Below are 114212 nucleotides of genomic sequence, written 5' to 3'. Positions count from 1 at the left end.
CAGCGGCGCTTTCGCATTCTCGTGCGATGCGCCGGGTCCGCCCTGACGAATGCTGTTCGGTGTCTTGGTGGATGTCGACATCGGCGTCCCCCTCCTCAGCGATCCTGCTGATAGCCCTGATTGGTCGTGTTCTGCTTGATGTTGCCTTGGTGTCCCTGCTGATCAGGGTTTTGCGCGCGCTGCTGGCCGTGCGCCCCCTGATCCGGAGCCGCTTGCTTGCGGTCGCCGGTTCCTTTCATGCTTTGATTGGCGGGTGGAACGGGTGGCATCTTGCCGGTCATGGTTTGCCTCCGAGAATCCTTGCGGTGCGGGTGGCACGGAACTCGTGCCGGACTTTCGTCGCCGCGAGGTCTCAGACCAACGGTCGCCCCCACGCCCCGTTCCTGACGGATCGCATCGCGCGAAGATTTCGTAAGAAGAAGAAGCGTCAGCTCGCTCGAGCGAGGGAACGATCAGCTGTCGCGGACGCCGCACCCGTCATGTGTGTTCCGCTGGACTCGACAACGACCGGGAGTTTCGCAATCATGCGAATGCCGGGCCGGTTGCGCCAATGAATGTGTGATGGATCGACGGCAAGACCAAGCCGCGGCCAGCGCGTGAACAGAGCCTCGAGCGCGCAAGCCGCCTCGATCCGCGCGAGCTGATGTCCGAGGCAGAAGTGGATACCCGTGCCGAAGGACATATGGCGGTTCGGCTTGCGTTCGAGATCGAGCCGCTCCGGCTGCTCGTGCACGGCCGGATCCATGTTCGCCGCGGCAAGCATCGCCATGACGCGATCGCCCTTCTTCAGGGGCACGCCTTCGAGCTCGACATCCCGCCGCACATAACGCGGCTTTGAAAACTGCACCGGCGAGACGAAGCGCAAAAATTCCTCGACGGCGAGTGCTGCGCGGCTCCAGTCCTGTTCCATCCAGTCACGGAGGCGCGGATTCCTGAGCAGTTCGTAGACCGAGCCGCTGATCAGATGCGTGGTCGTCTCCGAGCCGGCTGCGAGCAGCAGGAACACCATCGAGACCATCTCGTCGGGGGTGATCTGGCCGCCCTCGCGTTCGACCTGGACCAGTTCGGCAATCAGCCCTTCGCCGCCCCGCTCGCGCGCAAGCTGCAGCTGTTCCTGGAGGTAAGTCCGCATCTTGCGGAACGCGAACAGCAGACGAAAGAAGCTGGCGACGTTCGTCAGTGAGGACATCGCGTTGGCCCAGGCGATGAAGCGCGGACGATCGGCCATGGGCAGGCCGAGCAGCTCCGAGATCACCGACAGCGGCAGGATGCGCGCATAGTTCTGAACCAGATCGGCCGGGCTGCCCTTTGCAAACAGCTCATCGGCCAAACCGTCCGCAATCGCGCGAATGCGCGGCTCCATCGCGACGATGGCGCGGCGGCGAAATGCTTCGTCCACAATGCTCCGCAGCCTGGTGTGGTCAGGCTCGTCCATCGTCAGCATGTTGTTGGCGATGGTCCTGACAAGCGCCGGCATCCACCAGCGCAGGCCGGCCAGGTCACCGTCTCCCTTGCGCAACGTGAAGATCGTGCTGTCCTTCAGCACCTGCGCAGTCGCATCGTGGGTGGTGGTGATCCAGACGTCGCCGACAAGGGGAAAACGCGTCGCGACCACGGGGCCTTGCGCCCGCAGGGCCGCGATAGCCCTAGGCGGATCGCGAAAGAAGGCCTCGCTGGTGAAATCGAGGCGCGGTGCCATGGGATCACCGGGTGGTTGGTGTCGCCTCAACCAGATGGTGCGGGACACCGGAGGCGCAAGGGCGGAACCGCCCTTTGTCGCCCAGTGGGATTAGCCCCGCCCCGGCGAACGCGGGCCTGCCTTGCGCTGCTGCTGATTGGTATAGGCGTCCCAATGGCTCCAGCTGCCGTTGCTGAGGCTTTGCAGGTCGGTTCCGAGCGGGCGCCGCGTGCGCTTGTCGTGCTCGGCGATGATCCGCTCGGACTGTGCGATCTTGCGCTTGAGGTCCCCGATCGCCTTCTGGGTCTGCCCGTTGCGCTTGGAGGACGCGATCTCGCCCATGGTGAAGCGCGCGGTCTCGAGCGCCTTCAACTCGGCGCGATTCTTCTTCAACTGAACCCGGTGCCAGGCGATGTTGCTGTCGCTGTCCGCAACCATGTGGGAACTCCGCTGATTCGCTCCCACAGTGTATCAAGCGGCGAATCGGCGCCGCAACGTCCGCCCGCGGGCGAAAATACGGCCTTCTCGCGCTCGGCTTGTGGAGCTAGCGCTCGGCAAAAGCCTTTTCGACCACGAACTGGGCCGGCTCGCCGTGATTGCCCTCGACAAAGCCGCGCTCGCCGAGCAGCACGCGGGTGTCTGCCACCAGCGCCGGGCTGCCGCAGATCATGACGCGGTCCTGCGCGGCTTCCAGCACCGGCAGGCCGATATCGGAGAACAGCTTGCCGGAGGTAATGAGGTCGGTGATGCGGCCGCGGTTGCGGAAGGGATCGCGGGTCACGGTCGGGTAGTAGATCAGCTGGTTACTGATGTACTCGCCGAGCAGCTCGTCCTTCGGCAAATGCTCGGTGATCATCTCGCCATAGGCGAGCTCCTTCACATGACGGCAGCCGTGCAGCAGCACCACCTTCTCGAACCGCTCGTAGGTCTCGGGATCCTTGATCACGCTCAGGAACGGGGCGAGGCCGGTGCCGGTGCCGATCAGATAGAGGTTGCGGCCCGCTTCCAGGTTGTCGATGACGAGCGTGCCGGTGGCCTTGCGGCTGACGATGATCTCGTCGCCCTCCTTGAGGTGCTGAAGCCGCGAGGTCAGCGGGCCATCCGGCACCTTGATCGAGAAGAATTCGAGGGTGTCCTCGTAATTGGCGCTGGCGACGCTGTAGGCCCGCAGCAGCGGCTTCTCGCCGACCTTGAGGCCGATCATGGTGAACTCGCCGTTGCGGAAACGGAAGGTCGGGCTGCGGGTGGTCTTGAAGGAGAACAGCGTGTCGGTCCAGTGGTGGACGCTCAAAACGCTTTCCTGATTGAAATTGCTCATCTCACCTTCCCTGTCGCGTCAATTGCGGTGTTCGAGGCGGTCCAGCTATGCGTCGTTTGTATACGATCATTCGTATACTAATGAATAATCCCGCTTGCTCCTGCGGTCAAGGCTGCCCAAGATCGCGAGCGTTGCAGTCACGAACAAGGAGCCCCTTCATGGCGCATGACGCCCCCCAGGCCACCGGACCCTCGAAGCTGGTGATCCGGAATATCGGCCTGATCCTGTCCGGCGCCCTGGAAAAGCCGATCCTGGACGGCGACACCATCGTCGCCGAGAACGGCAAGATCACCGCAATCGGCCGGTTCAAGGACTGCAACACCGAGGGCGCCACCACCATCGTCGACGCCAACGGCACGACGGTGACCCCGGGCCTGATCGATAGCCACGTCCATCCCGTCGCCGGCGACTGGACGCCGCGCCAGAACCAGATCAACTGGATCGACAGCTCCCTCCACGGCGGCATCACCACCATGATTTCGGCGGGTGAAGTGCACATGCCCGGCCGTCCCCGTGACGTCGTCGGCCTCAAGGCCATGGCGATCTTCGCCCAGCGCGCGTTCTGGACGCTTCGTCCGGGCGGCGTGAAGGTTCACGCCGGCGCGCCCGTCATCGAATGCGAGATGGTCGAGGAAGATTTCAAGGAGATGGCCGCCGCCGGCGTCAAGCTGCTTGGCGAGGTCGGCCTCGGCGGCGTCAAGGACGGCCCGACCGCGCGCAAGATGGTGGGCTGGGCGCGCAAATACGGCATCCAGAGCACGATTCACACCGGGGGCCCCTCGATTCCCGGCTCGGGCCTGATCGACAAGGACGTCGTGCTGGAGGCCGACACCGACGTGGTCGGCCACATCAACGGCGGCCACACTGCGCTCCCGGACGACCAGATCCGCTGCATCTGCGAGGGCTGCAAGCGCGGCCTCGAGATCGTCCATAACGGCAACGAACGCTCGGCGCTCTACACGCTGCGCATCGCGCGCGAGATGAACGAGCTGCACCGGGTCATCCTCGGCACCGACGGCCCGGCCGGCTCCGGCGTGCAACCGCTCGGCATTCTGCGCATGGTCTCGATGCTGTCGTCGATCGGCGAGCTGCCGGCCGAGCTCGCCTTCTGTCTCGCCACAGGCAATACCGCGCGGATGCGTGCGCTCGATTGCGGCCTCATCGAAGTCGGCCGCGCCGCCGATTTCGTCATCATGGACAAGGCCCAGCACTCCCCCGGCAAGACCATTCTGGAGAGCGTGCAACTCGGCGACCTCCCAGGCATCGGCATGACCATCATCGACGGCATCGTGCGCACCCAGCGCAGCCGGAATACGCCGCCGGCAGGGAGAGTGCCGGAGGTGGTGGCGAAGTGACGCAGCCGCGAGGACGTTGAACAAATCTACCGCCTGCTGCGTCTAACGCAGGCAGCCCTCGACGGCCGCAGTTCATTGCCGGACCATCGAGGACAAGATGAAAAAATCATCGCGAATTGCGGTCGGCGTTGCCGGCGCGGCAGCAGGCTATGTCGCGGTCTTCGTGCTGTTCTCCATCCTCGACGTCGGCAATCGAGCAGACCCGATCATGTCAGGTCTGTTGGGCGTGTTCTTTTATTCCCCGATGGGCGCGACCGCCGGCGCGCTGCTTGCCAACTGGCTGGTGGCGCGCATGGGCAAAGACGCCGGCCACGGCAGCATCGCCGGCAACAGCCTGAAGTCGGTGGGCATCCTCGCCCTCCTCTGCCTCGCCGGGGTTGCCGCCTACATTGCCTACGCCTATGCGACCGCGACGCCCTGGCTCAACCCGAATGGCGGCAATCCCCTGCTCGTGTTTGAGGTTCGCCTTCCCGCGGGCGTCACGGTGCCGACATCAGCGCAAGCCATCGGCATCGAATTGCAGACCGACCTCAACACCATGCCGGGCGAAGTGACCCCGGCCGCTTTCCATCGCGACGGCGACCAGCCCGTCATCGCGGGCGAAGTCGAGCTGGCGTTCCGCACCTTGCACCGGCAACTCGCCGTCACCATCCAGGGCCAGCCGAGCCGGGTTTATCCGATCGATCTGACGGCCCGGGCGCCGCATACACCGGAGCTCGGACCGTGGCGGCGGCTCTCCGACGGCAGCGAGATTCTCTACCGCGCCAAATGGCCGGGACGAACATAAGAGATCAGCGCTTCCTCGCGATCTCACAGCGCACATAGGTCTGGCGCTTGGCTTGACCGACCGGGCCGTTGTCCATCACCAGCCTGCCGTCCGCAGCGATCGACACCCGCGGATTGGAGCGAAACGTCTCGCCCTCGCCTTCGCAGGCCAAGTGCATCTTCCAGCCGAACTTACCGTCGGCGGTCATCTCGCTGGCACGGCACCGCGTCTCGTACCAAGACAGGCGACCGCCCTCAATGCTCATCCGGTTGGCGCTGTCCTGATCGCGGCAGTCCTTTTTGGTCGAAGCCCAGAAGCCCTCATAGGGTTGCGCGGCAACGGCAGGACCGCCCACCAATGCGGCACCGAAGCTCGAAATTATCGCAAACCGCTTCACCGCTCTCATCGCGCAAAACCTCAATGGCGTCCTGATCGAGGGTTAGTCGCGACTGACCGCAGCTTGTTCAACAACAGCCCTCGTCGGATCGGAAAGCGGCTTGCTCTTCATTCCGGCGGGGACGGCGTTCGACCGCACCGGCATGATCGTGCAAGCGTTTCTCAACGAGCGCACCAAGATGAGAACTGGACAACCCGCCTCCCGATTCGCATCGAAGATTCGACCCCACGTCGCTACCGCAGGGTGGCGACGACTGTCTGCTCTCGACGAGACGCCCTGCGGGAACAGGCGTTGCGGCGAGAGATTGGTTTCGCACCGTTCGCGCCGGATGGGCTCACCCCTTCGATCGAAACTCGCTATACGAATAACCGCGATGGCCTCAGCAGCCCCGGCAGATCTGTGTCGAGCGCTTCAGTTGCAGGTTCTCTACGTCGTCCTCGGCTGATTTCTCAAGCGTCCATGACGGTGATCTTTCATCGACCGAGGGACGTAAGGGCACGGCGCCAGTCGTCGCGGTCTTGCCGTCGTTGTTGCGCTTTGGGGAAGCCTGACGCTTTGGCTGCGGCTCCGGATCCGGGCCCCGACCATCCCATGCACCGTGTGGCCGCAACTGCTGTGCAGCCGCGTAATTTATGAAGGCAAGCGCCAGCGCAGCGACCATGACTTTCAGCATCACCCTTTCCTAACAGAATTTGCCTGGCAAAGTTCGAAGGCTCGATCTTGCCGGACCGCCAAGGCGGCGTCCACTCCCAACTCCTGGGTCAGGGGGCGCGATTTGCTCCCGTCTGGCCTCGGCTCCGACTTCGCTGCCTTGCCAGCTTCGATGATGAGCACCATGGTGGGCGCCGCTCTGCGGCACCGCGCTTACCGCAGCTTGTTCAACAGCGCCATCAGCAGCTCGCGCTCTTTCGCGTCGAGCGGGGCCAGCGTCTCGCGGGTGATGGCGAGCGCGTTCGGAGCGACCTTTTCCGCCAGCTGCTGGCCGGCGCGCGTCAGGCTCACCAGGAGCCGCCGTCCGTCCTCGGGATCCTGGCTGGTCTCGGTCAGGCCGCGTGCCGTGAGGCGGTCGATCACGCCCTTGATGGTCGCGACGTCCATCGCGGTCAGACGGCCCAGTTGGTTCTGCGAGCACGGCCCGGTCTCGGCGAGCTTTGACAGCGCCGCCCACTGCGTCGGTGTGAGGTTGGTGCCGATGTCGCGGGCGAAGATCGAGCTGTGGCGCTGCCAGACCTGGCGCAGGATGAAGCCGACCTGCTCATCGAGCACGTAGGGCGGTTTGCCCGGCTTGACGCTCTTCTTCGCCGTGACGCTTCTCGCCATCCGCTCCCCACTCCTCACAACGACAAATGCGCGTCGCGGATATCCGGACGCGCGTCGAGCTCGGCCATGGTGCCACCGAAACAGATGCGGCCGCGCTCGATGATATAGGCGCGATCGGAGATCAACCGCGCAAAGTGCAGATTCTGCTCGGAGACGACGATGCTGACGCCCTCCTTCTTCATGGTCAGGATGGCATCGACCATCTGCTCCACGATCTTTGGCGAGAGGCCTTCCGAGGGCTCATCGAGCAGCACCAGTGACGGATTGCCCATGAGCGTCCGCGCGATGGTCAGCATCTGCTGCTCGCCGCCGCTCATGCGGCCGCCCGGGCGGTTCTTCATCTCGCCGAGGTTCGGAAACAGCGCGAACAGCTTTTCGCGCGTCCAGTGCGGCGCGTTCGGCCGCTTCGGCTGGCGGCCGACCTCGAGATTCTCCTCCACCGTCAGATCGGTGAAGATGCGCCGCTCCTCCGGCACATAGCCGAGCCCATCGCGCACGATCTCGTGCGTCGGCTTCGCCGAGACGTCCTTGCCCTCGAACATGATCCGTCCCGAGCGCTGCGCGACGAGGCCGACGATCGAGCGGAAGGTGGTCGACTTGCCGGCGCCGTTGCGGCCCAGAAGCGCGACGACCTCGCCCTCACCCACGTCGAAGCCGATGTCGAACAGGATATGGGCCGGGCCGTAATGACTGTTGAGCCCCTCGACCGTGAGCTTCATGCCGATGCCCCCTCGCGATGCTCGGCCTCGTAAAGCAGACCCTCGCCGAGATAGACGGCCTGCACTTGCGGATTGCTGCGCACCTCGGCCGGCGAGCCCTCCGCGATCAGCGTGCCGCGGTTGAGCACGATGATGCGGTCGGCATGCTCGAACACCACGTCCATGTCGTGCTCGGTGAAGAGCACGCCGATCGATTTTTCGCGCGCGATCTGAGCGGTCAGCCGCATCAGCTCGACGCGCTCGCGCGGCGCCATGCCCGCGGTCGGCTCGTCCATCAGAAGAAGCTTCGGCTGGTTGGCGAGCGCCACCGCAAGCTCGAGCCGCTTGAGGTCGCCATAGGCGAGCTCGCCGCAGGGACGCTCGGCATAGCCGCCCATGCCGACCAGTTCGAGCAGCCGGCCGGCCTCGCCGCGATCGAAATTCGGCGCCGAGCCGAACAGATTGAACAGCTTCCTGCCGTGCGAGATCAGTGCAACCTGCACGTTCTCGCGCACTGTCATCGTTGCGAACGTCGCGGTGATCTGGAACGTGCGACCCACGCCCATACGCCAGATATCGCGCGGCTTCTTAGCCGTCGTCTCTTCGCCGAGCAGGCGGACATGGCCTGTATCAGGCTTGTTCTGGCCGTTCAGCATGTCGAAGCAGGTGCTCTTGCCTGCGCCGTTCGGCCCGATCAGCGCAAGGATCTCGCCTGATCGCAGCGAGAACGAGACGCCGCGCACGGCGTGGATGCCGCCGTAGGATTTGGTCAGACCTTCGACCGCGAGAAGTGGGGGTGCAACGCTCATTCGGCGGACTCGATCGGCTTGGCGAGCAAAGAGGATCCCGGTGGCGAGGATTTCCGACGCCGTTGCGCCAAAATCTCCAGCATGCCGACGATGCCTTTGGGGAAGACGACGACGATCAGCACGATGAAGCCGCCGAGCACGAGCTTTGACAGATCGGTCTGGCTGACAAGCCAGATGTTCAGGGCCTTGTAGACGATGGCGCCGATCACCGCGCCCGACACGGTCTCGACGCCGCCGAGCAGCACCATGACCAGCGCATCGACCGAGAGCGAGATGCCGAGATTGTCCGGGAAGACGCTGCCCTTCAGATACGCGAACAGCGCGCCGCCGATGCCGGCCGTGGTGCCCGCGATGACGAACGCAGTCCATTGGATGCGCTTGGCGTTGATGCCGACCGCCTCGCTGCGCAGCACGGAGTCGCGCGTGGCGCGCAGCGCATAGCCGAATGGCGAGAACACCGCGATCCTGAGCGCGATCGTCACGAGCGCGGCAACGCCGAGTGCCAGCCAGTAGAAATGCGACGGGCTCGCCGCCCATTTTTCCGGCCAGATGCCGAGGATGCCGTTGTCGCCGCCTGTTACGCCCACCCACTGGAACGCGATCGACCAGACGATCTGCGCAAAGGCCAGCGTCAGCATGGCAAAGTAGACACCGGAGAGCTGCACGGCGAAGAAGCCGAACACCGCCGCGCCCATGCAGCCGAGCAGCGGCCCAAGCAGCAGGCACACGATCATCGGCAGCCCCGCCATCTTGGCGAGGAAGGCGACGCCGTAGGCGCCGAGACCGAAATAGGCGGCATGGCCGAACGAGGCGAGGCCGCCGACCGACATCAGGAAATGCAAGGAGACGGCGAAGATCACGAAGATCGCGATCTCGGAGCCCACGGTCAGCGCGTAATTACCGGCGAACAGCGGCAGCATCGCCGCGACCACGAGCGCGGCCAGCGCGGCCAGCCGCTCGTTCGATGTCAGCGGCCGCCAAGGATTGACGGTGAGACCAGGTGTCTTGCGGGCGGCCGCCTCCGGCTTGCCGAACAGGCCCCAGGGCCGCACGATCAGCACCACCGCCATCACTAGGAAGACCAGGATGATGGAGATCTTCGGGAAGATGAGAATGCCGAAGGCATTGAGCTCGGAGACCAGCACGGCCGCGACGAAGGCGCCGACGATGCTGCCGAGGCCGCCGATCACGACGACAACGAAGACCTCGACGATGATGCGCAGATCCATGGCGTGATGCACGGCATCGCGCGGGATCTGAAGCGCGCCACCGAGCGCGGCAAGGAAGACGCCGACCGCGAACACCGAGGTGAACAGCCATTTCTGGTTCACGCCGAGCGCTGCGACCATGTCGCGGTCTTGCGTCGCGGCGCGCACCAGGACGCCCCAGCGCGTGCGCTGGAACAGCAGCCAGAGGATACCGAGGACGACGGGGCCCAGAACGATCAGGAACAGATCGTAGCTCGGGATGTTCTGCCCGAAGAAATCGACCGCGCCCTTGAAGCCCGGCGCGCGGCGGCCGACGAGATCGTCGGGGCCCCAGATCAGCACCACGAGGTCTTCGACCATCAGCGTGAGACCGAAAGTGCCGAGCAGCTGGAACAATTCGGGGGCGTGATAGATGCGTCGGAGCAGCACCATTTCGACGAGCACGCCGATCAGCGCCACCGCGAGCGCGGCGACGACGACGCCGCCCCAGAAGCCGAACGCGCCGGAGAAGCGCTCGGTCAGCGTGAAGGCGATATAGGCGCCGATCATGTAAAAGGCGCCATGCGCGAAATTCACGATCCGCGTCACGCCGAAGATGATCGACAGGCCCGAGGCCACCAGGAACAGCGACGCTGCGCTGGCAAGACCTGTCAGAAACTGTACGACGTAAAAGGCCATCGGCGGTCCGGGTTGGGTGTTTAGGTCACCTCTCCCCGCCTGCGGGGAGAGGTCGAATGCGAAGCATTCGGGTGAGGGGGAGTCTCCGCGAGTCCATCTGTCACCTCCTCCGCGGAGGCTCCCCCTCACCCCGACCCTCTCCCCGCAAGCGGGGCGAGGGACAAGGACAACATCAATCCTTCGGACGCAGCTTCTCGACTTCGGCGTCGCTCGGCAGATAGTCCGCGCCCTTCTTGTAAGAAGAGTCCACCATCACGCCCTTGCCGTCCTTCTGCGCGGTCTTGCCGACGAAGGCGCCGAGGGTCGACTGGTGGTCGATCTTGCGGAAGGTGATCTCGCCGAACGGCGACGGCATCGAGAGGCCTTCGGCCGCGGCGATCATCTTGTCGGTGTCGGTCGAGCCGGCCTTGGTCAGGATCGCCGCCGCGGCCTTGATGGTCTGGTAGCCGACGATCGAGCCGAGGCGCGGATAATCGTTGTACTTGGCCTGATAGGCCTTCAGGAACGCATCATGCTCGGGCGTCTTGATCGAGTACCAGGGATAGCCGGTGACGATCCAGCCGTCGGGCGTCTCGTCCTTGAGCGGATCGAGATATTCCGGCTCGCCGGTCAGGAACGACACGACCTCGCGTCCCTTGAACAGGCCGCGGGTGTTGCCTTCGCGCACCAGCTTGACGAGATCGGGACCGAAGGTGACGTTGAGGATCGCTTCCGGATTGGCGGCGGCAACCGCCTGCACCACCGGACCTGCGTCGATCTTGCCTTGCGGCGGCCACTGCTCGTCGACCCACTGGATGTCGGGGCGCTTCTCCGACATCAACTTCTTGAACACCGCGACCGCCGACTGGCCGTATTCGTAGTTCGGCGCAATCGTCGCCCAGCGTTTTGCCGGCAGCTTGGAGGCGGCTTCCACCAGCATCGCGGCCTGCATGTAGTTGGAGGGACGCAGGCGGAACGTATACTTGTTGCCCTTCGCCCAGGTCACGGCGTCCGTCAGCGGCTCGGCCGCGAGGAAAAACACCTTCTTCTGGTTGGCGAAGTCGCTGACGGCGAGGCCGATGTTGGACAGGAACGTGCCCGTCAGCATCGCGACGCCCTCGCTCGACACGAGCTCGTTGGCCGCGGTCTGCGCATCCGCCGGCTTGCCACCGTCGTCCTTGGAGACGACGACCAGCTTCTTGCCGTTGATGCCGCCGGCCGCATTGATCTCCTCGACCGCGAGCTGCCAGCCCTTGCGGTACGGCTCGGTGAACGACGGCAGCAGAGAATAGCTGTTGATCTCGCCGATCTTGATGTCCTGCGCCACGGCTGACTGAGCCATGCTAACAGCCAGAAGCGCGAAGGCCGCGCCCACAAAACAATTTCTCGCTCGCATCCCAACCTCCAGTTTTGAACTTTATCTCTCGACCGCGATCCTGCCGGAGAAACTCTGCCCTTCGCTCCGGACTGTCCTTTATTTCAAGCCGTCTTCGCCCTTGATCTCGGCAACCGTCAGCCCGCCGACGCGCGGCAGCGGACGGCCGCTGTCGGTGACGGCGACCGCGACCATGATCTCGTTGGCGCGCGGCGCATCGTTGATCTGCACCTCCATGCCGTCGAAATGACTGCGCACGAAGGCGGCGTCCTTGTGCCCGAGCGGAATATCCAGCGTCGTCCCCGGCCCGCTCCGCTTCTTCGACGACGGAATCAGCGCCGCGCCCTTGCCCAGCACCTTGCGCACCGGCGCGCCCATCTTGGGATGCAGGATCGCGGCGGCATGCTCCAGCTCGCCATTCTCGCCGACGGCCGCGGCCTTGCCGTAGCTGTGCGCCTTCGCGCCATCGATACCGAGCGCAGCCACGGCGCGCTTGGCCAGGAGATCACCGAGCTCCTCTCCGATCGCGATCAGCGGCGAGAGGTCCTCGACATATCGTCCGGCAAAGGGATTTTCGATCACCGCGATCGCCGCGGCACGCCGGGTCGGCGGCGAAACCTGCCGGCCCATTTCCATCTGCGTCTCTTCGACGACGGTAACGATCTTGCGGATGATCGCGCTCATGCTTCGCTTCCCTGTTCAGGCAACCGCGCTCTCCGGCACAGGCGGGCGCGATCGTTGCTCTTCAATATCCTTAGGTCCGATGACAAGCATATCACCACAAAGCCTGAGCACAGCACCCTCGATCAATCCGCGATGGAACAATTGCCGTGCACATTCCGCGCCAGATTCCAGCGCGGCCGCGATCTCGTCTTGCGACAATTCACCGACGTCGCGGGTGACGAGACGCGCACCGAGATCGCTGTCGGGCTGAAGCTCGTTTGCCGGCAGCCGGATGATCGCGGGATGCCCGGGCAGATCGACGGCGTTGGCGATCACGGTCGCGGCCGCATCGGCCTGCGATGCCGTCACCGCCAGCACTGTCACGGCATCGGCAATGCCGAGCGAAAAGCTACGGCCGTGGCGGCCGCTGGTCGCGACGCCGCGCGTGCGATCATCCGAGCCGATCCGCATCGTTCGCATCACGCCGTCACGGTCGGGCCGATCCATCAGGCCTACCGAAAAGTGCTCGCCTCGCCCGAGATGCAGGGCGATGTCGCCACCATTGTTGACATAGGCCTGATCGACTGTCGCGACGTCCAGCATGGCGCCGAGAATTTCCTCGGCCACGCTGCCCGCCACCGCGGCCATCGGCGTGATGAAGCGGTCCCAGGCATAGGGCGTGACGGCAGCATACATGCGCCGGGCGACCGTCCCCTCCAGCGAACACGCCGCCGGCAGCGCTGCCCGCCGCAGTTCCGGCAGCTCCGCGCACAGCTCGTCGAGCAAGCCCGTGAAGCGGCGTGCCGCGGCGTCGTAAGCTACGCGCACATCATCGGCACGCCCCCTCGCCGCGACGATCAGGTCGATCGGTCCATCCTGCAAATGCAGCCGCCGGCCATCAGACAGCAATGCAATTTGCGGAAGCCGCGTCATGTCCGCGGTCCCGGGATCGGATTCTGCCAGGGCACCTGGCGGACGTCGTCGCCGTTCTGCACGTCCGAGAGCGGTTTCACATAATTCATGTGGCCGCCGAGCGCGGCATAATCCGACAGCTTCATCGTGAACTCGATCGGCGCGACCAGCGCCGGGGTCGGAACATAACCGAAAGCACCCGCCGGCATCTGCGTCACATCGACCATGTAGGTGATGCCGCCGCCCGGCCAGACATAAACCGGCGCGCCGCCGCTGGTGACCCGCGTCAGCGCGTCCTTCACCGAGCGCGTCAGCCGCACCGGATTGTCGGTGACACCGGCGCGGAGCGAGCCGCCCGCGCCCGCCATGAACAACACGGTGCACAGCGCCGGCTCGCAATTCTCCTGGATGCGCTCGACCGAGAATTTCAGATCGGCAGGCATCTCGGTCTCGACCGGATTGAGGGCCTCGTCGAGCACGTAATAAGACGAATGCTCGCCGGTTGTGGACACCATCAGCATCGAGAGGCCGGGCTTCGCCTCCTTCTTGTCGAACGGACCGAGAATCGAAAGCGGATCGGAGATGTTGGTGCCGCCCCATCCCGTACCGGGATCGGCGACCTGGAAATAGCGGCCGGGCGTGGAACGCCGGCCTTTCATCTTGATGCCGGTGTCGGGGATGTCGAGCAGCTTGCCGGCCTGGTGCTCACTGAGTACGCCGGTGATGTGATCGTCGACCACGACGACCTCATCGACCTTGCCATGCCACTGCTTGGCGAACATGCCGATCGTCGCCGAGCCGCAGCCGACGCGCATGCGCTCTTCCTTGACGCCGTTGACGATCGGCGGCTGGCCGGCCTGCACCACCACGCTGGCGCCGCCGTCGATGGTCAGCTCTACCGCCTTGCAATTGGCGAGGTCCATCAGCGTGTCGCAGGTGACGCGGCCCTCCTTCTTGGAGCCGCCGGTGAGATGATGCACGCCGCCGAGCGACAGCATCTGCGAGCCGTACTCGCTGGTGGTGACGTGCCCGACCGCCTCGCCTTGCGCGCGGACGGTCGCGGTCTCCGGGCCGAGATAGCGGTCGGTGTCGATCTTCACCTTGACGCCGCAATAAGAGAAGATGCCCTCGGTGACGACAGTCACCATGTCGACGCCGTCGATCTCGGACGACACGATGAAGGGAGCCGGCTTGTAGTCGGGATAGGTCGTGCCCGCGCCGATCGCGGTGACGAAGGTCGAGGGTTCGTGGACGATCTTGCCGTCCCAGTCCTCGGTGCGGCTGAACGGCACCAGCTTGCCGCCGTGCTCGACGGTGCGCTCCAGGATCACATGCGGATCGACGCGCACCAGCTTGCCGTCGTGATTGGCATAGCGGTCGCAGGCCCCCGCCGCGCCCGGCTTGATGTAGCACATCACCGGACAGGCATCGCAGCGGATCTTGTCGGTGGCAGCGCTCGTCGTTTCAGTCAGCATGTGCGGGCCAGCGGATCGAGGCGGTTATCATTCGTATACGAACGATGTTGCGCGCGGTCCCCAGAGGTGTCAAGCGGCGGTGCAGCGCAAAAGACGCGGCTGCCGCATAAAACCTCATTTGCCTATCGGCTTTGTCCACAAAGCAGGCAGCCGCGCTGCAGTGCGGCATGCGCCGCTTGCACGTTTGTGTACAAACGGTATCGTCGCGACGCAGATTTGAAGGCATTCACAGCGCGCTGGGACCAGGGATGACGCAGACACCGATCCGCCTCACCGTGAACGGCAGGATCCACGAGATCACGGCGGCGCATCAAACGCCGCTGCTCTACGTGCTGCGCAACGACCTCGCGCTCAACGGCCCGAAATATGGTTGCGGTCTCGGCGAATGCGGCACCTGCACTGTCCTGGTCGACGGCGCGGCGGCGCGCTCCTGCGTCGTTCCGGTCGGCGGCTGTGCCGGGCGCGACATCGTGACGCTCGAAGGCCTCGGCACACGCGACAGGCCCGATGTGGTGCAGCAGGCCTTCATCGACGAGCAGGCCGCGCAATGCGGCTACTGCCTCAACGGCATGATCATGACCACCAAGGCGTTGCTCGCGATCAACCCGCAGCCGTCGGAGCAGGAGGCGCTCGCGGCGCTCCGCTACAATCTCTGCCGCTGCGGCACCCATGTCGAAATCCTGCGTGCCGTGATGCGCGCATCGGGCCAGCTCGCCGAGGCCCGTGATTGATGGCCTCCCCTGTCTCGAACGGAGCCGAGCGCGGCTCGCTCGTCGTCGTCCGTACCGTGGACGAGGTCACGTCCGAAACCTTCGTGCGGATCACCGCGGATGGATCGGTGAGCGCCTATAACGGCCATGTCGATCTCGGCACCGGCATCCGCACCGCGCTCGGCCAGATCGTCGCCGAAGAGCTGGACGTCTCGTTCGCTCGCGTCGTCGTCGTACTCGGCGACACCTCTGTAGTGCCGAACCAGGGCGCGACCATCGCGAGCGAGACCATCCAGATCACCGCCGTTCCGTTGCGCAAGGCGGCGGCGCAAGCGCGCCACTTCCTGATCGCCCGCGCGGCCGAGCGGCTGGAACTGCCCGCCTCCGAGCTGAAGATCGAGGACGGACTCGTGCGCGGCCACAATCGCAGCGTCAGCTATGGCGAGCTGATCGGCTGCGAGACCATTCGCCTCGAGCTGGCCGATGACGTCGAGGTAAAGGCGGTCGGCGATTACGCCATCGTCGGTCAGTCGATGCCGCGCGTCGACCTGCCTGCGAAGGCCACGGGCGAGCTGACCTTCGTGCATGATATCCGCCTGCCCGGCATGCTGCATGGCCGCGTGGTGCGTCCGCCCTACGCCGGCGTCGATGCCGGCCCGTTCGTCGGCACCAGCCTGATCGCGGTCGACGAATCCTCGGTGCGCGATATTCCCGGCCTTATCGCCGTCGTCCGCATCGGCGACTTCGTCGGCGTGGTCGCCGAGCGCGAGGAAAATGCAATTCGCGCGGCGGAGCAGCTCAGGCTGAGCTGGAAGCCGACGCCTGAGCTGACCGATCTCGCCGATGTCGAGACCGCGCTACGCGCCAATCCCTCGACGCCGCGCACGCTGATCGACAAGGGCGACGTCGACGCCGCGATATCAGGCGCGGCCAAGCCGATGCAGCGTACCTACGTCTGGCCGTATCAGATGCACGCCTCGATCGGGCCGTCCTGTTCGGTCGCAGACTTCCAGGACGGCAATATCCGCGTCTGGTCCGGCACGCAGAATCCGCACGTCCTGCGCAGCGATCTCGCGCTGCTGATCGAACGTCCCGAAAGCGAGATCGAAATCATCAGGCTGGAGGCGGCCGGCTGCTACGGCCGCAACTGCGCCGATGACGTCAGCGCCGATGCGCTTCTGCTCTCGCGCGCGGTCGGCCGGCCCGTGCGCGTGCAGCTGACGCGCGAGCAGGAGCACGCCTGGGAGCCCAAGGGCACCGCGCAGCTCATCGACGTCAACGGCGGCCTCGATGCCGGAGGCGGCATCGCGGCTTACGATCTCGCCACGCGCTATCCCTCGAACGCGGCACCGACGCTCGCGCTCCTGCTCACGGGACGCATCTCGCCCGAGCCCGCCGTGCTCCAGATGGGCGACCGCACTGCGATCCCGCCTTACGACTACGACCACATGCGCGTCGTCGCCCACGACATGGCGCCGATCGTGCGCGCGTCCTGGTTCCGCGGCGTCTCGGCGCTGCCGAACACCTTTGCGCATGAATCCTATATCGACGAAGCAGCAACCGAGGCCGGCGTCGATCCCATCGAATACCGCCTGCGCTATCTGAAAGACCAGCGCGCCGTCGATCTCGTCAACGCGGTCGCCGAACGCGCCGGCTGGACGCCCCGCCCGGTGCGCGAGGAGAAAGAGGGCGAGATCGTGCACGGGCGCGGCTTCGCCTATGCACTTTATGTGCACAGCAAGTTTCCCGGCTATGGCGCGGCGTGGTCGGCCTGGGTCACTGATGTCGCCGTGAACAAGACCACCGGCGACGTCAGCGTGACGCGTGTCGTCGCTGGGCAGGACTCCGGTCTGATGATCAACCCGGACGGCGTACGCCACCAAATCCACGGCAATGTCATCCAGTCCACCAGCCGCGCGCTGATGGAGGAGGTCTCGTTCGAGCGCGGCGCGGTGGCGGCGCGCGAATGGGGCGCCTATCCCATCATCCCCTTCCCCGACGTGCCCAAGATCGACGTCCTGATGCTGCCGCGGCAGGACCAGCCGCCGCTCGGCGTCGGCGAATCCGCGTCAGTTCCGAGCGCAGCGGCGATCGCGAACGCGATCTTCGATGCCACCGGCGTGCGCTTTCGCGAACCACCGTTCACGCCCGAGCGCATCCTGAAAGGCCTGTACGGTGAAGCATCGCCCATGCCGCAGGCCTTGCCCGCGCCGGCCACACCACCGCCATCTCGCATTTGGCAAAATCCGTTCGCCAAGCGCGCCGGCATCTTTGCAACGATCGCGGCCGTCTGCAGCGCTGCGATTGGTGTTGGCGCAGCTCTGATGCCCGGCCGCGCCATCGCGCCGATCGCGCGGCCCGATGCATCGGTCTATTCCGCGGCGACGATCGCGCGCGGAGAGCTGCTCGCGGCGCTCGGCAATTGCGCGGAGTGCCACACCACGGTCAACGGCGTGCTCAACGCCGGCGGCCGCGGAATTGCGACGCCGTTCGGCACGATCTACTCGACCAATATCACGCCTGATGTCGACACGGGCATCGGCGCCTGGTCCTATCCCGCCTTCGAACGGGCGATGCGCGACGGCTTGCATCGCGACGGACGGCAGCTCTATCCCGTCTTTCCCTACACGCACTTTTCAAAAACCAGCGATGCCGACATGCAGGCGCTGTACGCCTATCTGATGGCGCAGCCCGCGGTGCGTGCTACGGCACCTGCGAACGAACTCGCTTTCCCGTTTAACCTCCGTCCGCTGCTGGCGGGGTGGAATGCGTTGTTCCACGACACCAGGGAATTCAAGCCTGATCCCGCCAAATCCGAGGTCTGGAATCGCGGCGCCTATCTGGTCGAGAGCCTCGGCCATTGCAGCGCCTGCCACTCGCCGCGCAACGCACTCGGCGCCGAGCAGCGCAACGCCTATCTCGCTGGCGGCTTCGCCGAGGGCTGGGAGGCGCCGCCGCTGACCTCGCTCTCGCACGCGCCGATCCCGTGGAGCGAGGACGAACTGTTCGCCTATTTGCGCACCGGCCATTCGCGCTATCACGGCGTCGCCGCCGGCCCGATGGCACCGATCGTGCGGGATCTCAAGGCCCTGCCCGACCAGGACATCCGCGCGATGGCGGTGTATCTCGGCTCGTTCAATGACAGCGCGACCGACGCGCCCGCACGCGCCGCCAAGCTCGAAGCCGCAACACAGGTCACCGTCGCCTCGTCCACCGGCGCGCGGCTCTATCAGGGCGCCTGCGCCGTCTGCCACGAGGTCGGCGGGCTGCCGCTGTTCGGCACCCGCCCCTCGCTTGCGCTCAACAGCAATCTGCACAGTGCGACGTCGGACAATCTCGTGCGGGTGATCCTGCACGGCATCACCGAGCCCGCATCGAGCGATCTCGGCTACATGCCGGCGTTTGCGAATAGCATGAGCGACGCGCAGGTCGAGGAGCTCGTCGCGTTCCTGCGTAGGCAGTTCGCGCCCGACAAACCGGCCTGGGCTGGTGTGCGCGAGACAATCGCGCGGGTGCGGGCGTCCTCACACTAGATCACCCGTGCTTCATCTCCACCGGCGGCGTGCCGTGGGTGTGGAACGACTCGATCGTCTTCAGGCCCCACGCCTGGCCCTTCTTGCGCTCCTCTTCCGTCCACACGATCGGCTTCCAGTCCGGCGCGAGGATGAGACGCGCGCCGGCATTGGCGACCTCGACGCGGTTGCCGCCGGGCTCGTAGACATAGAGGAAGAAGGTCTGCTGGATCGCATGCTTGTGCGGGCCGGTCTCGATGTGAATTCCGTTCTCCAGGAAGATATCCGCCGCGCGAAGGATCTCCTCGCGGCTGTCGAGCGCGTAGGTGACGTGGTGGAAGCGGCCGGGCGTGCCGGAATGGTCGAGCGAATAGGCAAAGTCGTAGCTCTTGTTCGACATCGTCAGCCACATCGCGGCTTCCCTGCCGTCATTGAGCACGATCTGCTCGGTGAGGCGGCAGCCGAGATAGTTTTCGAAGAACTCGCGGTTGGCCTTGATGTCGACGGCGAGGCAGTTGAGATGATCGAGCCGGCGAACGTTGACGCCGCGCGCCGGAAAGCGCTGCGCCTGGTTCTTGAGCGCGGGCTTCAGCTCCGGCGGCGCCTGATACCATTCGGTCTCGTAATAGAGCTCGACGATATGGCCGTCGGGGTCGCGGCAGCGGAAGGTCGGCCCCTGCCCCATGTCGCCGTCGATCCAACCGATGTCGAAGCCGGAACCTTTTAGCGCGGCAACGCGGCGCTCCAGTGCCTGCTGGCTGCGGGCGCGTAGCGCCATGTGCTCCATGCCCGAGGTCTTCGACGCCGTGAGCTTGAGCGAATAGCGCTCGTAATCGTCCCAGCCGCGCAAATAGACCGACTCGCCCTTCCGTCCACTGACGGTCATGCCCATGACGTCGACGAAGAACTTCAGGCTCTCGTCGGGTTTGGGCGTCAGCAGCTCCATGTGGCCGAGATGGGCGAGATCGAGGATCGGTTCGGGCTGCATGGTGTGTCCTCCTGGCACAGCTGGCGATCCGCGGCGCCGGATCGCGGTTTGGAGCCGGAAGGGGCTCACTCACCCAGTGCGGCAACAAAGCTGCGGCTTGATTTGTACTAATGTACAAATCATTAGGTCCCGTCAACAAATCAGACCCTGGCCGTCGGCCCGAAAGGCGCCCCGCCCGAACAGGAGCCCATCCGCCGAACAGCGGACAGAGTGCCCGAATGGTAAAATCTTCCTTAAGCCCGTTCCGGCTCGCAGGCCTAGAAAAGCAGCAGTTTCCGGTCGTTTCCGCCCACAAGTATGCATCGAAACAAACTTCTTGGCCGAATTGTCGCGGATTTAACGAAGCGGCCGCGTCTGCCGTTTAACCGTTTGTCCAGCGACGGCCCCGCATAGTCGGAAACAAACCCCTCGCTCTTGCCAGGTTCATCCATCGTGACATCCTTTGGACGCGTGATTTCGGTTCGCGGATCGCTCGCCCGGGTCGGGCTGTTGGCCGCCAACCAACTGTCGATCTCGGAGGTGCGGGCGACCGTCGGCCGCTTCGTCAGCATTCGCTGCGCGAGCTCGGTCATCGTCGCCATGATCACCGAGGTCTCCTGCGAAAACCTGTCGAGCGCCGACAATTACATCGCCGTCGCCTCGGTCGATCTGCTCGGCGAGATCCTCAACGCCGCCGACAAGGCCAAATTCCAGCGCGGCGTCACCAATTATCCGACCATCGGCGATGCCGTCGACCTGATCACCAGCCAGGAGCTGCGCACGATCTACGCGCCGACCGGCTCGGACCAGATCAATGTCGGCTTCCTGCAGCAGGACCGCTCCGTCGTCGCCTATGTCGACATCGAGGAAATGCTGTCCAAGCACTTCGCCGTGCTGGGATCGACCGGCGTCGGCAAATCGACCGGCGTGTCGCTGCTGCTCAACGAGATCCTGAAAGCGCGCCCGAACCTGCGCATCTTCCTGCTCGACGTCCACAACGAATATGGCCGCTGCTTCGGCGACCGCGCGCTGGTGCTGAACCCGCGGAACCTGAAGTTGCCGTTCTGGCTGTTCAATTTCGAGGAAATCGTCGACGTGCTGTTCGGCGGCCGCGCCGGCGTGCCGGAGGAGCTCGACGTCCTCGCCGAGGTGATCCCGATCGCCAAGGGCATCTACACCCAGTACCAGAACGCCGATCGCCTCGGCCTCAAGCGCATCGATCCCAAGCAGATCGGCTTCACGGTGGACACGCCGGTGCCGTACCGCCTGGTCGATCTGATCTCGCTGATCGACGAGCGCATGGGCAAGCTGGAGAACCGCTCCTCGCGCATCATCTATCACAAGCTGATCTCGCGCATCGAAGCCGTCAAGAACGATCCGCGCTACGCCTTCATGTTCGACAACGCCAATGTCGGCGGCGACACCATGGCCGAGGTGATCAGCCATCTGTTCCGCCTGCCCGCCAACGGCAAGCCGATGACGGTGATGCAGCTCGCCGGCTTCCCGGCCGAGGTCATCGATTCCGTCGTCTCGGTGCTGTGCCGCATGGCCTTCGACTTCGGCCTGTGGAGCGACGGCGTCTCGCCGATGCTGTTCGTCTGCGAGGAAGCCCATCGCTACGCCGCCGCCGATCGCAACATCGGCTTCGGGCCGACCCGCAAGGCGGTGTCGCGCATTGCCAAGGAAGGCCGTAAATACGGCGTCTATCTCGGCCTGATCACCCAGCGCCCGGCCGAGCTCGACGCCACCATCATCTCCCAGTGCAACACGCTGTTCACGATGCGTCTTGCCAACGACCGCGACCAGGCCCTGCTGCGCGCCGCCGTGTCGGACGCCGCCGCAAACCTCTTGTCCTTCGTGCCCTCGCTCGGCACCCGCGAGGTGCTGGCGTTCGGCGAAGGCGTCGCGCTGCCGACCCGCCTGCGCTTCAAGGAGGTGCCGCCGCACCAATTGCCGCGCGGCGAAGCCACCATCGCGAGCGTGCCGTCGATCACGTCAGGTCACGACATGCATTTTGTCGGTGCGGTGCTCGAACGCTGGCGCGGCGCCACCTCGCAGCGCGACACGCCGAACGACCCGGTGTTCTCCGCCCCGCCCGCCAGGACGCTCACCCCCACCGAAGCGCCGATGCTGCAGCCCTCGATGGGGCTCGACCCGGACCGCTTCTCGCTGCTGAAGAAGCCGCTGCGGTAGGGGACTCTCGTTCGCACCGGGTTTTGCCGCGATCGCGCGCGACGCATTGGCGATGGCATGAGGTCACTTGCCAATGTGGCGTCCGCTTCGGCGCCGGCGGCTCAAGCAGCTGATCGCGATCAGGCTGAGCACGCTGGTCGCGATGACGTAAAAGCTCGGCGCCATTTTGTTGCCGGTGACCGAAATAAGCGCCGTGACGATAAGCGGAGCAAATCCGCCAAACAGGGTGACAGAAACATTGTAGCTTACGGCCAATCCGCTCCCCCGTATCTTTGTGGGGAATATCTCGGATAGAAGCGCCGGAGCGGGACCGAGCGAGGCGGCGATCAGGAGCCCGACCACGGCTTGAACGCCAAGAAGAGTGCCAGCCGAGGGGAAAGCGTTCAGCACCCAGAACAGCGGGTAGGAGGTCGCGCCGGCGGCTGCGAGCGCGATCGCCAGGATCCGCACCCGGCCAAACCTGTCCGACAGCCCGCCGAAGATGGGCGCGGCGATCATCAGCGTAAGACCCGTGATCATCGCACCGACGAACGAGGACGTCTGGGGTATCTGAAGTTGCGTCGTGGAATATGTCGGCATGTAAAGCTTGTGAACGTAGTTGAAGCCGGTGATGCCCGCGATGATGCAGATACCAAGCAGCAGACCGGAGCTGTCGCCGGCAATCAGGTCGCGCAAGGGCGTTCGCGTCTCGCGGGCGGCGGCGACTTCACGAAACTCCGGCGTTTCGTCGATCTGGTTGCGGATATACATGCCGACCGGTCCAATCATAAGTCCAAAGCCAAACGCAAGGCGCCACCCCCAGTCGGTCAATTGCCCTTCCGTCAGCATGGCGCTCAGCAGGGCGCTGACGCCCGCGGCAACGACTGTAGCCAACCCCTGCGTCGATGACTGCCAGCTCGCGAAAAAGCCCCGCCGGCCAGGCGAGGAATGTTCAACCATGAACGCGGTCGCGGCGCCAAACTCTCCCCCGGTCGAGAAGCCCTGGAGCAAACGCGCCGTGATGACGATCAGAGGGGAAACAATGCCGACCTGGGCATAGGTCGGCGCAAACGTGATGATGGCGGTGCCGATCATCATGATCGAAATCGAGAGCGTGAGAGACGCCTTGCGGCCGGCCCGGTCTGTGTAAGCTCCAAGCACAATCGCGCCGAACGGGCGGGCCAGATACGATATTCCAAAGGTCCCCACGCTCAGCAGCAACGATGTCGCACTGTCCGCCGCCGGAAAAAACAGCTTGCCGATGACGACGGAAAAATAGCCGTAGATCAGGAGATCGTAGAACTCCAGAGCATTGCCGATACTCGCCGCAAACAGCTCTTTCCACGGGCCCCGGGCTCGCCTGCCCAGGCTGTCGTGGCTGGTCGGTCGCGTTTCTACAAGCATTTGAGCTCCCCCGTGAATATCGATCTCTCTCGCTGCCGATCGGCAACGGACAATTTGATGCTTCGAACTCACCGGTTTTTGCGTGCGCCTTCAGCCAGCAGGCGAAGCGCTACGCGCTGAAGGATCTCGGCCCCGAGCGGCAGCGCTGCTTCATCGAAGTCAAAACCGGGGTTGTGATGGACAGCGTTCAAACTCGTTCCAATTCCGAAGTAGACGGCTTGGCCGCCTTGCTGCTGAACGCGCCTCATCATTTCCGTTGCATCGTCGCTTCCCCTGAATGCGACGCCATCTCGGATCGTGTGGACCGACGGCATTTCCTCTGCGGCCCGACGAACGAGCTGCGCCAGTCCGGGATCGCTGCTCGCCGCGCTTGCCCGTCCCACGACGTTCACCCGGTGCGTGACGCCGTGCATGTCAGCGGCCGCACCAAGAATGCGATCCGCGGCTTTCCGAAGGTATTCGAGGGCTTCCGGCGTATCCGAGCGGATCTCGAATTCGACACGAGCTTTACTGGGCACGGTGTTTCGGGATTCCCCGCCAACGATTCGGCCAACGTTGATCCGTGTATCCCCCGCCCCATGGCGAGGGATGGCCATGAGATTCTGGCCAGCGACGCAAGCAGCCATCAGGGCATTCTTTCCGCAATGAGGAGAAATGGCAGCATGCGCGCCTTCCCCCGAAAACTCGGCGTCGATCTTGATGCTTCCAAGGATGTCCCGGTAGCCGGACACGATTTCGCCGACCTGACGGGCCTGGACTCCGAGGTGGCAGCCGACGAAATAGTCGACGTCATCCAGGACTCCGGCTGCCACCATGGCACTCGCACCACGCAACCCTTCTTCTGCCGGCTGAAAGATCAGACGCAACTCCCCCGCCAGGTCGCACGCTGTTGCGGCACAAAAGCGGGCAAGGCTCAGGCCCAACGCGGTATGCCCGTCATGTCCGCAATTATGGTGCGTGCCGGCATGGCTCGAGGCGAAACCCTCGCGCGCGGGTCGATGATCTCCGCTTTGCAGTTCGTCGCCGTAGTTGGCGTCGATATCGAAGCGAAACGCGACGACAGGCCCTCCGGCAGCACATTTCAGGCGACCAACGACGCCCGTAAACCCATCTCGAAACCTCTCGGCGGCTTCGGGGGCCGCGCCGAGCCGCAGCGCGCGATCGAAGAAAAAATCGAGTTCCTGGCGCGACGGCAAGCCGAGCCGTCCATCCGCCGCAATGACCTCCGAGCCGCTGCGCACGGTGAAGCCGAGCGAATGAAGGGCACCGACGATCTTGCTGGCCGTGAATATTTCGCACCAGCCCGGCTCGGCGATCCGGTGCAGCTCACGCCGATCCAGCACGATCTGGTCATCGACAGGGCCAAACGCTCCGACAGAACCGGTCATCGATGCTTCCCCAGTAAACATATTTACGGTCCCATTACGGTCACTCGCCTCCATCGTCAAGCTAAATTACGGTCGTATTACGGACATTATGGACGTATTACAGACCCAGCTGCACATTCTGCTGATTTGCCTACAACGGATGCATCATCATGATTGGAGTGGTTGGCCCCCAGGATAGTGTGGCGCAAATCGAACGTGTGGCGGCCACTGTCGGCTTGGCATCGAGCATCATTCCGAGAAGCTACAGCGATGCAGCAGATGCTCCGCGCCTAGCCCGGCCTCTTCTCTCGCTGTGTTCCGTCATTCTGTTCAGCGGTCGCTTGCCGTACCGGATGGCTCTGGCAGCGGACCTTCCGCACGATCTGATCGACTACATTCCGCATGGCGGCGCAGATCTGTTCAGGACTTTGGCGATCGCCGCACTGCGGAGCGACAAGGTCGGCCGCGTTCCGAGATTCAGTTTCGACACGGTGACAAGATCGGACGTCGAAGAGGCCTACGATGAGCTCGATCTTCGTGATGACTATCGTATTATCCCGCTCGAGGCCGATGACCCCGACAAAACCATCGACATTGACCGGATCGTTGCGACGCATCGGTCGATGTTCAGCGAGGGAGCTGTGGATTGCTGCGCGACCTGCATTCGCGGCGTTTTCGATCAACTCTCGCGTGCCAACGTTCACGTCATCCGCATCGATCATTCGAGATCATCGATTCGCCAAGCTCTTCTAAAAGCGAAGCTGCGCCACGATCTCACTCAGGCGGAAGCATCCCAGACGGCGGTGTGTTTCGTTTCCCAACGCGATGGCGCGGCGTCCCGACCCGTTCCGAGGCGGATGGTCGCCAAGGCGGCGCGCGAGTTGGCGGCGCTGCTGGACAGTCACATCATCCGTGAGGTGGAAGACGGCAGCATCCTGGTCGCGACCCGGAACGCGATCGAAACCCGGCTGAAACCCGAGCTCCTGTCCGGCGGCCCGCGCGGTGACGTTCGCATGACCCTCGGAGTGGGATTTGGCACGAGCGCAGAGCAGGCCGAGACGCTGGCGAGGCAAGCCCAGCAGCGCGCCATCCATTTTCCGGAGCGCTTCGTCGAGGCGGGCGACACCGCTTTCATTTTCGAGACGATCGATCCCGAGCAGAATCGCGAGGACCGCCAAGCCGATTTGGGCCTGGCCAAGGAGCTGAACATCTCCCCGGTCATTGTGCGCAGGCTCGCGACGGTCTTCCGCACGCTTGATCCGCGCGGGTTCACCGCGACCGAGCTCGCCAATGGTTACAGCTTTGCGCCGAGAAGCGCCCGACGTCTGCTGAAGCACTTGAAAGAGCGTGGATTCGTTGAAGAGTGCGGCGTAAGGAACAACCGCAGGGCGGGACGTCCGGAAGCGATCTATCGCATGAGCCAGGCCTATTTCTCCGGTCTACAGGCAACGGAATCCCGCAACCCCTGACGCTACCGGTCGGTCTGACGTCTAGGCGGCGCCTTTTGCGTGGACTGTCGCAATCGACTAGTCTGACGAAGATCACGCTCACGCCGGAATCGCTCCATGTCTCCTCCTCCATCGCAACGTTTCCCCGCACCCGCTCTCGACGCGCTGCCTGACGACATCCGCACCCGCCTCCTCGCGGTGCAGGAGAAAAGCGGCTTCGTGCCGAACGTCTTTCTCACATTGGCCTACCGCCCGGACGAGTTTCGTGCGTTCTTCGCCTATCACGACGCGCTGATGGAGAAGGAAGGCGGCCTCAGCAAGGCCGAGCGCGAGATGATCGTGGTCGCGACCTCGGCGGCCAACCAGTGCCAATACTGCGTGATCGCCCATGGCGCGATCCTGCGCATCCGCGCCAAGAACCCGCTGATTGCCGACCAGGTCGCGGTGAACTACCGCAAGGCCGACATCACGCCGCGGCAGAAGGCGATGCTCGATTTCGCGATGAAGGTCTCGGCCGACGCGCAGCGCATCTCGGACGACGATTTCGTAGCGCTCGCGCCCCACGGCTTCAGCGACGACGACATCTGGGACATCGCCGCGATCTCCGCCTTTTTCGCGCTGTCGAACCGCCTCGCGAATTTTACCGGCATGCGGCCGAACGACGAGTTCTACCTGATGGGACGTCTTCCGAAGAAATGACCGAACTCGACTGGTCCGAGATCCTGCTGCGCCTCGGCATTGCGACGCTGGCCGGCGGCGCGGTCGGACTCAACCGCGACCTGCATGGCAAGCCAATCGGGCTGAAAACACTCGGCATTGTCGGTCTCTCCACCGCGACCGTCGTGCTGCTCGCGTTGCAGCTCGCCGAGCCCGCCAAGGTAGTCGATGCCGCGAGCCGGGTGATCCAGGGCATCCTCACCGGCATCGGCTTTCTCGGCGCCGGCGTCATCGTGCACCAGAGCACGGGGTTTCGCGTCCGCGGCCTGACCAGCGCCGCCTGCACCTTCCTCGCCGCATGCCTCGGCATCGTCTGTGGCGCCGGGCAATGGAAGATCGTTGCCGTCGCGCTGGCGCTCGCCTTCGTCCTGCTTACGGTCGGCCGACGCATCGAGCGGCGGCTGCACCGGATGCTCGGCGGCAAGGAGGAGCCGCACCCCTCGACCGCGGCGCCGACGACGGACTCCACAGACGTGACCTAGAATCGGAGCCGCCGGGCCCACAGCGGCTTCAGCAATTCGAGCACGACCAGCACCAGCAAGCCGGCGCCCAGCGAGATCATCAGGTCATCCGCATGCAGCGGACCGAAGCGAAACAGGTCGGCAGCCGGCGACCAGAGCAGCGCCGCGCCGAGAACGCCGGCGACCACCGCGAAGATCCAGATCAGTGCGGGGTTTGGCCGAAAGAATGCCGACGCGAACGACGCGCTGAAAGAGCGGTTGACCAGAACCAGCGCGACAATGCAGACGACGAGCGTCACGAAGGCGAGCGTCCTTGCCTCGTCCGCACCAAGGCCGGAGCGAAGCGCGCCGACGAATATGACGGCGCTCAGGGCAAAGGCGAGCGCGCCCTGAAGAACGCTCCAGGCAATCAACGCGAACGAGAACAATTCGGAATCGGCCCGTCGCGGTGGACGCGTCATCGCATCGCGCTCTTCCCGTTCCGCCTCGAACACCAGCGAGCAGACGGGATCGATGATCAGCTCCAGAAATGCGATATGCACCGGCGCGAAGATCAGCGGCAACCCGAACACGAGAGGCAGCAGCGCAAGCCCGGCGATCGGGACGTGAACGGCGAAGATGAAGGCCATCGCCTTGCGCAGATTGTCGTAAATGCGGCGCCCAAGACGAATGGCCGACACGATCGAGGCGAAATCGTCGTCGAGCAGGACGATCGAGGAGGCCTCCCGCGCGACGTCGGTCCCGCGCCCGCCCATGGCGATGCCGATGTGGGCGGCTTTCAGCGAGGGCGCATCGTTGACGCCGTCCCCGGTCATCGCCACGATCTCGCCCTTGCGCTTCATCGCCTGGACGATGCGCAGCTTCTGCTCGGGCAGGACCCGGGCGAATACGTTCACCTGCCCGACGCGTTTTGCGAGCTCCGGATCGTCCGCCAGCCTGACATCATCGCCAGTCATGACGTCGCGGACGTCGAGCCCGGCCTGGCCGGCGATGGCAACGGCCGTCGCAGGATAATCGCCGGTGATCATGACGACGCGGATTCCGGCCGCACGACATTCGCGAACCGCCTCCGGCACGTGCGGCCGCAGCGGATCGGCAAGCCCGACCAGACCGACGAAGCGAAACGCAAACCCGTCCTGGGATGGGGGAAGCGAAGGCCCATCGCAAGCGGCGGCTGCCATCCCCAGCACGCGAAGCCCGTCCTTCGCCATCGCGCCGACCGCGTCGCGCACCAACACCTGATCGGCGTCATTCAGCCGGCACAGGCGCGCGATCGCCTCGGGCGCGCCCTTGGCATAGACGAGCAGCTCCGCCCGACCGGATGTCCGCCACACCTGCGTCATGGCGAGCAGATCGGGACGCAGACCGTAGGTGCGCACCAGGGTCCGCTTGCCATCCAGCGCGTCGGACTCCCGAACAGCGTCACGCGCGAACAGATGCAGAGCCTTCTCCATCGGGTCGAACGGTTCCCGCGAGCTCGCCAGGGCGCCGCAGCGCACCAACTCGAGGAATTCGGCTCCTGCGTGATCTTGTCCGCCCGCTTCCGGCCGCATGCGCGTCCCGTCGAGCAGCCGCAACTCGGCAACGGACATCTGGTTCTGCGTCAGCGTCCCGGTCTTGTCGGTGCACAGGACGGTCGCAGAGCCGAGCACTTCGATCGCGGCGGCACGCCGCGTCAGGACGCGGGCCTGCGAGATCCGCCAGGCGCCCATTGCCATGAAGACGGTGAGCACGACGCCAAACTCTTCCGGAAGCATCGACATGCCGATGGCGATGCCGGCAAGCATCGCTTGCAGCCAATCCCCGCGCTGGACGCCGTAGAGCGCAACGGCGGTGAGGCTGACCGCGGCACCGCCCAGAAAGCATAGCCGCACCAATCTTGCGGTCTGTTGCTGAAGCCGGGGCGGCTCGGCCTGCAAGCCACGTAGCGACAGCCCGATCTTCCCGATCTCGCTGCGCGGGCCGGTGGCCTCGACCAGCGCCATCCCCTCGCCACGGACGACGAGCGAGCCGGAATACACAAAAGGCTGGTCCTCCCCGCCGGGCCGATGATCGGCCGCTTGGATCGTGTCGGCCGCCTGCTTGCGTACGGGCACGGACTCTCCAGTCAGCAGCGACTCGTCGATCTGCAGGTCGCGCGCCTCCACGAGCGCCGCATCGGCAGCGATCCGATCGCCTTCGCCGAGGACGAGAAGGTCGCCGCGCACGACGTCCCGGCCAGCAATTCGCCGGCGCTCGCCATCCCGCACCACCAGCGCGCGCGGGCTGGTCAGGTCACGCAAGGCCTCCAGCACGCGCTCGGTCCGGGTCTCCTGCACCACCGTGATCACGATGGACATCGCACCGAATGCAAGCAGGATCACCGCTTCCCTGAGATCGCCGAGCACGAGATAGACCAGCCCGCCGCAAAGCAGCAGCAGGAGCATCGGCTCGCGCAACACCTCCATCACGATGCGCAGGGGACTGCGCCGTTCCGGCCGGGGCAATTCGTTGGCACCGTCCGTTTGCAGCCGCGACCGCGCCTCGGCCTCGCTCAGTCCGGCCGGTCCGGCGCCCGCTGTGCCGCTCACGTCTTCCGCCGCAGGCTCCAGAGGCTTCCCGCGAGCAGGGCCGCGGTCACCAGCAGGATTGCGACAAAGGTCTGGATGATCGTGAAGTTCAGGGCATCGCGCGCGACGAACAGCGCGGTGATGGCGCCGGCAACGACGAACAGAATACGAAAGATCGCACTCACGGTGATGCTCCAAATCGGCAAGTCGGCATGATCCGGAACCCGTTCGCCGTCCGCCATCGGACGGGATGCCGGCTTGCCCTTCATGCACGATGACCGTAGCGGCCCGGGACGAAGTCGCTTTGCGGCATATCAAGGTCCGCGTGCCATGAGGACGCAGGCTTCGATCGGGGTGGAGACCTGCTCCGCGGCAGCCAGGCCAATGACGCGGAGAGCGTGCCGCGAAAGCTGCCCGTCCTCAGCCGATGCTTGCGCGTATCGAAATCTGGAAGACGCGCGCGCCGTCTTCGGTCTGGACTTCCAGCCGCCAATCGTCATCGGGCTGTAGCTCGCCGTCGAGGTCGCGCAGGCTGTCGCCGGCGTAGCGCGTCGCCACTTCCCACGCCGCCTCGCGATCCGGAAGTTCCTGGCCGAGATCGTCGCGGTCGTTCAAGCGACTGCCATTACAGACGTTGAAATAGAACCTGGGCATCACCAACCCGCTTCTTGGGAATCCCGCCGGATAAAGTATCCTATGTTAATATCGTTCCTATGAATTCTGCTGATTGGCGCAGCAGACCGCGGCAATCATCATTTCGAAAGAGCAGAAGGCGATGGCTTCGGCTGCAACGCAGGTCCCGTGAGCGCCGCCTCCTTCCGCGCGACGTCCACATTCGCAAAATTCTGTCCGTCCTCATCCATGATGAGACGGCCGTTCTCGTGAATGTCGAAATGTAATCTTGGCATCAGGCGCCTCAAAGGGTGGGCGACTGATGGAGATAACGGCCGTCGAAATCCGCCAGGACCTGAAATTTCCGTTCGTCGAGGACAGTGACCCGCCCCCGATTGAGCTCGACGATGCCCTCCTGCCGCAACTGCTTGATTACCCTGTTGGCGTGCACCGCGGTAATGCCCAGGGCTTCGCCGATCTGCTCCTGCGTCAGCGGCATCTCGAAATTGTTCCCGTCGATTCGTCCGATGAGCCGCAGGCGCTCGCGCAACTCGATCATCACGTGGGCAAGCCGTGCGGGCGCGGGCCGCTGGCCGACATTGACGATCCATTCGCGGAACATGGCGGCGTCGATCAGCGTGTCGCGCCAGAACATCTCTGCGAGGCTGGGTCTGCGGCGATGCAGCTTCTGGAGCGTCTCGTGGCTGATGAAGCCGAGCGTCGCCGGCGTCAGCGTCGCCAGATCGTGATCCATCACGTGCAGGAACAGGCTCATCAGGTCCGGAATCTCGCCAGGGATATGGATCGAGAGAATTTGTCGCTTGCCGTTCGCAATGGTTTTGGAGCGCGCGCAAAAGCCGTCGGCGATCAGGCAGCAATTGGTCGCGCGCTCGCCGTCGCGCACGACGGGCGTTTCCGCCGGGAATTGCCGGACCGAAATCGGAAGCGCTTCGATCTCCGCGATGTCCTCCTCCGAGATACCTGAGGACATGCGCAAGCGACTGATGAGCGCCGCGCGGATCGCATCGCTGGGCACTTCGGGTAACTCCGGTCAACGTGAATCTGGAACCTTGGTGCAGGTCACGGCACAGCAGTGCCGTTGCGGAGAAAAACCCGCAATCCGCGTTCCCGGTTCCAACAAAAGTTAAGGACGCAGCTTGCCCGCGCGTGGTCTGTTTTTGCGCCAGAGGGGCCAAGCAGAGGCCAAGAGAAAGGCCACGCCATGACCAAGAAGCGCAACCGTACCCGACCGGCCCTCTCCCTTCAGGAGCGCCTGAACAAGTTCACCCAGGAGGCCCGCGCCGCCGCCAAAAATCTGCCCGCCGGCGCCGAGCGCCATGCGCTGTTGCAGAAGGTCCGCGACGGCGAAGCGGCTGCGGAAATGGAACGCCTGCTGTCGTCGCCCGACACGCAGATCTCGAAGTAGCTTGCGCTGCCGCCGACTGCGCAGCGGTTGCGGCTATTGCTTCGCCATCAGGTCAAGCGCCGGGGCGAAGCGCTCGGCGAATGTCAGCGTCCTCGCGTGATGGACCGCGGCGAACGATGCCGAGATTCCCGCTGTGGCAACCGCGAACAAGGCAATCACGAAAATCAGACGACGCATGTCGGCCTCCTGTGAAAACTCGAGTACCCAATAGGTGTGGTGGCTCTGTTTCAGGACGGTTTCGTGCGTTCGGAAAATGATTTCGCTCAAGAGGCTGTGATGAGCTCCTGCCGCGGCGACGCGGCCGCATTACACTCATCAAAGTAGCCGCTGTCTTGCAGCGGGGTGCGAGCCGGTCGGAATTTTATGGACGCGCTCGCGATCTCAAATCGCAAGACTGCTGCAAGATGCAACATTGCAGGAGTGCAAAGTCTCCAGGGAATACTCTGATGAAAGTCGTCATCCAAAAGCTCAACGGTCTATGGCACCTCGTCATCGGCTCGTACCAGATCCGAACGCCCTTCCCGGCAACACAGGATCGCGCGCTGGTCGTGACCTATGCCCGACGCGCTTACCCCGGCGCCAAGATCTTCCAGCGCGATTGATGCGAGCGCTGCGCGCGTCCTAATCCTCCTCCGCCGGACCGCACCAGCCGGGCAGGTAGATTGCATCCTTGCTCTTGGCCGCGGCCAGCGCTTTCTCCAGCGCCTTGTCGAAATTGGCATCCACCGCCTTGCGCGAGAGCTTGCGACGCAGGAAGTCGGCCCACAAAAATTCGGAGAACGGCGTGGTGTCCTTGGCAAAGCCGCCCATGCGGCGGAGCTCGCCGGCAAGGCTCCGGAACGGATCGTCCTTGAGGTCCGTGACCGATTTCGGCAGGTCGCGAAACGGACGGCGCTCGCCCTTGGAATCATAAGGATAGACCCAGCGCTTGTTGTCCATCACGCCCCAGAACGCCTCGCGCTCGACCATCCTGAGGTCGCCGACCACAGTCACCAGCACCTCCTTGACGCCCTCGTCGTGCAAGGCGCGGCCGAGATGATGATGGTCGATCACGTAGTAGCGCCCGTCAGGTCCGTGGACGACGGGGATCATGTGATTGCCGAGCAGGTCGGCCTGCTTCTTCTTGCCGTGCTCGCGCCAGCGCTTACGCTTCTCCTTGACCTCACGCATGCCGACCGTCATCTGGGTCGGCCTCAGCGACAGGATCGGCACCGGATGCACTCTCGGCTCGCGCGCGTTGGTGGTGGTCATGGTCGAAGAGCCCTCGCATCGTTGCACCGGCGGACCGGGTTCCCCAGACTATGCCATGAGCACCGCGGGGCAAAATCCGTTCGGCCGAGGCACGGATCACAAGGCGCGGATCAAGCCGCCGTTCACTTGTGCAAGATCGATGTCGGTTGCTGCAACGCAACGCGCATATCCTGACACAGGGATGACGGCCGTCGCCGCGAGTGCCCGCGGCCCCATGAAAGATAGTGCGAAAGCGCAATGCACGTGCGCGTTGAGAAGATTTCCTGCAATGCTTTCACCACCTATGCTATCTAAAAATCGCTGCTTCGGAGTGATCCTCACACCATGAAAACCCAGCGGCCCATAAGCTCGGATGACGAGCACCGGGTGCTCCAGTTCAGGCCGCGCACCTCCCCATCCCCGACCGTCCACCGGGGTAGCGGCACCGTGCAGCCATTGCGCGTCGCGCCCGAGCCGCTCGACCTGTCGCGCTACGAGCAACCCCGCGCCGAGCCGGACGACTACCGCCACCGCATGCTCGCCAACATCGCGGCCCTCGCCTTCACGATCGCGCTGACGGCGGTCGGAATCTGGCTCGCGGTCAGCATCGCCGACCTCAGACGGACCCAGGATTGCGTGCTGATGGGCCGTCGGGACTGCGCGAAGATCGTCACGCCGCAGATCTAGGCCCAGCCCGCCGTCCAAACGGGTTCTGGCGGCATCCCCAGCCCTGTCCCCCGTCCCGCCCGGCTCCATTGAACTCAGAGCGGCGCTCCGTTATACGGGCTCTCAACCCGGCCAGAGGGGGGTTAGAGGGCGTCATCGGGGCGCGATGCCCACCCACCGTTCCGCTCTGGAAATCTGACAAATACCCGCAATATATCAAAGGCTTAGTGATGTCATCCACATTCGATCAGGTCGCCACGATCATCGCTGAAACCTGCGACATCCCGCGCGACACGATCACGCCCGATAGCCACGCGATCGATGATCTCGGCATCGACAGCCTCGATTTCCTCGATATCGCCTTTGCGATCGACAAGCAGTTCGGCATCAAGCTGCCGCTGGAAAAGTGGACCCAGGAGGTCAACGACGGCAAGGCGACCACGGAACAGTATTTCGTGCTGAAGAACCTCTGCGCGCGCATCGACGAACTGGTTGCCGCCAAGGGCGCGAGCGCCTAATCGGGCGATCATGCAACTCGAATACTTCCACATGATCGATCGCATCGTCGACCTCAAGGTCGACGAGAAGACGATCGTCGTCGAAGCCCAGGTCCCCAAGGAGAGCACCATCTTCGAGGGTCACTTCCCGGGCTATCCCCTGATGCCGGGCGTGCTGCTGATCGAATCGATGGCGCAGGCTTCCGGCTGGCTTCAACTTGGCGTGTTCAAGTTCGAGCGCATGCCGATCCTGGCCGCCGTCAAGGAAGGCAAGGTACGCGGCTCGGTATTCCCCGGCGACCTCATGAGCATCGAGGCGAGCCTCACCTATGAGGGCTCGGGCTATGCCATGACCGAAGCCAAGATCAAGGTCGGCGGCAAGCTGCGCGCCAATTCGGCGCTCACCTTCACGCTGATCCCCTTCCCAAATGCGGACATGCGCGGATACATGACGAAAGTCGCCGAGCGCGTCGGCTTTCCGCTACAGGCCGTATCGCCATGACCGACACCGCTGCGAAGCCCGGCCAGACGGAAGTCTGGATCACCGGCATTGGACTTGCGACCTCGCTCGGCGAAGGCCTCGACGCCAACTGGGCCGCGCTCCAGGAGAAGCGCATCAATGTCGACGAGAAGGGCTTTGCGCCCTACATCGTGCATCCGCTGATGCCCGTCTCCTTCGACAGCCAGATTCCGAAGAAGGGCGACCAGCGCCAGATGGAAGCCTGGCAGCGCATCGGCGTCTATGCCGCGGGCCTCGCGCTCGACTCGGCCGGCATCAAGGGCAACAAGGACATCCTGTCGAAGATCGACATGGTCGTGGCCGCCGGCGGCGGCGAGCGCGATCTCAACGTCGACACCGGCGTACTCACGGCCGAAGCCAAGGGCGCCAATGCGCCGGGCTTCCTCAACGAACGCCTGATGAGCGATCTCCGGCCGACGCTGTTCCTGGCGCAGCTGTCCAACCTGCTCGCCGGCAACATTGCCATCGTCAACGGTCTCGGCGGCACCTCGCGCACCTTCATGGGCGAAGAAGTGGCCGGCGCCGATGCCGCGCGCATCGCGCTGTCGCGCATCGCCTCGGGCGAGAGCGACATTGCGCTGGTCGGCGGCTCGCATAATGGCGAGCGCAAGGACCTGATGGTCCTCTACGAATTCGGCGACTTCAATCTGAAGGACAAGTTCGCACCCGTGTGGGCCCGCAAGGACCATCCCGGCTTCGCGCTCGGCTCGGCCGGCGCCTTCCTGGTGCTGGAATCGAAGGCCCATGCGCAAGCGCGCGGCGCAAAACCCTACGCAAAACTGTCGAGCGTGGTGACGGATCTCGCCCGTCGCAAGCAGTCCGGCGACATGGAAGCGACGCTGGAGAAGCTCTGGGACAAGCTGCCCAGGCGCGAAGGCAAGGGCGCGATCATCTCGGGCGCGTCAGGCGCCGAGCCGGCGACCTCGGAGGAGCGCGGCTTCCTGAAGAAGCACGCTGATTTTCCGGTGCGCTCGACCGGTACGATGTTCGGCCACACCATGGAAACGCAATTTCCGCTCGGCCTTGCGCTGGCCGCGCTCGCGATCTCGCGGGGCGCGCTGTTCCCGCCGAACGATTCCACGGGGACCGAGATTGAAATGCAGGGGGCGCCCACCCAGATTGTGGTGGTGGGGGCCGGACACTGGCGCGGCGAAGGCATGGCGCTGGTCGAGGCTGTCAGCTGAAGCGCAAGCGCTTTGGCTGGATGATGCTGTAGCTCTTCTATCGGGGGATCGACATGACTGCACCACGCGACAAACTCGGGCGTCCCGTCGTCGTCGTCACCGGCATGGGCATCATGACCTCGCTCGGCGCCGGCAAGGCCGACAATTGGACCAAGCTCGTTGCCGGCGAATCCGGCATCCGCACCATCACGCGCTTTCCGATCGACGGCCTGAAGACCACGATGGCCGGCACGGTGGATTTCGTCAGCGTCGACCCGTTCTCCTCCACCGGCCTGTCAGAGCGGATGGCCGAGCTCGTCACCCAGGAAGCGCTCGAGCAGGCCGGCATCGGCGCCAAGGCCGATTTCCCGGGCCCTCTCTTCCTGGCGGTTGCGCCGGTCGAGGTTGAGTGGCCGCAGCGCCGCGAGCTCGGCCGCGCCGTCGGCGCGCAGGACTTCACCTATGACGATTTGCTGCGCATCTCCGGCGGCGGCAAGTACACCGCCTATCATCACCGCTTCATGTTCGGCTCGGTCGCGGCCCACCTCGCCGAGACCTTCGGCACCAAGGGCTCGCCGATCTCGCTGTCGACGGCCTGCGCGTCCGGCGCCACCTCGATCCAGCTCGGCGTCGAGGCAATCCGCCGCGGCGAGACCGATGCGGCGCTGTGCGTCGCCACCGACGGCACCGTGAATCCGGAAGCCCTGGTGCGCTTCTCGCTGCTCTCGGCGTTGTCGACGCAGAACGATCCGCCGCAGGCCGCCTCCCGCCCCTTCTCCAAGAACCGCGACGGCTTCGTCATGGCCGAAGGCGCCGGCGCGCTGGTGCTGGAGAGCTACGAGGCGGCAACGGCGCGCGGTGCAAAAATCCTCGGCGTGATCGCCGGCTGCGGCGAGCTCACCGACAGCTTCCACCGCACCCGCTCCTCGCCCGACGGCAAGCCGATCATCGGCTGCATGAACAAGACGCTGGCCGACGCCGGCATGACGCCGGACCAGATCGACCACATCAACGCGCACGGCACCGCGACGCCCGAGAACGACAAGATGGAGTACAACACGACCTCGGCCGTGTTCGGCGATCTCGTCTCGAAGATCCCGGTCACCTCCAACAAGTCGATGGTCGGCCACACCATCTCGGCCGCAGGCGCGGTCGAGGCGATCTTCTCGCTGCTGACGCTCGAGCATCAGCGCATTCCGCCGACCATCAACTACGAGACGCCGGATCCCACCATCCTGTTCGACGTCGTCGGCAACAAGGCGCGCGATGCCAAGGTCACCGCGGTGATGTCGAACTCGTTCGGCTTCGGCGGCCAGAACGCCTCGCTGATCCTGACGCGCGAACCGGCCTGACCGGACGCATGGCGCTGATTCCCGTCAGCACGAAGATTCGCGCGCGCAATGCTGCCAAGTCGATCGGCGGAAGCCTGATCGGTGCTGCCACCGTCGGCATGCTGCGTACCACGCGCTATTTCGATCCGGTCAAGACCTCGGACTTTTTCGCGCGCGTGGTGAAGACGATCGGCCCGCGCCTGCGCGAGCACCGCATCGGTCGCGCTAATCTCGCCGCAGCCTTCCCCGAGAAGTCGCCGGAGGAGATCGAAGCGATCCTGATGGGCGTGTGGGACAATCTCGGCCGCGTCGGCGCCGAGTTCGCCCATATGGACCACGTCTGGGATTATGACCGCGAGAACCCAAACGCGGGCCGGATCGAACTGCCGCGGCGCAGCGTCGAGCTGTTCGACCAGATCCGCGACGATGGCAAGCCGGCGCTGATCTTCGCCTCGCATCTCGCCAATTGGGAATTGCCGGCGCTCGCCGCCGTCGCGCACGGGCTGGACGCGGCGATCCTCTACCGCCGCCCGAACATTGCCTCCGCCGACCGCATCATCCAGGAGATGCGCCAGGTCAACATGGGCACGCTGATCCCGGCGGGACGCGACGCGCCCTTGCGGCTCGCGCAGGCCCTGAAGGACGGCAAGCACGTCGCCATGCTGATCGACCAGTATCTGACCGGCGGCGTCGAGGTCACCTTCTTCGGCCGCAAGACCCGCGCCAATCCGATGCTGGCGCGCCTTCTCCGCCAGGTCGAATGCCCGATCCACGGCGTCCGCATCATCCGCCTCCCCGGCGGCCGCTTCACCGCCGAGCTCACCGAAGAGGTCCCGCCCGTGCGCGATGCCGACGGCAAGATCGACATCCAGGGCACGACCCAGGCGATCACCAATGTGGTGGAAGGCTGGGTGCGCGAGCATCCCGAGCAATGGCTCTGGCTGCATCGCAGGTGGCGATAGTCATAGCGTGCGTGCCTCATGCTCGGTGTCATCGCCCGGCCTTGACCGGGCGATCCAGTATCCCAGAGGCCTGAGTTGGTAAGCTCGCTCTCACAATTAACGCCGCGGCGTACTGGATGCCCCGGTCAAGCCGGGGCATGACAGCGAAGGAAATGGCTTGCCGCTACTGGCGGACGTTTTCGTCGTGCCCGCTTGCGATGACATCCCATCGCCGCGGATCGGGTGCACTGCCTACTGCTCCGGCAATCCCGCATCCACCTCGGCTTGGACGACGCGCTCCCAGGCGGCGAGACACAGTGGGCTTGCGTTCTTCATCGGCGGCGAGACGTTGAGCTTCGTCGTGCCGGGCCGCAGCCGCAGCCCTTCCTGCATTGCCGCCCTCGCCTCCTCGCTGCGACCCGACTTCTGATAGGCGGCGGCGAGCAGAAAGTGCGAGCGGCCGGTGCCCGGCGTGATCGCGATCGAACGCTGCAGCCACGGCAACGCCTCCTCAAAGCGTCCCATCAAGGCATAGGTCATGCCGGCGCCGAGCAGCCAGGTCCAGCGCGAGGCCGGCGGCGTGTCGTAACGGTCGGCCTGCTGGAAGGTCGCGAGCGCATCGTCGAAGCGACCGAGATAGACCTGCCCGAGGCCGATCAGATAGAGCGCAGATCCATTCCACGGATCGAAGCTCAAGGCCTTGGCGCAGGTGACGAGACTTTCCACGAAATGATTGGTGGCGCTGAGAAAGCGGCAATGGGCCTCGAGCACCGGGATGGAATTCGGCTTCGCCTTCAACGCCTGTTCGAGTGTCGCGTTGGCCTTCGCCTCGACCGCGACCGCCTCCTCCGGACTGAACCAGACCATCTGGATGCCGCGCAGCTGGAGCGAAGAGAGCGCGACGGCGAGATCAACATTGTCAGGATCTTCGCCAAGCGCCTTTTGCAGCATGGTCTGCGCCGCACCAAAGCGCTCGCGCGTGGTCTGGTTGATCGAGGCGAGCGCCTGCTCGACGGCGACCTTGTCGCCGCCCGCGGACGATTTGCGGCGCGCCGATGACGATGCACTCGCCTCCAGGATGTCATTGAGACGGCGCGCCAGCACATGGCCAACGCCCGCGGCGAGCCGGGCCTGCGCAAGCTGCGCATCCACCGCCTCCGCGTTGACCGACGCCGTCGCGACCGATTGAACCTCGCCGCTCGCAGTCTTGATGATGCGCGCCCGCAGCGTCCAGGATTGGTCGGCAAGCTGCAACTCGCCCCGCAACTCGTAATCGGATGAGCTTGGCGAGGCAGCCGGGCTTTCGCCGCCCGCGACCGCCGTCAATCGTGGCGCCACCACGCTGATGTTCTGGATCCTGGCAAAGCCGTCGGTCAGGCGGCCGGTGACCTCCCCCGCCATCGCCGCGCCGCGGGAATCGTTGCTGGCATCAACGATCGGCATCACCGCAATCCGCGGCGGCGCCGGCTTGAACAGCAGGTCCGGCTTCAGCACGGGCGCGGCCACCGCGAGCCCCATGACGATCACGCCAAGCCCCGCCACGGCAGCAGCCGCGGCACGACGGCTGACACCAAAGATGGCGCGCTTGGGGCGCACTGGCTGCGCCATGACCACGGCCGCCAACTCGGGCAGATCCGCCTCGGTCGAAGCCGACAGCGGCGCCTCGGCCTGCAGCGTCACATCAGGCGCCTCCACGACCTCCGTCGCCAGCAGATAGCCGCCGCCGGAGGCGAGCTTGATCAGCTGCCGCCGCTCGTCGCCGAGCGCGGTGCGGAGCTCCCGGATGCATTGAAACAGGCTGTCCTCGCCGACATGGATGTTCGGCCAGACCGCCTCCATCAGCTCCTGCTTGCTCAGCACGCGGCCGCCATTGGTGGCGAACAGCCGAAGCATCTCGAAGGTCTTGGGCCGGAGCTTGATCGGCGTGCCATCGGCCCCGCGCAGCTCCGCGCGTGGCAGGTCCAGCTCGAAGCCGGCGAAACGAAGCAAGCTAACCCCCAACACGTCTCTCAGGGCGGCTCATATAGCCGAAGTCTGCCGAAAATGCCCGAAAATCGGGTCTGAAATGGAAATATCAGAAACTTTCAGAAATCAGCCAAGTCCTTATCAGGACACCGCTTCCCTCCCGGTGAGATGAAGGTGCGGCAGACTCGACTTTTCCGGGCTGCGGGAATGATGGCGTATGGATGAGCTGCCAGGCTGATCCGTGCGCGCGGCGGGGGAGCGCGACAGTGGCAGCAGCAGCGTATCAGTTTGTTGGCAAGCACCGCTTGCGGGCGCTCTTTCTGGTGTCCACGGCCTTGGCCCTGGTCGCGACGCTGCCGGCGCTGGCTCAAAGCACGGGCGCCGGTGGTGCCGGTGGCGGGGACGGTTCGAGTTCGGCGGCGGGCGGAGGCGGCGGATCGGGTCTCGGCGGCGACGGCTCCGTCACAGGCACGAACGGCGGAAACGGGACCGGGCCCGGAGGCAATGGTTCTCCGGGCGCCGGCGGCGGCTCGGATCAGGGCGGCGGCGGTGGCCAGGGCTATGGCGCAGCCACGGGCGGCGGTGGCGGCGGCGCAGGCGGCGCCGGGCTGACCTTAAGCTCGGATTTGACCAACAATGCCGCGATCAAGGGCGGCAACGGCGGCAACGGCGGTAATGGTTACTCGGCCTCCAGCCCGACCTATTCCTATGGGTCCGGCGGCGGTGGAGGCGGCGGCGGATCGGGCATCATCGCAACGACGGCTAGCCAGATCATCAACAACGGCACGATTGCCGGCGGCGACGGCGGCGGCGGTGGCGGTACCGCGGGTCCGGGTATCCCCTTTCCGAGCAGTCTTGCGAGGGGCACTGGCGGGCGCGGCGGCAATGGCATTACCGTAACGGCCTCCTCCGGGTTGACGATCACAAATTCTGGTTTGATCAAGGGCGGTGACGGCGGCACAGATTTTCAAAACTCGAATGTCGGCACAAGGCCACAGGCCGGCGGCTATGGAATCATCGGACAGAACCTGACGATCGTGAACAGCGGCACGATCTCTGGCGGCGAGTACGGTGGCGCCAATCATGGCCCCAATGGCGGCGGGATCGGCGTGCTGTCGTCCGCCATCGTCGTGACCGGTGGCGTCAACAGTATCACCGCGCTCTCCGGCAGCAACATCGGCGCGATCGAGCTCGGGGGCGCCACGACGATGGCGGGCGCTTTCAACAGCACGGTCCAGGTCAATGGCGGCGTCACCATGTCGGTGACCGGGGCAACGGCGGCGAATGACGTCACCGGCATCACTGTTCTGACGAACTACGGCACCATCGCCATCGGCTCCGGCCGCACGCTGAGCGCCGAGACGATCAACAACAATGGCAGCACGATCAGCATCGGTGCCGGCGCGACGCTGCAAGGCGTCGGCAACACGCTCAACAACAACGCTGCCATCGATGTCGGCGCCGGCGGTGCCGTTGTCGACGCCGGCGCGGTGAACAATCTGGCCGGCGGCAGTATCAATTTCTATGGTCCCACCGGAACGGCGACGCTGTCATCCGGAACGAACAGCATCGTCAATGACGGCAGCATCAAAGTGCTCGGGGGCAACGTCGCCGTCACTGGCGACATCACAAACCAGAACAGCGGCGTGTTGACGTTGACCGGCGGTAACATGACCGGAGTTGGCACGCTGACCAACAGCGGAAGCGCGAACGTCAACATCGGCGCAGGTTACAATCTCGGCGTCGGGACGTTCAACGTCTTTGGCGGCACTGTGACCGGAACAGGCACGATCACCGCATCGACCGCAATCAATCTCTGGGGCGGTTCGATCGGCGCGACGCTCGCCGGCGATGCCGCCCTGACCAAGGACAGCGCCGCGACGGCGATCCTCACAGGCGCCAACACCTATACCGGCGGCACAACTATCATCGCCGGCACGCTGCAGCTCGGCACCGCCGGCAGCACCGGCGGGATCCAGGGCAGCGTCACCGTCAGCTCCGGCAGCACGTTCAGTCTCGTCGACGCCAACACCAGCGGAATCACCAGCATTTGGAATTCTGGAACGACGGAGTTCCGCAACAGCACGAGCGCCGGCAGCGCTCCCCTCAGCAACGACGGCACCGTCGCCTTCTTCGATCAAAGCACGGCTGGCAGCGCGTCCATCAACAACAATGGCACCCTGCAGTTCAATAATTTCAGCACGGCTGGAACCGCTCTGATCACGAACCTGCAGTCTCTCGCCTTCCACAACAGCGCCTCAGCCGACCACGCCGCGATCACCAATACCGGAACGGTGACTTTCGACGGCACGAGCACAGCCGCCAATGCGACCATCACCACCAACAACGCCCTGAACTTTTCCGGCAGCGCCACAGGCGGCAGCGCCTCGATCGTCAACAACAACGGCGTCCTGAACTTTTCCGGCAGTGCCACGGGCGGGAACGCCTCGATCGCCAACAACACCGGCGGGACGATCTATTTCTACGGCAACAGCACGGGTGGCGGCGCAGCCATCACCAATAGCGCCGGAGGCTCCGTCGATTTTTCGAATTCGACCGGCCCGGCCGGCGACGGCAAGCTCGCCGCCGGTTCGATCGCGGGCGCAGGCGCCTACTATCTCGGTGGCAATCAACTCTGGGTGGGCTCCAATAACCAGTCGACCGAGGTCAGCGGCATCATCTCCGGCACCGGCGGATCGCTGGTCAAGACCGGCACCGGCACGCTCATCCTGTCGGGAACGAATACCTATACGGGCGGCACCAGCGTCTCCGCCGGCACGCTGCAGCTCGGGACGCTCGGCAGCGTCGGCGCGGTCAGGAATACGATCGACGTTGCCCTCTCGGGGAGGCTCAATCTCGTCAACGCCGACATGAGTGGCCTCGGATCGATCGTCAACAGCGGCACAACCAACTTCCTCAACCGGGTCGACAGCGACGGCATCGCGATCGTCAGCAATGCAGGCGGCACGGTCGATTTCTCAGGGACGACGGGCGCCGCGGGAGACGGCAATGTTCATGCGGGCTCGATCGCCGGCGCCGGCAATTATGTTCTCGGCACCAATCATCTCATCGTCGGCAGCAGCAATACCGACACCGAGACAAGCGGTGTCATTTCGGGCGCGGGCTCGCTGGAAAAAGCCGGCGCCGCGTGGCTGACGCTGAGCGGAATCAACACCTATTCGGGCGGCACCACAGTCACGAACGGCACGCTGGCTATCGGCAGCTCCACCCGCTTCGGCTCGATCCAGGGTGCCGTGACGGTGAACCATGCCGCAAACTTCTACGTCGTCAACTCAAACGCCGATTCGATCAGCAGCATTTCAAACTCGGGCAACACCGCCTTCTTCAACAATTTGAGCGCCGGCCACGTCACGATAACGAACGCCGCCTACCTCTATTTCAACGACAATTCGACGGCCGGCAACGCCGACCTCGACAACGGGGCCTACACCTGGTTTCAGGGCACGAGCTCCGCCGGAAATGCGACAATCACGAACCACGACCACCTTATGTACTTCACGGTCAACAGCACCGCCGGGCACGCGACCATCAACAACACCACCGGCTGGTTGTACTTCCAGGACAACAGCAGCGCGGGCAGCGCAACGATTACGAGCCACTCGTACATGTTCTTCACCGGCAACAGCAGCGGTGGAAGCGCGACCATCACCAATAACTCGTATCTGCAGTTCAGCGACCAAAGCAATGCCGGCAACGCCGTCATCGTCAACGACGGAATCCTCGATTTTTCGGGCACGACAGGCGCAGCCGGCGACCACAAACTGACGGCCGGCTCGATCGCAGGCCGCGGCTATTACGATCTCGGCGCCAACGAGCTCACGGTCGGCTCGAACAATCAATCGACCGAGGTGGCCGGCACCCTCGTCGGCTCCGGTGGTTCACTGGTGAAGACCGGCACCGGCACGCTGACCGTCTCCGGCATCACCCGCTATACCGGCGGCACCACGATCAACGGCGGCACACTCCAGATCGGCAATGGCGGGACAACCGGCTCCGTTGCCGGCAACATCGTCGACAACGGCACGCTCGTCTTCAACCGCAGCGACACATTCACCATCGCCGGCAATATTTCCGGCGGCGGCGCCCTGCAGCAGGTCGGTTCGGGCACCACGATCCTGACCGGCAACAGCAGCTTCGCGGGCGGCACCACGATCGCGGCCGGTACCTTGCAGATCGGCGATGGCGGAACGACCGGCTCGCTTGCCGGCAATGTCGTCGACAACGGCACGCTCGTCTTCAACTGCAGCGACACGATCACCGTCGCCGGCGACACGTCCGGCACCGGCTCCATGCAGCAGGTCGGTTCGGGCACCACGATCCTGACCGGCAACAACAGCTACACAGGCGGTACCACCATCTCCGCCGGCACTTTGCAGATTGGCAGTGGCGGGACGACCGGCGCGATTGTCGGCAATGTCGTCAACGACGGCGTGCTCGCCTTCAATCGCAGCGACACGATCACCATCGCCGGCGGCATTTCCGGCAGCGGTGCCGTGCAGCAGATCGGCTCCGGCACCACGATCCTGACGGGCACGAACACCTATGGTGGCGACACGACCGTCTCCAGCGGCCGGTTGCAGTTCGGTAACGGTAGCGCAGGCGGCAGCAACAATCTGGGCGGCAACGTCAACGTCACAGGCGGCACGCTGGCGATCGCGGCGCCCGCGACGCTCAATGTCGCGCAGACCGTGACCTTCGGCAACAACACCGCACTGTCCGTCGCTGCCGGCACCAGCAGCCCCGCCCTGTCCGCCGGCAGCGTCGCGATCGGCAACGGCGTCACCTTCGATATCAGCGGCATCAACGATGCGAGCCAGCACGACAAGGTGCTGATCGACACCCGATCGGGCATCAACGGCAACTTTGCCGGCGTCACCGTCGGCGGCTTCAGCGGCACGGTGGACTACCTCACGCTGACCACCCACAAATCGACCAACGGCCTGCAATACCTCGCCAGCTACGGATTAAACTGGACTGCGGGCAACTCGCTCGCCCACGGCACCTTCACGCTGACCAACGCTAGCGACACCTTCACGGTCGGCGTGGCGCTGACGGATCAATCGGCGAACCCTGCCACCGGCTGGAACGGCACATCGCTCACCAAGGCCGGTGCCGGCACCCTCGTCCTGACCGGACACAACACTTATAGCGGCGGCACGACGATTTCGGGCGGCACGCTCCAGATCGGCGATAGCGGCGCGACCGGCTCCGTTGTCGGAGCGGTGACCGTCGGCGGCGGCGCGACATTCGACATCGTCAATGCCGACACGGGCGGCATCACCGGCATCGCGAACAGCGGAACCACGAACTTCCGCAACGCAAGCAGTGCCGGCAGCGCCACCATCACCAACGCTGGCACCCTGAACTTCAACGACACGAGCAGCGCAGGTGCTGCCACCATCGCCAACAGCGGCGCCGGCAACGTCACCTTCAACAATGCGAGTTCGGCGGGCAGCGCGACCATTAGCAGCGACAACAACTTCCTGTATTTCAAAGACACCAGCACTGCGGGCAGCGCCCACATCACCAACAGCGCCAACAGCAGAGCCGTCTTCCAGGGAAACGCCACCGCCGGCAACGCAATTATCACCAACAGCGCCTATCTGTATTTCTACGGCAGCAGCACGGCCGGCAATGCCGTCATCACCAACAACAATTGGCTGTCTTTCAACGAAAACAGCACGGCAGGCAGCACCAATCTCACCAACAATCGCTGGCTTTATTTCTACAGCAACGGCACCGCTGGCAGCGCGACCATCAGCACCTCCAATCTGATGGTTTTCCGCGACAACTCCACGGCCGGCAACGCGTCCATCACCAACAGCAACACCATCAATTTTGTCGTCAGCAGCACGGCCGGCAGCGCGACCATTACCAACACTACCGGCGGCACGACCTCCTTCCAGGACAATGCGACCGCCGGCAATGCGCAGCTGATCAACAACGCGGCCAATGCCGTCTTCGACTTCTCCAGCAGCACCGGACCGAATGGCGACCGCAAGCTCAGCGCCGGCTCGATCGCCGGCAACGGTACCTTCTATCTCGGCGCCAACGCGCTGACGGTCGGCGGCAACAATCTGTCGACCACGGTCAGCGGCGTGATTGCCGATGGCGGCGCGAGCGGCGGCACCGGTGGTTCGCTGGTCAAGACGGGCACCGGCACCCTGACGCTGTCGGGCTCCAACACCTATACCGGCGGCAGCACCTTCGCCGGCGGAACGGTCAGCGTCTCCTCGGACACCAATCTCGGCGACCTCGCGGGCAGCCTGACCTTCAACGGCGGCACCCTGCAAATCACCGGCACGGCATTCAACGCCACCGCGCGCACCATCAACTGGGGCGCAGCAGGTGGCACGTTCGACATCGCAGACGCCGCCAACAATTTCACCGTCAGCCAGAGCCTTAGCGGCGGCGCGCTGACCAAGTCGGGCGCCGGCACCCTGACCCTGACCAGCGCTGCAGGTTTCTCCGGCGCGACGGTGTCCGCCGGAACGCTGGCATTCCTCAACACCTCGGCCGGCAGCGCTGATATCACCAACAACGCGCAGCTGGCGTTCCACGGCAACTCCACGGCCGCCAGCGCGACCATCACCAACACCGGCAATGTGCTGTTCGACGGCAACTCCACCGCCGGCAACGCGCAGCTCGTCAACACCACCTCCAGCGCCGTCATCGACTTCCACACCCACGGCGCAGGCAGCGACGGCAAGATCAGTGCTGGCTCGATCGCCGGCAGCGGCCAGTTCAAGCTGAACGCCGTAGAGCTGACGGTCGGCGGCAACAATCTGTCGACCACCGTCAGCGGCGTGCTCTCCGGCGACGGAAGTACGACCGGAACGTCGCTGATCAAGCTCGGCACCGGCAAGCTGACCCTGTCGGGCGTCAACACCTACACGGGCGCCACCACGGTCGACGCCGGCACGCTGGCGGTAAACGGCTCGATCGCGTCCTCCAGCAGGCTCACCGTGAACAGCGGTGGCACACTCGGCGGCACCGGCATCGTCGGCAACACCACGATCGCGAACGGCGGCAAGCTGGCGCCCGGCAATTCCGTGGGCACCCTCACCGTCAGCGGCAATCTGGCGTTCACGACCGGCAGCTTCTACACGGTCGAGGTCTCCGCCTCCGCCGCCGACCGCACCAACGTCACGGGCTCCGCGTCACTGACAGGCGCCACCGTGCAGGCGACGGCGATCCCCGGCAGCTTCCGCAGCCAGACCTTCACACTCCTGAATGCAACCGGCGGGCTCGGTGGAACGCAATTCGACGGGCTGACCATTGCCGGAAGCGTCAGCCCCGCCCGAAATCCCCACCTCACCTACGACCTGAACAACGTCTTCCTCGTGCTCGATCCCGGCACGATCGTGCTGCCGGCAGGCACCAGCGGCAACCAGACCAGTGTCGCCGGCGGTATCAACCACGCGGTCGAGAGCGGCACGACGCCGCCGGCCGGCTTCGACGTTTTGCTCAACATGAGCGGCCCGCAGCTCGACCGGTCGCTCAGCCAGGTCTCGGGCCAGCCGGGCACAGCCAGCACGCAGGCCGCGTTCGGCGCCATGCAGCAGTTTCTGGGCATGCTCGATCCGCTCGGTGGCGGCGGCTCGGACGGCGAGCGCGGCAGGTCGGCTGGCGACGGCGGGACACTGGGCTACGCTTCCACCGCACCAAACGACGCAAGGACGCGTGAGGCCTACGCCGCGGTGACGCCGCGCGACACCAGCAGCGATGCCATCGACCGTCGCTGGGGCGTGTGGGCCTCCGGCTATGGCGGCGGCAGCAATTTGAGCGGCAATGCCGCGGCCGGTTCGAGCTCCACCACCAGCCGCATCTACGGCACCGCGGTCGGCGCCGATTATCGCCTCTCGCCGGACACGCTGGTCGGCTTCGCCCTCGGCGGCGCCGGCTTCAACTTCTCGGTGACCGATGCGCTCGGCAGCGGCCGCGCCGATGTCTTCCAGGCTGGGCTCTATGCCCGCCACAATTTCGGCCCCGCTTATCTCTCGGCGGCACTTGCCTATGGCTGGCAGGATGTCACTACGGATCGCACAGTGACGGTGTCGGGCACCGACAAGCTCTCCGCGAACTTCAAGGCCAGCACTTTTGCCGGCCGCCTGGAGGCGGGCTGGCGCTTGGTGCCCGTGCCCGGCTCGACCTTCGGCGTGACGCCCTACGCGGCCGTGCAGGCGACCACCTTCCACCTGCCCGGCTACGGCGAGACCGCACTCGTCGGCAGCAACCAGTTCGCGCTCTCTTACGGTTCTCAGGACACGACGAATGTGCGCACCGAGCTGGGCGCGCGCACTGACCAGCGTTTCCTGGTCGGGAATGGCCAACTCACGTTGCGCGGCCGGCTCGCCTGGGCGCACGACACCAACACCAACCGCCTCGTGAACGCCGCCTTCCAGACGCTGCCCGGGGCCGCCTTCACGGTCAGCGGGGCGCAGCCTGCCGCGGACTCCGCGCTGGTCGGCGGCCGCGCCGAGATGAAATGGCGGAACGGCCTGTCGCTCGCCGGCACCGTCGAGGGCGAATTCTCCCGCAGCACGCAGACCTACACGGGCAAGGGCACGGTGCGGTATGAGTGGTAGGAAGCATCCTGCGCCCGCGCGGAAATTAAGCCAGGCCGGATCGCGACTTAAGCAGCGCGACCGCCGGCAAGGCGCAGATGGCGGTTCTACTGTGCATGGGGTTGTTTTGAAAAAACGAGCTGACGAGGCGCCTACCGCCCCGTCTTCACCTTGGTCCAGAGCCGGTTGATGATGCGCTGAGTCGCCGGCTCGCGGGCCGTGATGACGAACAGTTTTGAAAGCGTCGCCTCGTCCGGATAGATGTTCTTGTCGCCCAGGATCTTCGGATCGACCAGCTTCTGGCTGGCGAGGTTGCCGTTGGCGTAGGACAGGAAGTCCGAGTTCTTGGCGGCGACATCAGGACGATAGAGATAGTTGATCAGCTCGTAGGCTTCCGCGACGTTCTTGGCATCCGCGGGGATCGCGAGATTGTCGAAGAACATCTGCGCGCCCTCCTTCGGGATGGTGTAGCCGATCTCGATGCCGCTCTTGGCTTCCGCCGCCCGCGCGCGGGCCTGCATGATGTCGCCGGACCAGCCGACCACGAAGCAGATCTCGCCGGTGGCGAGCGCGCTCAGATATTCGGACGAGTGAAACTTGCGCACGGACGGGCGGACCTTGGCGACGGCATCGGCGGCCTTCTCGAGGTCGGCCGGCTTGGTCGAATTCGGATCGAGCCCGAGCCAGCTCAGCGCCGCCGGAAAGATGTCGTCGGCGGAGTCGAGCATGTGCACGCCGCAGTCTTTGAACTTGGCGAGGTTCTCCGGCTTGAAGACGATGTCCCAGCTGTCGATCTTGGCGTCGGGACCGAGGATCTGCTTCACCTTGGCGACGTTGTAGCCGATGCCCGTCGTGCCCCACATGTAGTTCGCGGCATAGACGTTGCCGGGGTCGTAGGTGGCGAGGCGCTGCGTCACCACCGGCCAGGCATTAGCGAGGTTCGGCAGCTTCGCCTTGTCGAGCTTCTGGAAGATGTTGGCCTTGATCTGGCGCTGCAGGAAATACGCCGTGGGCACCACGACGTCGTAGCCGGACTTGCCGGCCATCAGGCGCGTCTCCAGCGTCTCGTTGGCGTCGAAGGTGTCGTAGACCACCTTGATGCCGGTCTCCTTCGTGAACGCCTCGAGGACATCAGGCGCCATGTAGTTCGACCAGTTGTAGAAGTTGACGACCCGCTCCTCGGCCCCGGCAGGGGCGGAAAGCAACGTCAGCGCTGCGGCGATCGCGAGACCAAAGCGAGAGCGGCTGACATTGGTCATCTCTGTCTACCTCTTGCGTCCACGCACCGCGTCAGACAGCCGCTCCAGCGCGGTGTCCAGCGTCTGGTCCTTCTTGGCAAAGCAGAAGCGCACCACTGAGGTCACCGGGTCCTGCTCGTAGAACGCCGAGACCGGGATCGCCGCGACCTTGTAGTCCTTCACGATGCGCCAGCAGAACTCGGTGTCGCTCTCGTTGAGTCCGAGCGGCGACAGGTCGACGGTGAGGAAGTAGGTGCCTTGCGACTTCAGCACGGGGAAGCCGAGGCTCTCCAGCCCCTTGGTCAGGCGGTCCCTGCTCCGCGTCAGATCCTTGCGCATCGACAGGAAGTAGTCGTCGGACTTGCCGAGGCCGTAGGCGACGGCGGCCTGCAGGTTCGGCGCGGTGGTGAAGGTCAGGAACTGGTGCACCTTGGCCGCCACCCGCAGCAGCGGCGGCGCCGCACAGACGAAGCCGATCTTCCAGCCCGTCAGCGAGAAGATTTTTCCGGCCGAGCCGACCTTGATGGTGCGCTCGCGCATGCCGGGGATGGTGATCAGCGGGATGTGCTTGTGCTCGTCGAAGGTGACGTGCTCCCAGACCTCATCGCAGATCGCGATGACGTCGAACTCCTGGCAGTAGCGTGCGAGCAGTTCGAGGTCCTCGCGCGGATAGACCACCGCCGAAGGATTCAAGGGATTGTTGAACAGCACCGCCTTGGTCTTTGAATTGAACACGCTTTTCAGCATGTCCTCGTTCAAGCGCCAGTGCGGCGGCTCGAGACGAACCAGGCGCGGAATGCCGCCGGCCTGGCGGATGATCGGCAGATAGGAATCGTAGACCGGCTGGAAGCAGACCACCTCGTCGCCGGGCTGGACCACCGCGAGGATCGCCGAGGTCAGCGCCTCGGTGCCGCCGGAGGTCACCATCACCTCGCTCATCGGATCGAGCTTCAGCCCGTGCCAGTGGCCGTAATGGGTCGCGATCGCCTGGCGCAGTTCCGGCAGGCCCATCATTGAGGGGTACTGGTTGTAGCCGTTCAGCGAGGCGTCGGCCGCGGCGCGGCGGATGTCCTCGGGGCCGGGATCATCGGGAAAACCCTGGCCGAGATTGATGGCGGCATTGTCGCGGGCAGCCTGCGACATCGCCTCGAAGATGGTGACCGGAAGGTCGGCGAAGACCTTGTTCAGCGAAGAGCTCTTGGTCATCGCGAGCTTAGCCGCCGACCTTGCTGGGCAGCCCGGCCGCCTTCCAGCCGAGCATGCCGCCGGCCAGATGCTTGTCGTAAGGCAGGCCCGCCGCCTGCGCCGCGAGCGAAGCGGTCACGGAGCGCTTGCCGGAGCGGCAGGCGAACACGACCTCCTTGCCGGCGGGATCCGGGATCGCCTTGGGATCGAAGGTCGACAGCGGCACGACGACGCCATAGGGATAGGCCTCGGCCTCGACCTCGTTCGGCTCGCGCACGTCGACCAGGAGATAGCGGCCTTCCGCGACGCCCTTGGAAACCTCGTCCGGGGTCAGATCCTGTACTTGATGCGCCACTTCATCCTCCAACGTCGCAAGTCACCGGCCGGGGCGATCCCGGCGGGCGGCAACCTCGCCTCTCGCCCGACGAAAATCAAGCGCTACAAAGGCTTGAGCTGCCTTGCGCAAGTTAAAGCTAAATCGCAGCGACTTGAAGCCTGCTTTGAAGCCTGGGCCTAGATCGTCACCTGGGTGCCGACCTCGACGACGCGCCCCGAGGGGATCTGGAAATAGTCGGTGGCGTCGTTGGCGGAGCGGCTGAGTGAGATGAACAGGCGGTCCTGCCAGCGCGGCATGCCGGAATGGGCGGCCGGCTTGAGGGCCCGGCGCGACAGGAAGAACGAGGTCGACATGATGTCGAACTGCCAGCCCAGCTTGCGGGCGATGGCGAGGGCCTTCGGCACGTTGGGCGATTCCATGAAGCCGAACTTCAGCGTCACCTTGGAGAAGGTCGGCGAGATCTGCTCCAGCTTGACCCGCTCGGCCGGATCGATCCGCGGGGTCTGCGCGGTCTCGATGGTGAGAATGACGTTCTTCTCGTGCAGCACCTTGTAGTGCTTCAGACTGTGCATCAGCGCGGTCGGCGCGCTGAGCGGGTCGGAGGTCAGGAACACGGCCGTTCCAGGCACCCGCTGCGGCGGCCGCTTCTCCAGCATGGCGACGAGGTCGGCGAGCGGAAATTCGAGCTTGCGCGACTTCTCGAACAAGAGCCGGCTGCCGCGCCGCCACGTATACATCAGGATGATCATGAGCGCACCGAGCGCCAGCGGCACCCAGCCGCCCTCGAACACCTTGAGCAAATTGGCGGCGAGGAACGTCAGATCGAGGAACAGGAATGGCGTGATCAGGGCCGCGGCCGCGAACGGCGACCACCGCCAGACCTTCCAGATCACGACAAAGCCCATCATCGCCGTGACCACCATGGTGCCGGTAACCGAGATGCCATAGGCCGAGGCCAGCGCACTGGAGGAGCGGAACAGCAGCACCAGCAGCACCACCGCAACCAGCAGCAGCTGGTTGATGCGCGGGATGAAGATCTGGCCGGAATGGGCTTCAGACGTATGGCGAATTTCAAAGCGCGGCAGGAGGCCAAGCTGGATCGCCTGGCGGGTCAGCGAATAGGCGCCGGTGATGACGGCCTGGCTGGCGATGACGGTCGCGGCGGTCGCGAGCACGACCATGCCGCCGCGGATCCAGCCCTGCGGAAACAGCTGAAAGAACGGGCTCTCGATCGCGCCGGGATCGCCGAGCACGAGCGCGCCCTGCCCCAGATAGTTCAGCGCCAGCGACGGCAGCACGATGAACAGCCAGGCGGTCTGGATCGGCCGCTTGCCGAAATGGCCGAGGTCCGCATAAAGCGCCTCGGCGCCGGTAACCGCCAGGAACACCGCGCCCAGCGTCACGAAGCCGATGATGCCGTGGTGGAGCATGAAGGACACGGCGTAGAACGGGTTCAGCGCGTACAGGATCTGCGGGTGCTGGATAATGGGGTGGATCGCCGCGATCGCGAGGACCGCGAACCACACGCACATGATCGGACCGAAGAACGCCGCAACGCGCGCCGTGCCGCGTGACTGGACGGCGAACAGGCAGACCAGGATGATCACGGTCAGCGGCACGATATAGGGCTCGAACCGCAACGTGACATCCTTCATGCCTTCGATCGCGGACAGCACCGAGAGCGCGGGCGTGATCACGGCATCGCCGTAGAACAGCGCGCCCGAGATGATGCCGAGCAGCACGATGGTCGCCCCACGGGTGCCGACCGCCCGCTGGGCCAGTGCCATCAGCGCCAGCGTACCGCCCTCGCCATTGTTGTCGGCGCGGAGCAGGATCACGACGTATTTCAGCGTCACCACGACGATCAGCGCCCAGAGGATCAGGGAAGCCACGCCCAGGATGGCCGCCGGCGTCGGGGCACCCTCCGCCCCTGAGGCCGCCATCACCGCCTCGCGGAACGCGTAGAGCGGGCTGGTGCCGATATCGCCATAGACGACGCCGATGCTGCCGAGCGTCAACGCGCCGAAAGCGGCCGTGGTGTGGGCGTCGCCATGCCCATTGGCCGCCGCCGTTTCCGGGGCGGGAACTGCTACGTCACTTGTCATGGGAGAGCCTGATGGCCTCTAAAATGCTTCACTGCACAATGGCGGAAGGGCGCGCGGCTTATAGTCCTGCGCTACCGGCATAGCCTAGACCGATTTCGGGCCCTAGGCATGCAAATCTGCATGGTTCCACCAATTGCGTTTAGATGGTGACCTGAGTCCCGACTTCAACCACCCGCCCGGTGGGAATCTGGAAATAGTCGGTCGCGTCGTTCGCGGACCGGCTCAGCGCGATGAACAGATGGTCCTGCCAGAGCGGCATGCCCGACTGCGCCGAGGCCTTCAGCGATCTCCGCGACACGAAGAACGATGTCGACATGATGTCGAACTGCCAGCCCTGCTTGCGCGCGATGGCGAGCGCCTTGGGCACGTTCGGCTGCTCCATGAAGCCGAAGCGCAGCCGGACCTTGAAGAACTTGTCGCTGATCTTCTCCATCCGGAACCGCTCGGACAGATCGACCCGCGGCGTGTGCGCGGTCTCGATGGTCAGGATCACGTTGTGCTCGTGCAGCACCTTGTTGTGCTTGAGGTTGTGCAGCAGCGCGGTCGGGACAAAGGCGGGATCGCTGGTTAGGAACACCGCGGTGCCCTTGACGATGTGCGGCGAGCGCTTCTCGAGGCTCCGGATCAGATCGTCCAGCGGCACCTCGATCCGGCGCGTCTTCTGCAGCAGGATGCCGGTCCCCTTGCGCCAGGTCCAGATCGTCCCGGCCATGGCCGCGCCGAACAGCAATGGCACCCATGCGCCCTCGAGCAGCTTGAGGAGATTGGCGCTGAAGAAGCTGATGTCGACGACGACGAAGGGCATGATCACCGCGGCAGCCGTCGCCGCACGCCAGTTCCACAACTTCCAGATCACGACAAAACCCATGACGCCGTCGGCGACCATGGTGGTGGACACCGCGATGCCATAGGCCGACGCGAGATTGCTGGGGGTGTGGAACAGCAGCACCAACAGCATCACGCCGATCAGCAGCAGGCGATTGACGCGCGGCAGATAGATCTGCCCGGCGTGGGTCTCGGAGGTGTAGCGGACCTCGAAGCGCGGCAGCAGGCCGAGCTGCACGGCCTGATAGACCAGCGAATAGGCGCCGGTGATCACGGCCTGGCTCGCGATCACGGTCGCGGCGGTGGCGAGCCCGACCAGCGGCAGCACCAGATGCTCCGGCACCATGCGGTAGAACGAATGCTCGATTGCGCCCGGATCGGACAGCACCAACGCGCCCTGCCCGAAATAGTTGATCAGCAGCGCAGGCAGCACGAAGAACATCCAGGCCGACTGGATCGGCTTGCGGCCGAAATGACCGAGATCGGCGTAGAGCGCTTCACCGCCGGTCACTGCCAGGAATACGGCGCCCAGCGTCACGAGGCCGATGGTGCCGTGCGACAGCAGGAATTGCAGCGCGTAATACGGATTGATCGCGGCGAGCACGGACGGATCATCGGCGATGTGAACGGCGCCCATCACCGCAAGAACGGTGAACCAGACCACCATCACCGGCCCGAAGGCCGAGGCCACCAGCGCCGTGCCCTTGCTCTGCACTGCGAACAACAACACCAGGATGATGACGGTGAGCGGTACGACGTAGTGCTCCAACGCGGGCGTCGCGAGCTTGAGGCCTTCGACCGCCGACAGCACCGAGATCGCCGGGGTGATCATGGAATCGCCGATGAACATGGAGGCGCCGACGACGCCGAGCGCGAGCAGGAACCAGCTTCGGCGCCCGAGCGCGCGCTGGCCGAGCGCCATCAGCGAGAGCGTGCCGCCCTCCCCGTTGTTGTCGGCGCGCAGCAGCAGCAGCACGTATTTGGCGGTGACGACGATCAGGAGGGCCCACAGGATCAGCGAGAGCACGCCGAGCACCATGGCCCGCGTCAGAGGCTCGCCATGCGCTGCGCCCCGGACAGCCTCGTGGAATGCGTAGAGCGGCGAGGTGCCGATGTCGCCGAAAACGACGCCGATGCTCCCGAGCGTGAGCGCCCAAAAACCCGAGGTGACCGGCCCTTCCTGGGTCTCGGCCTGTGTGATGCTCGCCGTCATGAAGGTGGAAAACGCTTCGTCCCTGAATTTGATCCGGCGCCTTTTGACGCTTCCGGCGCGCCTGTCAATCGGCACCCCACCTTAGCAGGCGCGGAGACGGATGCTGTGACGGCGCGGCCACGCACGTCGCCTGCGCGACTGATGCCTCAGGTAAGATGGTAGCGCAAGGGGGTTACGGCTTCAGATTCGGCGGCAGCGGCGGATCTTCGCGCATCAGGGTGATGGTCACGCGTCGGTTGGCGGCGAGCGAGGGATCGTCCGGAAACAGCGGCTGGGTGTCCGCCTTGCCGGCGACGGCGAAGATGTGGGAGGCCGGCAGGCCCTCCCGCTCCAGGATCTGGCGCACGGCGTTGGCGCGGTCGGCCGACAGGTCGAAGGCGCCGTAGTCGCTGCGGGTCGGAACGAAGCCGGCCGCGGTATGGCCGGCGATGGAGACGCGGAGCGGCGTCGCTTTCAGCGGAATCGCAAGCTTCTCGATCAGGCGGCGGGTGCGATCAAGCGGCACCTTGGAGCCGTCGGCGAACATCGAACGGCCGTCCTGGTCGACGATCTCGAGATTGAGGCCCTGCTTGGTCTCCTCGAACATGATGTGCTTGGACATCTCGGTCAGTTCCGGCATGTCCTGCAGCGCCTGGCGCAGCGAGGCCGCGGCGAGCGCAAAATTGCGGTCGATCTTGATCTTCGCGCCCGACGTCTTGTCGCGATCCTCCTGGTCCGGCGTCGGCGTGTTGGAGGCCTCCTCGGGCTGGATGTGATCGACGTTTTTCAGCCGCGGGCGCGTCGGCAGGCCGTCGGATTCGACGATGCCGGAGTAGCGCGCTTCGCTCTGGACACCGAAGGCCTCGCGCATGGAGCCTGCGACGATCTTCAACTTGTTGGCGTCCTGGGTCGAGAACGCGACCAGCATCACGAAGAACGCCAGCAACAGCGCCATGAGATCCGCAAATGTCACGAACCAGCCATGGCCGCCGTGTGCTTCCTCGCGCTTTTTCTTTGCCATCGCTCAGATCCCGGTGTCCGGCATCAAGCCGGAACCGGCTCGCCTTCGGCGTGACGGTGCTTCTCGGGCAGATAGGCCAGCAGCATTTCGCGCACCAAAGTCGGGCTCTTGGAGTCGCGGATCATCAGAATGCCGTCGATGATCAGCGTGCGGTTGGTTTCCTCGTCGATCAGCTTGGTGTGCAGCTTGTCGGCGATCGGCAGGCAGAGCAGGTTCGCGACGAGCGCACCGTAGAGCGTTGCGAGCAGAGCGGTCGCCATGAACGGGCCGAGCTTCGAGGGATCCGACATGTTCGAGAACATCTGCACCATGCCGATCAGCGTTCCGATCATGCCGAACGCAGGCGCGCAGTCGCCGACGGCGCGGTAGATCTTGCTGCCTTCGTTGAGGTGCAACAGGAAATTGTCGCGGTCGCGCTCCAGATTGTCCCGGATGAAATCGAGGTCGTAGCCGTCGGCGACGTAGCGAATGCCCTTAGCGAGGAACGGCTCGTCGGTCTCGACCTTTTCCAGGCCGACCGGACCCTGCTTGCGGGCGATTTCGGCGATGCGGGCGAGTTCGTCCACGAGGTCGTGTGCCGACAGCCGGCTCATTGTGAACGCGAACTTCATGCCGAGCGGCAGGCCGTGCACCAGCACGGAGAGTGGAAAGCGGATCATGGTCGCGGCGCCCGAGCCACCAAAGATGATGATCGCCGCATGGTCGCTGAGGAACATGCCGAGATCGCCGCCCATGAACACCATGAGCACGATAACAGCCAAGCCGCCCACAAGCCCGACGCCTGTCATAATATCCATGGGAGACTCCAACGCGAACGCAACAACGGCCATCCTGGCCGATGGTGCGGCCCAACCCGAACCGCATCGGAAACCCTAGAGAGGCGACCTTAAAGCCGCGTAAAGGTTAAGTTCGGTTGCCGCGACGGAGCGGCGCGCGTGCCTCAAAGCACGGCGGCTTTGCCGTTCCGCGACAGGAATCTCAAGGCTTTGCTAACCATAAAGGAGGCCGTCAGGACGACAGGCCTGCCAGCTCCAGGCTGAGCGCGCGCAGGCGGCTGCGCGCATCGGCATCATAGGCCTGCGGATTGGCGCGCGCCTCGTTCATGCCGTTGAAGAACAGGCCGCTCTTCCCGGCCACGTCGTCGCCTTCGACCAGATGCAGGATCGCCGCGCCGCCCTGCTCCACTGTCGACATCGGCGCAATGCCGCCGGCGCGCACCATCGTGGTGTTCATGTAGGTCGCCGGATGCAGCGCGTTCACGGTGATCCGGTCGCTCCTCAATTGCTCCGCGAGATCGATCGTGAACATGATCTGCGACAGCTTGCTCTGCGCGTAGGCGCGCGAGCCGCTGTAGCCCTTCGTGATCACGACGTCGTCGAAATCGATCGGATGCTGGCCGAGCGAGGCGACGTTGACGATGCGTGAAGGTGCGGCGGCTTTCAACATTGGCAATAGCAGATGAGCGAGCAGGAAACCCGAGAGATAGTTCACGGCAAAGCGCAGTTCGTGACCGTCACGGCTCTCCTGCCGTTGCGGCCCGTCATTCTGCGAGCCGATGCCGGCGTTGCTGACGAAGACGTCCAGGCGGTCGTGATCGCGGATCACAGCCGCCGCAAGCTCGCGCGTGCCTGCCATCGACGATAGATCGGCCTGATAGAAGGTCGGCGCAGCATGGCCATCCTTCGCGATCTCGTCGATCAGCGCCTTTGCGCGCGCAGCGCTCCGGCCATGGATCAGCACGTTCGCGCCTTCGGCGGCAAGGCGGGTGGCAACATAGCGCCCGACACCATCGGTCGACCCCGTGATCAGCACCGTCTTGCCGCGCATGTCCATGGCGTTCGCTCCAGGGTTAGTGGATCTCCGCCGAGCGCTTCAGTGCGGCCTTCAGCTTCTCCAGCGAGAAGTCGGGGCTGCGGGCGATCTCGAGGATCGGCGTTTCGCGGCGGCCGCAGAGTTCGGCAGCCTCCGGAAGCTTGGCGGCAATGTCGAGCGGGATCACGATGGCGCCGTGCTGGTCGGCATGAATGAGATCATCGGACCTCACGGTCATGCCGGCGACGCGCACCTCGCCGCCAAAACTCTCGGCGTGCACCCAGGCATGCGACGGGCCGATCGAGCCGGCCAGCGCCTGGAAGCCCGGCGCCCATTGCGGGATGTCGCGGATCGAGCCGTCAGTGATGACGCCGAGGCAGCCGAGCGCCTTGTGCACGTTGCTCTGCACCTCGCCCCAGAACGCGCCGTAGCCGACGTCGGGACCGTCGATGTCCTGGATCACCGAGATGCGCGGACCATGGCCGGTGCCGACATATTCGTAATATTCGATGCGGCGCCTGGACTGCTCTTCAGCCGGCAGCGACGACTTCAGCACCGAGCGGATCGCGACCGTGCGGGCATAGCCGACCATCGGCGGCAGGTCCGGGAACGGGCAAACCAGCGGCTTGGTGGTGTAGCCGATCAGGCGGCGCTCGGGCGCCACGACCTCCATCGCATTGCAGATCGTCGGGGTGTCGTAGCGGCCCAGCGCGTCGAGGACGGAAGCGGGCAGCGGCCCGGTCGCTTTATCAGTCACGGCGTTCTCTCCCAGATTGGCGGCCGCTGTTGGCGCGGTGCCGCCGGCACAGGGCGATATAGCCGAGATCGGGCCTCAACCCAACTCGGCACACCTCATGGCAGATATCCGCGAAGACCGTTTAGTGCAGCCGTCCGGGCCGATCGTCGTCGTCGTGCGGCGGCTCCGACAGGTTTGCCAGCGTCGGCGCCGAAGGCGGCGACGGCACCTCGCCGCCGGATTGCGCGGCGCTTCCCATCGCGCGCGCCTGGTCGCGATAGGATTTGTAGCCGAGCGGCAAAGCGAGCAGATACAGCACCGTGCCGATCGACAGCACGTACCAGGGATAGCTGATCAGCAGCGCAATGAAGAAGACCACGCCGACGAAGGCCGGCAGCACCAGCTCCGGCGGCACCCGCATGCGCATGCTCTTGCCGGAGAACACCGGCAGGCGCGACACCATCAGGAAAGCGATCAGCAGCGTGTAGCCGGCCGTCAGGGCCGCGGGCCAGCGCCCGAGGTCCAGGAACGCCGCGTAGATCGGCAACATCACCGTGATGGCGCCGGCCGGCGCCGGAACGCCGGTGAAGAAATTGGCGGCGAAGGCCGGCTTGTTCGGATCGTCCAGCGTGGCGTTGAAGCGCGCGAGGCGGAGACACATCGAGATCGCAAACACCATGGCCGCGATCCAGCCGGCATTGCCGAGTTCGTGCAGCTGCCAGAAATACAGCATCAGGCCGGGCGCCACGCCGAAATTCACGAAGTCGGCGAGACTGTCGAGTTCGGCGCCGAACTTGGATTGGCCCTTGATCATGCGCGCGATGCGGCCGTCGATGCCGTCGAGCGCGGCGGCGAACACGATGGCGTAGACCGCAAGCGTCATCCGCCCCTCGATTGACAACCGGATCGCGGTCAGGCCGGCGCAGATCGCCAGCAGCGTGATGACGTTGGGTACCAGCATCCGCACCGGGATCGGGCGGAACCGCCGGCGGCGCGCATCGGGATCTCTCAAATCATAGGGCTGCATGGCTCGTCCTTATCTCAAGGAGAGATATAGCAAGCCGGGCTCCCCTCCGCCATTGCGGCGGAAGGCCCCCGAGGACCGACTATTGGTTAATTGGCGCGAAAGGCGCGGCTCGGGTCGTCGCCGGCAAGATCGGCCAAGATCGTCTCGCCCGCGATCGCGGTCTGCCCCTCCGAGACCAGCGCCTTGGTGCCGACAGGCAAATAGACGTCGAGGCGCGAGCCGAAGCGGATCAGGCCAAAGCGCTCGCCGGCGCCGATCGCCTGCCCCTCCTTCACGAAGCAGACGATGCGCTTGGCGACGAGTCCTGCGATCTGCACCACGCCGATCCGCGCCGTCGGCGTCGAGATCACCAGCGAGTTGCGCTCATTGTCCTCGCTCGCCTTGTCGAGTTCGGCATTGATGAACAGGCCGGGTCGATAGGCGATACGGTCCACCCTGCCCGCTACGGGAGCACGGTTCACATGGCAATTGAACACGCTCATGAACACCGAGATGCGCGGCAGCGGCCGGTCGCCGAGGCCGAGTTCGGCCGGCGGCAACGCCATGGTGATCATGGAGACGCGACCGTCGGCCGGCGACACCACGAGCCCCTCACGCACCGGCGTCACCCGGACGGGATCGCGGAAGAACAGCGCGCACCACACAGTCAGGATCGTGCCGATCCAGCCCAGCGGCGACCACAGCCAGAACAGGATAAGGCTTGCCAGCGCAAAGCCACCGATGAAGGGATAGCCCTCCTTGTGGATCGGCGGAATCTGACGCTGGATCGAATCGAGAATGGACATCGCTATCTGCCGATCGGGGTTAAACGCACGGGTCGTCGCGCGGGCCTGTTTAGGCCAGAGTTGGGACCGGAGACAAGGTCACTCCGCTGCCGCAGGCGTCGCAAGGACGTCATCGACCTGCGGCGGCTCCCGATTGGGCGCCTCGCTGGAATCGGCCATCTGGGCCAGTTTCTCGCGGGCCGCCTCGGCCTCGCGCTGCCTGTTCCACATGCTGGCATAGAGTCCGCCCTGCCCGAGCAGTTTGGCGTGGGTGCCACGCTCGGCGATCCGGCCCTGCTCCAGCACGATAATCTCGTCCGCGCCGACGATGGTGGACAGCCGGTGCGCGATCACCAGCGAGGTGCGGTTCTTCGCCACGCGGTCGAGCGCGCCCTGAATCTCGTGCTCGGTATGGGTGTCGAGCGCCGAGGTCGCCTCGTCGAGCACCAGGATCGGCGGTGCCTTCAGCACGGTGCGCGCGATCGCGACGCGCTGCTTCTCGCCGCCTGACAGTTTCAGGCCGCGCTCGCCGACCTGGGTCTCGTAGCCCTTCGGCGACATGCGGATGAAATGGTCGATCTGCGCCAGCCGCGCGGCCTCCTCGACCTCTGCATCGCTGGCGTCCCAGCGGCCGTAGCGGATGTTGTAGCGGATGGTGTCGTTGAACAGCACGGTGTCCTGCGGCACCATGCCGATCGCGGCGCGCAAGCTCGCTTGCGTGACGTCGCGGATGTCCTGGCCGTCGATCAGGATCTTGCCGCCGGAGACGTCGTAGAGGCGGAACAGCAGCCGCGAGATCGTGGACTTGCCGGCGCCGGATGGGCCGACGATCGCGACCGTCTTGCCGGCGGGCACCTCGAAGCTGATGCCTTTCAGGATCGGCCGGTTCGGCTCATAGGCAAAGCGCACATCCTCGAAACGCACGGTGCCGGCAGAGATGACGAGCGGCTCCGCGTCGGGCGCATCCTTGATCTCGGCCTCACGGCCCAGCACGCCGAACATCTTCTCGATGTCGATGATGGCCTGCTTGATCTCGCGATAGACCATGCCCATGAAATTCAGCGGCTGGTAGAGCTGAATCATCATGGCGTTGACCAGCACGAAATCGCCGACCGTATTGGTGCCGTTGCGCACGCCGATCGCGCACATCAGCATGGTCGCGGTCAGCCCGAGCGTGAAGATCACGGCCTGGCCGGTGTTGAGCACCGCGAGCGAGGTATAGGCCTGAACGCTGGACTCCTCGTAGCGCGCGACCGAGCGGTCGTAGCGCTGCGCCTCGCGCGCCTCGGCGCCGAAATATTTGACGGTCTCGTAGTTGAGCAGCGAGTCGATCGCCTTGGTGTTCGCCTCGGTGTCGGAATCGTTCATCTTGCGGCGGATGCCGATCCGCCACTCGGTCGCGATGTAGGTATAGTACATGTAGACCGCGACCGTGATCAGCGTCGCGATCACGTAGCGCCAGTCGAACTGCCAGAGCAGCACGGCCATCAGCAGCGAGACCTCGACGATGGTCGGGATCAGCTGGAGGATCACCATGCGCACAATGACCTCGATGCCCTCGCGGCCGCGCTCGAGCACGCGTGTCAGGCCGCCGGTCTTGCGCTCCAAGTGAAAGCGCAGCGACAGCTCATGCATGTGGATGAAGGTGATCGTCGCAAGCTTGCGCACCGCGTGCATGGCGACACGGGCGAAGATGCCGTCGCGCCACTGCGTCAGCACCGCCATCAGGATGCGCATCACGCCGTAGCTCGCAGTCAGCAGCAGCGGCGAGGCGATTACCCAGAGATGCCAATTGTCGGCCGCGACCGGCGCGGTGTTGGCTCCTGTCAGCGCGTCCGTCGCCCATTTGAAGCTGAACGGCACGGTGAGCGTGATCAGCTTGGCCGCGAGGAGCAGCACCATCGACCAGACCACGCGCATCTTCAGGTCGAAGCGGTCGCCCGGCCAGATATAGGGCCACAGATGCGCCAGCGTGCCCATCAGGGTGGCGCGAGCCGCCCCGCCGACAGGATCAGGAACGCCGGCGCCGTCGAACGATTGAGGTTGGTCCATCAAGAAGCCTGAAAGCCCGCCGGGTGCGGGCGTCGCCGCGATTAACGATTTTCGTCTTCCATATAGAGGCTTCCCGATGCCTGCGCACCCCGCCAGATGGCGAATCTTCGATTGTTTATCGCCATTTACCGGTAGATTTCCGGGTCATCCGAATCACCTGAAGGGCTTGACGCCTCTTCGCTGCAATGCATCATGACACCAATGAGCACCATTAAAACCGTCTGTGTCTATTGCGGCTCCGGCCCCGGAACCAACCCCCGCTTCACCGAAGGCGCCAAGGCATTCGGCAAGGCGCTTGCCGAGAACAACATCCGCCTCGTCTATGGCGGCGGCTCGCTCGGCCTGATGGGCTCGGTCGCGACCTCCGTGCTCGATCACGGCGGCAGCGTCACCGGCATCATTCCCGAATTCCTGCGCAAGCGCGAGAACGCGCTGACCCGCGTGCAGGAGATGATCGTCACCCCCGACATGCACGAGCGCAAGCGGCTGATGTTCGAGCGCTCGGATGCCTTCGTGGCGCTGCCGGGCGGCGTCGGCACGCTGGAGGAGCTGGTCGAGCAGCTGACCTGGAAGCAGCTCGGCCGCCACGCCAAGCCGGTGCTGCTGGCCAATATCGACGATTTCTGGGAGCCGCTGTTCTCGCTGCTGTCGCATATGCGCCAGACCGAGTTCATCCGCGCCGGCCTCTCGGTCGACATCCTCAAGGCCGATCGCGTCGAGGATATTTTGCCGAAGCTGAAGTCGGCCGCGGCGCAGATCGCCGAGGCGGAAAAGCAGATGGCGCCGGACGTCGCGCGCAAGCTCTGATTATTCCGCCGGAAACGTCACCGCCTCGATCCGGTTGCCGTCGGGGTCCATCACGAAGGCTGCGTAATAGCGCACGCGGTCGTGCGGGCGCAGGCCCGGCGCGCCGTCGGACGCGCCGCCGCTGGCAAGTGCTGCTGCGTGAAACGCGTCGACCTCGCCCGTCGATTTCGCCCGCAGGCAGATATGCACGCCGCTTTCCGGCGCAACGCGCGGCATGCCTTCGCGCAAGTTGATCCAGAATTCCGGATAGGCCTTGCCGAAGCCGACCGTCCCCGGCCGCGTGACGAGGCGCATGAGGCCGAGGGCGGCGAGCGTGGCCTCGTAGAACTTTGCCGATCGCTCGAGATCGCTGACGCCGACGGAGATGTGGTCGATCATTGGTCGCGCTCCCCTCTCTCCTCGTCACTGCGAGGAGCTCGCCTACGCCGGCGCGCCCGATTTCACCAGCTTGTAGATCACCGAATCCATCAGCGCCTGGAACGAGGCGTCGATGATGTTCGGGGACACGCCGACCGTGGTCCAGCGGTCACCGTTCTCGTCCTCGCTCTCGATCAGCACGCGCGTGACCGCGCCGGTGCCGCCGTTGAGGATACGGACGCGATAATCGATCAGCTTGAGGCCCTCGATATACTTTTGATATTTGCCGAGGTCCTTGCGCAAGGCGACGTCGAGCGCGTTGACGGGGCCGTTGCCTTCGGCCGCCGAGATCAGGTGCTCGCCGGCGACGTCGACCTTCACCACCGCCAGCGCCACGGTGACGCGCTCGCCGTGCGAATTGTAGCGCTGCTCGACATTGACGTCGAACTGCTCGACCTCGAAATAATGCGGCACCTTGCCGAGCGTGCGGCGCGCCAAGAGCTCGAACGAGGCGTTGGCGGATTCATAGGCGTAGCCTTGCGCCTCGCGCTCCTTCAATTCCTCGACGAGGCGCGTCAGCTTCGGATCGCTCTTCTCGTACGCGATGCCGGCGCGGTCGAGCTCGGCGATGACATTGGAACGGCCGGCCTGGTCGGAGACCAGCACCTTGCGGTGGTTGCCGACCAGCTCCGGCAAGATGTGCTCGTAGGTCTGCGGATCCTTCAGCACGGCGGAAGCATGGATGCCGGTCTTGGTGACGAAGGCGCTCTCGCCGACGTAAGGAGCATGTCGGTTCGGCACGCGGTTGAGCATGTCATCGAGCGTGCGCGACACCTTGACGAGAGTCGCCAGCTTCTCCGGCGTCACCGAGATCTCGAAGGCATCCGAAAACTCCTTCTTCAATTTCAGCGTCGGGATCAGCGAGCAGAGATTGGCGTTGCCGCAGCGCTCGCCGAGGCCGTTCAGCGTACCCTGGATCTGCCGCGCGCCGGCGCGCACCGCGGCCAGCGAATTCGCCACCGCCTGCTCGGTGTCGTTATGGGCGTGGATGCCGACGTGATCGCCGGGGATGTGCTTCGTCACCTCGGTGACAATGGCCGCGATCTCATTCGGCATGGTGCCGCCGTTGGTGTCGCAGAGCACCACCCAGCGCGCGCCGGCATCATAGGCGGCCTTGGCGCAGGCGAGCGCGAAGGCGGCGTCTTCCTTGTAGCCGTCGAAGAAGTGCTCGCAATCGAGCATGACTTCGCGGCCGGCGGCCTTTGCGGCTGCGACGCTGTCGCGGATCGACGCCAGGTTTTCCTCCTTGGTCGTCTCCAGCGCGACGCGCACCTGATAGGCCGACGACTTCGCCACGAAACAGATCGCATCCGCCTTGGCTTCGAGCAGCCCGGCGACGCCGGGATCGTTGGAGACCGAACGCCCGGCCCGGCGGGTCATGCCGAACGCCGTGAAGCGCGCGTGCTTCAACTTCGGCTTGGTGCCGAAGAATTCGGTATCGGTCGGATTGGCGCCGGGATAGCCGCCCTCGACATAGTCGATGCCGAGATCATCCAGCATCGCCGCGATCGCCTGCTTGTCCTCGAGCGTGAAATCGACGCCGTTGGTCTGCGCACCGTCGCGCAGCGTGGTGTCGAACAGATAGAGGCGCTCTTTGCTCATGGCGCGGCTCCAAGCGTCTTCTTCATGGTGGTGTTGGCGAGCCACTCGTCATTCATGGTGACGCTGTTGCGCTGCTGGGCGGTGTAGCCGCGTTTGGCGAAGAAGTTTTGCGCGGTGTCGCTGGCATCGACGGTGAGCGCCGCAGCGCCGCGGCTGCCGGCCAGCTTCTCCAGCGCGTCGACCAGCATGGTCGCGATGCCCTGCCCGCTGACGGCCGGATGCACATAGAGCATGCGGATGTGATCGGCCCCGCGCAGCGAGGCGAAGCCGACGGGCGAGCCTTCCAGCGTCGCGATCAGCGTCAGGTCAGACGCGAGGTGCTTGCCGAACTCTTCGCTCTCGGCGGCTTCCATCCAGGCCTGCTGCTGCGCCTCGCTATAGTCGTCGCCGGTCAGCTCCTCGATGCTGGCGGTGAAGATCGCCGCGAGCATCGGCACGTCATCCGGCAGGAACGGCCGCAAGCCGGGCTTGGGGTGCGCCTGTGCCATCACGCGAGCTCCCATGTGGTCACCGGCTTGCCGTCAGAATCCTTGCCGTCCTTGATCACGACGCCCTTGGCCGCGAGCTCGTCACGGATCCGATCGGACTCCCTGAAGTCCTTGCGCGCGCGTGCGGCCGTTCGCTCCGCGATCAGGCGATCGACCTCGCTCGCGTCGACCCCGCTCGCCTTCTGCTTGCGGCCTTGCCATTGCGCGGCGCTCTCGGACAGGAAGCCGAGCAGACGCAGCGACCCGGCCAGCGCGTTCACGTCGCTGTGGCGGAGACTATGCAGCGCAGCGATCGCCAGCGACGTGTTGAGGTCGTCGAGCAGCGGCTCGACCACGGACGCCGCCGGCTTGCCCGGCTCAACGTCCGCCGCGACCCGATACCAGTCGTCGAGGGTCTTGGCGCTCTCCTCCAGCGACTTCATGGTCCAGTCGATCGGCGAACGGTAATGCGTCTTCAGCATGTTCAGGCGCAGCACCTCGCCAGGCCAGTCCTTGAGCAGCTCGTGGATGGTGATGAAGTTGCCGAGCGATTTCGACATCTTCTCACTCTCGACCTGAAGAAAGCCGTTGTGCATCCAGTAGTTCGCCATGCGCTCCCGGTGGAAGGCGCAGCAGGTCTGCGCGACCTCGTTCTCGTGGTGCGGAAACACGAGATCGATACCGCCGCCATGGATGTCGAAATACTCACCAAGATGCTTCCAGGCCATGGCCGAGCACTCGATATGCCAGCCCGGACGCCCCTCGGCCGCAATACCGGCGGGCGATGGCCAGGACGGCTCGCCGGGCTTGGACGGCTTCCACAGCACGAAGTCGGTCGAGTCCTTCTTATAGGGCGCGACATCGACGCGCGCGCCGGCGATCATCTCGTCCAGCGAGCGATTGGACAGCGCGCCGTAGCGCGGCAGGCCCTTATTCGCTGCGTTCATCGCCTGCGGCGAGAACAGCACGTGATCCTCGGCGGCATAGGCAAAGCCGCCCTTGACCAGCTTCTCGATGATCTCGCGCATCTCGCCGATATGCTCGGTCGCGCGCGGCTCGACGCTCGGCCGCAAGCACCCGAGTGCATCGACGTCGGCGTGGAATTGCTCGCCGGTCTGCTCGGTCACTTTCCGGATCGCCTCGTTCAGCGGCAGGCCGGGAAAGTCACGCGCGGCGCGGTCGTTGATCTTGTCGTCGACGTCGGTGATGTTGCGGACATATTTGACGTGTGCCTCGCCATAGAGATGGCGCAGCAGCCGAAACAGCACGTCGAACACGATCACCGGCCGGGCGTTGCCGATATGGGCGTAGTCATAGACGGTCGGTCCGCAGACATACATGCGGACGTTATCCGCATCGAGCGGCACGAAGGGACGCTTTTCTTTCGTCAGCGTATCGTAGAGGCGCAATTCCATAGGGACACCCGTCGGCTGTTGGCCGGGCGTCCAGTGCTCTCAATGTGTGTTTGAGAAAAGACGGCTCCAGCCAGCGAATCGCTAGCTCGTAATCTCGCAAATGATGCAAATGGCGAGGAGACCGTTCATGCGGGAACATATGAGCTATGAGGCCGCCTTCCGTCAAGGGAGCCGCGAAAATGCCGCCTTCCATCCGCAAAGCGCGACCGCCGCCGTAACGGTTCCATTATCCTTAACCTTTTGAGGCCATTCTGGAACTGGCGGTTTCCTTTATTTGCCCCCCGGTGATTTCATGCGATCCCTGCTCGCGCTCATTTCCTGCGCCTCCATCCTTGTGACATCCAGCGCATTCGCCGAGACTCGCGTCTTCATCATCGCCAACCAGGCGGATGGCCATGGCGCCGACCAGTGCCTGGCCAAGGGCGATAAATGCGGCGCACAGGTCGCACGGACCTACTGCCAGTCACGGGATTTTGCCCAAGCATCAGCCTATCGCCGGGTCGATCCCGACGAAATTACCGGCTCTGTCCCCAAAACCGGCGCAAACTGCTCCCATGGCCATTGCGACGAATATGTCGCAATCACCTGCCAGCGCTGAATTCCTTCGGAGCTGGCTGACCTTAGGATCAGTTTCGGCCCCTGAAACGACGTGACGATGCCGCAGGAAGCGGCTATGGGAGGGCGCGCTTCGGCCCCCAAGTCAGTTGGAAAGTCACGCCGGGCCGTGACCTCGCTAGAATGGCGGATATGCCTGAATTTTTGTCGCTCTCCCGTGCCCGCTCGATCCTTGCCTGCACCGTGCTTCTGAGCACCGTCGTGCTCGCCAATGGCGCTTTCGCCCAGGCCGGCCCGCCCGGCCCGCCGCCTCAGCCCGGCCAGAACGGACTTGGCCCCAATCCGATGTGCTCGCGGCTGGAAGGCCAGCTCGCCGCGCTCGATCGCGGCGGCGGCGGTGGTGACCCCGCGCGCGAGGACCAGATTCGCCGCTATCAGGATTCGCAAGCCAAACAGCAGGCCGAACTCGACCGCGTCACCATGCAAGCCAAGCGCATGGGCTGCGATTCCTCCGGCTTCTTCTCGCTGTTCAACGGCCAGCAGGCGCAGTGCGGTCCGGTCAACACCCAGATCCAGCAGATGCGCGCCAATCTGGACCAGATCACTGGCAATCTCGAACGCCTGCGCGGCGGCGGCCCCGGCGGCTTCAGCCCGGAGCGCGACAACCAGCGCCGCTCGGTGCTGGCCGCGCTGGCGCAGAACAATTGCGGCCCGCAATATGCCAATGCCGCGCAGTCGCAAGGCGGCGGCAATTTCCTGACCAATCTGTTCGGCGGCAACAATCCGAACAACCCGAACAATCCGCAGCAAGGCGCGCCGCCCTCCGATCTCGGGCCGCAATCCGGCACCTATCGCACCGTGTGCGTGCGCACCTGCGACGGCGCCTATTTCCCGATCTCGTTCGCCACCGTGCCGGCGCGCTTTGCCGACGACGAGAAGACCTGCAAGGCGCTGTGCCCGGCCGCCGAAGCCGTGCTCTACACCCACCGCAATCCCGGCGAGGACATGAACTCGGCGGTCTCGATCGGCGGCCAGCCCTACACCGCGCTGCCGACCGCGTTCAAATTCCGCAGCGAGTTCAACCCGTCCTGCTCCTGCAAGGCCGCGGGCCAGACCTGGGCGGATGCCCTGAAATCGGCCGACGACAAGGCCGCTGCCGAGCAGCAGGGCGACATCATCGTCACCGAAGAAAGCGCCAAGAAGATGCAGCAGCAGCGCCTGAGCAAGGGCGCGCCTGCGACGACGGCGAAGAAAGGTGCAGCGCCGGCGCCGACGACGGCGACTGCACCAGCTGCGGCGCCTGCGGATACAGCCCCTACGACCTCGTCAGAGAACAAACCGATCCGCTCGGTCGGCCCGACCTTCCTGCCGCAGCAGCAGAAGTAAGGCGGCAACAGCGCCTCCCCACCGTCAACTGTCATGCCCCGCGAAAGCGGGGCATCCAGTACTCCGCGGCAGCAATTGGTTTTCGACCACGACCGCCGCGGAGTACTGGATCATCCGCCTTCGCGGATGATGACAGCGCGTTGCCTCGCGACGGCGCCTGTCCAATGGGGTTCTGCGGCTTGCCCTACCCCTCGAACGCGTCGATCGACGCCCGGCTGCCGCGCGAGACCAGCGTCTCGTCCGGCGCGGGCAGCTTCTCGCCCCGATCGCGAAAGCGGTTGGTAATGGGATAGCGGCGGTCACGGCCGAAATTCCTCGCCGTCACCTTCACGCCGGGCGCGGCTTGGCGGCGCTTGTATTCGGCGACGTTGAGGAGGTGATCGATGCGGGTGACGATCTCGCGGTCGAAGCCGGCGGCGATGATCTGGTCGAGCGGCTCCTCGCGTTCGATCAGACGCACGAGGATGGCATCGAGCACCTCGTAAGGCGGCAGCGAATCCTGATCGGTCTGGTTCTCGCGCAATTCCGCCGTCGGCGGGCGCGTGATGATATCAGGCGGAATCACCTCACCCGCCGGCCCGAGCGCGCCATCCGGCTTCCAGCTGTTGCGCAGGCCTGCCAGCCGGAACACCTGCGTCTTGTAGATGTCCTTGATCGGGTTGAAGCCGCCATTCATGTCGCCATAGAGCGTGGCGTAGCCGACCGACATTTCCGACTTGTTGCCCGTCGTCACCACCATCAGGCCGGTCTTGTTGGAGATCGCCATCAGCAGCGTGCCGCGGGTGCGGGCCTGAAGGTTCTCTTCGGTGATATCTGGCGGCAGGTTCTTGAAGATGCCTTCGAGGATCGTCTCGAAACCGGTCACGGCTTCCGCGATCGGCAGCACCTCGTAGCGGATGCCGAGATGGCCGGCGAGTTCGCCGGCATCCGCGATCGAGTGTGCGGCCGTGTAGCGATAAGGCAGCATCACGCCGTGCACCTGATCGGCGCCGAGTGCATCAACGGCGATCGCTGCGCACAGCGCAGAATCGATGCCGCCGGAGATGCCGAGCAGCACGCCGGGAAAGCCGTTCTTGGCGACATAGTCGCGCAGGCCCAGCACGCAGGCGGCGTAGTCGGCCCTGTCGCCCTCGGGCAACGCGGCGATCGGCCCCGCGCAGCGCCAATCGTCGCCGTTACGCGTGAAGCGAAGCGTCGTGACACTTTCCTCGAACGCCGGCAATTGCGCCGCGAGCGAGAGGTCGCCGTTGAGCACGAAGGAGGCGCCGTCGAACACCAGTTCGTCCTGACCGCAGACTTGATTGAGATAGACCAGCGGCAGGCCGCTTTCCGTCACGCGCGCGACCGCCACCGACAGGCGCACGTCATTCTTGTCGCGGGCATAGGGCGAGCCGTTCGGCACCAGGATGATCTCGGCACCGGTCTCGGCCAGCGTCTCGACCACGTTCTCATAGTCCTCGGACTCTTCCAGCCAGATGTCCTCGCAGATCGGCACGCCGATGCGCACGCCGCGCACGGTCACCGGGCCGGCGGCAGGCCCGCGCGAAAACAGCCGCTTCTCCTCGAACACGCCGTAGTTCGGCAGATTGCATTTGAAGCGCAGCCCGGCTATGCGGCCGCCATCGAGCAGCGCGCAGGCATTATAGAGCCTGCCCTCCTCGACCCAGGGCGTGCCGACCAGCATGGCCGGGCCGCCATCAGCGGTCTCGCGCGCGAGGCTTTCGATCGCAGCGCGGCAGGCGGCCTGGAAAGCCGGCTTCTGCACCAGATCCTCCGGCGGATAGCCGGCGATGAACAATTCCGGAAACAGCACGAGATCGGCGCCGTCGGACTTGGCCTGCGCGCGCGCAGCACGCGCCTTGGCGGCATTGCCCTCAATGTCGCCCATGGTCGGATTGAGCTGGGCGAGCGTGACCGCGAATGTGTTGAGACGTTCGGTCATGGCCGCCGTCCTCGGGCTAGAGGAATCCCAATCGCTCGACGATGGCGATGATCCAGAACGCACCAGCCATCAGCAGCGCCACACCCACCGCGGCCGAGCCCATGTCCTTGACCCGGCCGATCTGCTTGTCGTGATCCATGGTCAGCCGGTCCGCAAGCTTCTCGATCGCAGTGTTGAGCAGCTCGACCGTCAGCACGAACGCAACCGAACAGACCAGTTCGACCGCCCGCATCGCCGTCGTGCCGATGAACCAGGCCAGCGGCACCGACAGCAGAAGCGCGAAGATCTCCTCGCGGACGGCCTGCTCCGATTGGAACGCAAAGGCCAGACCGTTACGAGAATTGATCGTGGCCTTCCAGATCCGCAGCAAGGTCTTACAGCCCCGCGGCGGCCGGCATCGGCATGGCCTTGCCGGCGCGCTCCTGCTTGAGCAGCTCGGCGATCAGGAAAGCCATGTCGATGGATTGCTCGGCGTTGAGACGGGGATCGCAGACCGTGTGGTAGCGGTCGTTGAGATCCTCGTCGGTGATCGCGCGGGCGCCGCCGATGCATTCGGTGACGTCCTGGCCGGTCATTTCCAGATGCACGCCCCCGGCATGGGTGCCTTCGGCCGCATGGATCGTGAAGAACGACTTCACCTCCGACAGCACGCGGTCGAACGGCCGCGTCTTGTAGCCTGACGTCGAGGTGATGGTGTTGCCGTGCATGGGATCGCACGACCAGACCACCACCTTGCCCTCGCGCTTCACGGCGCGGATGAGGCCCGGCAGATGATCGGCGATCTTGTCGGAGCCGAAGCGGTTGATCAGCGTCAGCCGGCCCGGCTCGTTGTCGGGGTTGAGCACGTCGATCAGCTTTAAGAGCTCGTCAGGCTTCAGCGAGGGGCCGCATTTCAGGCCGATCGGGTTCTTGATGCCGCGGAAATATTCGACATGGCCGTGATCGAGCTGGCGGGTGCGATCACCGATCCAGATCATGTGGCCCGAGGTCGCGTACCAGTCGCCGGTGGTGGAATCGACGCGGGTCATGGCCTGCTCGTAGCCGAGCAGCAGCGCCTCATGGCTGGTGTAGAAATCGGTCGAGCGGAGCTCGGGATGGGCCTCGAGATCGAGGCCGCAAGCGCGCATGAAGTTCAGCGCATCCGAGATGCGGTCCGCCAATTCCTTGTAGCGGCGGGACTGCGGCGAATCCTTGAGGAAGCCGAGCATCCATTGATGCACGCTCCCGAGGTTGGCATAGCCGCCGGTCGCGAACGCGCGGAGCAGGTTCAGCGTCGCCGCCGACTGGCGATAGGCCATCAGCTGGCGCTGCGGATCCGGCACGCGCGCTTCCTTGGTGAAGGCGATGTCGTTGACGATGTCGCCGCGATAGCTCGGCAGTTCGACGCCATTCACCGTCTCGGTCGGCGACGAGCGAGGTTTTGCGAACTGGCCGGCGACGCGGCCGACCTTCACCACCGGCACCGCGCCAGCGTAGGTCAGCACCACCGCCATCTGCAGGAGCACGCGGAAGAAGTCGCGGATGTTGTTGGCGCCGTGCTCGGCGAAGCTCTCGGCGCAGTCGCCGCCCTGGAGCAGGAAGGCCTCGCCGGCCGCAACGCGCCCCAAGGCTTTCTTCAGATTGCGCGCCTCGCCCGCGAACACCAGCGGCGGAAAGGTCGCAAGCTGCGCCTCGACGTCGGCCAGGGCCTTGGCGTCGGGATATTCGGGCACCTGTAGCACCGGCTTGCTGCGCCAGGACTCGGGCGTCCACCGCTTGGACATCGCAATCTCTCCGTGAAGAAAAAAACACAACCTGATCTGTGGGTTGCGAGGGCCGCCTTATACACAGGCTGGCACGACATCGCCAGTTGTAAATCCATTTCGCACTGCAAACCCTTGCAGGGAAAGCCAAATTCGCATTTGCTGGGGCGGATGGAAAACTGGCAGGACAGCTTCCGCCCATGGACGCGGCGCGCGACGACGTTTTCATCGACGAGATCAGCTTCCCGGCGACCGACGGGTATGCGCTGGCCGGCACGCTATTCCTGCCACGCGGCGCCCCAAGCGCCACGCCGTGCTGATCAATTCGGCGACCGCCGTCCCGCGAAAGATCTATCGCGGCTTTGCTTCCTACCTCGCCCATCGCGGCTGCGCGGTCCTCACCTATGATTATCGCGGCATCGGCGATTCCCGGCTGCCGGCGATGGTCGGCTACAATCGGCCGAAGTCGCTGGTCGGCTTCAAGGCCTCGATGTCGGACTGGGCCGCCCAGGACGTCACCGCCGCAGTGCGCTGGATGCGCGAGCGTTACAACACCCTGCCGCTCGCCTATGTCGGCCACTCCTTCGGCGGCCAGGCGCTCGGGTTGATCGAAAACAACGCCGAGATCGCGCGCGCCGCCTTGGTCGCTTCACAGGCCGCCACCTGGCGGCTGATGACCTCGCCGGAGAAATACCGCGTCTATGCCTTCATGAACCTCATTGGGGTGCCGCTGGTCCACGCGCTCGGCTACGCGCCGGGCTGGGCCGGCATCGGCGAGGATCTGCCCAGGGGCGTCTTCCTGCAATGGGCCGACTGGGTCTCGAGCCCGCGTTATCTGTTCGATTCAAAGCTGCCGGCGCTGGACAATTTTGCCAAGTTCAAGGGCGAGCTGCGCGCGCTGTGCTTCTCCGACGATGCCTGGGCAACACGGCCCGCGGTCGAGCTGCTCACCTCAGGCTTCACCGCGATCAAACCGGAGGTGCTGAGCGTGAAGCCGTCCGACGTCGGCGCCAAAGCCATCGGCCATTTCGGCTTCTTCCGCCCCGAGCACCGCGACACGCTCTGGCGCGGGGTTGCGGAATGGATCCAGGGCGAGTGAGCCGCGGTTCACCTCTCCCGTAGGGAGAGGTCGGATCGCATCACAAGATGCGATCCGGGTGAGGGGTTAAAGTCTCACCGGATGTTGCGGCCCCTCACCCGGATTGCTCAGGCGCGCAATTGCGCGCCATAGCAATCCGACCTCTCCCCGGTGGGGAGAGGTGAACCGAGCAGGCCGCCTGAGCGCGATTACATCACTAGCGGATGAACGTGGTCAGCGACGAATAGCGTTTGGTCGGCTTGGCTTCGCTGGCCGAGAACTGCGCGAAAGCATCGCTGATCCGCGCGGCCGGCGTGGTCCCGTCGGCAAAGCGGAATTCCTTCGGCCGCGGCGCGTAAAAGCTGGCGCGGAAATAGTTGTCGTCGAAGCGCTGGTCGCCGACGCCGAACAATGCATCGCAGACAAACAGGAGCGCGTAGACTCCCGCGACCGCCGCGATGACCTCCTTGAGAATAGACATGCCGATAGCCCCACCTTTTGCGGGCAGCATGCAGGCTGGTTCCAAAGCTCTGGTTTAAGGCGGGATGCTTCTTGTCCGCAGGGTTTGCCGACGCTGAGCGGAATGCAGACAATTTTATCGATTGCGAAAAAGAGAGCCCGCCTGACGGATCAGGCAGGCCCAGGAATGGCCGCTCGGGAGGTATCAGACGGCCAGATTCATCCACACCGCCTTGGGCTCGGTGAAGTTTTCGAGCGCGGCGGTGCCGTGCTCGCGGCCGAAGCCGGAGTCGCGCTCGCCGCCCCAGGGCAGGCGCACGTCGGTGTAGCCATAGGTGTTCATCCAGACCGTGCCCGCCCGCGCCCGTTTGGCGAAGCGCTGGAGCTTGCCGATGTCGCGGCTCCAGACGCCGGCGGCAAGGCTGTAGGCCGTGCCGTTGGCGATGCGCAGCGCGTCGGCTTCGTCCTTGAACCTGATGATGCTGACGACGGGGCCAAAGATCTCCTCCTGCGAGATCCGCATCTCGTGCGCGACATCGGCAAACACGGTCGGGCTGATGAAATAGCCGCGCTCGCCCACCCGCGTGCCGCCGGTGACGAGCCTCGCGCCTTCCTTCTGGCCGATATCGACATAGTCGAGGATCGACTTCATCTGCTTCTCGGAAATGACGGGGCCGAGCGCCGTCCTGCGATCGAGCGGATCGCCGATCCTGAGCGACCTCGCGCGCGCCGCGATCCGCTCGACGACCTCGTCATAGACCTTTTCCTGCACCAGCACGCGGGAGCCGGCCGAGCAGACCTGGCCGGCATTGAAGAAGATGCCGGAGCCGGCCGCCTTGCTGGCAGCTTCCAGATCGGCGTCATCGAAGATGACGTTGGCCGATTTGCCGCCGAGCTCGAGCGAGACGCGTTTGAAGTTGCCCGCGGCGCCCTTCATGATTCCGCGCCCCACAGCGGGCGAGCCGGTGAAGGTGACCTTGTCGACATCGGGGTGATTGACCAGCGCGTCGCCGACGACACGGCCGGGACCGGTGACGACGTTGAAGACGCCCGCCGGCAGGCCCGCTTCGAGCGCAAGCTCGGCGATGCGCAGCGCCGACAGCGAGGTCAGCTCGGCAGGTTTCATCACCACGGTGCAGCCGCAGGCGAGCGCCGGTGCGAGCTTCCACATGCCGATCATCAGCGGGAAATTCCACGGCACGATCGCCGCGACCACGCCGACCGGCTCGCGCATGGTGTAGGTCAGCGCATCGTCGCGCACGGGCACGACCTCGCCCATGATCTTGTCGGCCCAGCCGGCGTAATAGATCAGCGTGTCGACGGCGGCCGGAAAATCCTGGCGCAGCGTTGCCGCGATCGGCTTGCCGGCGTCGATCGATTCGAGCTCGACGATCTCGTCGGCGTGCTGCTTCAGCAAATCAGCCCAGCGCAGCAGGATCTGGCCGCGCTCGGAGGCGCGCATGGTGCGCCACGGGCCTTCGAACGCGCGGCGCGCGGCTGCCACGGCGTGCTCGACATCGACCTCGCCGCCTTCGGAGATGGTGGCGATGATCTGGCCGGAGGCGGGATTGAGGGAGTTGAAGGTGCGGCCGGAGCTTGCGGGGACGCGGCGGCCGTCGATGAGCAGATGCTGCGGCCGGGCCATGAACTCGGCCGCCGGCGAGTGCGCGAAGTCATATGCAACAGACATCATATTTCCTCCTGATCTGGTATACCAGACTAAGCCCCTGTTGCCGGGAGTAAATATGATATGGAGTGCAAATGGGCGCCCCACATATGAAGCGAACTTCATAAGGAAAGCGAATGCTTCAGATCGAGATCGAGACCGTCTGGCGATTTCGCCAGGAGGGGAGCCCGCGCACCGCCGTGGTCATGCTCGGCGTCCTCAACGAAATCCGGAAGACCGGAAAGATCACCAGCGCGGCCAGCGATGCGCATCTCTCCTATCGCCACGTCTGGAATCTGATCGAGCAATGGTCGGAGTTTTTCGGCACGCCCCTGGTCGAGACCCAGCGCGGCAAGGGCTCCAAGCTCACCCCGTTCGGCGAGCGCTTGGTGTGGGCCGGCGAGCGCATGCAGGCGCGGCTCGGACCGCAACTCGAGAACCTCGCGCAGGAGCTTGCGAGCGAGATCAAGCCGTTCCTCGAGCAGCGGCCTGCGGTGATCCGCATGCATGCGAGCCACGGCTTTGCGGTGGCAAAGCTGCGCGAGTTCCTCGACCGCGAGCCCGGCATCGGTGTCGATCTGCGTTATGTCAGCAACCAGCATTCGCTGGTCTCGCTGGCGCAAGGCGCGTGCGACCTGTCCGGCCTGCATCTGCCGCGCGGCGAGCTGCGTGCGCAAGGCATCAACGCCGCCCGCGAATGGCTCGATCCGCGCGAGGACCGCATCATCACTTTCGTCACGCGCGAGATGGGCTTGATGGTTGCGCGCGGCAACCCGCTGAAGATCGCCTCGCTGCGCGATCTCGCCAGGCCGAAGCTACGCTTCGTCAACCGCGATCACGATTCCGGCACGCGCCTTCTGTTCGACCGGCTGCTCGCGGCACACGGGATCGACGAGAGCAAGATCAACGGCGCGCAGCAGATCGAGTTCACCCATGCAGCGGTCGCCGCCTATGTCGCGAGCGGCATGGCCGATGTCACCTTCGGAGTCGAAGCGGCCGCCCGCCAGTTCGGTCTCGATTTCATCCGCCTCCTCACCGAGGATTATTTCTTCGTCTGCAAGCGCACCTTTCTCCAGACGGAGCCGATGCAGCGCATCCTCGACATCATCCGCAGTCATGACTTTCAGGCGGCGGTCGCTGCCCTCCCCGGCTACACGCTGTCCGATACCGGCGAGGTCTCCAGCGTCAAAGCCTTCTTGGAAATGCACTCGGCGCGATAATGCGGCCGGATGAATGCGGCGAGAGGCTCGTGGTGCTCGACCGCAAGATCGAGCGCGACGCCGCTCGCCGTGCACAAGAATCTGGAAGCGTTGAGAAGCAACATCGCGCGTTCGGGCAAATGGTGTGCAATCGACCCGGTCGATCAGAAATTCCGTTCTCGAGCCGCGGCGGCGGATCGCAAACGTCCAGTCAGATCACCTACTCGTCCTTCAACGCGGACACCACGTGCTTGCCGCGCTCGGTCAGGCGGTAGCTCACGAGCGGACGGCTCGACGGCGGCTTGCGGCTGGTCTCGACGATGTAGCCGCGCACCATCAGCGCTTCGAAGCTGCCGTAATAGCCGTACATGCTGAGCTCGTTCTGCTTGAGCAGCTTGAACTCGCGCAGCAGACGGATCTCGTTGCCCGAGAGCAGCGAGCGCCGCACACGCTGCACGAACCGCGCGCGTTGCTCGAACCAAGCCTGGTCGGGCAGCTCGTGCGTAACAGGCGCCGGATCGCGCTCGCAGGGCCGCGCCTCAGCCACGACATCAGCCACGGCGTCGGCCATCACCTGTGGCAGGCACGGCATGCTGCTGACCACCGCCTCCTTGGCGACATCGAGCAACGCGACCGGCCAGCGCCGCTTGTTGTCCACCATGACCGGGGGCGGCACGACATTGTCGCGCACCAATTGCTCGAAGCGGCCCGCGGTCACGCCGACATAGGCGGCGGCCCGCCGGCGATCGACCAGACGGGTGTCCGGCCCCTGCTCCAGCTCGCAAGCGATGTTCTCGTCCACCCCGCCCCCCTGGCGCCTCGTTGCGCGAGGCCCGGCCGGTCCCATCACGACCCGGCCGAGCCGGCGCCGAACCTAGGGACGAGCAGCGCTCTCGAAAAGCAGAGAATTTCGTACATGTTGCTGCCGTTTCGGCAACGGCTATAGTGGCCCCGGGGGGGGGGGTCCCATGCGCTTTCATTCACCGGCCATCCAGTACTTCCATGCGGTCCGCCGCACTGGCTCGATCCGCGCCGCAGCGCGCGTCCTGAACGTCGCCTCCTCGGCCGTCAGCCGGCAAATTCTCAAGCTGGAGCAGGAGGTTGGGTCACCTTTATTCGAGCGCAATGCGCGCGGCCTGACGCTGACGACGGTGGGCGAAATGCTGGCCCGGCATGTCATGAATGTGCTCCAGGACCTCGACCGCTTCCGCTCGGACGTCGCCTCCCTCTCCGGCACCTGGCACGGCACCGTCAGCATCGCCTGCATCGAGTCGCTCACGGAATCGGTGCTGCCGGAGCTGATCGCCTCGCATCGCGGCCGGGCCCGGCGCGTCAGCTTCACTACCGAAGTGAAGGGATCATCCGACGTGCTGGAGGCCCTCAGCCGGGGCGAGGCCGACATCGGCATCGCCATGGCGCTGCGGCATCCGCCGGATCTGCGCCAGGTCGCGTTGAAGCGGTTTCGCCTCGGCGCAGTCGTGGCGCGCGAGCATCCGCTGGCGCGCCGCAAGACGGTGACGCTGGCGCAGTGCCTCGCCTTCCCCGTCATCCACGCACTGCCGGAGCTGTCGATCTATCATCTGCTCCAGCCGCTGATCGCGCAGCTTTCGGAGACGCCGGAGCCGGCGATCCAGGCCAACTCGATCGACCTGATGCGCGAGCTCGCAGCGCGCGGCGTCGGCGTCGCCTTCCAGACCCAGCTCGGCATCGGCCGCCTGTCGCGCGACAGCCAGCTCGTGTTCCTTCCGCTCGATAATGCCGGCAGCCCGGTGTGGTCCGATCTCGGTATCTATGTGCGCGCCGAACGGACACTCCCCGCCTACACCGAGTCCTTCCTTCAGGAGCTGGTGCGCGAGCTCGGCGAGCGCGAGCGGCGCGAGAACGCGGCCTATCCGCAAGTCTCGTGATGAAAGCTGGCAGTAGTTTACCGGAATAGGGCCGATGCGCGGCCATCTGATAGGTTCCGCGCATTCAGCCCCCACTCACTCCTGACGCCGCCCAACATCCGAATGCCGGTAAGTCAGCTCACACCGTCGCGCATCCTTCGCATCGAACGTTTTTCGAACTTCGACGAGTTTCGCGCCACCGATATCCTCGGCCTCGGCATCAGCACGCCGCTTCACCCGCGCGAAGTATCGCTGTCCCGCGCCATCCTGCCGCTGCAGGATGGCATGTTCGTGCTCCAGCGCGCCTTCCCTCGTCGCCTCGAGGTCGAGATCGGTACCGACCGCGGCATCGGCCTCACAGTGCCCTTCTCGTTCCGCTCGATCACCAACGGCCATGAGATCGACAGCTCCACGGTGAGCGTCGTCCGCGGCAAGGTTCCGATCGATTCCATCGCACAGGAGACGAACAGCTATCTGATGCTTCGCTTCAACTCGGACATGCGCCACCGCGGCTGGGCCGATTACGCCAGCGGGCTCGGCTTCTTTCGCACGCACGATGCGACGATGGCGCGGATGCGCGCCACGATCATGAACATGTTCGCCCTGGCCTCCGATTTCGACGACCCCAGAGAGTTCGAGGTGCGCAACCGGCCGATTCAGGAGACGCTGCTCGCCTGCCTCGACGACACTCTGGTGGCAGCCGACGGGCTCGCCACAAGACGCGGATCGTTCGACAAGTACCGCAAGCTGATGGCGCAGCTCGACGAAGTCATCGGGCTGTTCGGGAGCAAGCCGCTTTACAGCGAGGACCTTGCCCGTGCGCTTGGGCTCTCGGTACGCACGCTCCAGACCGCCACGCACGCGGTGCACGGCGTCAGCCTGCATCACTATCTCAGGCTCAAGCGGCTGTGGTCCACCCGCATGCAGCTCATGACCGGCCGGCCGGGCCTGAGCGTCAAGGCCGCTGCGCTGGGCAACGGCTTCTGGCACCTCGGCGATTTTTCGCGGGGCTACCGGACGATTTTCGGCGAGGCACCATCCGAGACGCTGGCGCGAAGCCGGCGTCTCTGATCACCCACGTCAGTGGTGACCGCTCGCATTGCGGTGTCCACTCTCGCTGAGGCGGTCGACCCAGGCGATGCCGATCGCGGAGATGATGAAGGTCAGATGGATCACGACCTGCCACATCACGCCGCTCTCAGTGAAATTGCTGCGCGTGGTGCCGAGATTGCCGGCCTCGATGAAGGTCCTGAGCAGCGAGATCGAGGAGATGCCGATGATCGCCATCGCCAGCTTGATCTTGAGCACGCTGGCATTGACGTGACTGAGCCATTCCGGCTCATCGGGATGGCCGTCCAGGTTCAGCCGCGAGACGAAGGTCTCGTAACCGCCGACGATCACCATCACCAAGAGATTCGAGATCATGACGACGTCGATCAGCCCGAGCACCACCAGCATGATCTGCTGCTCGCTGGCGTCGAAGGAGTGCAGGACGAGGTGCCACAGCTCCTTCAGGAACAGCAGCACGTAGACGCCCTGCGCGATGATGAGGCCGACATAGAGCGGCACCTGCAGCCAGCGCGAGCCGAAGATCAGCTGGGCGAACGGGCCGATCTGCGGCCGAGGCGCGGCGTGCGCCGAAGGTGCTTTGGGTTCAGACGTCATGGATTACTCCGGAGTATAGGCAAGGTTCGTCGTCTCAGAGACTCGCGATGACAGGCGCAAGCTCGAGCGAGCCGCGATAGATCATCTCGAAGGCGACGTAAATGATGATGGCAAGTCCGACATAAGCGATCCAGCGCTGCTTCTGGAGCACGCGGCCGAGCAGGTCGGCGGCAACGCCCATCAGCGCGACCGACAGCAGCAGGCCGAACGCCAGGATGTAGGGATGCTCGCGCGCGGCGCCCGCGACCGCGAGCACGTTGTCCAGCGACATCGAGACGTCGGCGGCGACGATCTGCGCCGCGGCCTGGCCGAAGGTTTTCCGCGGAGCCGACGTCGCGCTTCCGCCGCCATGGCTGAACGCGGGCTGGCTCGCATGCGCCGCCTGCTCGCGCAGCTCGCGCCACATCTTCCAGCACACCCAGAGCAGCAGTACCCCGCCGGCGAGCAGGAGGCCGATCACCTGCAACAGCTGCGTCGCGACGCCGGCAAAGACGATGCGCAGTGCGGTCGCGGCCACGATGCCGACGACGATGGCGCGGCGGCGCTGCTCGGCCGGAAGGCCGGCGGCGGCAAGGCCGATGACGACGGCATTGTCGCCGGCCAGCACGAGGTCGATCAGGACGACCTGAAGCAGCGCGGTCAGTGCCTCGGCAGTGATGAATTCGGTCATGATTGATCTTGTTTCGGTGTGGACGGATCGAGCCAATGCGGCTTCTTGCGTTCGATCCAGTCGAAGACCTTTGAACGGGAGGCGCGCAGCGCGGGCACGTCCTCGGCGAGCAACGCGAGGCCGAGCGGCAGCATCCAGATGCCAAGCACCGGCAGGAACGAGAACACGCCGCCGACGATCAGGAGCGCGCCCGAGGGGATCCGCACCCAGCGGCTGGACGGCTTGAGCAGATAAGTGACGGTGTCGCCGATGCGCGGCGGCAGGCGATGGACGAGCTTGTCGAGGCGCGGGTCACCGCCGGCCATCCGGCCGGTGTCACCCTCGCTCCTCCTCGTCCGCTCCTCCGATGCCGCGCTCATGCTCACTCCTTGGGAACGGTGCTCATCGCACCCGGCCCGACCTGCTTGGCGCGCGGCAACACCAGCGTCAGCAGCCGCAGCAGCTTGATGGCCTGCACCTCATGCGGATGCACGTCTTCGTCCGCGGCGGCAACGCGTTCCGACAGCTCCATCAGATGCGCCGAGAGCGACATGTTCGAAACCGGCCGCAGCGTGTCGATCACCACATTGGCAAAGTCCGGCTCCTCCAATCGTTCCGCCAGCTCGTCGAACATCGCAGACAGCCGCTCGTCGCTGATGTGCGGCGCTAGTCCCCGATCCCTGATGAAGCGGATCACCTCGTCGCGCTCGACGGGCGACACCCGGCGGTCGGCGACCGCGACGAGCGCACCGGCAATGACCAGCGCCACCGCGGCCTGCTCGTTCAGGCTGGACGGCTCGGTGATCTCGAGTTCGATGGGATTTGAGTATTTGGCGTCAGACATCGTCGCTCCTCAATCTTGCGAAATGGCCGCGCGGAGCTGCGATGGGGACGATGAGGTCGGAAGGAACTCAAGAAGGCCCGACGATCGGCCGATCCATCGCATTCGCGCGGGACAGGTCATCCGACATCGCGAGGTTTTGCCGACATTCGTCGGCGTCCTCGCCAGAGGGGCCCGGATTCTTGTTCTCCCCAGACATAAAGCCAGGTCCGTCGGAATCAAGGCGAGAAGCCTGCGACCAGCGGCCGCATCGGGTTCCGTGCGATCGATTTTGGTGAAGCGGCTCTTGCAGGGATTTTCGTGTCCCGGACGCGACGCAGCGCGAAGCGGTGCGGCGCAGAGCCGGGACCCACAAAGCCCACGCATTCCGTTGTCAACTTGGGCCCCGCTCAGCAAGGCATTCTAGCAACGTCTAACAACCCCTAACGGGCCAAACGTCCGATCTGGATGCAGATTGACGGTGCAGCAACGTGCAATTCGCCGGAGAACGCCATGGCTCATCTGCTTTCCGTCAATGTCGGCCTGCCGCGCGACATCGCTTGGCAAGGCCGAACCGTGCATACCGGCATCTGGAAGGCGCCGGTCACAGGCCCGCGCAGGGTGCGCCGGCTCAACATTGACGGCGACGGCCAGGGCGACACGGCGGGCCACGGCGGCGAGCAGCGCGCAGTGTACGTCTACCAGCAGGACTCCTATCGCTACTGGCAGCAACATCTGAACCGCGCGAATCTCGTCCCCGGACAATTCGGCGAAAATTTCACCGTTGACGGCCTTGCCGACACCGAGGTCTGCATCGGCGACCGCTACAGGATCGGCTCGGCGCTGTTCGAGGTGACGCAGCCGCGCGTCACCTGCTACCGGCTCGGCATTCGCATGGAGGAGCCCGACATGGCCGCGCTACTGGTGAAGCACGGCCGGCCCGGCTTCTATTTCCGCGTGATCGAGGAAGGCGAGGTCGAGGCCGGCGACGCGATCACGCAGGTCGAGCGCGGGCCTGAACGCATGAGCGTGTCCGAGATCAACGCGCTGCTCTATCTGCCGCCTCACCCGCGCGAGCACCTCGCGCGCGCGCTGAAAATCCCGGCGCTGAGCCATGGCTGGCGGCATTCCTTCGAAGCCTTGCTCGCGCAAAAGGACAAGCCGGCAGCGGGAAACGCCGGGCTCGGCCCGGCCGCAAGCCCGTCTCCGGCCTGGCGCGGCTTCCGTCCGTTTCGCGTCGCGCGCAAAATCGCCGAAAGCGGCAACGTGACGTCGCTGATCCTCGAGCCCGCGGACGGAGGCACCATAGCCACCGCCCTGCCCGGCCAGTTCGTCACCGTGCGGCTCGGGCCATCCGCGATGACGCGCAGCTATTCGCTGTCGCGCCGCGCCGATGTCGCGTCCTATCGGATCAGCATCAAGCGGGAAGCGCACGGCGCGGCGAGCGGTTATGTCGCCGACGAGATCAAGACCGGCGACGTCGTCGAGCTCGGCGCACCGCGCGGCAGCTTTACGCTCCGGCAGGATACGCGTCCCGTCGTCCTGCTCAGCGCCGGCATCGGCGCAACGCCGGTGCTCGCCATGCTGCACGCACTGGCCGCAGACGGATCGACCCGCGAGGTCTGGTGGCTGCACGGCGCCCGCAACGGCCGCGAGCACCCGTTCGGCGCGGAAGTGCGCCGACTGCTCGCCGGGCTCGCGCGCCATCACAGCCATGTCTGCTTCAGCGCACCCGATCCGGCCGATCGTCTCGGCGCGGACTTCGACAGCGCCGGACATCTTGACCAGCACCTGCTCAAGACGCTCGACGTGCCGCGCGACGGCGACTTTTATCTGTGCGGACCGGCCGCTTTCATGACCGATCTCACGGCCGGCCTCACAGCGCTTGGTGTTGCGCCCGAGCGCATCCACACTGAACTGTTTGGCGCCAAGCCCTCACTCACACCCGGCATCGCCGCGGCACCGAAGGTCGCAGCACATCTTCCGGCCGGCGTACCCGGACCGGGGCCGCTCGTGTCATTCGCGCGCAGCGGCCTCAATGTCCCGTGGGGACCATCCTACGCCAGCTTGCTCGAGCTGGCCGAGGCTTGCGACGTCCCCGTCCGCTGGTCGTGCCGCACGGGTGTCTGCCACAATTGCGAGAGCGGGCTCGTGGCCGGCGAGGTCGCTTACGCGCCCGATCCGCTCGATGCGCCGGCGGACGGCAATGTCCTGATCTGCTGCGCGCGCCCGCGGGATGATATCGTCATCGATCTCTAGGATGTGGGAGAGTCTCATGCGACCTGACATCATGCCGGGAGTGACATTCCCGGATTACGAGCTCAGCGACCACACCGGCAAGCACCGAAAACTCTCCGAGCTGCAAGGCGGCGATCCCATGATTGTCGTCCTCGGCCGCGGCGGTTTCTGTCCGAAGGATCGCCGCCAGGCCGAAGGGCTGGTTCAGCTCCATCGCGAAATGGAGGTCGGCTATTGCCGGCTGGTGACGATCACGACCGACACCATCGCCGAGACCAACGAATATCGCAGCGGCGTCGGAGCACACTGGCCGTTCCTCTCGGATGCGCGCCGGATCGTGCAGAAGGACCTCGACATCGCCGAATACACCGATCCCCTGCACAACCCGATGATTCCGCACGTGGTCGTGCTGGAACCCCGCCTGCGCATCCACAAGATCTACAATGGCTACTGGTTCTTCGGTCGCCCGACCGTCGAAGAGCTGCGCCAGGATCTCCGCGCCGTCAGCATGATGTGCCGCCCCGATTGGGACATCACCGCGCCCGGCATGAAAGCGCTCTGGGACCAGGGCCGTAAGGAGCATTTTTACCCCTATGGCAAGAGCTACGCCGAGACCATTGGCGGTCAGGACTAGCCATCGTCCTCCCTGCGCTGCCGCTGAGCATACTCCGCTCCAAAGCCAAGGCCGAGCGTCACGGAGATCAGCGAGCCCAGCAACACGCCGAGCTTGGCGGCATCGAGCAGCTTGTCGTCGGCGAACGCCAGCATGGCGATGAAGATCGACATGGTGAAGCCGATACCGGCCAATAGCCCGATCAGGCAGACGCCGGCCCATGTCACGTCAGGTGCGAGGCGGCACCAGCCGGTGCGCACCGCGAGCCAGGTCGCGCCGATCACGCCGACCGGCTTTCCCGCACAGAGCGCGAGCGCAACACCGAGGGTGACGAACTGAGCCCCGCCTGCGAGCTCCATGCCCTTGAAGCCGACACCCGCATTCGCCAGCGCAAAGAGCGGCATGACGACGTAGGCGACCCAGGGATGCAGCGCCGTCTCCACACGGGTGACCGGCGGCTCGATCTTCGGGCCGGGCGCGCGCACCGGCGTGATCAGGCCGAGCGCGACGCCTGCGAGTGTCGGGTGGACACCGGCCATGAGGAAGCCTGCCCAAACGATGAACGCCGGCAGGATGTAGGCATAGGCGGAGCCGAACCCGATCCGCTGAAAGCCGAGCGCCATGATGACGCCGAGCGCTGCGACGGCGAAGCCGCCGGGTTCGAGACCGGTGGTGTAGAACAGCGCGATGATGAGCACCGCGATGATGTCGTCGATGATGGCAAGCGCCAGCAGGAACACCCGCACATTGCCCGGGACGGATTTTCCGAGCAGCGCGAGCACGCCGACGGCGAATGCGATGTCGGTCGCGGTCGGGATCGCCCAGCCCTGATCGCGACCGGCGGCGGCATTGAAGCTGAGATAGATCAGCGCCGGAATGATGACGCCCCCGAACGCCGCCAGCACCGGCAGGACGGCCTGATCGAATCTGCTGAGCGCGCCCTCGTGGATCTCGCGGCGGATCTCCATGCCGACGACCAGAAAGAACACCGTCATCAGCGCGTCGTTGATCCAGAAATGCAGCGATCTTTCGAAGGCGAAGTCGCCAAGGCGAAGCGGAAGCCTCAGGTTCCAGATTTCGTGATAGGAATGGGCAAAGGGCGAGTTGGCCCACAGCAATGCCGCAGCCGCAGCCACCAGCAGCACGATGCCGCTGACAGCCTCGACATGCAGGAACTGCTGGAGCGTGGCGAGCGCTCGCGCGACGAGAGGTTGGATTTTAGGGAGATCGCTGCCGGGCTGCCGATCGTTCATGGGCGCACTCATCCCGCGTGGCGGCCCGACCATCGCTCGACCTGTCGCTACCCCAATGCAGCGAGCACCCGGGGTCGTTCTACACAGCGAGGCGATGAAGGCAACCCCGCCCCGCGCGCATCTGCTTCAAACACGCAGCAGGAACCTCGATGCGGTGAGGATCGTTGGTGCACCTCACGACACTTTGCCGCACGGGAACTTCATGTGCCGCTGGATTGCATACCGGGGTGAGACCACCTCATTCGAGCCTTACGTCACCGAACCCGAGCATTCGCTGATCGCGCAGAGCATCCGCTCGCTGCAATCCACCGCAGGCTCGAATGGCGATGGTTTTGGTCTCGGCTGGTATGGCGAGCATCCTGAGCCAGGCCTTTATCGCGAGACGCGCCCGGCCTGGTCGGATGAGAACCTGCGCTATCTCTGCCGACACCTCCGCTCGCACCTTTTCTTCGCGCATGTGCGCGCCGCCACCGGCACGGCGGTGACGCGGCAGAACTGCCATCCCTTCGCCTGCGGCCGCTGGATGTTCATGCACAACGGCTTTGTCGGCAGCTGGAGCCGGCTCCGGCGCAAGGTCGAGGCGCTGATCCCCGATGCTTATTATCCGTCACGCCTGGGCACGACCGACTCGGAAGCCGTGTTCCTCGCGATGATGGGCGCCGGCCTCGATGCCGATCCGCTCCGCGCCACCCAAACCGTGCTGCAATCGCTCGTCGGCCTCGTCAACGAAGGCGAGCTTCGTGAAAAGCTGCGCTTCACCAGCGCGATTGCGAATGGACGCGATCTCTACGCCTTCCGTGTCGCCGTCAACGATGCCGCCAACACACTTTATTATCGTGAAGACAGCGGCGGCCACGTCGTGGTCGTGTCCGAGCCGTTCGACAAGGAATCCGACTGGACCGAAGTGCCGGCGAATCACGCCCTGATCGCGCGCGCGTCCGAGAACGTGAAAATTGTTCCGTTCGATCCTGCAATTTCCAGTGGGTCCGAGGCGGAACCCGCCCCCGTCCGAAGGATTATTGCCCGCAGGTAAATACCACTGCCGGGCGGCACATGACTTTTGCTTCGGACGTTTTGAAACTGCTGCGCCTCGATTCCTCCGACGACAAGCAGCACCTCGTCATCCGCTCCGCAGGCGGAGGTGGCAAGGCGGCGGAATATTCCTTCGGCATCGAGGAGGAATATTTCCTCGCCGATCGCCGCACGTTCGAGGTCGCAATCGAAACGCCGAACGCGCTGTTCGAATCCGCGAACTGGTCGACCGGCGGCCAGGCCATGCGCGAGATGCTGCAATCGCAGCTCGAGGTCGCCACCAACGTCCATGTCGACGTCAATGACGCGCGCGAGGAGCTGCGCTTCCTCCGCCGCGAAGTCGCGAGCGTCGCTGCGCAATACGGCTTCGTCATCATGGCCTGCGGCACGCATCCGACCGCGGTCTGGCGGATGTCGCAGCCGAGCCCGAAGCCGCGCTATGAGGAGATGATCGAGGATTTGCGCAGCATCGGCCACCGCAACATGATGTGCGGCATGCATGTGCATGTGCAGCTGCCCGATCCTGAAAAACGAATGGCGGTGATGCGGGCGATGCTGCCGCATCTGCCGCTGTTCATCGCGCTGTCGGCCTCTTCGCCGTTCTGGAACGGCCACAAGACCGGCCTGAAGGGCTATCGCCTCGCGGCCTATTCCGAGCTGCCGCGCACCGGCTTGCCCGAGCTGTTCGAGAACCGGCGCGATTACGACGAATATATCGGCGCGCTGCAGCGCTCCGGCGTGATCCCAGACGAGAGCCACATCTGGTGGGCGATGCGCCCCTCCATGAAGCACCCGACGCTTGAGCTTCGCGCACCCGACACCTGCACGCTGGTCGACGATGCCGTGGCGATCGCCTCGCTCTACCGCTGCCTGACGCGGCACCTGTCCCTGCGGCCGCATCTGTCGAAGGAGGTCACCGTGGTCGAGCGCGCGATCGCGGTCGAGAACAAATGGCGCGCGCAACGCTACGGCACCGACTGCATCTTTGCCTCCAGGGACGGCCCGGTCACGATCTCCGAGCTGCTCTCCCGCGCAATCGAGGATACTGCCGAGGACGCCGCCGCGCTCAACTGCGCCGCCGAGGTCGAGCACTGCCGGATGATCGTGGAGCGCGGCAGCTCGGCCGAATTCCAGCTGCGCGCCTATCGCGACAACGGCGACGACATCGCGGCCGTGTCGCGATGGATCGCGGGATCGACGATCTCAGGGACGAGCGCGCCGACCGGACACAGCGCTCAAGCCTCGTCATAGCGCCCGCACAAGCCTCAGTTGCCAAGGTGCCGCCGTCGCATTCGATCATCCTGGAGAACCGCATGAACCGCATTACTTCCTGCACCGGCTGCGGCCATGCGCTTGTCCCGATGCTGACGGCCAAGGGCGCCGCCGAGCTGAGCTGCTTCTGGTGCGAAGGTGTCGACGCCCGCGCGGTGGAGATGGCGAAGTGGGCCGACAGCCCGGCCGGCAAGCCAGAGCGGGCCGCCCGTCCATCGTTCGAGTGAGCGGCGTCGGACGCCCGGCCGCGGGCGTTCGATGATCTCCGCTGCCGTTGTGGTTGCATGCCTTTTGCAGGACCTGCCGACAAATTAGACAAGACCCGCCGCATGCCCCGACTTGCTGGCACCGCCAACGGAGCGGCGAGGTTCGCGCAGCGCGTCATCTAACCTCAAGCGCAACCTCGAATTTTTCTCGTCCCGGGCGGAGCCGGCACACGCGCGCGCTGCGCCGCACGCCAACTGGCCCGGAATTCGCAAGACTTCATCAAGAACTCGGAGAATGCATCGGAGAAGGCCATGAACGTGCATGCCGCGGGCGATCTCAAATTCACCGGCCTCACCCGCCCGGATGGTTCACCCCTTCGCCTCAATGATCAGGATTTCGTCGCGATCGACCGCGACAAGAACGCGAAATACGAGGCGACCTACCGGCCGCAGGCGCTCTACAACCGCGCCAACGAGGGCTTTCACGCGAACAACGAGACCTTCCTGCTGCACGAAGTCGCGACCAACCTGCCGATCTACCGCCCGGACACCGGCCCCACCGATTTCCATCTGCATCTGCCGCCGGGCGGCTTCCAGCTGGTGCTGGTCACCTCGGGCGCATTCACCTTCGACTATGATGGGCGCTGGTACAATGTCGGTCCCGGCGCGGTGATGCTGCAAAGCGCGATCGTGCATCGCCAGCTGTTCTACACATGGTCGGGCCTGTCGACCGAAGAGAATTTGAAGACGCCGCAGACGGTGGTGCCCGATCCGATCTCGATGGGCTATTCCGGCAAATTCCTCGAAGCCTTCATCACCGACCCCACCACCTTCCCGAACCCGACCATCGTCGGTCCGGATCAGATCAATGAAGATGAAACGCCGCGCGTGGCCTGGAGCCACCCGCTGCATGATCGTCCCGCGGATGCCGGCTTCTGGCTACAGGATCCCTTGGCGCTCGACGCGCTCTACAAGCCGCTCACCGACGGTTCGGTCAAATCGGCCCTTCAGGTTTACGTGCGCGATATCGGGATCGAAGTGCCGAGCGGGCATCTCGTCACCGGCCACATCATCGCGACCGACCCGCGTGGCCACGCGCTGTTGCCGAAGAGCACGTCGGCCGCGGCGGACGCGAGCTGTTTTGCCAAGGGCGAGGTCGTGATCTACCGCGTCATTCGCGGCACCGCCGAGTTCAAGAGGAAGGCCGGCGAGAGCTTCGAGCTCACCGCGGGCGATGTTGTGACGGCGGGCAAGGACTCGATCAGCCTCATTGGCGTCGGTGAAAACACCCAGGTCCTCCGCCTCGGCCTGCTCAAGGGCATGAACGAGCTGCGCAGCTGGACGCCGACCCAGCGCGACGAGATCGACGGCCTCGCCGGCCAGATCATCACCCACAAGGACGTGCGGCCGCTGCGCACGGAAGGCAAGCCGGTGGGGTATTTGTACGGCTAGGCGCATCCCCTATTGGGAGGTCGGCGGGCGATCGGGTTCTTCACCTCTCCCGTAGGGAGAGGTGCCTCCCTACTCCGCTGCCTGCCGCACGTGGCGCGCGGTCGGCGTGCGCATCGTCACCAGCTCTTCGGCCGCGGTCGGATGCAGCGCGATGGTGGCGTCGAAATCGGCCTTGGTCGCCTTCATCTTCACGGCAATCGCGACCACTTGCGTGATCTCGGCAGCACCGTCGCCGACGATGTGGCAGCCGAGCACGCGGTCGGTCGCACCGTCGACGACGAGCTTCATCAGCACGCGGGTATCGCGGCCCGACATCGTCGCCTTGATGGGACGGAAATTCGTCTTGTAGATGTCGACATGGCTGAACTGGGCGCGTGCTTCCGTCTCGGTGAGACCGACGGTGCCGACCTCCGGCTGCGAGAACACCGCGGTCGGAATGGTGGAATGATCGACCTGCACCGTCCGGCTGCCGAACACGGTGTCGGCAAAGGCGTGGCCTTCGCGGATCGCCACCGGCGTCAGGTTGAAGCGATGGGTGACGTCGCCGATCGCGTAGATGCTGTCGACCGAGCTCTTGGAGAAATGGTCGACCGCGATGCCGCCGTTGTTCGGATTGATGGCAACGCCGGCGTTCTCGAGGCCGAGATTGGCGACCGCCGGATGGCGACCGATCGCGAACATCACCTGGTCCGAGGCGATGCTCGATCCGTTCGACAGATGCGTGGTGAACTCTTCGCCGTGACGATCGACCTTCGTCACCGTGCACCCGGTGAGGATGGTGATGCCCTGCTTCTCCATTTCGCTGCGAACGTGGGCGCGGACATCCTCGTCAAAGCCGCGAAGAATGTTGTCGCCGCGATAGATCACGGTGACGTCCGAGCCGAAGCCGGCAAAGATGCCGGCGAATTCCAGTGCGATGTAGCCGCCGCCCTGGATCACGATCCGCTTCGGCAGCTTCTTCAGGTGAAACGCCTCGTTGGACGAGATCACGTGCTCGATGCCGGGGATTGCCGCGCCGTGGTTGGGCGCGCCGCCGGTGGCGATCAGGATGTATTTTGCGGTGATCTTCTTGTCGTCGGCGAGCAGGCGGACGGTGTGCTTGTCCTCGATCACCGCCCGGCTCTTGACGACCTGCGCGCCCGACTTCTCGACATTGGCCGTGTAGGCCGCCTCCAGCCGCGCGATCTCCTTGTCCTTGTTGGCGATCAGGGTCGGCCAGTCGAAGCTGGCGGGCGGAACGGTCCAGCCGAAGCCGGCGGCATCTTCCAGCTCCTGCCGGAAATGCGAGCCGATCACGAACAGCTTCTTCGGCACGCAGCCGCGGATCACGCAGGTGCCACCCATGCGGTACTCTTCCGCGATCATCACGCGGGCGCCATGGCCGGCGGCGATGCGGGCGGCACGCACACCACCCGAGCCGCCCCCGATGACGAAGAGGTCGACGTCGAATTCAGCCATTGTCCACTCCGACCTCTTTCAGCAGCCTGAAGCGCAGTGCCGCGCTTCAGGGGATTCTCATCAAATAGGTACGATCAGATTTCCTTGCCACGTTTGCGCATCTCGGCGCGGAAGGCTCCCATCACCGTCTCGGAGAAGTTCTGCGCCCAGGAGTTCATGAAGGCCATGGACAGACCGATGGCGCGCGGCTCGGCGTCGATCAGCTTCTTGCCGAGCGGCGACCTGTAGAAGGTGACGAGATCCTTCAGCTCCTGTTCGGTGAACTCGCTGGCATAGATCTGCGCCATGCCCTCGCCGATCTCGTTCTGGCGGCCCTGAAGCTGCTGGGCGATGATCGGCGCGACCTCGTTGAGGTCCTTCTGGTAGTTCAGATTCTGCTGGGTCAGCGCGATCTTGGTCTTCTCGACCAGGCCCGGCACCGCGCCCTGGTACATCGCAGTGGCGTTCTTGATCTGCAGAATCTCCTTGGCCGCCGCGATCGCCGCCGGCGATGACTTCGGCGGGGCCGCCGCGGGAGCCTTCGGCTGCGCCGGAGCCGGCTGCTGCGCCATGGCCGGAAGGGCCAATCCCACAGCGAGAGTCACGGCCGGCAGCAATTTCAAAACGCTCTTCATTCCTGGTCTCCTTTCGGCTTGCGCCGTTCAATCACGCGAATTCCCTCGCCGCCCGCCAGAACAGCCGAGCTGGCCAAGCCGATGAACAATCCATGCTCGACCACGCCCGGGATCGCGCTCAAAGCCTTGGCGAGGCTGGGCGGATCCTCGATACGTCCGAGCTGGGCATCGACGATCCAGTGGCCGCCATCGGTGACGAAAACGTGGCCATCCTTGTCCCCGCCTTTGGCCTTGCGGACCGCCATTTGCCCTGAAACGCCGCACGCGGCAAATGCCGCCTCGATCGCCCGGCGCGTCGCGCCGAGCCCGAACGGGATCACCTCGATCGGCAGCGGAAACTTGCCGAGCGTCGGCACCCATTTGGTCTCGTCGGCAATCACGATCATGCGATCCGAGGCTGCCGCCACGATCTTCTCGCGCAGCAGCGCACCGCCGCCGCCCTTGATCAGATTGAGTGCCGGATCGATCTCGTCCGCACCGTCGACGGTGATGTCGAGGTGGTCGATCTCGTCCAGCGTGGTCAGCGGCACGCCGCAACGTTCCGCATCGGCGCGGGTGGCCTCGGAGGTCGGCACCCCGATCACCTTGAGCCCGGCAGCGACGCGCTCGCCGAGCAGCTCGACGAAATGTTTTGCGGTCGAGCCGGTGCCAAGCCCGAGCTGCATGCCGTCGCGCACCTCCTCGAGGGCGCGCGCCGCAGCCTGCCGCTTCAACTGGTCCATGTTCACGTCTGCGCCCGCCTCTGGCTTTGAGAGTGCTGCCCGATAGTCCCGCCTGCGGCGGCCTATGTAGCCTCGTTTTCCTCGCCGGAACAGGCCTCTGGGCCGATCTTATAAGGTGAACTTATGGCCGCGGCTCTTGCGCCGATCCGGCCGGCCCGATAGCGCTGGGATATGAGCTCCCCCTACACCCTCGTCTTCGATCTCGACGGCACGCTTGTGGATACGGCGCCCGACCTGATCACCGCGCTGAATCACGTCCTCGACCGCGAAGGGCTGCCGCCCGTGCCGATGGCCTCGGCCCGCAACATGATCGGCGCCGGCGCCCGCAAGCTGATCGAGCGGGGTCTGGAGGCCGAGGGCCGCACGGTCAGCGTGGCCGACATGGACCGGATGACGGCGGATTTCATCGCCTATTACGCCGACCATATCGCGGTCGAATCGCGCCCCTTCGAGGGGCTTCTGGACGCGCTCGACCTGTTTGCGGCGCAGGGCCATCGCCTCGCGGTCTGCACGAACAAGCTGGAATGGCTGTCCAGGCGGCTGCTGGACCAGCTGGACCTGTCCCGCCGGTTCGCGGCGATCTGCGGCGCCGACACGTTTGGCGTCCAGAAGCCCGATCCGACCATTTTCCGCGAGACCGTGGCGCGGGCCGGCGGCGAGGTGAGGGCCAGCATCATGGTCGGCGACGCCGGAACCGACGTCGGGGTGGCCCGCCGCGCCGGGGTCCCCGTGATCGGGGTCAGCTTCGGCTACACCGACGTGCCGATCGCCGACCTCAAGCCGGACCGGTTGATCCATCACATGCGCGACCTGCCGGCCGCCGCGCACAGCCTGATGAAAACCGAGCCGGCAACAAGCCACTGATTTAGCTACACTATTCCGCGGAACCCTGCGTTAACTATCTATTATCTATGCGCGTCGCGCCGGTTGCTTGCTCCAAGCGACACCCCTATGGTCCGGCCGGGGATGTGGCGGTTCGCCGCAGTAGAAGTGGATGGTCATGCGTCGTCTCATCGCGATTGCGTTCGCGGGGGCAAGCCTTGGTGGCTGCTCCTCAATGCCTTCAATGTCCTGGGACATGTTCAAATCGGCGCCGCCGACCGTTCAGGTCCGGCTCGAATCCAATCCCCCCGGTGCTGACGCCACGACCTCGCTCGGCCAGGGCTGCAAAACCCCTTGCTCCGTCTCGGTTCCCGCCCCCGACGCGCCGTTCACGGTTGCCTTCGCGCTGCCAAAATACCAGCCGGCCAGCGTGCCGGTGAACGTGATCAAGACTCCCGGCGATCTCACCACATCTGCCACCGTGACCACCGATCCGAACCCGGTGTTCGCCGAGCTCCAGCCGGCGGTGCCAGTCAAGCCGATGAAGAAGCCGCATCGGCCGAAGAAGCCCAAACCGGCCACAGCCGCGCCTGCCGCGGCACCTGCCGATGCTGCACCTGCTGCGGCCGCCTCGCCGTTCCCGGATCCGGGCGCGGCCAAGCGCTGATCTCGGCGCTGACTTACATATACCGTCCGATTGTCCTAGCCGTGTCCGATGCTTAGATTGCATCCAGCGCACCACTGAAGCAAAGGTGCGCCCGTCGCCCTAAGGGACATGGCATTTGGCAAGGCAATTGGTATGAACGGACTTTCCGCGAGCCCCCGCGCTGCGCTGTCGAGCGCGATGACCGATCCGTTCGGGCGCACGATCTCCTATTTGCGCGTCTCCGTCACCGACCGCTGCGATCTGCGCTGCTTCTACTGCATGTCGGAAGACATGACGTTCCTGCCCAAGGCGGACCTGCTGACGCTGGAGGAACTCGACCGGCTCTGCTCCGCCTTCATCGCCAAGGGCGTGAAGAAGCTGCGCCTCACCGGCGGCGAACCGCTGGTCCGCCGCAACGTTATGTCGCTGGTGCGCTCGCTGTCGCGGCATCTGACGAGCGGTGCGCTTGGCGAGCTGACGCTGACCACCAACGGCACCCAGCTGGCAAAGCACGCGCAGGAGCTCGCCGATTGCGGCGTCCGCCGCATCAACGTCTCGCTCGACACGCTCGATCCCGAAAAATTTCGCGAGATCACCCGCTGGGGTGAAATCGACAAGGTGCTGGAAGGCATCGAGGCCGCCCGCGCCGCAGGGCTCTACGTGAAGATCAACGCGGTCGCGCTGAAGAACCTCAACGAGGACGAGCTGCCATCGCTGATGCGCTGGGCGCACGGCAAGGGCATGGGCCTGACGCTGATCGAGGTCATGCCGATGGGCGAGATCGGCTCGGGCCGCATCGACCAATATCTGCCGCTGTCACTGGTGCGCGCGCGGCTCGCGCAACAATTCACCATGACGGATCTCGCCGAATCCACCGGCGGGCCGGCGCGCTATGTCAGCGTCGCCGAGACCGGCGGCAAGCTCGGCTTCATCACGCCGATGACCCATAATTTCTGCGAATCCTGCAACCGCGTGCGCATCACCTGCACCGGCACGCTGCACACCTGCCTCGGCCACGAGGACGCCTCCGACCTGCGCAAGCCGCTGCGTGCTTCCGACGACGACATGCTGCTTGCCGATGCGATCGACCGCGCCATCGGGCTAAAGCCCAAGGGCCACGATTTCATCATCGACCGTCGCCACAACCGGCCGAGCGTGTCGCGGCATATGAGCGTTACCGGCGGCTGAGTATCATCTGATCCGGAAGACGGGGCGCCGACCGGCGCCTCATGCATTGATCCGGACTGGCAGCTCCCGGATGCCGCGGATGAAGTTGGAATACAGCCGTCGCGGCGGTCCCACCACCTCGATGTCGAGGTTGCGGGCCAGGATTTCCTCCCAGAGTATCCGCAGTTGCAGATCCGCCAGTCGGTCACCGACACAGCGATGAATACCCGCGCCGTAGGAGAGGTGCTGGCGCGGCTTGGCCCGATCGATGATGAAATGGTCCGGGCGGTCGATCACGAGCTCGTCACGATTGCCGGAAACGTACCACAGGATGACCTTGTCGCCGCGGCGGATGTGCTGGCCGGCAAGCTCGCAATCGCACGACGCTGTCCGTCGCATGTGTATGACGGGCGTTTGATAGCGGATCGTCTCGGCGACCAGACTCGGCACGAGTCTGGGATCGGCCTTCAGCTTTGCAAGCTGATCGGGGTTTTCCGACAGAGCCAGCAAGCCGCCCGACATGGAGTTGCGCGTTGTGTCGTTACCACCGACGATGAGCAAGGTCAGGTTGCCGATAAATTCCGTCGCGGGCAGGTCGCGCGTGTCCGCGTTGTGCGCCATCATCGAGATCAGGTCGAGCCGCGGCGGCGCCTTCGCCCGCTCTTGCCACAGGCCCTTGAAGGTGTCGGCCATCTGCATGAGTTCCGCAAAGCGTGCCTCCTCGGAGCGCACGACTGCATCGGGCGCGTCGATGTCGCAGACGGCGACATCCGACCAATAGGTCAGCTTGCGCCGCTCTTGCCAGGGAAAATCGAACAGGGTTGCCAGCATCATGGTGGTCAGTTCGATTGAGACCTTGTCCACCCAGTCGAAGGTTTCGTTGCGAGGCAACGCGTCGAGCACGGCGCGGGTGCGCTCTCTGATTGAAATCTCGTAGCTTGCCAGATTCCGGGGGGTCGCCACCGGAGCGACCGCCTTGCGTTGCGCCGTATGCCGCGGCGGGTCCATGCGGATAAAAGAGCGGCGGTTCATATCGGCCGGTATGTCCGCAATCTGCAATCCGTTTCCGAGTTGCGAGGAATAGGTCGCATGGTCGAGCTCGACGGCCATGATGTCGTTGTAGCGCGATACCGACCAGTACGGCCCATAGCGGCTTTCGGCGCAGTAGTGCACGGGCGCTTCGTGGCGCAGACGGGCGAATAACGGCTGCCAGATGTCCTTTTGGTAGATGGCGGGATCGCTCACGTCGATAGCGCCAAGCGGCGTATCGAACTCGTCATCGAGGCGCTCTGTCATGTTCATCGGTCTGTTCCGCGTGCTCACTCTCTCGATTACGCAGAGCCGCCCTCACCGATGGCGGCCAATGCGATCAGATGCGAGTTTTTGCGTACGGCGGCTACGGAACGGTTTCTGGACCCCAAAACTTGATTACGCCTGTAACCGGCCGGGCAGGCAGCGGCCCGGATCCAGCGGCGTCTCTGGAACGATCGTGTCAAACACGAAAAGACATCACTCCCGAATCCCCGGCGCATAGCCAAATCCCACCGCCGGCTCGGCCGCGGTCTCGACCCAGACGCTCTTGACCTGGGTGTACTCGAACAGCGTTTCGTAACCGCTCGAACGGCCGTAACCACTCATGCCGAAGCCGCCGAAGGGCGAAGCCACGCTGATGGTCTTGTAGGAGTTGATCCAGAACGTCCCGGCCCTCACCTGCGCGGCAACGCGATGCGCGCGCGCGACGTCGCCGGTCCAGACTGCGCCGGCCAGGCCAAAATCGCTGTCATTGGCAAGCGCGATCGCCTCCTCCTCGGAATCGAACGGGATCGCGGCGACGACGGGCCCAAAAATCTCCTCGCGCGCCACCGCCATGCTGTTGCTGACGTCGCGCAGCACGGTCGGCGCGACGAAGAAGCCGCCCTTCCCCACGCTGCCGTCACTGCCGGCCGCAAGCGTCGCGCCCTCGGCAAGGCCCTGCTTCACCATCGCAAGCACGCGATTGTACTGCCTGGCATTGTTGATCGGCCCGACCTCGGTCTCCGCCGAACCGGGCGCACCGAGCTTCAGCTTCGCGGCACCATCGGCGACCATCTTGACGAAACGGTCATAGACCGAGCGTTCGACCAGAAGCCTGGAGCCAGCGACGCAGCTCTGGCCGGCACCGCCGAAGATGGCCGACTGCGCACCGATCGCGGCACGTGCGAGATTGGCATCGGCGAACACGATGTTGGCGGACTTGCCGCCGAGCTCGAGCACGCAGGGCAAGAGCCGCTTGGCGGCGGCTTCCGCGATCAGCCGGCCCGTCGGCACCGAGCCGACGAACACAACTTTCTTGACCGCCGGCTGGCCGAGCGCAGCCTGCCCGGTGGTGTGGCCGTAGCCCGCGAGCACGTTGACGAGCCCGACCGGCAAGCCGGCCTGCTCTGCAAGAAGCGCCACCGCCATCGAGGTCAGCGGCGTCAGCTCCGATGGTTTGAGCAGCACGCCATTGCCCATGGCGATGGCGGGCGCGACCTGCCAGCCGCAGGTGAAGATCGGCGCATTCCAGGGCGTGATCTGCAGCGCGACGCCGACCGCCTCGCGCCGCGTGTAGTTGAGATGGCTCGACGGCACCGGAATGACGTCGCCATGAAACTTGTCGGCCCAGCCGGCATAATACTCGAACATCTCGGCGACCTTGGCGACTTCGACCCGGGTGTCGCGGATCGGCTTGCCGGCCGAGAGCGATTCCAGACGGGCCAGCTCTTCCGCCTTGCCCTGAATGGCGCGCGCAATTGCCTGCATGATGCGGCCGCGCGCGGCACCGGTGAGCCGTGCCCAGCCGGCCTGCGCCGTGACAGAAGCGCGAGCGGCCTCGGCAACCACCGCCTCGCCGGCATCGTGATAGGCGTAAAGCGGCGCGCCGGTTGCGGGATCGTCGATGGTGACGAGCTCGCCGCTACCAAGCACCATGCGTCCGGCCACGTGAGAGCCGATAGCGGTGCTATCAGGCCAGAACGGCGTGAGCGCATCGCGCAGCCGCGTGTCGATAAAGGGGGTCATGGTGTCGCTCACATCCTGCCGAGCTGAGTCTCGACGATCCTGTTGAAATCTTCGCCGTCGCCGATCGAGGCGGCGCTGTCCGACCAGATCCGCGCGGCTTCCGCGGCGATCGGCAGATCGAGCCCCAGCCCGGCGATGAGCTGCGTGGCAAGGCGGACATCCTTGCGCATCAGGGCCATCGTGAAGCCGGAATCGAACGCGCCGTTCAGCACCCAATTCGGCAGATTGACCTGCGTGACGCCGGAGCGGCCGGAGCCGGCATTGAGGCCTTCGAGCAGCCGGGCCGGATCGACCTCGGCCGCCCGCGCAATGCGCATCGCTTCGGCGGCGGTGAGCAGGTGCGCCGCGCAGAGCAGGTTGTTGATGAGCTTGCAGACGTGTCCGGCGCCGACCGCGCCGACATGGACGCGCTTCGCGCTCATGTCGGCGAGAACCGGCTCGACCGCAGCGACGTCGGCATCCGCGCCGCCGATCACCATAGTCATGGTCGCCGTGATGGCGCCCTTCGGGCCGCCGCTGACCGGCGCATCGATCATCGCCATGCCGTGCGCGGCGAGCGCGGCGGCGAGGCGCCGGGTCGTATCAGGATTGGAGGTCGAGGTGTCGACGATGCGCAAGCCGCGCCTCGCATGGCCGATGATGCCGCCCTCGCCGGCGACCACGGCATCGACGATCTCGGCATTCGGCAGCGACAGGACCAGCAGATCGGCGCGCTCGCAGAGCGGTCCGACGCTGTCGAACATCGCGGCGCCCTCCGCTGCGAGCGCGCTGCGCGTCTTGTCCGACGCATCGGTTCCGAGCACCTCGTGCCCGGCCCGCATCAGCGAGAGCGCCATGCCGCGCCCCATATTCCCGAGCCCAACGACGCCGACGACCGCCATATTCCGTCCCCCGTCCTGATATCGCCGGGAAACCATATGGCGCCGCGGCCGGCCCGGGCATCAGCAGCACGGTTGCCTAATGTTGCTCCGTGGGCAACACTTGGGGATGATCAATGCACTCGACGAAAACCGGCTCCGCTATCTGTTCGAGGCCGCCCACTACGGCGCCGTGCGCGCCGCAGCCGATGCGCTCGGCGTCAACCCGTCGGTGGTCAGCCGGCAGATCGCCCTTCTGGAACGCGAGCTCGATGCCGCCCTGCTCGACCGCCACAGCCGCGGCGTGCGGCCGACCGAGGCGGGTGCGCTCCTGATCGAGCATTATCGGCGGCACACGGTCGACCGGGATGACACGCTGGCCCGCTTACGGGAGCTGCAGGGGCTGCATCGCGGCCACATCGACCTCGTTCTGGGCGAAGGCTTCGTCGCCGATCTCATGGGCGGCGCGCTCGACGAGTTCTGGCGCAAGCATCCGCGACTGACCATCTCGCTGGAACTTGCGGGCACCAGCGATGTCATCCGCGCCATTGCCGACGATCGCTGCCACATCGGGCTCGTCTATCATCCGCCGCAGGATCCGCGAATCCGCTCCTGCGCCGCCATCCGGCAGCCGATCTGCCTGATCGCGCGCCCCCACCATCCGCTCGCAAAACTCCGCCGCCCGGTCAGGCTTCGCGAAATTGCCAGTCACGAGCTCGGGCTCATGCATGCGGGCTACGGCACGCGCCAGTTGCTGACGATGGCCGAGACATCCGAGAAGATCGGCCTGTCGCCGAAGCTGACCACGACCTCGATCAGCATCCTCCGGCATTTCGTCCGCGCCGGCCTCGGCGTGACCCTGCTGCCGGCCTTCTCGGTGGCGGCGGACCTCGAGGACGGATCGCTGGTCGCCATTCCCGTCGACAATGTGCTGCTTTCCGCGGCAGAGGCGCACATCATCACCCGGCTGGGCCGTGAATTGCCGAATGCGGCCAGCCAGCTGCTGAGGTTCTTGATCGGCCGGATGAAGGCCTTCCAGACCGGCCGCCGCTAACCTAAGCTTTTGACGGGGCGTCAATTTGTCCATTTTCCGATTGACGGAAGGAGAACCCGCTGGTTTGGTGCGACCGCTTCGTGCCTGCGCGGCGAGACAAGCCACACGCCCGCTCGGCGTAGTCAAGACGGCCGGGGCACCATCGGGGAGGACCTATCTTTGCAAGCGCTCCTTAAGCTGAGCCGCGGAATTGACGCGTTCACGCGCTGGACCGGTAAACGTCTCGCCTGGATGATTGTCGTTGCCGTCGTCATCTCGGCGGTCAATGCGATCGTCCGGAAGATCTTCGACACGTCCTCCAATTCGTGGCTCGAGCTGCAATGGGTGCTTTTCAGCGTCGTCTTTCTGCTCTGCTCACCCTGGACGCTGCTCGACAACGAGCACATCCGCATCGACATCGTAAACAACACGCTGCCGAAAACGGCGCGGAACGTGATCGACATCATCGGCCATGTGTTCTTCCTCATTCCGCTGTGCATCGTGATGATCATCACCGGCATCCCTTTCTTCCAGCGGTCCTTCCACATAAACGAGCAATCGGGTAACGCCGGCGGCCTGCCGCAATGGCCCGCCAAGTCCCTGATCATGATCGGTTTTGCGTTCCTGCTCGTTCAGGCCATCTCTGAACTGATCAAACGAATCGCGATCATGCGTGGGCTGATGCCGGATCCCCACGAGTCCCAGGTGTCGACGCTGGAGGCGGAAGTCGAACACCTGGTCGAAGCGATCGAGAAGAAGTAGCCGCGGGCGACGGCTCAGGGGGAAGCATGACAGCCTTTATCATCGCCAATCTGGCACCGATCATGTTCGCGACGCTCGTGGTCGCGCTGCTACTCGGTTATCCAGCCGCATTCTCGCTCGGCGCGGTCGGCCTGTTCTTTGCGGTGATTGGCATCGAGCTCGGCGAATTTCGCCCCGACTTCCTCAACGCGCTTCCCGAGCGCGTCTATGGCGTGATGAACAATGACACGCTGCTCGCCATTCCCTTCTTCACCTTCATGGGTCTGGTGCTGGAGCGATCGGGAATGGCCGAGGACTTGCTCGACACCATCGGACAGCTGTTCGGGACCATCCGCGGAGGGCTTGCCTACGCAGTCGTATTCGTCGGCGCCCTGCTCGCTGCGACGACCGGCGTGGTCGCCGCCTCCGTGATCTCGATGGGGCTGATCTCGCTACCCATCATGCTGCGCTACGGATATGATCGACGCATGGCGACCGGCATCATCGCCGCGTCCGGCACGCTCGCGCAGATCATTCCGCCCTCGCTCGTCCTGATCGTGATGGCCGACCAGCTCGGCAAGTCCGTCGGCGACATGTACGAGGGCGCCTTCATTCCCGGGCTGGTGCTCGCAGGCCTCTACGCCTCCTATGCCTTCCTCGTCAGCTTGATCTTCCCGAAAGCCGCGCCGGGCCTGCCGAAGGAGGCCATAGGCTTCCGTGAGGAGAATGGCAGCCGTGGCCTTGTGTCCCTCGGAGCGCTCTTCGTCGCGAGCTGCGTGTTCGGATGGTTCATGATGCGCCATTCGGACACGCACGGCGCCGATTTCGTCGTGCTGAGCATGTTCAACGGCATCATCTTTGCGTTCGCCGTCGCTGTGCTGAACTGGGTCGTCGACAAGCTCACAGGCTTCCGTTTCCTCTCGAAGATGGCCCAGCAGACGACCTTCGTCATGGTCCCGCCGCTGTTTCTGATCTTCCTGGTGCTGGGCACCATTTTCATTGGTCTTGCGACGCCGACGGAAGGCGGGGCGATGGGCGCGGCCGGTGCGCTGATCCTGGGCGCAGCCAAGCGGCGGCTGAGCTGGGATCTGATCCGGCAGGCGACGGAATCCACCGCCAAGCTGTCGGCTTTCGTCGTGTTCATCCTGGTCGGCGCGCGCGTGTTCTCGCTCACGTTCTATGGCGTCAACGGCCACGTCTGGGTCGAGCACCTGCTCACGTCTCTGCCCGGCGGCCAGATCGGCTTCCTGATTTTCGTCAATGCGTTCGTTTTCGTGCTGGCCTTCTTCCTCGACTTTTTTGAGCTGGCCTTCATTGTGATCCCCCTGCTCGGACCCGCGGCCGAGCACCTCGGCATCGACCTGATCTGGTTCGGCGTCATTCTCGGGGTCAACATGCAGACCTCGTTCATGCATCCACCATTCGGTTTCGCATTGTTCTATCTCCGGTCGGTCGCACCCAAGGAGCGATATACCGATCGCGTGACCGGCAAGCGGATGGATCCGGTCACCACGGGCCAGATCTATTGGGGTGCCGTGCCCTTCGTCGTCATCCAGATCATCATGGTCGCCCTCGTGATCGCGTTCCCGTCGATGGTCATGCACTACAAGGGCACCCAGCCGAACATCGACCCAAGTACCATCAATATCGAGGTACCCCCGGTCGAGATGCCGCCACTCGATTTTGGTCAACCGAAGCAATAAAGGCTGCATTCAAACCCTCACCGGATCGGCCGCTGTCGCGGCGGCTTGCCGCGAGGAAGGACTGACGCCGCAAGGTTTCTGGCCAAGAGGCCATGCGGCCCCGTGTTTGTTGCACCCGGGTCGAGCGATGCGTATTGATGCGGCTTCCGTGAAATCGGGCCGCGACGGAGAAAAAGTAAGATGCGTCCATTGCTGGCGGTGAGCAACGCCATCGATCTCCTCAACGAGAAGATCGGCTACGCCTGTAATCTCCTGGTGCTCCTCGCGTGCCTGGTCAGCGCAGCCAACGCCATGATCCGTTACGCCTTCAGCTACTCGTCGAACGGGTGGCTGGAGCTGCAATGGTACATGTTCGCGATCCTGGTGATGTTCGGCGCGTCCTACACCTTCAAGCGCAACGAGCACGTCCGGGTCGAGATCCTCTATCTGACGCTCTCCGAACGTGGCCAGCTCTGGCTCGACATGATCGGCACGCTGTTCTTCCTGATCCCCTCCTGTCTTCTGCTCGCCTATCTGTCCTGGCCGTTCTTCATGCAGGCCTATAATGTCGGCGAGATGTCCGGTAACGCCGGCGGCCTGATCCGCTGGCCCATCAAGTTCGTGATTCCCGCCGGCTTCGTCCTGCTGGCGCTCCAGGGTGTTTCCGAAGTCATCAAGCGTATCGCGGCTCTCCAGGGCTATGTGACGATCGACGCCAAGTACGAGAGGCCGACCCAATGATTACGCTGGAAATGATGCCGCCGTTGATGTTCGGCGGCCTGGTTCTGGCGATGCTGATCGGCTTCCCGGTGGCGTTCACGCTTGCCGCGGTCGGTCTCTCCTTCGGCTTCCTCGCCATCCATCTCGGGTTCTTCGACCTCAACTTCCTGCAGGCGATCCCGGGCCGCGTGTTCGGCAGCGTGCTCTCCAACGAGCTGCTGCTCGCGATCCCGTTCTTCACCTTCATGGGCGCGATATTGGAAAGATGCGGGCTCGCCGAGGACATGCTGGATTCGATGGGCCAGCTGTTCGGCCCTATCAGAGGCGGCCTCGGCTATTCCGTCATCATCGTCGGCTTCATTCTCGGCGCCATCACCGGAACGGTGGCGGCGCAGGTCATCGCCATGGCGCTGATCTCGATGCCGGTGATGATCCGCTACGGTTACAACATGCGCTACATCACGGGCGTGCTGGCTGCCTCCGGGACGATCACGCAGCTGGTGCCGCCCTCGCTGGTGCTGATCGTGCTCGCCGACCAGCTCGGCAAGTCGGTCGGCGACATGTATCTCGGCGCTTGGGGCCCCTCGGTGTTCCAGATCCTGCTGTTCGCCGGCTACACCTTCATCCTCGGCCTGATCAAGCCGGGCCATGTGCCGCCGGTGCCGCTGGAGGCGCGCACGCTGACCGGCTGGGCACTGTGGAAGAAGTGCCTGATGGGCATCATCCCCTCGGCCGTGCTGATCTTCGTCGTGCTCGGCACAATGATGATGGGCCTTGCGACGCCGACGGAAGCCGGCGCCATGGGCGCGGTCGGCGCCATCGTGCTCGCCGCGATCCACCACAAGGAGTTCTCCTCCACCGACCGCAAGGTGCTGGTCGTCGGCATCATCGCCGCCGGCATCGGCACCATCGTCGCGATGCTGTTCACCGAGAACCTGGTCTTCAAGATCGCGTTCGCCGTGACCTATCTGGCGGTCGCCTGGATCTGCATCTCGGCCGCCCGCATGCCGGACCTGCGTGACCTGATCAAGCAGGGCTACGAGTCCACCATGCGCCTCACCTGCATGGTCACCTTCATCCTGATCGGGTCGACCTGCTTCTCTGTGGTGTTCCTCGGCGTCTCCGGCGGCGTCTGGCTCGAGCACCTCCTGACCTCGCTGCCCGGCGGCGTCTGGGGCTTCCTGATCTTCATCAACCTGTTCATCTTCTTCCTGGCCTTCTTCCTCGACTTCTTCGAGATCGCCTTCATCATCCTGCCGATGATCGCCCCGATCGCGCAGAAGATCCTCGGCCCCGTCGTCGGCGACGGCCCGGCGCTGATCTGGTTCGGCGTGATGCTGTGCGTGAACATGCAGACCTCGTTCCTGCATCCGCCGTTCGGCTTCGCCCTGTTCTACCTCCGCGGCGTCGCGCCGAAGGAAGTGAAGAGCTCGGACATCTACTGGGGCGCCATGCCCTGGATCGGCCTGCAGATGATCATGGTGCTGATTGTGATCGCGTTCCCGATCACGGTGACGGCCCTGCTCGACAAGCCGGCCAAGGTCGACCTCGACAAGGTCAAGATCGAGGTCCCGCAGATCGACCTGCCGCCGCTGGATCTGGGTCTGCCACAGAAATAGCTGAGCCGCTGTAGCAGCAAACGCTGACGCCTCTTCCCTTCTCCCCTCATGTCCGCCGAAGCCTTGGCGAAGGAGGATGTGGGAGAAGGTGGCATAGGCGGCCTACGGCCGCCGTTCTTAAGAACGCCGAAGCGAAGCTTCGGCTATGGCGCCGGATGAGGGGTTGCCTCTGTAAGCTCGAGTGAGAGCGGGACTCGCGGAGACAGACCCCGCACCCCGTCTCGCCGCTATCGCAGCGAGCCACCCTCTCCCACAAGGGGAGAGGGAAAAGCAGCAGATCCCTCCGCCAGCCGAAACCGCAGCGTGAATTCCGCGCCGCCGCCCTTGAGGTTCTCCACCGCGACCGTCGCGGCGTGATCGTCGGCGACGCCGCGCACGATCGAAAGACCCAGGCCCGCGCCGTCGCTGCGCTGGCGGTCGCGGCGCCAGAAGCGCTGGAAGATCAATTCGCGCTCGGCCTCCGCGATGCCCGGGCCGCAATCGCGCACGCGCACGGAGCCGTCCTCGCCGACCTCGACGTCGACGGAGGTGTCCTGCGCCGTGAACTTGATGGCGTTTTCGGCGAGGTTGAAGATGGCGCGCTGGAGCATCTCGGAATTGCCGTGGATCAGCACCGGCGCATCGGTGCCCTTCAGCGCGATGTCCTTGTGTTGGGCCAGCGCGAACGGCGCGATCGCGCCGACCACTTCGGTGCAGACGGCGCGTAAGTCAGCAGTCTCGCCGGGATCGAGCACCAGCGTGTCGAGCTCGGCGATCTCCAGCAGCTGGGCGACGATGCGGCTCATGCCCTCGATGTCGGCATGCAGCACCTGCCGGGCCTCGCGGTCGGGAAGCGTCTCGATCCGCGTGCGCAGGATCGCCAGCGGCGTGCGCAATTGATGCGCGGCATCCGCCGTGAACTGCCGCTGCACCCGAAAGCCGTCCTCGAGGCGGTCGAGCGCCTGGTTCACGGCGGTGACGAGCGGCATGATCTCGCGCGGGATCTGCTCGGTCGGCAGGCGGATGTCGGTGCGCGCCGGGCCGATATTGCTGGCCTCCTCTGAGGCCTTCCACAGCGGCGCGATGGCGCGGCGGAAGATGATGATGTCGATGCCGAGCAGGACCAGCAGGATCGGGATGGTGATCCATGCGACCCGCCGGAAGAAGTTCGAGACGATGTCGTCGATGATGACGTCGCGGTGCGAAAGGTCCTCGGCGACGCGGATGCGCACCGTCTTGCCCTCGATCACGCGGCTGACGCCGGCGCCGGAAATCGTCTCCGACAGCCGCGGCGGCGTGGCATCGCCGGTCTTGCGCCGCGAGGAGAACAGCACGCGTCCGTCGGCATCGCGGATGTCGTAGAGATAGCGGCCATAGGCTTCCGAATAGAGGCCTCGCAGGCTGTCCGGCAGGTTGAACGTCAGGCTGCCGTCCGCTTGCGGCACGATGCGCTCGGCCAGCACCTCGGCCTGGGCGCGCATGGCGTCGCGATGCAGTTGGTCGATCTCGGAGTTGAGCAGCCAGAACAGCACCAGCGGCAGGAAGATCGCGACCACCGCGACCGCCACGATGTGCAGGAACACGATGCGCCAGATCAGCGATTTGAACGTGGGCGATCTCGCGAATATCCCGGCCCAAGATCTGGCCTCGGCCACGCTACTTCTCCTCGGCCATGAGATAGCCGACGCCGCGGATGGTATGGATCACGACCCTGGCCCCGTGCTCGGTGAGCTGCTTGCGCAGCCGCGAGACGTAGACCTCGACGGCGTTGGAGGCGACCTCGCCTTCGAGGCCGAAGATGTGGTCCTCGACATTCTTCTTCGGCACCACCCGCCCCTGCCGGCGCAGCAGGATCTCCAGCACCGAGGTCTCGCGCGCGGAAATGATCCGCGGCAGGTCGTCGACGAAGATCTGCCGGCTCTCGGTGTCGTAGACGAGGTTGGCGAGGCGCAGCGAGCGGCCGAGCAGTTGCCCCGGCCGGCGCAAGATCGCCTCCAGCCGCGCCACCAGTTCCTCCATCGCGAACGGCTTTGCGAGATAATCGTCGGCGCCGCTGCGCAGGCCGCTGACGCGGTCCTGCAGGCCGCCGCGCGCGGTCAGCACCAGCACCGGCAGCGGCTCCATCTGCCGCCGCAGCTCGCGCAGCACCGACAGGCCGTCGCCGTCGGGCAGGCCGAGGTCGAGTATCATCGCGGCATAGCTGACGCTGCTGACCGCCTCGCGCGCCTCGGCCGCGCTGCCCACGATGTCGCTCTCATAGCCGGCCGCCGACAGGCCGCTCGCAACCAGCCGCGACAGCTCGGCATTGTCCTCGACGATCAGAAGGCGCATCGCATATCCGGTATCACCACGCGGCGCGCGCCGCCGCTTCGATCTCTTCCACCATCCATCCCGTTTCAGCCAGTAAAAAGGCGAGCCGCGCCCGCCTTTTTACCTGCCGTCAGTTTCATGTAAGCTTGGCGCCTCAGGCGAGATATCCGGACACGCCGTCCCACAGCAGCTTGAGCGCCGTGACGACCAGCAATCCGTAACAAGCCCGGAAAATCTGCTGCTGGTCGAGCCGCCCGTGCAGGCGCCAGCCGAGCCAGACGCCGGCGGGAATGGCGAGCAGGCAAATCGCCATTAGGGTCCACTCGTTGCTGCTCGGCCGCGTCAGCAACAGCCACGGCACCGCCTTGGTTGCGTTGCCGACGGTGAAGAACAGGCTCGTCGTTCCCGCGTAGACTTCCTTACTGAGGCCGAGCGGCAGCAGATACATCGCAAGCGGCGGTCCGCCGGAATGCGCGACCATGGTCGTGACACCAGAGGCGAGACCGGCAGCCACGGCCTTCGGCGTCGAACGCGGAGCGATGACCACCTTGGGATCGCTGAAGAACCACAGGCCGACGAAGATCAAGGTCACGACCGCCATCACGATCGCGACGGCGCGGTGATCCAGCACGCGAAACATCAGGTAACCGAGACCGATGCCAATCACGAGCCCGGGCAGCAGCAAGACGAGGTCCGGCTTCGACCAGGTCGACGGCTTCCAGTAGCGTAGCGCGAACAGGTCCATCGCGATGAACAGCGGCGCAAGCAGACCTCCGGCCGTCACCGGATCCATCACGAAGGACAGCAGCGGAATGCCGATGATGGAGAAGCCACCGCCGAACGCGCCCTTCATGAAGCAGATCAGGAACACGCCGGCGAAGGCGATGATAATGGTGGTGACCGTCAGATCCATATCGGCATCTCCGGCCCCCTGCTTTCTCTACGACGCCCGCCGGCGCGATGTGTCCTCGACCCGGAAAAACAGGCGGGGCAGCGCTGAGGGCACGCCGAACACCAATCCGATGAAGGCGAGAGACAGGTCGAGATAGCTGACGGTCATTGTCGTGGCTCCATAGCTCGGAACGAGCCCGGTGCAATGCTCTGATTGATCCGAATATGATCCCGATCCATATCTCGGTACAATAACAACATTGATCTCGGTGCAATTTATAGGGGAGCGGCGTCGGGCGGAACGCCTGCCGGAGGCAGCTCGGCAGAAGCTGGCCAAATTCGCGCCGACGGAAAACGAAATGGACCGTCGAGCGGGCTGAATGATCGTCCAGCCGAGCCTAGGGCTGTTCGTCCGGACACCACCGCTCGATCAGGAACGAGCTGCCGGCGGTAACGGTAAACAACAGCGCCACAGCGAGGTTACTGATGGGCAGAGAGATCAGACCGTGTTCAAAGGCTTTGATCGCAACCGTGCCAAATGTGAGCCAGCACCCTGTTCCCAAGACTTTCGTCAAGGTCTGCACGACCGCGCACCGCGTCACCGGCTTGTAATTCAGGAACCTCAAAAGCAGCGGCCCGCCCACGACAAAGGGCGTCAAAGTCCATATGGCGATCACGAAGGGCGCATCGAAAAGGCTGGTCAAACTGGAGGACAAGGTCATCAGCCTGAAGCTGCCGGTTTTTGACGTCCCAGCCCGGGATCAGGTTCACGAGCCAGCCCATAGCCGCCCGGCAAGGCCGGCGCTAAAACGCCGATCATCGAAACGGGATAGGGACCCATGGCATTCTGGACGGCGAGCGCGTTTGGTCTGGTGATCTCTTATCTCCTGGGCTCCACACCCACGGGATATCTGGCGGGAAAGCTACTTCGGGGTATCGATATTCGAGAGCACGGCTCCCGATCCACCGGCGCCACGAATGTGCTGCGGACGCTTGGCAAATGGCCGGCATTGGCGGTGCTCGTCATCGACGTGCTGAAAGGTGTCGCGGCCATCCTGGTCGCCCGCTGGTTCTGCCCCTGGCTCGCGACGCAGTTGTCCTCCGCGCCGCCGACAGCGCCCGATCCGCAAGGCTGGCTGGCGTGGACAGTTTGCCTCGCTGGCATCGCCGCACTGCTCGGCCATGGCCGTTCGATCTGGTTGAATTTTACGGGCGGAAAATCCGCCGCGACCGGGCTCGGCGTGCTCTTGGCGATGTCGTGGCCGGTCGGATTGGGCGCAGCGGCGACCTTCGGCATCGTGCTGGCGAGCACCCGCATCGTCTCCCTCAGCTCGATCCTCGCAGCGCTGACCGCGATCGTTCTCGTCTGCGCATTCGAGCAACCGTTGCCTTATCGGCTATTGGTGATCGCGGGCGGCCTCTACGTCATCGTGCGCCATCGGGCCAACATCGAGCGGCTATTGGCAGGAACAGAGCCGCGCGTGGGCCAGAGCAGCCCGGATGCAAAGGCAGACGCGCAAATCCAGGACGCGAATTCATGAGGTCTACGCCAAATGCTCACCATTTACGGTCGAAAATCGTCATTCAACTTGCAGAAAGTCATGTGGCTGGTCGGCGAGCTCGGCATTGCGCACAAGCACATTGAACTGGGAGGCTCGTTCGGGGGCCTCGACACGCCTGAATTCCTGGCCATGAACCCGCATGGCCGCGTTCCAGTGATCGATGACTCCGGCATCATCGTGTGGGAGTCGCACGCCATCTTAAGGTATCTTGCAGCCAAATACGGTTCCGAAACGCCGTTCTGGCCGACGAATCCAGCTGAGCGCGCGAAGGCGGATCAATGGATGGACTGGTCGCAAACCAGTTTGCAACCGGCATTCCTGGTTGGCGTATTCTGGGGCTGGTATCGGACGCCCGAAGCGCAGCGCAATCTGGCTGCGGTCGACAAGGCTCTGGAACAAACCGGCCGTTGCCTGAAGCACATCGACCGTCAGTTGAACGGCAAGTCCTTCATGCTGGGAGAGCATTTGTCACTCGCCGATATTCCGATCGGAACCCATCTCTATCGCTACCTCAATCTCGACCTTCCACGGCCGAACCTGCCGAATGTCGAGCGCTGGTATGAGCGGCTGCAATCGAGCCCCGCCTATCGCGAGCATGTGTGCAGACCATTCGACGAACTCTACGGCCGGCTTGATTTTTGATGCCCGCGTCACGGCGTGTGATCAAGGAAGAGATACCAACGACAATCTTCGCGCAACCCGAACAAGATTGGACAATTCGGTCACTCCGATCCGGTGATGCGCCGGCGCGGGTGTTGCTCATCTCCGGCCCGCCCGTCTATAGGTGATCGAAAGCCAGCGTTGCACCGAGGCGGAGGACGACCGGAGTGATCATGTCCCATCAAGACGACAGCCTTGCCGCGAAGATCGAGGCGTTCATCCGCACCGAGGTCGTTCCTTACGAGAAGGATCCGCGGACGGGTCCACACGGCCCGAGCGACGAACTCGTCCAGGAGCTGCGCGCCAAGGCGCGCAAGGCCGGCGTGCTGACGCCGCATATTCTTGCCGATGGATCTCACCTCACTCAGCGCGAGACCGCAAAGGCTCTGATCAAGACCGGCCTCTCACCGCTCGGGCCGCTGGCGTGCAACACCATGGCGCCGGATGAAGGCAACATGTATCTGCTCGGCAAGGTCGGAAGCCGCGAACAGAAAGCGCGCTTCCTCGAGCCGCTCGTCTCCGGCAGAGCGCGCTCGGCGTTCTTCATGACCGAACCTGCGGATGCGGGCGGCGCCGGATCCGATCCGTCAATGATGCAGACAACGTGCCGTCTCGACGGCAATCACTGGGTCATCAACGGGTGCAAGAAATTCATCACCGGGGCCGAGGGCGCGAAAGTCGGCATCGTCATGGCGAAGTCGGACGACGGCGCCTGCATGTTCCTGGTCGACCTGCCCAATCCCGCGATCCGCACCCTGCGGGTGCTCGACACGATCGACAGCTCGATGCCGGGCGGACATGCCGAGATCGACATCGAGAATCTGCGCGTGCCGGCAGACCAGATGCTCGGCGCCTCCGGCGAGGGCTTCAAATATGCCCAGATCCGCCTGAGCCCGGCGCGGCTGTCACACTGCATGCGCTGGCTCGGCCTTGCGATCCGCGCCAACGAGATCGCCACCGATTATGCCTGCCGCCGCCAGGCGTTCGGCAAGCCGCTGGTCGATCACGAAGGCGTCGGCTTCATGCTGGCAGAGAACCTGATCGATCTTCAGCAATCGGAACTGATGATCGACTGGTGCGCAGGCGTGCTCGACACCGGCTCGCTCGGCACCACCGAGAGCTCCATGGCGAAGGTCGCCGTGTCGGAAGCCCTGATGCGCGTCGCCGATCGCTGCGTCCAGGTGATGGGCGGCACCGGAGTTTCGACCGAAACCATCGTGGAGCAGGCTTTTCGCGAGATCCGCGCCTTCCGGATCTACGACGGCCCGACCGAAGTCCACAAATGGTCGCTGGCCAAGAAGATCAAGCGCGACTGGAAGGCTGGGCAGCATTGATCCGGCGCGGCACGTAGAATGGGTGGAGCGCAGCGAAGCCCATAACCGTTTGCCCAATCCTGATTGCGCGCCTGACGATCCCGCGATGAGATGATGGGTTTCACTGCGCTCTGCCCCCATCTTACGGTGTACTGACAGGTCGATCAAAGCCTCTCCGATAGCTTCATCCGCCGGCAATCATTGGGTCATTGAATGAACGAGGCCATTGTCCGTTCTGCCACGCAGGACGATCTGCGCGAAGTGTTGAAACTCTACCGACATCTTCATCCAGATGAGCCTGAACTGGAGCGCGCCACAGCCCAGCGCGTTTGGATGACGCTGCTGACATCCAACGTCACGACCGTCATTGTTGCGCAGGCGGCAGAGCTGCTCGTATCTTCATGCACTCTCGCGATCGTCCCCAACCTGTCTCGCGGCGGACGATCGTATGGAGTGATCGAAAATGTGGTCACCCATGCCGCGTACCGTAAGCTGGGACTTGGCCGACGGGTTCTTGCTCACGCTATCGATATCGCAGCGCAGGCTGACTGCTACAAAGTCCATTTGGCGACAGGTTCAAAGCGGGAGACGACGCTGCGCTTCTACGAGGGCGCGGGTTTTCAGCGGGACGCGAAGACCTACTTCGAAGTGCGCCGCCCCTGACGTGCGATGTCGTCGACGTCGTGCACTCTGCTTCCTCTTGCATCGGGTGAGATGATGGGTTTCGCTGCGCTCAACCCATCCTACGGTGTACTCGAGCCGCGCTGCCCATCCTACGATGTACTCGAGCTGCGCCTCACAAACGCATCTTTCAGAGCGGCCAGTTGCTGGCTCGTAGCCCCTGCTCCGCATCGGCGCGATCCGTCAGCACGTCGGTGTAAGCGATCGGCTGGTCGAACTGGCTCGCCGTGAAGTCGTGGCGTCGGCCTTCGATCCGGTTGTAAAAATGATCGCCGGCCGGCAGTGGCGTCTTCAGCAAGTCGCCGCCGAAGAGTTCGTGGATCAGCAGCGCGGTGACGTTGCATTGCCCCGCGGCCGGATTGCTCGCGGTCCATTTGCTCGACGTGGACAGCGACCATGCCTTGCGCAGCGCGCCTTGAACCTCATCTGGATCGAAGCTCATCGTCATTTCCAAATGATCAGCGCCGCGGGCAAATTTCGGATTTTTCGATTATCACTTTATGCCACTGTTTTGCCCGACGTGTCAACCGGGCTGCTTGCCCGGCTGAGGCTCAACTCTATCCGCCCGTCATGCGAGCACGGCGGCACGGCGAAGCAATCCAGAGTCCCTCCGCGGAACGATTCTGGATTGCTTCGCGGCGCTCGCAATTGTGCATGTTCACTAATTCGCTGATCGAGAAGTTTCGGCTTTGGCGGCTGCAAAA

Annotated in this window: 104 protein-coding genes and 1 pseudogene (1 of these 105 running past the window's edge); 42 read left to right on the top strand and 63 right to left on the bottom strand. The window is 64.7% G+C overall.

The window, feature by feature from the left end; translation table 11 throughout:
- The 5 genes from HYH08_RS00525 to HYH08_RS00505 all read right to left on the bottom strand — a co-directional run.
- Positions 1-81 carry the 5' end (the start) of a hypothetical protein gene (locus tag HYH08_RS00525; protein ID WP_220007785.1) on the bottom strand. The gene continues 120 nt to the left of window position 1, outside the view, so 81 of the gene's 201 nt are visible here — the first part of the coding sequence; it begins with the start codon at positions 79-81; its stop codon lies beyond the left edge, outside the window.
- A 14-nt stretch (positions 82-95) separates the two neighbouring features.
- Positions 96-281, bottom strand: a complete 186-nt coding sequence (locus HYH08_RS00520; protein ID WP_220007784.1) for a hypothetical protein — start codon at positions 279-281, stop codon at positions 96-98.
- A 146-nt stretch (positions 282-427) separates the two neighbouring features.
- Positions 428-1699: a cytochrome P450 gene (locus tag HYH08_RS00515; protein ID WP_220007783.1), complete on the bottom strand. Its 1272-nt coding sequence runs from the start codon at positions 1697-1699 to the stop codon at positions 428-430.
- 90 nt (positions 1700-1789) lie between these two features.
- A complete protein-coding gene (locus HYH08_RS00510) occupies positions 1790-2116 on the bottom strand; it encodes a hypothetical protein (RefSeq protein WP_220007782.1) in 327 nt (108 codons plus the stop codon).
- A gap of 106 nt (positions 2117-2222) precedes the next feature.
- Positions 2223-2996 (bottom strand): ferredoxin--NADP reductase, encoded by a 774-nt coding sequence (locus HYH08_RS00505; protein ID WP_220007781.1) that lies wholly within the window; start codon positions 2994-2996, stop codon positions 2223-2225.
- A 158-nt stretch (positions 2997-3154) separates the two neighbouring features.
- Between HYH08_RS00505 and HYH08_RS00500 the strand changes: the two genes are divergently transcribed.
- Together HYH08_RS00500 and HYH08_RS00495 are read left to right on the top strand one after the other, a co-directional pair.
- Positions 3155-4351: an amidohydrolase family protein gene (locus HYH08_RS00500; RefSeq protein WP_220007780.1), complete on the top strand. Its 1197-nt coding sequence runs from the start codon at positions 3155-3157 to the stop codon at positions 4349-4351.
- A gap of 97 nt (positions 4352-4448) precedes the next feature.
- A complete protein-coding gene (locus HYH08_RS00495) occupies positions 4449-5138 on the top strand; it encodes a hypothetical protein (RefSeq protein WP_220007779.1) in 690 nt (229 codons plus the stop codon).
- Positions 5139-5142: 4 nt separating this feature from the next.
- On the opposite strand, the gene HYH08_RS00490 is transcribed toward HYH08_RS00495, so the two are convergent.
- The 10 genes from HYH08_RS00490 to HYH08_RS00445 all read right to left on the bottom strand — a co-directional run bounded on the left by HYH08_RS00490 (position 5143) and on the right by HYH08_RS00445 (position 14631).
- Positions 5143-5523 (bottom strand): hypothetical protein, encoded by a 381-nt coding sequence (locus HYH08_RS00490; protein WP_220007778.1) that lies wholly within the window; start codon positions 5521-5523, stop codon positions 5143-5145.
- A gap of 370 nt (positions 5524-5893) precedes the next feature.
- A complete protein-coding gene (locus HYH08_RS00485) occupies positions 5894-6187 on the bottom strand; it encodes a hypothetical protein (protein WP_220007777.1) in 294 nt (97 codons plus the stop codon).
- 191 nt (positions 6188-6378) lie between these two features.
- Positions 6379-6834, bottom strand: coding sequence for a MarR family winged helix-turn-helix transcriptional regulator (locus tag HYH08_RS00480; RefSeq protein WP_220007776.1), 456 nt, complete (start codon positions 6832-6834; stop codon positions 6379-6381).
- Positions 6835-6848: 14 nt separating this feature from the next.
- Complete coding sequence (locus HYH08_RS00475) at positions 6849-7553, bottom strand: ABC transporter ATP-binding protein (protein ID WP_220007775.1); 705 nt, start codon at positions 7551-7553, stop codon at positions 6849-6851.
- Complete coding sequence (locus HYH08_RS00470) at positions 7550-8341, bottom strand: ABC transporter ATP-binding protein (protein ID WP_220007774.1); 792 nt, start codon at positions 8339-8341, stop codon at positions 7550-7552. The genes HYH08_RS00475 and HYH08_RS00470 overlap by 4 nt, the downstream gene beginning before the upstream one ends.
- Complete coding sequence (locus HYH08_RS00465; RefSeq protein ID WP_220007773.1) at positions 8338-10227, bottom strand: ABC transporter permease; 1890 nt, start codon at positions 10225-10227, stop codon at positions 8338-8340. Before HYH08_RS00465 ends, HYH08_RS00470 begins: the two co-directional genes overlap by 4 nt.
- A gap of 172 nt (positions 10228-10399) precedes the next feature.
- Positions 10400-11602, bottom strand: coding sequence for an ABC transporter substrate-binding protein (locus tag HYH08_RS00460; RefSeq protein ID WP_220007772.1), 1203 nt, complete (start codon positions 11600-11602; stop codon positions 10400-10402).
- 78 nt (positions 11603-11680) lie between these two features.
- Positions 11681-12265 (bottom strand): amino acid synthesis family protein, encoded by a 585-nt coding sequence (locus HYH08_RS00455; protein ID WP_057758342.1) that lies wholly within the window; start codon positions 12263-12265, stop codon positions 11681-11683.
- 15 nt (positions 12266-12280) lie between these two features.
- Positions 12281-13177, bottom strand: a complete 897-nt coding sequence (locus HYH08_RS00450; protein WP_220007771.1) for a UPF0280 family protein — start codon at positions 13175-13177, stop codon at positions 12281-12283.
- Positions 13174-14631 carry a 6-hydroxynicotinate reductase gene (locus tag HYH08_RS00445; RefSeq protein ID WP_220007770.1) on the bottom strand — a complete coding sequence of 486 codons (1458 nt, stop codon included), beginning with the start codon at positions 14629-14631 and terminating at the stop codon, positions 13174-13176. Before HYH08_RS00445 ends, HYH08_RS00450 begins: the two co-directional genes overlap by 4 nt.
- A gap of 248 nt (positions 14632-14879) precedes the next feature.
- Between HYH08_RS00445 and HYH08_RS00440 the strand changes: the two genes are divergently transcribed.
- Positions 14880-15362, top strand: a complete 483-nt coding sequence (locus HYH08_RS00440; protein WP_220007769.1) for a (2Fe-2S)-binding protein — start codon at positions 14880-14882, stop codon at positions 15360-15362.
- Positions 15362-18874, top strand: coding sequence for a molybdopterin cofactor-binding domain-containing protein (locus tag HYH08_RS00435; protein ID WP_220007768.1), 3513 nt, complete (start codon positions 15362-15364; stop codon positions 18872-18874). Before HYH08_RS00440 ends, HYH08_RS00435 begins: the two co-directional genes overlap by 1 nt.
- A 1-nt stretch (position 18875) precedes the next feature.
- Here the strand turns inward: HYH08_RS00435 and HYH08_RS00430 are convergent, their stop codons facing one another.
- Positions 18876-19841, bottom strand: a complete 966-nt coding sequence (locus HYH08_RS00430) for a catechol 2,3-dioxygenase (protein WP_220007767.1) — start codon at positions 19839-19841, stop codon at positions 18876-18878.
- A gap of 432 nt (positions 19842-20273) precedes the next feature.
- Here HYH08_RS00430 and HYH08_RS00425 point away from each other — a divergent pair, with 432 nt between their 5' ends.
- Entirely contained in the window at positions 20274-22013 is a 1740-nt protein-coding gene (locus tag HYH08_RS00425) for an ATP-binding protein (RefSeq protein WP_220007766.1), read from the top strand.
- 63 nt (positions 22014-22076) lie between these two features.
- Here the strand turns inward: HYH08_RS00425 and HYH08_RS00420 are convergent, their stop codons facing one another.
- Both HYH08_RS00420 and HYH08_RS00415 read right to left on the bottom strand, forming a co-directional pair.
- Positions 22077-23396 (bottom strand): MFS transporter, encoded by a 1320-nt coding sequence (locus HYH08_RS00420; RefSeq protein WP_220007765.1) that lies wholly within the window; start codon positions 23394-23396, stop codon positions 22077-22079.
- Between the two features lie 68 nt (positions 23397-23464).
- The gene (locus HYH08_RS00415; protein ID WP_220007764.1) at positions 23465-24784 is read right to left on the bottom strand and encodes an amidohydrolase; all 1320 of its coding nucleotides are present in this window, start codon (positions 24782-24784) and stop codon (positions 23465-23467) included.
- Between the two features lie 179 nt (positions 24785-24963).
- Here HYH08_RS00415 and HYH08_RS00410 point away from each other — a divergent pair, with 179 nt between their 5' ends.
- The 3 genes from HYH08_RS00410 to HYH08_RS00400 all read left to right on the top strand — a co-directional run bounded on the left by HYH08_RS00410 (position 24964) and on the right by HYH08_RS00400 (position 27410).
- Positions 24964-26232, top strand: a complete 1269-nt coding sequence (locus HYH08_RS00410; protein WP_220007763.1) for a hypothetical protein — start codon at positions 24964-24966, stop codon at positions 26230-26232.
- A 96-nt stretch (positions 26233-26328) separates the two neighbouring features.
- The gene (locus HYH08_RS00405; RefSeq protein WP_220007762.1) at positions 26329-26910 is read left to right on the top strand and encodes a peroxidase-related enzyme; all 582 of its coding nucleotides are present in this window, start codon (positions 26329-26331) and stop codon (positions 26908-26910) included.
- Positions 26907-27410 (top strand): MgtC/SapB family protein, encoded by a 504-nt coding sequence (locus HYH08_RS00400; RefSeq protein WP_220007761.1) that lies wholly within the window; start codon positions 26907-26909, stop codon positions 27408-27410. The genes HYH08_RS00405 and HYH08_RS00400 overlap by 4 nt, the downstream gene beginning before the upstream one ends.
- Here the strand turns inward: HYH08_RS00400 and HYH08_RS00395 are convergent.
- The 3 genes from HYH08_RS00395 to HYH08_RS00385 form a co-directional block, all read right to left on the bottom strand.
- Positions 27407-29959 (bottom strand): HAD-IC family P-type ATPase, encoded by a 2553-nt coding sequence (locus HYH08_RS00395; RefSeq protein ID WP_220008325.1) that lies wholly within the window; start codon positions 29957-29959, stop codon positions 27407-27409. The two genes, HYH08_RS00400 and HYH08_RS00395, sit on opposite strands and share 4 nt — an antisense overlap.
- Positions 29960-30358: 399 nt before the next feature.
- Positions 30359-30592 (bottom strand): DUF6894 family protein, encoded by a 234-nt coding sequence (locus HYH08_RS00390; RefSeq protein ID WP_220007760.1) that lies wholly within the window; start codon positions 30590-30592, stop codon positions 30359-30361.
- A 262-nt stretch (positions 30593-30854) separates the two neighbouring features.
- Positions 30855-31586, bottom strand: a complete 732-nt coding sequence (locus HYH08_RS00385; RefSeq protein WP_349631387.1) for a Crp/Fnr family transcriptional regulator — start codon at positions 31584-31586, stop codon at positions 30855-30857.
- Between the two features lie 186 nt (positions 31587-31772).
- On the opposite strand from HYH08_RS00385, the gene HYH08_RS00380 reads away from it, so the two are divergent.
- Positions 31773-31976 (top strand): hypothetical protein, encoded by a 204-nt coding sequence (locus tag HYH08_RS00380; protein WP_220007759.1) that lies wholly within the window; start codon positions 31773-31775, stop codon positions 31974-31976.
- A 33-nt stretch (positions 31977-32009) separates the two neighbouring features.
- On the opposite strand, the gene HYH08_RS00375 is transcribed toward HYH08_RS00380, so the two are convergent.
- Complete coding sequence (locus HYH08_RS00375; RefSeq protein ID WP_220008357.1) at positions 32010-32243, bottom strand: hypothetical protein; 234 nt, start codon at positions 32241-32243, stop codon at positions 32010-32012.
- 179 nt (positions 32244-32422) lie between these two features.
- On the opposite strand from HYH08_RS00375, the gene HYH08_RS00370 reads away from it, so the two are divergent.
- A complete protein-coding gene (locus HYH08_RS00370; RefSeq protein WP_220007758.1) occupies positions 32423-32578 on the top strand; it encodes a hypothetical protein in 156 nt (51 codons plus the stop codon).
- A gap of 19 nt (positions 32579-32597) precedes the next feature.
- Here the strand turns inward: HYH08_RS00370 and HYH08_RS00365 are convergent, their stop codons facing one another.
- Both HYH08_RS00365 and HYH08_RS00360 read right to left on the bottom strand, forming a co-directional pair.
- Positions 32598-33227 (bottom strand): ParB-like protein, encoded by a 630-nt coding sequence (locus tag HYH08_RS00365; RefSeq protein ID WP_220007757.1) that lies wholly within the window; start codon positions 33225-33227, stop codon positions 32598-32600.
- 96 nt (positions 33228-33323) lie between these two features.
- Positions 33324-33590, bottom strand: coding sequence for a hypothetical protein (locus HYH08_RS00360; protein WP_220008356.1), 267 nt, complete (start codon positions 33588-33590; stop codon positions 33324-33326).
- Between HYH08_RS00360 and HYH08_RS00355 the strand changes: the two genes are divergently transcribed.
- The 6 genes from HYH08_RS00355 (at position 33552) to HYH08_RS00330 (ending at position 38345) form a co-directional block, all read left to right on the top strand.
- Positions 33552-33893, top strand: a complete 342-nt coding sequence (locus tag HYH08_RS00355; protein WP_220007756.1) for a hypothetical protein — start codon at positions 33552-33554, stop codon at positions 33891-33893. The two genes, HYH08_RS00360 and HYH08_RS00355, sit on opposite strands and share 39 nt — an antisense overlap.
- Before the next feature lie 209 nt (positions 33894-34102).
- Positions 34103-34390, top strand: coding sequence for an acyl carrier protein (locus HYH08_RS00350; RefSeq protein ID WP_007592476.1), 288 nt, complete (start codon positions 34103-34105; stop codon positions 34388-34390).
- Positions 34391-34400: 10 nt separating this feature from the next.
- Positions 34401-34871 (top strand): 3-hydroxyacyl-ACP dehydratase FabZ family protein, encoded by a 471-nt coding sequence (locus tag HYH08_RS00345; protein ID WP_220007755.1) that lies wholly within the window; start codon positions 34401-34403, stop codon positions 34869-34871.
- Entirely contained in the window at positions 34868-36073 is a 1206-nt protein-coding gene (locus tag HYH08_RS00340; protein WP_220007754.1) for a beta-ketoacyl-ACP synthase, read from the top strand. Before HYH08_RS00345 ends, HYH08_RS00340 begins: the two co-directional genes overlap by 4 nt.
- 53 nt (positions 36074-36126) lie before the next feature.
- Positions 36127-37404 carry a beta-ketoacyl-ACP synthase gene (locus tag HYH08_RS00335; protein ID WP_220007753.1) on the top strand — a complete coding sequence of 426 codons (1278 nt, stop codon included), beginning with the start codon at positions 36127-36129 and terminating at the stop codon, positions 37402-37404.
- 8 nt (positions 37405-37412) lie between these two features.
- The gene (locus tag HYH08_RS00330) at positions 37413-38345 is read left to right on the top strand and encodes a lipid A biosynthesis lauroyl acyltransferase (RefSeq protein ID WP_220007752.1); all 933 of its coding nucleotides are present in this window, start codon (positions 37413-37415) and stop codon (positions 38343-38345) included.
- Between the two features lie 231 nt (positions 38346-38576).
- Here HYH08_RS00330 and HYH08_RS00325 read toward each other — a convergent pair whose 3' ends face one another.
- Positions 38577-40313: a winged helix-turn-helix domain-containing protein gene (locus HYH08_RS00325; protein WP_220007751.1), complete on the bottom strand. Its 1737-nt coding sequence runs from the start codon at positions 40311-40313 to the stop codon at positions 38577-38579.
- Between the two features lie 242 nt (positions 40314-40555).
- Between HYH08_RS00325 and HYH08_RS00320 the strand changes: the two genes are divergently transcribed.
- A complete protein-coding gene (locus HYH08_RS00320) occupies positions 40556-48898 on the top strand; it encodes an autotransporter-associated beta strand repeat-containing protein (protein WP_220007750.1) in 8343 nt (2780 codons plus the stop codon).
- A 131-nt stretch (positions 48899-49029) separates the two neighbouring features.
- Here HYH08_RS00320 and HYH08_RS00315 read toward each other — a convergent pair whose 3' ends face one another.
- The 12 genes from HYH08_RS00315 to HYH08_RS00260 form a co-directional block, all read right to left on the bottom strand.
- Positions 49030-50136: a polyamine ABC transporter substrate-binding protein gene (locus HYH08_RS00315; protein ID WP_220007749.1), complete on the bottom strand. Its 1107-nt coding sequence runs from the start codon at positions 50134-50136 to the stop codon at positions 49030-49032.
- A gap of 6 nt (positions 50137-50142) precedes the next feature.
- Positions 50143-51321, bottom strand: a complete 1179-nt coding sequence (locus HYH08_RS00310; protein ID WP_220007748.1) for an aminotransferase — start codon at positions 51319-51321, stop codon at positions 50143-50145.
- Between the two features lie 7 nt (positions 51322-51328).
- Complete coding sequence (locus tag HYH08_RS00305; RefSeq protein WP_220007747.1) at positions 51329-51655, bottom strand: rhodanese-like domain-containing protein; 327 nt, start codon at positions 51653-51655, stop codon at positions 51329-51331.
- 158 nt (positions 51656-51813) lie between these two features.
- Positions 51814-53742 (bottom strand): potassium transporter Kup, encoded by a 1929-nt coding sequence (locus tag HYH08_RS00300; RefSeq protein WP_220007746.1) that lies wholly within the window; start codon positions 53740-53742, stop codon positions 51814-51816.
- Positions 53743-53881: 139 nt separating this feature from the next.
- On the bottom strand, positions 53882-55780 hold the full coding sequence (locus HYH08_RS00295; protein ID WP_220007745.1) for a potassium transporter Kup: 1899 nt from the start codon (positions 55778-55780) through the stop codon (positions 53882-53884).
- A 172-nt stretch (positions 55781-55952) separates the two neighbouring features.
- Positions 55953-56780, bottom strand: coding sequence for an OmpA/MotB family protein (locus HYH08_RS00290; protein WP_220007744.1), 828 nt, complete (start codon positions 56778-56780; stop codon positions 55953-55955).
- A 23-nt stretch (positions 56781-56803) separates the two neighbouring features.
- Complete coding sequence (locus HYH08_RS00285; RefSeq protein ID WP_220007743.1) at positions 56804-57577, bottom strand: motility protein A; 774 nt, start codon at positions 57575-57577, stop codon at positions 56804-56806.
- Between the two features lie 211 nt (positions 57578-57788).
- On the bottom strand, positions 57789-58613 hold the full coding sequence (locus HYH08_RS00280) for an SDR family NAD(P)-dependent oxidoreductase (RefSeq protein ID WP_220007742.1): 825 nt from the start codon (positions 58611-58613) through the stop codon (positions 57789-57791).
- 16 nt (positions 58614-58629) lie between these two features.
- Positions 58630-59349: an RraA family protein gene (locus tag HYH08_RS00275; RefSeq protein ID WP_220007741.1), complete on the bottom strand. Its 720-nt coding sequence runs from the start codon at positions 59347-59349 to the stop codon at positions 58630-58632.
- 121 nt (positions 59350-59470) lie between these two features.
- A complete protein-coding gene (locus HYH08_RS00270; RefSeq protein WP_220007740.1) occupies positions 59471-60355 on the bottom strand; it encodes a CDP-alcohol phosphatidyltransferase family protein in 885 nt (294 codons plus the stop codon).
- An 86-nt stretch (positions 60356-60441) separates the two neighbouring features.
- On the bottom strand, positions 60442-61146 hold the full coding sequence (locus tag HYH08_RS00265) for a phosphatidylserine decarboxylase (protein ID WP_349631393.1): 705 nt from the start codon (positions 61144-61146) through the stop codon (positions 60442-60444).
- A 72-nt stretch (positions 61147-61218) separates the two neighbouring features.
- Positions 61219-63171, bottom strand: coding sequence for an ABCB family ABC transporter ATP-binding protein/permease (locus tag HYH08_RS00260; RefSeq protein WP_220007738.1), 1953 nt, complete (start codon positions 63169-63171; stop codon positions 61219-61221).
- A gap of 201 nt (positions 63172-63372) precedes the next feature.
- Between HYH08_RS00260 and HYH08_RS00255 the strand changes: the two genes are divergently transcribed.
- Positions 63373-63978, top strand: a complete 606-nt coding sequence (locus HYH08_RS00255) for an LOG family protein (RefSeq protein WP_188096982.1) — start codon at positions 63373-63375, stop codon at positions 63976-63978.
- Here HYH08_RS00255 and HYH08_RS00250 read toward each other — a convergent pair whose 3' ends face one another.
- The 4 genes from HYH08_RS00250 to cysS are packed head-to-tail and all read right to left on the bottom strand — an operon-like array spanning position 63979 to position 67879.
- Positions 63979-64356: a VOC family protein gene (locus HYH08_RS00250; RefSeq protein ID WP_220007737.1), complete on the bottom strand. Its 378-nt coding sequence runs from the start codon at positions 64354-64356 to the stop codon at positions 63979-63981.
- Positions 64357-64398: 42 nt separating this feature from the next.
- Positions 64399-65997, bottom strand: a complete 1599-nt coding sequence (gene cimA / locus HYH08_RS00245) for a citramalate synthase (protein WP_220007736.1) — start codon at positions 65995-65997, stop codon at positions 64399-64401.
- Positions 65994-66485 carry a GNAT family N-acetyltransferase gene (locus tag HYH08_RS00240; protein WP_220007735.1) on the bottom strand — a complete coding sequence of 164 codons (492 nt, stop codon included), beginning with the start codon at positions 66483-66485 and terminating at the stop codon, positions 65994-65996. Before HYH08_RS00240 ends, cimA begins: the two co-directional genes overlap by 4 nt.
- Positions 66485-67879, bottom strand: coding sequence for a cysteine--tRNA ligase (gene cysS / locus HYH08_RS00235; protein WP_220007734.1), 1395 nt, complete (start codon positions 67877-67879; stop codon positions 66485-66487). Before cysS ends, HYH08_RS00240 begins: the two co-directional genes overlap by 1 nt.
- A gap of 292 nt (positions 67880-68171) precedes the next feature.
- Here cysS and HYH08_RS00230 point away from each other — a divergent pair, with 292 nt between their 5' ends.
- Together HYH08_RS00230 and HYH08_RS00225 are read left to right on the top strand one after the other, a co-directional pair.
- Positions 68172-68477, top strand: a complete 306-nt coding sequence (locus HYH08_RS00230) for a hypothetical protein (RefSeq protein WP_220007733.1) — start codon at positions 68172-68174, stop codon at positions 68475-68477.
- 140 nt (positions 68478-68617) lie between these two features.
- Complete coding sequence (locus HYH08_RS00225) at positions 68618-69820, top strand: DUF2865 domain-containing protein (RefSeq protein WP_220007732.1); 1203 nt, start codon at positions 68618-68620, stop codon at positions 69818-69820.
- A 184-nt stretch (positions 69821-70004) separates the two neighbouring features.
- On the opposite strand, the gene HYH08_RS00220 is transcribed toward HYH08_RS00225, so the two are convergent.
- Genes HYH08_RS00220 through HYH08_RS00210 form a run of 3 tightly spaced genes read right to left on the bottom strand, consistent with a single transcriptional unit; the run spans position 70005 to position 73525 of the window.
- The gene (locus HYH08_RS00220; RefSeq protein ID WP_220007731.1) at positions 70005-71762 is read right to left on the bottom strand and encodes an NAD+ synthase; all 1758 of its coding nucleotides are present in this window, start codon (positions 71760-71762) and stop codon (positions 70005-70007) included.
- A gap of 16 nt (positions 71763-71778) precedes the next feature.
- Positions 71779-72132 (bottom strand): diacylglycerol kinase, encoded by a 354-nt coding sequence (locus HYH08_RS00215; RefSeq protein ID WP_220007730.1) that lies wholly within the window; start codon positions 72130-72132, stop codon positions 71779-71781.
- Positions 72133-72136: 4 nt separating this feature from the next.
- The gene (locus HYH08_RS00210) at positions 72137-73525 is read right to left on the bottom strand and encodes a class II 3-deoxy-7-phosphoheptulonate synthase (RefSeq protein WP_220007729.1); all 1389 of its coding nucleotides are present in this window, start codon (positions 73523-73525) and stop codon (positions 72137-72139) included.
- A 179-nt stretch (positions 73526-73704) separates the two neighbouring features.
- On the opposite strand from HYH08_RS00210, the pseudogene HYH08_RS00205 reads away from it, so the two are divergent.
- Positions 73705-74603: pseudogene (locus HYH08_RS00205) on the top strand (alpha/beta hydrolase family protein).
- 196 nt (positions 74604-74799) lie between these two features.
- Here HYH08_RS00205 and HYH08_RS00200 read toward each other — a convergent pair.
- Both HYH08_RS00200 and HYH08_RS00195 read right to left on the bottom strand, forming a co-directional pair.
- Entirely contained in the window at positions 74800-75063 is a 264-nt protein-coding gene (locus HYH08_RS00200; protein ID WP_220007728.1) for a hypothetical protein, read from the bottom strand.
- Positions 75064-75246: 183 nt separating this feature from the next.
- Positions 75247-76731, bottom strand: a complete 1485-nt coding sequence (locus HYH08_RS00195; protein WP_220008323.1) for an aldehyde dehydrogenase family protein — start codon at positions 76729-76731, stop codon at positions 75247-75249.
- 113 nt (positions 76732-76844) lie between these two features.
- Here HYH08_RS00195 and HYH08_RS00190 point away from each other — a divergent pair, with 113 nt between their 5' ends.
- The gene (locus tag HYH08_RS00190) at positions 76845-77927 is read left to right on the top strand and encodes a substrate-binding domain-containing protein (RefSeq protein WP_220007727.1); all 1083 of its coding nucleotides are present in this window, start codon (positions 76845-76847) and stop codon (positions 77925-77927) included.
- Between the two features lie 199 nt (positions 77928-78126).
- On the opposite strand, the gene HYH08_RS00185 is transcribed toward HYH08_RS00190, so the two are convergent.
- Positions 78127-78708: a hypothetical protein gene (locus HYH08_RS00185; RefSeq protein WP_220007726.1), complete on the bottom strand. Its 582-nt coding sequence runs from the start codon at positions 78706-78708 to the stop codon at positions 78127-78129.
- 166 nt (positions 78709-78874) lie between these two features.
- Between HYH08_RS00185 and HYH08_RS00180 the strand changes: the two genes are divergently transcribed.
- Positions 78875-79813, top strand: coding sequence for a LysR family transcriptional regulator (locus tag HYH08_RS00180; RefSeq protein ID WP_220007725.1), 939 nt, complete (start codon positions 78875-78877; stop codon positions 79811-79813).
- A 102-nt stretch (positions 79814-79915) separates the two neighbouring features.
- The gene (locus HYH08_RS00175; RefSeq protein WP_220007724.1) at positions 79916-80863 is read left to right on the top strand and encodes a helix-turn-helix domain-containing protein; all 948 of its coding nucleotides are present in this window, start codon (positions 79916-79918) and stop codon (positions 80861-80863) included.
- Between the two features lie 9 nt (positions 80864-80872).
- Here the strand turns inward: HYH08_RS00175 and HYH08_RS00170 are convergent, their stop codons facing one another.
- The 4 genes from HYH08_RS00170 to HYH08_RS00155 are packed head-to-tail and all read right to left on the bottom strand — an operon-like array spanning position 80873 to position 82950.
- Positions 80873-81457 (bottom strand): TIGR00645 family protein, encoded by a 585-nt coding sequence (locus HYH08_RS00170; protein ID WP_220007723.1) that lies wholly within the window; start codon positions 81455-81457, stop codon positions 80873-80875.
- A gap of 34 nt (positions 81458-81491) precedes the next feature.
- Positions 81492-82127 (bottom strand): TerC family protein, encoded by a 636-nt coding sequence (locus HYH08_RS00165; RefSeq protein WP_220007722.1) that lies wholly within the window; start codon positions 82125-82127, stop codon positions 81492-81494.
- On the bottom strand, positions 82124-82486 hold the full coding sequence (locus HYH08_RS00160) for a hypothetical protein (RefSeq protein ID WP_220007721.1): 363 nt from the start codon (positions 82484-82486) through the stop codon (positions 82124-82126). The genes HYH08_RS00165 and HYH08_RS00160 overlap by 4 nt, the downstream gene beginning before the upstream one ends.
- A 2-nt stretch (positions 82487-82488) precedes the next feature.
- Complete coding sequence (locus tag HYH08_RS00155; RefSeq protein WP_220007720.1) at positions 82489-82950, bottom strand: tellurite resistance TerB family protein; 462 nt, start codon at positions 82948-82950, stop codon at positions 82489-82491.
- Between the two features lie 489 nt (positions 82951-83439).
- Between HYH08_RS00155 and HYH08_RS00150 the strand changes: the two genes are divergently transcribed.
- Together HYH08_RS00150 and HYH08_RS00145 are read left to right on the top strand one after the other, a co-directional pair.
- A complete protein-coding gene (locus tag HYH08_RS00150; protein WP_220007719.1) occupies positions 83440-85185 on the top strand; it encodes an MOSC and FAD-binding oxidoreductase domain-containing protein in 1746 nt (581 codons plus the stop codon).
- Positions 85186-85201: 16 nt separating this feature from the next.
- On the top strand, positions 85202-85798 hold the full coding sequence (locus tag HYH08_RS00145; RefSeq protein WP_220007718.1) for a redoxin domain-containing protein: 597 nt from the start codon (positions 85202-85204) through the stop codon (positions 85796-85798).
- On the opposite strand, the gene nhaA is transcribed toward HYH08_RS00145, so the two are convergent.
- Positions 85795-87030 carry a Na+/H+ antiporter NhaA gene (nhaA, locus tag HYH08_RS00140; RefSeq protein ID WP_220007717.1) on the bottom strand — a complete coding sequence of 412 codons (1236 nt, stop codon included), beginning with the start codon at positions 87028-87030 and terminating at the stop codon, positions 85795-85797. The genes HYH08_RS00145 and nhaA overlap by 4 nt on opposite strands.
- 202 nt (positions 87031-87232) lie before the next feature.
- Here nhaA and HYH08_RS00135 point away from each other — a divergent pair, with 202 nt between their 5' ends.
- The 4 genes from HYH08_RS00135 to HYH08_RS00120 all read left to right on the top strand — a co-directional run bounded on the left by HYH08_RS00135 (position 87233) and on the right by HYH08_RS00120 (position 90992).
- Entirely contained in the window at positions 87233-88063 is an 831-nt protein-coding gene (locus HYH08_RS00135) for a class II glutamine amidotransferase (RefSeq protein WP_220008322.1), read from the top strand.
- Positions 88064-88083: 20 nt separating this feature from the next.
- Positions 88084-89313 carry a carboxylate-amine ligase gene (locus tag HYH08_RS00130; RefSeq protein ID WP_220007716.1) on the top strand — a complete coding sequence of 410 codons (1230 nt, stop codon included), beginning with the start codon at positions 88084-88086 and terminating at the stop codon, positions 89311-89313.
- A gap of 62 nt (positions 89314-89375) precedes the next feature.
- Complete coding sequence (locus tag HYH08_RS00125) at positions 89376-89561, top strand: hypothetical protein (protein ID WP_220007715.1); 186 nt, start codon at positions 89376-89378, stop codon at positions 89559-89561.
- Positions 89562-89852: 291 nt separating this feature from the next.
- The gene (locus HYH08_RS00120; protein ID WP_220007714.1) at positions 89853-90992 is read left to right on the top strand and encodes a glucuronate isomerase; all 1140 of its coding nucleotides are present in this window, start codon (positions 89853-89855) and stop codon (positions 90990-90992) included.
- Between the two features lie 69 nt (positions 90993-91061).
- Here HYH08_RS00120 and gor read toward each other — a convergent pair whose 3' ends face one another.
- From gor to rpiA, 3 genes are all read right to left on the bottom strand, one after another.
- Positions 91062-92450 carry a glutathione-disulfide reductase gene (gene gor / locus HYH08_RS00115; protein WP_220007713.1) on the bottom strand — a complete coding sequence of 463 codons (1389 nt, stop codon included), beginning with the start codon at positions 92448-92450 and terminating at the stop codon, positions 91062-91064.
- A 74-nt stretch (positions 92451-92524) separates the two neighbouring features.
- A complete protein-coding gene (locus HYH08_RS00110) occupies positions 92525-93064 on the bottom strand; it encodes a DUF2059 domain-containing protein (RefSeq protein WP_220007712.1) in 540 nt (179 codons plus the stop codon).
- A complete protein-coding gene (gene rpiA / locus HYH08_RS00105; RefSeq protein WP_220007711.1) occupies positions 93061-93792 on the bottom strand; it encodes a ribose-5-phosphate isomerase RpiA in 732 nt (243 codons plus the stop codon). Before rpiA ends, HYH08_RS00110 begins: the two co-directional genes overlap by 4 nt.
- 165 nt (positions 93793-93957) lie before the next feature.
- Between rpiA and HYH08_RS00100 the strand changes: the two genes are divergently transcribed.
- The 3 genes from HYH08_RS00100 to moaA all read left to right on the top strand — a co-directional run bounded on the left by HYH08_RS00100 (position 93958) and on the right by moaA (position 96442).
- Positions 93958-94650, top strand: coding sequence for an HAD-IA family hydrolase (locus HYH08_RS00100; protein WP_220007710.1), 693 nt, complete (start codon positions 93958-93960; stop codon positions 94648-94650).
- A gap of 136 nt (positions 94651-94786) precedes the next feature.
- The gene (locus HYH08_RS00095; RefSeq protein ID WP_220007709.1) at positions 94787-95275 is read left to right on the top strand and encodes a hypothetical protein; all 489 of its coding nucleotides are present in this window, start codon (positions 94787-94789) and stop codon (positions 95273-95275) included.
- A gap of 132 nt (positions 95276-95407) precedes the next feature.
- Positions 95408-96442: a GTP 3',8-cyclase MoaA gene (gene moaA / locus HYH08_RS00090; protein ID WP_220007708.1), complete on the top strand. Its 1035-nt coding sequence runs from the start codon at positions 95408-95410 to the stop codon at positions 96440-96442.
- 39 nt (positions 96443-96481) lie between these two features.
- Here moaA and HYH08_RS00085 read toward each other — a convergent pair whose 3' ends face one another.
- From HYH08_RS00085 to HYH08_RS00075, 3 genes are all read right to left on the bottom strand, one after another.
- Complete coding sequence (locus HYH08_RS00085; RefSeq protein ID WP_220007707.1) at positions 96482-97723, bottom strand: cytochrome P450; 1242 nt, start codon at positions 97721-97723, stop codon at positions 96482-96484.
- A gap of 207 nt (positions 97724-97930) precedes the next feature.
- Positions 97931-99460 (bottom strand): aldehyde dehydrogenase family protein, encoded by a 1530-nt coding sequence (locus HYH08_RS00080; protein ID WP_220007706.1) that lies wholly within the window; start codon positions 99458-99460, stop codon positions 97931-97933.
- A gap of 8 nt (positions 99461-99468) precedes the next feature.
- Positions 99469-100341 carry an NAD(P)-dependent oxidoreductase gene (locus HYH08_RS00075; protein WP_220007705.1) on the bottom strand — a complete coding sequence of 291 codons (873 nt, stop codon included), beginning with the start codon at positions 100339-100341 and terminating at the stop codon, positions 99469-99471.
- A gap of 106 nt (positions 100342-100447) precedes the next feature.
- On the opposite strand from HYH08_RS00075, the gene HYH08_RS00070 reads away from it, so the two are divergent.
- The 5 genes from HYH08_RS00070 to HYH08_RS00050 all read left to right on the top strand — a co-directional run bounded on the left by HYH08_RS00070 (position 100448) and on the right by HYH08_RS00050 (position 106112).
- Positions 100448-101371 carry a LysR family transcriptional regulator gene (locus HYH08_RS00070; protein ID WP_220007704.1) on the top strand — a complete coding sequence of 308 codons (924 nt, stop codon included), beginning with the start codon at positions 100448-100450 and terminating at the stop codon, positions 101369-101371.
- 159 nt (positions 101372-101530) lie between these two features.
- Complete coding sequence (locus HYH08_RS00065) at positions 101531-102112, top strand: TRAP transporter small permease subunit (protein WP_220008321.1); 582 nt, start codon at positions 101531-101533, stop codon at positions 102110-102112.
- A 26-nt stretch (positions 102113-102138) separates the two neighbouring features.
- Complete coding sequence (locus HYH08_RS00060) at positions 102139-103794, top strand: TRAP transporter large permease (RefSeq protein ID WP_220007703.1); 1656 nt, start codon at positions 102139-102141, stop codon at positions 103792-103794.
- Positions 103795-103974: 180 nt separating this feature from the next.
- Positions 103975-104514, top strand: coding sequence for a TRAP transporter small permease subunit (locus HYH08_RS00055; protein WP_220007702.1), 540 nt, complete (start codon positions 103975-103977; stop codon positions 104512-104514).
- Positions 104511-106112 (top strand): TRAP transporter large permease, encoded by a 1602-nt coding sequence (locus HYH08_RS00050; protein ID WP_220007701.1) that lies wholly within the window; start codon positions 104511-104513, stop codon positions 106110-106112. Before HYH08_RS00055 ends, HYH08_RS00050 begins: the two co-directional genes overlap by 4 nt.
- Positions 106113-106339: 227 nt before the next feature.
- On the opposite strand, the gene HYH08_RS00045 is transcribed toward HYH08_RS00050, so the two are convergent.
- The 4 genes from HYH08_RS00045 to HYH08_RS00030 form a co-directional block, all read right to left on the bottom strand.
- Complete coding sequence (locus tag HYH08_RS00045; protein ID WP_220007700.1) at positions 106340-107746, bottom strand: sensor histidine kinase; 1407 nt, start codon at positions 107744-107746, stop codon at positions 106340-106342.
- A gap of 1 nt (position 107747) precedes the next feature.
- Positions 107748-108422 carry a response regulator transcription factor gene (locus HYH08_RS00040; protein ID WP_220007699.1) on the bottom strand — a complete coding sequence of 225 codons (675 nt, stop codon included), beginning with the start codon at positions 108420-108422 and terminating at the stop codon, positions 107748-107750.
- A gap of 133 nt (positions 108423-108555) precedes the next feature.
- Positions 108556-109314 carry a sulfite exporter TauE/SafE family protein gene (locus tag HYH08_RS00035; protein ID WP_220007698.1) on the bottom strand — a complete coding sequence of 253 codons (759 nt, stop codon included), beginning with the start codon at positions 109312-109314 and terminating at the stop codon, positions 108556-108558.
- Between the two features lie 376 nt (positions 109315-109690).
- Positions 109691-110014: a hypothetical protein gene (locus HYH08_RS00030; protein ID WP_220007697.1), complete on the bottom strand. Its 324-nt coding sequence runs from the start codon at positions 110012-110014 to the stop codon at positions 109691-109693.
- Between the two features lie 117 nt (positions 110015-110131).
- Between HYH08_RS00030 and plsY the strand changes: the two genes are divergently transcribed.
- The 4 genes from plsY (at position 110132) to HYH08_RS00010 (ending at position 113490) form a co-directional block, all read left to right on the top strand.
- Positions 110132-110833 carry a glycerol-3-phosphate 1-O-acyltransferase PlsY gene (plsY, locus tag HYH08_RS00025; RefSeq protein ID WP_220007696.1) on the top strand — a complete coding sequence of 234 codons (702 nt, stop codon included), beginning with the start codon at positions 110132-110134 and terminating at the stop codon, positions 110831-110833.
- Between the two features lie 12 nt (positions 110834-110845).
- Positions 110846-111496, top strand: coding sequence for a glutathione S-transferase family protein (locus HYH08_RS00020; RefSeq protein WP_220007695.1), 651 nt, complete (start codon positions 110846-110848; stop codon positions 111494-111496).
- A gap of 191 nt (positions 111497-111687) precedes the next feature.
- Positions 111688-112848, top strand: a complete 1161-nt coding sequence (locus tag HYH08_RS00015; protein WP_220007694.1) for an acyl-CoA dehydrogenase family protein — start codon at positions 111688-111690, stop codon at positions 112846-112848.
- A gap of 192 nt (positions 112849-113040) precedes the next feature.
- On the top strand, positions 113041-113490 hold the full coding sequence (locus HYH08_RS00010; RefSeq protein ID WP_220007693.1) for a GNAT family N-acetyltransferase: 450 nt from the start codon (positions 113041-113043) through the stop codon (positions 113488-113490).
- Positions 113491-113638: 148 nt separating this feature from the next.
- Here the strand turns inward: HYH08_RS00010 and HYH08_RS00005 are convergent, their stop codons facing one another.
- On the bottom strand, positions 113639-113950 hold the full coding sequence (locus HYH08_RS00005) for a YunG family protein (protein ID WP_228747447.1): 312 nt from the start codon (positions 113948-113950) through the stop codon (positions 113639-113641).
- Positions 113951-114212: the final 262 nt, after the last annotated feature.

Origin of the sequence: Bradyrhizobium sp. BR 10289 (assembly GCF_019455385.1) — a bacterium.
Lineage (GTDB): Bacteria > Pseudomonadota > Alphaproteobacteria > Rhizobiales > Xanthobacteraceae > Bradyrhizobium.
This window is presented reverse-complemented; position numbering and strand designations above follow the sequence as displayed.

What these genes read in the sequence shown, in the direction of transcription:
- plsY (WP_220007696.1), top strand. Translation starts at nt 110,132, where the DNA reads ATGGCATTCTGGACGGCGAGCGCGTTTGGTCTGGTGATCTCTTATCTC.
- HYH08_RS00510 (WP_220007782.1), bottom strand. Translation starts at nt 2,116, where the DNA reads ATGGTTGCGGACAGCGACAGCAACATCGCCTGGCACCGGGTTCAGTTG.
- moaA (WP_220007708.1), top strand. Translation starts at nt 95,408, where the DNA reads ATGAACGGACTTTCCGCGAGCCCCCGCGCTGCGCTGTCGAGCGCGATG.
- HYH08_RS00230 (WP_220007733.1), top strand. Translation starts at nt 68,172, where the DNA reads ATGCGATCCCTGCTCGCGCTCATTTCCTGCGCCTCCATCCTTGTGACA.
- HYH08_RS00060 (WP_220007703.1), top strand. Translation starts at nt 102,139, where the DNA reads ATGACAGCCTTTATCATCGCCAATCTGGCACCGATCATGTTCGCGACG.
- HYH08_RS00120 (WP_220007714.1), top strand. Translation starts at nt 89,853, where the DNA reads ATGAACGTGCATGCCGCGGGCGATCTCAAATTCACCGGCCTCACCCGC.
- HYH08_RS00155 (WP_220007720.1), bottom strand. Translation starts at nt 82,950, where the DNA reads ATGTCTGACGCCAAATACTCAAATCCCATCGAACTCGAGATCACCGAG.
- HYH08_RS00040 (WP_220007699.1), bottom strand. Translation starts at nt 108,422, where the DNA reads ATGCGCCTTCTGATCGTCGAGGACAATGCCGAGCTGTCGCGGCTGGTT.
- HYH08_RS00095 (WP_220007709.1), top strand. Translation starts at nt 94,787, where the DNA reads ATGCGTCGTCTCATCGCGATTGCGTTCGCGGGGGCAAGCCTTGGTGGC.
- HYH08_RS00250 (WP_220007737.1), bottom strand. Translation starts at nt 64,356, where the DNA reads ATGATCGACCACATCTCCGTCGGCGTCAGCGATCTCGAGCGATCGGCA.
- HYH08_RS00420 (WP_220007765.1), bottom strand. Translation starts at nt 23,396, where the DNA reads ATGCTTGTAGAAACGCGACCGACCAGCCACGACAGCCTGGGCAGGCGA.
- HYH08_RS00255 (WP_188096982.1), top strand. Translation starts at nt 63,373, where the DNA reads ATGAGCACCATTAAAACCGTCTGTGTCTATTGCGGCTCCGGCCCCGGA.
- HYH08_RS00435 (WP_220007768.1), top strand. Translation starts at nt 15,362, where the DNA reads ATGGCCTCCCCTGTCTCGAACGGAGCCGAGCGCGGCTCGCTCGTCGTC.
- HYH08_RS00100 (WP_220007710.1), top strand. Translation starts at nt 93,958, where the DNA reads ATGAGCTCCCCCTACACCCTCGTCTTCGATCTCGACGGCACGCTTGTG.
- HYH08_RS00315 (WP_220007749.1), bottom strand. Translation starts at nt 50,136, where the DNA reads ATGACCAATGTCAGCCGCTCTCGCTTTGGTCTCGCGATCGCCGCAGCG.
- HYH08_RS00015 (WP_220007694.1), top strand. Translation starts at nt 111,688, where the DNA reads ATGTCCCATCAAGACGACAGCCTTGCCGCGAAGATCGAGGCGTTCATC.
- HYH08_RS00500 (WP_220007780.1), top strand. Translation starts at nt 3,155, where the DNA reads ATGGCGCATGACGCCCCCCAGGCCACCGGACCCTCGAAGCTGGTGATC.
- HYH08_RS00160 (WP_220007721.1), bottom strand. Translation starts at nt 82,486, where the DNA reads ATGAGCGCGGCATCGGAGGAGCGGACGAGGAGGAGCGAGGGTGACACC.
- HYH08_RS00310 (WP_220007748.1), bottom strand. Translation starts at nt 51,321, where the DNA reads ATGACCAAGAGCTCTTCGCTGAACAAGGTCTTCGCCGACCTTCCGGTC.
- HYH08_RS00340 (WP_220007754.1), top strand. Translation starts at nt 34,868, where the DNA reads ATGACCGACACCGCTGCGAAGCCCGGCCAGACGGAAGTCTGGATCACC.
- HYH08_RS00200 (WP_220007728.1), bottom strand. Translation starts at nt 75,063, where the DNA reads ATGTCTATTCTCAAGGAGGTCATCGCGGCGGTCGCGGGAGTCTACGCG.
- HYH08_RS00475 (WP_220007775.1), bottom strand. Translation starts at nt 7,553, where the DNA reads ATGAAGCTCACGGTCGAGGGGCTCAACAGTCATTACGGCCCGGCCCAT.
- HYH08_RS00345 (WP_220007755.1), top strand. Translation starts at nt 34,401, where the DNA reads ATGCAACTCGAATACTTCCACATGATCGATCGCATCGTCGACCTCAAG.
- HYH08_RS00260 (WP_220007738.1), bottom strand. Translation starts at nt 63,171, where the DNA reads ATGGACCAACCTCAATCGTTCGACGGCGCCGGCGTTCCTGATCCTGTC.
- HYH08_RS00050 (WP_220007701.1), top strand. Translation starts at nt 104,511, where the DNA reads ATGATTACGCTGGAAATGATGCCGCCGTTGATGTTCGGCGGCCTGGTT.
- HYH08_RS00210 (WP_220007729.1), bottom strand. Translation starts at nt 73,525, where the DNA reads ATGTCCAAGCGGTGGACGCCCGAGTCCTGGCGCAGCAAGCCGGTGCTA.
- HYH08_RS00445 (WP_220007770.1), bottom strand. Translation starts at nt 14,631, where the DNA reads ATGCTGACTGAAACGACGAGCGCTGCCACCGACAAGATCCGCTGCGAT.
- HYH08_RS00405 (WP_220007762.1), top strand. Translation starts at nt 26,329, where the DNA reads ATGTCTCCTCCTCCATCGCAACGTTTCCCCGCACCCGCTCTCGACGCG.
- HYH08_RS00285 (WP_220007743.1), bottom strand. Translation starts at nt 57,577, where the DNA reads ATGGATATTATGACAGGCGTCGGGCTTGTGGGCGGCTTGGCTGTTATC.
- HYH08_RS00430 (WP_220007767.1), bottom strand. Translation starts at nt 19,841, where the DNA reads ATGCAGCCCGAACCGATCCTCGATCTCGCCCATCTCGGCCACATGGAG.
- HYH08_RS00455 (WP_057758342.1), bottom strand. Translation starts at nt 12,265, where the DNA reads ATGAGCGCGATCATCCGCAAGATCGTTACCGTCGTCGAAGAGACGCAG.
- HYH08_RS00515 (WP_220007783.1), bottom strand. Translation starts at nt 1,699, where the DNA reads ATGGCACCGCGCCTCGATTTCACCAGCGAGGCCTTCTTTCGCGATCCG.
- HYH08_RS00295 (WP_220007745.1), bottom strand. Translation starts at nt 55,780, where the DNA reads ATGACGGCGAGCATCACACAGGCCGAGACCCAGGAAGGGCCGGTCACC.
- HYH08_RS00490 (WP_220007778.1), bottom strand. Translation starts at nt 5,523, where the DNA reads ATGAGAGCGGTGAAGCGGTTTGCGATAATTTCGAGCTTCGGTGCCGCA.
- HYH08_RS00415 (WP_220007764.1), bottom strand. Translation starts at nt 24,784, where the DNA reads ATGACCGGTTCTGTCGGAGCGTTTGGCCCTGTCGATGACCAGATCGTG.
- HYH08_RS00005 (WP_228747447.1), bottom strand. Translation starts at nt 113,950, where the DNA reads ATGAGCTTCGATCCAGATGAGGTTCAAGGCGCGCTGCGCAAGGCATGG.
- HYH08_RS00290 (WP_220007744.1), bottom strand. Translation starts at nt 56,780, where the DNA reads ATGGCAAAGAAAAAGCGCGAGGAAGCACACGGCGGCCATGGCTGGTTC.
- HYH08_RS00085 (WP_220007707.1), bottom strand. Translation starts at nt 97,723, where the DNA reads ATGAACATGACAGAGCGCCTCGATGACGAGTTCGATACGCCGCTTGGC.
- HYH08_RS00330 (WP_220007752.1), top strand. Translation starts at nt 37,413, where the DNA reads ATGGCGCTGATTCCCGTCAGCACGAAGATTCGCGCGCGCAATGCTGCC.
- HYH08_RS00130 (WP_220007716.1), top strand. Translation starts at nt 88,084, where the DNA reads ATGACTTTTGCTTCGGACGTTTTGAAACTGCTGCGCCTCGATTCCTCC.
- HYH08_RS00480 (WP_220007776.1), bottom strand. Translation starts at nt 6,834, where the DNA reads ATGGCGAGAAGCGTCACGGCGAAGAAGAGCGTCAAGCCGGGCAAACCG.
- HYH08_RS00440 (WP_220007769.1), top strand. Translation starts at nt 14,880, where the DNA reads ATGACGCAGACACCGATCCGCCTCACCGTGAACGGCAGGATCCACGAG.
- HYH08_RS00030 (WP_220007697.1), bottom strand. Translation starts at nt 110,014, where the DNA reads ATGACCTTGTCCTCCAGTTTGACCAGCCTTTTCGATGCGCCCTTCGTG.
- HYH08_RS00370 (WP_220007758.1), top strand. Translation starts at nt 32,423, where the DNA reads ATGAAAGTCGTCATCCAAAAGCTCAACGGTCTATGGCACCTCGTCATC.
- HYH08_RS00365 (WP_220007757.1), bottom strand. Translation starts at nt 33,227, where the DNA reads ATGACCACCACCAACGCGCGCGAGCCGAGAGTGCATCCGGTGCCGATC.
- HYH08_RS00450 (WP_220007771.1), bottom strand. Translation starts at nt 13,177, where the DNA reads ATGACGCGGCTTCCGCAAATTGCATTGCTGTCTGATGGCCGGCGGCTG.
- HYH08_RS00135 (WP_220008322.1), top strand. Translation starts at nt 87,233, where the DNA reads ATGTGCCGCTGGATTGCATACCGGGGTGAGACCACCTCATTCGAGCCT.
- HYH08_RS00020 (WP_220007695.1), top strand. Translation starts at nt 110,846, where the DNA reads ATGCTCACCATTTACGGTCGAAAATCGTCATTCAACTTGCAGAAAGTC.
- cysS (WP_220007734.1), bottom strand. Translation starts at nt 67,879, where the DNA reads ATGGAATTGCGCCTCTACGATACGCTGACGAAAGAAAAGCGTCCCTTC.
- HYH08_RS00080 (WP_220007706.1), bottom strand. Translation starts at nt 99,460, where the DNA reads ATGACCCCCTTTATCGACACGCGGCTGCGCGATGCGCTCACGCCGTTC.
- HYH08_RS00520 (WP_220007784.1), bottom strand. Translation starts at nt 281, where the DNA reads ATGACCGGCAAGATGCCACCCGTTCCACCCGCCAATCAAAGCATGAAA.
- HYH08_RS00355 (WP_220007756.1), top strand. Translation starts at nt 33,552, where the DNA reads ATGAAAACCCAGCGGCCCATAAGCTCGGATGACGAGCACCGGGTGCTC.
- HYH08_RS00270 (WP_220007740.1), bottom strand. Translation starts at nt 60,355, where the DNA reads ATGCAGCCCTATGATTTGAGAGATCCCGATGCGCGCCGCCGGCGGTTC.
- HYH08_RS00335 (WP_220007753.1), top strand. Translation starts at nt 36,127, where the DNA reads ATGACTGCACCACGCGACAAACTCGGGCGTCCCGTCGTCGTCGTCACC.
- HYH08_RS00145 (WP_220007718.1), top strand. Translation starts at nt 85,202, where the DNA reads ATGCGACCTGACATCATGCCGGGAGTGACATTCCCGGATTACGAGCTC.
- HYH08_RS00225 (WP_220007732.1), top strand. Translation starts at nt 68,618, where the DNA reads ATGGCGGATATGCCTGAATTTTTGTCGCTCTCCCGTGCCCGCTCGATC.
- HYH08_RS00485 (WP_220007777.1), bottom strand. Translation starts at nt 6,187, where the DNA reads ATGCTGAAAGTCATGGTCGCTGCGCTGGCGCTTGCCTTCATAAATTAC.
- HYH08_RS00125 (WP_220007715.1), top strand. Translation starts at nt 89,376, where the DNA reads ATGAACCGCATTACTTCCTGCACCGGCTGCGGCCATGCGCTTGTCCCG.
- HYH08_RS00280 (WP_220007742.1), bottom strand. Translation starts at nt 58,613, where the DNA reads ATGGACATGCGCGGCAAGACGGTGCTGATCACGGGGTCGACCGATGGT.
- HYH08_RS00400 (WP_220007761.1), top strand. Translation starts at nt 26,907, where the DNA reads ATGACCGAACTCGACTGGTCCGAGATCCTGCTGCGCCTCGGCATTGCG.
- HYH08_RS00150 (WP_220007719.1), top strand. Translation starts at nt 83,440, where the DNA reads ATGGCTCATCTGCTTTCCGTCAATGTCGGCCTGCCGCGCGACATCGCT.
- HYH08_RS00495 (WP_220007779.1), top strand. Translation starts at nt 4,449, where the DNA reads ATGAAAAAATCATCGCGAATTGCGGTCGGCGTTGCCGGCGCGGCAGCA.
- HYH08_RS00195 (WP_220008323.1), bottom strand. Translation starts at nt 76,731, where the DNA reads ATGTCTGTTGCATATGACTTCGCGCACTCGCCGGCGGCCGAGTTCATG.
- HYH08_RS00165 (WP_220007722.1), bottom strand. Translation starts at nt 82,127, where the DNA reads ATGACCGAATTCATCACTGCCGAGGCACTGACCGCGCTGCTTCAGGTC.
- HYH08_RS00055 (WP_220007702.1), top strand. Translation starts at nt 103,975, where the DNA reads ATGCGTCCATTGCTGGCGGTGAGCAACGCCATCGATCTCCTCAACGAG.
- HYH08_RS00465 (WP_220007773.1), bottom strand. Translation starts at nt 10,227, where the DNA reads ATGGCCTTTTACGTCGTACAGTTTCTGACAGGTCTTGCCAGCGCAGCG.
- HYH08_RS00350 (WP_007592476.1), top strand. Translation starts at nt 34,103, where the DNA reads ATGTCATCCACATTCGATCAGGTCGCCACGATCATCGCTGAAACCTGC.
- cimA (WP_220007736.1), bottom strand. Translation starts at nt 65,997, where the DNA reads ATGAGCAAAGAGCGCCTCTATCTGTTCGACACCACGCTGCGCGACGGT.
- nhaA (WP_220007717.1), bottom strand. Translation starts at nt 87,030, where the DNA reads ATGAACGATCGGCAGCCCGGCAGCGATCTCCCTAAAATCCAACCTCTC.
- HYH08_RS00110 (WP_220007712.1), bottom strand. Translation starts at nt 93,064, where the DNA reads ATGAAGAGCGTTTTGAAATTGCTGCCGGCCGTGACTCTCGCTGTGGGA.
- HYH08_RS00075 (WP_220007705.1), bottom strand. Translation starts at nt 100,341, where the DNA reads ATGGCGGTCGTCGGCGTCGTTGGGCTCGGGAATATGGGGCGCGGCATG.
- HYH08_RS00190 (WP_220007727.1), top strand. Translation starts at nt 76,845, where the DNA reads ATGCTTCAGATCGAGATCGAGACCGTCTGGCGATTTCGCCAGGAGGGG.
- HYH08_RS00010 (WP_220007693.1), top strand. Translation starts at nt 113,041, where the DNA reads ATGAACGAGGCCATTGTCCGTTCTGCCACGCAGGACGATCTGCGCGAA.
- gor (WP_220007713.1), bottom strand. Translation starts at nt 92,450, where the DNA reads ATGGCTGAATTCGACGTCGACCTCTTCGTCATCGGGGGCGGCTCGGGT.
- HYH08_RS00390 (WP_220007760.1), bottom strand. Translation starts at nt 30,592, where the DNA reads ATGCCCAGGTTCTATTTCAACGTCTGTAATGGCAGTCGCTTGAACGAC.
- HYH08_RS00300 (WP_220007746.1), bottom strand. Translation starts at nt 53,742, where the DNA reads ATGACAAGTGACGTAGCAGTTCCCGCCCCGGAAACGGCGGCGGCCAAT.
- HYH08_RS00180 (WP_220007725.1), top strand. Translation starts at nt 78,875, where the DNA reads ATGCGCTTTCATTCACCGGCCATCCAGTACTTCCATGCGGTCCGCCGC.
- HYH08_RS00170 (WP_220007723.1), bottom strand. Translation starts at nt 81,457, where the DNA reads ATGACGTCTGAACCCAAAGCACCTTCGGCGCACGCCGCGCCTCGGCCG.
- HYH08_RS00470 (WP_220007774.1), bottom strand. Translation starts at nt 8,341, where the DNA reads ATGAGCGTTGCACCCCCACTTCTCGCGGTCGAAGGTCTGACCAAATCC.
- HYH08_RS00070 (WP_220007704.1), top strand. Translation starts at nt 100,448, where the DNA reads ATGATCAATGCACTCGACGAAAACCGGCTCCGCTATCTGTTCGAGGCC.
- HYH08_RS00220 (WP_220007731.1), bottom strand. Translation starts at nt 71,762, where the DNA reads ATGACCGAACGTCTCAACACATTCGCGGTCACGCTCGCCCAGCTCAAT.
- HYH08_RS00505 (WP_220007781.1), bottom strand. Translation starts at nt 2,996, where the DNA reads ATGAGCAATTTCAATCAGGAAAGCGTTTTGAGCGTCCACCACTGGACC.
- HYH08_RS00380 (WP_220007759.1), top strand. Translation starts at nt 31,773, where the DNA reads ATGACCAAGAAGCGCAACCGTACCCGACCGGCCCTCTCCCTTCAGGAG.
- HYH08_RS00175 (WP_220007724.1), top strand. Translation starts at nt 79,916, where the DNA reads ATGCCGGTAAGTCAGCTCACACCGTCGCGCATCCTTCGCATCGAACGT.
- HYH08_RS00240 (WP_220007735.1), bottom strand. Translation starts at nt 66,485, where the DNA reads ATGGCACAGGCGCACCCCAAGCCCGGCTTGCGGCCGTTCCTGCCGGAT.
- HYH08_RS00460 (WP_220007772.1), bottom strand. Translation starts at nt 11,602, where the DNA reads ATGCGAGCGAGAAATTGTTTTGTGGGCGCGGCCTTCGCGCTTCTGGCT.
- HYH08_RS00035 (WP_220007698.1), bottom strand. Translation starts at nt 109,314, where the DNA reads ATGGATCTGACGGTCACCACCATTATCATCGCCTTCGCCGGCGTGTTC.